The organism is Pseudomonas antarctica, assembly GCF_001647715.1.
Taxonomy (GTDB): Bacteria; Pseudomonadota; Gammaproteobacteria; order Pseudomonadales; family Pseudomonadaceae; genus Aquipseudomonas; species Aquipseudomonas antarctica_A.
This window is the reverse complement of record NZ_CP015600.1, coordinates 5,008,655-5,120,337: the sequence shown is the minus strand read 5'-3', so window position 1 is coordinate 5,120,337 and position 111,683 is coordinate 5,008,655. Positions and strand designations below refer to the sequence as shown.

Here is a 111,683-nt window from a genome sequence, read left to right as displayed (position 1 = left end):
ACACGTCGAACAACCCGGCGTGTTCACGGGTATGCAGGTGTTCTTTCATCACGCCCAGCGGGTATTGCACCGGCATGTCGTAGCCGGCGAAGGGCACCATGCGCGCGCCCAGTTCGAGGTGCAGGGCGTGCAATGGGGTTTTTAACAGGGTTTCGGTGGACATGTTCAGCTCCTGAAAAACGTGCGGACGCGCTTGTAGGCGTCAGCACTCGATAATGTTGACCGCCAAACCGCCACGGGCGGTTTCCTTGTATTTGCTTTTCATATCGGCGCCGGTCTGGCGCATGGTGCGGATGACTTTATCCAGCGAGACGAAGTGCTGCCCGTCACCGCGCAAAGCCATACGCACCGCATTGATCGCCTTGACCGAGCCCATGGCATTGCGCTCGATGCACGGCACCTGCACCAGCCCGCCAATCGGGTCGCAGGTCAGGCCGAGGTTGTGCTCCATACCGATCTCGGCGGCGTTTTCCACTTGGGACACGCTGCCGCCCAGCACTTCGCACAACGCGCCGGCCGCCATCGAGCAGGCCACGCCGACTTCACCCTGGCAGCCGACTTCGGCCCCGGAGATCGACGCGTTTTCCTTGTACAAAATGCCGATGGCGGCGGCGGTGAGCAGAAAGCGCACCACGCCGTCCTCGTTCGCGCCGGGGATAAACCGCATGTAGTAATGCAACACGGCCGGCACAATCCCGGCTGCACCGTTGGTGGGCGCGGTCACCACGCGGCCGCCATTGGCGTTTTCTTCGTTGACCGCCAACGCGTACAGGTTGACCCAGTCGAGCACCGACAGCGGATCGCGCAGCGCCGATTCCGGGTTCTTGCACAGCTGGCGATGCAGGGCGGCGGCGCGGCGCTTGACCTTCAAGCCGCCGGGCAAAATCCCTTCGTTGCGACAGCCGGCGTCGACGCAGTCCTGCATCACTTGCCAGATTTTCAATAGACCGGCGCGGGTTTCCGCTTCCGGGCGCCAGGCACTTTCATTGGTCAGCATCACTTGGCTGATCGACAGCCCGTAGGTGGCGCAATGCCCCAGCAAGTCCTTGGCGTGCTTGAAGGGAAAGGTCAGCGGCGTGGTGTCTTCGACAATGCGGTCGGCGCCGGCGGCATCTTCATCCACCACAAACCCGCCGCCGACCGAGTAGTACTCGCGGCTGCGAATCTGGATACCCGCCGCATCGAAGGCACGAAAAATCATGCCGTTGGGATGGTAGGCAAGGGGTTTGCGAATCATCGCCAGGTGTTCTTTCTCATTGAACGCAATGCTGTGTTCGCCGAGCAGGTTCAAGCGACCGTCGCTGCGCATTTGCGCGAGGCGTGCAGCCACGGTTTCAGTATTGACGGTGTCCGGGTGTTCGCCTTCCAGGCCCAGTAGCACGGCCTTGTCACTGCCGTGGCCTTTGCCGGTGGCGCCCAGCGATCCATAGAGTTCCACCTTGATGCCGGTGGTGGCGCTCAGCAGGTTATCGCGCTTGAGGCCTTCGACGAATCGGGCGGCAGCGCGCATCGGGCCAACAGTGTGGGAACTGGAGGGGCCGATGCCAATCTTGAACAGGTCGAACACGCTTAAAGACATTGTTGTTCTCCGGTTTCTTGTTATAGGGGCAGCGGCAAGCCGCAAGCCGCAAGAATGAGCCACTCGGCTCTTAACTTGCCGCTTGAAGCTTGCAGCTTATGGCTGCTTTTTTATGACTGCTTTACGCGTAAAGCTCGATCGACGGGCACGCACACACCAGGTTGCGATCGCCAAACACGTTGTCGACCCGGCCAACCGGCGGCCAGTACTTGCCTTCGATCAACGACGCAACCGGGTACACCGCTTGTTCACGGCTGTACGGGTGGCTCCATTCGCCCACCAGTTCGGCCGCCGTGTGCGGGGCGTTTTTCAGTGGGTTGTCTTCCTTGTCCAGGGTGCCGTTTTCCACCGCGCGAATTTCCTCGCGGATGGCAATCATCGCGTCACAGAAGCGGTCCAGCTCTTCCTTGGATTCGCTTTCGGTCGGCTCGATCATCAGCGTGCCCGCTACCGGGAACGACATGGTCGGCGCATGGAAGCCGAAGTCGATCAGGCGCTTGGCCACGTCGTCCACGCTGATGCCGCTGCTGTCTTTCAATGGGCGCAGGTCCAGGATGCACTCGTGCGCCACCAGGCCGTTGCTGCCGGTGTACAGCACTGGGTAGTGCTCTTCGAGGCGACGAGAAATGTAGTTGGCATTCAGGATCGCCAGCTGCGAAGCACGCTTGAGGCCCGCACCGCCCATCATGCTGATGTACATCCAGGTGATCGGCAGGATGCTCGCGCTGCCGAATGGCGCCGCGCACACCGCGCCTTCCTTGCGTTCCATGGCCGCGTGGCCGGGCAGGAATGGCGTGAGGTGGGATTTGACGCCAATCGGGCCAACACCCGGGCCGCCACCGCCGTGGGGAATGCAGAAGGTCTTGTGCAGGTTCAGGTGGGACACGTCGCCGCCGAACTTGCCCGGTGCGCACAGGCCGACCATCGCGTTCATGTTGGCGCCGTCGATGTACACCTGGCCACCGTTGTCGTGAATGACGCCGCAGATTTCGCGGATGCCTTCTTCGAACACGCCGTGGGTGGACGGGTAGGTGATCATCAGTGCGGCGAGGTGTTCGCGGTGCTCGATGGCCTTGGCGCGCAGGTCTTCGATGTCCACGTTGCCACGTGCGTCGCACGCGGTCACGACCACGCGCATGCCGGCCATGTTGGCGGTAGCGGGGTTGGTGCCGTGGGCCGACGATGGGATCAGGCAGATGTCACGGCGTTCTTCGCCACGGCTCTGGTGGTAGGCACGGATGGCCAAAAGGCCGGCGTACTCGCCCTGGGAACCGGCGTTCGGTTGCAGCGAGATTGCGTCATAACCGGTGGCTGCGCAGAGCATGGCTTCCAGCTCGGACGTCAGTTGCAGGTAGCCGGCGCTTTGCTCGGCCGGGGCGAACGGGTGCAGGGCACCGAACTCGGCCCAGGTCACCGGAATCATTTCGCTGGCGGCGTTGAGCTTCATGGTGCACGAGCCCAGCGGGATCATGGTGCGGTCCAGTGCCAGGTCCTTGTCGGCCAGCTTGCGCAGGTAGCGCATCAGCTCGGTTTCCGAGTGATAACGGTTGAACACCGGGTGGCTGAGGATCGGCGATTGGCGCAGCAGCGCGGCCGGCAGGGTGCTGTCGACCTTGGCATTGAAGTCCGGCAGTGTTTTGCCGTCGGCAAAGAGGGTCCACAGGGTTTCGATATCGGCCTGGGTGGTGGTTTCGTCGACCGACAGGCCCAGACGCTGAGCATCGACCACACGCAGGTTGATGCGCTGGGCGCGGGCCTTGTCGTGCAGGGCGGCCGTGTGGGCGCCAGTGTTGAGGGTCAGGGTGTCGAAGAAGTGTTCCTGCTCGACCTTCAAGCCCAGGGCGGTCAAGCCTTTGGCCAGGATCGCAGTCAGCTGGTGAATGCGCTGGGCGATCTGGGTCAGGCCTTTAGGGCCGTGGTATACGGCGTACATGCTGGCGATGTTGGCCAGCAATACCTGGGCGGTGCAGATGTTGCTGGTGGCTTTCTCGCGGCGGATATGTTGCTCGCGAGTCTGCATGGCCAGGCGCAGGGCCGGCTTGCCGAAACGGTCGACGGACACACCGACCAGACGGCCCGGCATGTCGCGCTTGAACGCATCCTTGGTGGAGAAGTAGGCCGCGTGCGGGCCACCAAAGCCCAGCGGCACGCCGAAGCGTTGCGCGCTGCCGATGGCCACATCGGCGCCGAACTCACCCGGCGGAGTCAGCAGGGTCAGGGCCAGCAGGTCGGCAGCCACGGCGACCAGCGCGTTGGCGGCGTGGAAGCGTTCGGTCAGCTCGCGGTAATCAAACACGTCACCGTTGCTGGCCGGGTATTGCAGCAGGGCGCCGAAGAACGGGCTGACGTCGGTCAGTTCGCGCTCATCGCCCACCACCACGTCGATGCCCAGCGGCTCGGCACGGGTGCGCAGTACGTCGAGGGTTTGTGGGTGGCTGTGCACGGAGGCGAAGAACGCGTTGCTGCCTTTGTTCTTGCTCAGGCGCTTGCAGAAGGTCATGGCTTCGGCGGCGGCGGTGGCTTCGTCGAGCAGGGAGGCGTTGGCGATCGGCAGGCCGGTGAGGTCGCTGATCAGGGTCTGGAAGTTCAGCAGCGATTCCAGGCGGCCTTGGGAAATCTCTGGCTGGTACGGGGTGTAGGCGGTGTACCAGGCCGGGTTTTCCAGCAGGTTACGCAGGATCGGCGACGGCGTGTGGCAGTTGTAGTAGCCCTGGCCGATGTAAGTCTTGAACAGTTGGTTCTTGCCGGCGATGGCCTTGATCTTGGCCAGGGCCTCGGCTTCGCTCAGGCCGTCTTCCAGGCCGAGCACGCTGGTGCCCTTGATGCTTTCCGGGATCACGCTGGCGCTCAGGGCTTCCAGGGAGTCAAAGCCCAGGCTGGCAAGCATGTGCTGCTCGTCTTCCTGGCGCGGGCCGATATGACGGGCGATGAATTCGTTGGCGGTGCTCAAGTTGATAGTCATGGCGCGCTCCTCAGGCTTCAGCGTTGGCTTTGATCAGGCGGTCGTACGCATCCTGATCCAACAGCTTAGCCACTGCATCGGCATCGGCGGGTTTAAAGCGGAAGAACCAACCTTCGCCCATCGGGTCTTCGTTGACCAGCTCGGGGCTGCCATCGAGTTGATCGTTGACTACGAGGACTTCGCCGTCCAGCGGCATGTAGACGCCACTCGCGGCCTTGACCGATTCAACGGTGGAGGCTTCTGCGCCCTTCTCGTAGGACTGCAACTCCGGCAGTTGCACGAAAACCACATCACCCAACGCGTTCTGCGCGAAAGCGGTGATACCCACGGTGACGCTGCCATCGGCTTCGGCGCGCAGCCATTCGTGATCTTCAGTGAAACGCAACTCGCTCATGGAAACTCCTCAGGGCCAGATTCGTCTGGTGGACGGGATTGGAATAATGGGGAGTTGCTTAGCAATATCGCGGCCAATCTCATTAAATCGTTATAAATCAACTAGTTAATTAGATTGGTTATGAGGTTATGCGTTCTGGCTGTAGCGATTTCGCTACAGCTGGGCGAGCGAAAAAAAGCCTATGTGGATCAAAGCCTTGCATGGCGCGCAAAAAACAGGGTTGTATCGATATCGTTACGCTGTAGCGCTTTCAGTACAGCGGATGTCGTTCTCAGACCAAATTCGCAATGCAGTCCCCTGTGGGAGCTGGCTTGCCTGCGATGCAGGCAACTCGGTCTGTCAGCTGAACCGAGGTGATGCGATCGCAGGCAAGCCAGCTCCCACATTTAGATCGAGTGCAGTCAGGGCTTGCTGGGAATGCCGTATTTGCGCAGCCGATGGGCAATGGCGGTATGAGATGTTTGCAGGCGGCTCGCCAGTTGGCGGGTCGAGGGGTAGCTGGCGTAGAGCTTTTCCAGCAGGCTACGCTCGAAGTCTTCCACCGCCTGTTCCAGGCTGTCGACCTCGCCGTCGTTTTGGCGGGCTACCGAGGTGCCGGCGATGTCCAGGTCGCCGATGTCCACCAGGCTGCTTTCGCAGATGGCGGCGGCGCGGAAGATCACGTTCTGCAACTGGCGCACATTGCCCGGCCAGCGGTTGCCCAACAGCGCCGGGTAAGTGCCCGGTGCCAGACGGCACACGGGGCGCTGGATCTGTGCACAGGCCTGCTGCATGAAGTAGCGGGCGAGCAGCAGAATGTCCTGGCCGCGTTCACGCAGCGGCGGGACTTCGACGTTGAGCACATTGAGGCGGTAGAACAGGTCTTCGCGAAAGGTGCCCTCGCTGACCATCTTTTCCAGGTCGCGGTGGGTGGCGCTGAGAATGCGCACATTGACCTTCACTTCGCGGTCACCGCCCACGCGGCGGAAGCTGCCGTCATTGAGAAACCGCAACAGCTTGGCCTGCAAGTACGGCGACATTTCGCCGATTTCATCCAGGAACACGGTGCCCTGGTTGGCCAGTTCCATCAGCCCAGGTTTGCCACCTCGTTGCGCACCGGTAAAGGCGCCCGGGGCATAACCGAACAGCTCGCTTTCGGCGAGGTTTTCCGGCAATGCCGCGCAGTTCAGGGCCAGGAACGGCGCACTGTGGCGTGCGCTGATGGCATGACAGGCACGCGCCACCAGCTCTTTGCCGGTGCCGGTTTCGCCCTGGATCAACAGCGGGGCATCCAACGCCGCCACCCGTTGCGCACGCGCCTTCAGGGTGCGAATTGCTGGCGACTCGCCCAACAGCGCGTCAAACCCTTCGGCGTGGTCGTGGTGCAGCGCCGACAACTGTTCGCCGATCCGGTTGGGTGGGTACAGGGTGAGCAGGGCGCCGGCGTCGGTGATCGGCGTGGCGTCGAGCAGCAGGGTCTGGCCATTGACGCTGATCTCGCGCAGAGGCAGGCGAAAGCCTTGCTCCAGCAAGGTGTCCAACAGCGCCGGGTCGTTGAACAGTTCGCTGATGCTTTCCCCGGCCGGCTCGCGGCCGTACAGGGCGATCAGCGCCGGGTTGGCCAGCAGGATCTTGCCCGCGCTGTCCACGGCCAGCACCGGGTCCGTCATAGCGGCCAGCAGGGCATCGAGTTGCAGGTGGCGGCGTTGGCCGGGGAGGATATCCACCACGGTGACCGCCTGCACGCCGTGCACGCTGAACAACGCGTCGCGCAGTTCCTCCAGCACCTCGGCGCTGAGGGTCGGCGCGTCGATGTAGACGTTGGGCGGCACCATCTCCACCGCATCCAGGTTGAGATTGCGCCCACCGAGCAAGGCCAGGACTTCCTGGGTAATGCCGACGCGGTCGATGAAGCTGACGTGGATACGCATGGGGCGGATCTTGATTCTGGAGTGCGGAGGGTGGCCAGTATGCCTTGGCGCTGATGGAGATCAAAATGTGGGAGCGGGCTTGCTCGCGAATACGGTGTGTCAGTTGGCACATAGATGGCTGATACACCGTATTCGCGAGCAAGCCCGCTCCCACATTGAGAGTGTTGTGTCAGTGCAAGCAGGTTACCCCAGGTGTTCCGGCTTGATGGGGTCTCCCGCCTTCACATCCAACTGATGCCGCACATCTTCAAACATCAAATCGTACTGTTTATGCATCGTGCCATTGAGCGTCGCAACCTTCGGCATCCCATAGTTCTGCGCGATTTTCATTGCGTGCCTGGCGAAGTCGAAAGATTGATCCTTGGGCAAGAAGAACTCCTCCTTGAGCTCCTTGCCTTGCACCGAGCCGTGCATCTTGAAGAGCATTCCCTTGCCTTCCTCTGGATCCTGGCTGACTTCGTAGTCGATACACAGGTTGTAGCTGTAGTCGTCCTTGTTGAGCGCGTGGCGTTCGATGTGCAGGTGACCAGGTTCAAAGGTGGCCATAGGCATTTCTCCTCTACTTCACAGGTAACTGATCCCGGGTTTGGCCGTGCTGATGCGTGTGCCGGCGCTGCCCTGGACGATGGCTTCGATGTCCGAGAGTGAACCGATGACGGCGGTTTTGCCAGTCTGGCGGGCGAACTCACACGCCGCTTGCACCTTCGGCCCCATGGAGCCGGCGGCGAAGCCGAGTTTTTCCATTGCGTCGGGGTGAGCCTGGGCGATGGCCTTCTGGGTTGGCTTGCCGAAGTCGATAAAGGCCGCGTTGACGTCGGTGGCGATCACCAGCAGATCGGCGTCCAGTTGCGCGGCTAACAGCGAGGAACACAGGTCTTTGTCGATGACTGCCTCAATGCCGCGCAGTGTGCCGTCTTCGCCATACATCGTTGGAATCCCGCCGCCACCGGCGCAGATCACGATGGCGCTTTTTTCCAGCAACCACTTGATCGGGCGAATTTCGAAGATGCGTTTCGGGCGCGGGCTCGCCACCACGCGGCGGTATTTATCGCCATCGGGGGCGATGGCCCAGCCTTTTTCGGCAGCGAGCTTTTCGGCTTCGGCTTTGGTGTACACCGGGCCGATAGGCTTGGTGGGGTTCTTGAAAGCCGGGTCTTTGGGGTCCACTTCCACTTGGGTGAGCAGGGTCGCAAACGGCACTTCGAAGTCCAGCAGGTTGCCCAGTTCCTGTTCGATGATGTAGCCGATCATGCCTTCGGTTTCAGCGCCCAGCACGTCCAGCGGGTAAGGCGAAACCTGGGTGTAGGCCGCTGCCTGCAACGACAGCAGGCCGACTTGCGGGCCATTGCCGTGGGCGATCACCAGCTCGTTGCCGGGGTGGATCTTGGCGATCTGTTCGGTGGCGATTCGGATATTGGCGCGTTGGTTGTCCGCGGTCATGGGTTCACCACGGCGGAGCAGGGCGTTACCGCCCAGTGCAACGACGATACGCATAATAAATGTCCTTCTAGAATTCAGCGAGGTCTCCGAGCGAAGAGCAATCAGTGTGGGAGCCGGGCTTGCCCGCGATGGCATCACCCAGGTATTCCTGAGAAACCGAGGTGCCCGCATCGCAGGCAAGCCAGCTCCCACACCGACTGTGTTTCGACAGTGAGGGTTAGATATCCGCGAGCGCCGACACCAGGATTGCCTTGATGGTGTGCATGCGGTTTTCCGCTTGCTCAAACGCGATGTTGGCCGGCGACTCGAACACGTCCTCGGTCACTTCCACACCATTGGCCAGGTTTGGGTAGCGCGCAGCGATGTCCTTGCCGACCTTGGTTTCGCTGTTATGGAACGCCGGCAGGCAGTGCATGAACTTCACGCGGGGGTTGCCCGAGGCCTTCATCATCTTGGCGTTGACCTGGTACGGCAGCAGTTGCTCGATACGCTCGTCCCACGCTTCCACCGGCTCGCCCATCGACACCCAGATATCGGTGTGGATGAAGTCGACGCCTTTGACCGCCTCTTTCGGGTCTTCGGTGATGGTGATGCGTGCGCCGCTTTCTTCGGCAAACGCCTGGCACTGCTTGATGAAATCTTCATGCGGCCACAACGCTTTCGGCGCGCCGATGCGCACGTCCATGCCCAGCTTGGCGCCGATCATCAGCAGCGAATTGCCCATGTTGTAACGCGCGTCGCCCAGGTAGGCGTAGCTGATGTCATGCAGCGGCTTGTCGCTGTGTTCGCGCATGGTCAGGGTGTCGGCGATCATTTGCGTCGGGTGGAATTCGGCGGTGAGGCCGTTGAACACCGGCACGCCGGCGAACTTGGCCAACTCTTCGACGATTTCCTGCTCAAAGCCACGGTACTCGATGGCGTCGAACATCCGGCCCAATACGCGGGCAGTGTCTTTCATGCTTTCTTTGTGGCCGATTTGCGACGACACCGGGTCGATATAGGTGACGTGGGCGCCCTGGTCATGGGCCGCCACTTCGAACGCGCAGCGGGTGCGAGTCGAGGTTTTTTCGAAGATCAGCGCGATGTTTTTGCCCTGCAGGTGCGGACGCTCGGTGCCAGTGTATTTGGCGCGCTTGAGGTCGCGGGACAGGTCCAGCAGGTAGTTGAGCTCGCGAGTGGTGTGGTGCATCAGCGAGAGCAGGCTGCGGTTGCGCATATTAAAAGCCATGATGGATCTCCTTCCCCGACACTGTGAAAGCTACTGCGCTTGGAAATCCTGCGTTAAAAACAGGCTCGGAATGCTCATTTACAACCAGTAAACTCCGCTTCCTCGCCTGTTTTTTCCTTGTCTTTCCTACGCTCGCTACGCTTTCACAGCGCCGGGTCGTAATAAGTTAAAAGTTAGGTTTAGTAGTCGATTGGGTCGCGGATGATCGGGCAGGTCATGCAGTGGCCGCCGCCACGGCCGCGGCCGAGTTCACCGGCGCTGATGGTGATGACTTCCACACCGGCCTTGCGCAGCAGGGTGTTGGTGTAGGTGTTGCGGTCGTAACCGATCACCACGCCAGGCTCCAGCGCCACCACGTTGTTGCCGTCATCCCATTGCTCGCGCTCGGCGGCGAAGCTGTTGCCGCCGGTCTCGACCACACGCAGCGCCTTGAGGTTGAGCGCTGCGGCCACGGTTTCGAGGAAGTTGGTTTTCTCCCGTTGGATATCGATGCCGTGTGGCTTGCTGTCATCAGGGCGCAGGGTGAAGGGAATGATCTGGTTGACCACTTCGGGGAAGATGGTGACCAGGTCGCGGTCGCAGAAGCTGAACACGGTGTCCAGGTGCATCGCCGCGCGGGACTTCGGCAGGCCGGCAACGATCACGCGTTCCACGGCTTTGTTCTTGAACAGGTTGCGTGCCAGTTGGCCAATCGCCTGGTGGGACGAACGTTCGCCCATGCCGATCAGTACGACACCATTGCCAATTGGCATGACGTCGCCGCCTTCCAGCGTGGCGGCACCGTGTTCCTGGTCGGGGTCGCCGTACCAGATCTGGAAGTCTGCGTTAGTGAACTCGGGGTGGAATTTGTAGATGGCCGAGGCCAGCAGGGTTTCCTGGCGTCGCGCCGGCCAGTACATCGGGTTCAGCGTCACGCCGCCGTAGATCCAGCAGGTAGTGTCGCGAGTGAACTGCGTGTTCGGCAGCGGCGGCAGAATGAAGCTTGCGTGGCCGAGGAAGTCGCGGAACATCTCGATGGTCTTGCCACCGAAACTGCTCGGCAGGTCATCGGCCGACACGCCACCAATCAGGAATTCGCTGATTTTGCGCGGCTCCAGGCTGCGCAGCCAGGAGCTGACTTCATCGATCAGGCCCAGGCCAACCGTATTCGCGGTGATCTTGCGTTGCAGGATCCAGTCCAGGGCTTCGGGGATGGTGACGATATCGGTCAGCAGGTTGTGCATTTCCAGCACATCAATGTCCCGCTCGCGCATCTTGGTGACGAAGTCGAAATGATCGCGCTTGGCCTGGGCGACCCACAGCACGTCATCGAACAGCAGTTCATCGCAGTTGTTGGGGGTCAGCCGCTGGTGGGCCAAACCTGGGGAGCACACCATGACTTTACGCAGTTTGCCGGCTTCGGAATGTACGCCGTACTTCACTTTTTCCGTGGTCATTACAGATCCTCCAGTGAGAACAATTACAGTGTCAGGAAGCCGGCGTAGAGCCCGTAGGCCGCCACCAGGGCGCCCACGACTACCGCGGCGAATATCAGCTTCTCGACGTTGGTGAAAATCGGTTTGCCCAGTTCATGCTTGGCCTTGGCGAACAGGATCGCGCCAGGCGCGTAGAGCAGGGCGGACAGCAGCAGGTACTTGGTGCCACCGGCGTAGAGCAGCCAGATCGCGTAGATCAGGGCGACGGCGCCGATGAACAGGTCTTTCTTGCGTTCGCGCAGCGCGTTTTCGTAGGTCTCACCGCGCACCGCCAGCAGCAAGGCGTAGGCTGCCGACCACAGGTAGGGCACCAGGATCATCGACGTGGCGAGGTAAATCAGCGACAGGTAAGTGCTGGCGGAAAACAGCGTGATCACCAGGAACACCTGCACCATCGCGTTGGTCAGCCACAGGGCGTTGACCGGCACATGGTTGGCATTTTCCTTACGCAGGAACTCCGGCATGGTGTGGTCCTTGGCGGCGGCGAACATGATCTCCGCGCACAGCAACACCCACGACAGCAGCGCCCCCAGCAGGGAGATGATCAAGCCGACGCTGATCAGCACCGCGCCCCAGTGACCGACTACATGCTCCAGCACGGCGGCCATCGACGGGTTCTGCAATTTGGCCAATTCCGGTTGGGTCATGATCCCCAGGGACAGCACGTTCACCAGCATCAGGAACAGCAGCACGGTGATAAAACCGATGACGGTAGCCTTGCCCACGTCGGAGCGTTTTTCCGCACGGGACGAGAAGATGCTCGCGCCTTCGATGCCGATGAATACCCACACGGTAACCAGCATCATGTTGCGCACCTGGTTCATCACACTGCCCAGGTCCGGGTTTTTCACGCCCCAGATATCGGCGGTGAAAATGTCCAGTTTGAACGCGAACACGGCGATCAGCACGAACAGCACCAGCGGCACCACCTTGGCGACGGTGGTCACCAGGTTGATGAACGCGGCTTCCTTGATCCCGCGCAGCACCAGAAAGTGCACGGCCCACAGCAACACCGAGGCGCCAATCACCGCCGCAGGCGTATTGCCTTCGCCGAAGATCGGAAAGAAATAGCCGAGGGTGCTGAACAGCAACACGAAGTACCCGACGTTGCCCAGCCAGGCACTGATCCAGTACCCCCAGGCGGACGAGAAGCCCATGTAGTCGCCGAAGCCGGCCTTGGCATAGGCATACACCCCGCCGTCGAGGTCAGGCTTGCGATTGGCCAGGGTCTGGAACACGAAAGCGAGGGTCAGCATGCCGATGGCGGTAATCACCCAACCGATCAGCACCGCGCCGACATCGGCACTGGCCGCCATATTTTGCGGAAGTGAGAAGATCCCGCCGCCAATCATTGAACCCACGACCAAGGCAACCAGTGCGCCCAGTCGAAGTTTTCCGGGAGATTCAGACATTGCATGACTCCAATGCAGGAGAAGAGAGACCACAGAATAATTCTGTGCGCTGATCAAACAGCTGACTTAGATCACGTCATTGGCACATTTCATTGTGAATTAATGACTTAGGGGGGAAGCACTTGAGGGGTACTTTTATCGGGAAGACGCTTTCTAGAGCGGTCTCTGCGTGATGACTAATGATTTAGTCCGTGTGATGGACGTTTGAAACTAGTCTGTTTTGCAGAATATGCAAACTTTTAAACAACACGCCGAGAAGCTCGCTAGATAGCGGCCAAAGGCCTGCGTCTTTAAATTGTTAATAAGCCTAAACTTTACAAACTTTCATGCCGTTATGTTATGAGCCTGTGGGTTTTATTACCGTCTTAAATAAACGTTGCACTCGCTGAATGAATTAGTTGAGTACACGGTTGTCCGCTCAATTATTGTTTCTGTAGGAGTCGTTATGTCTGAATCGGTCGAGAAACTCCGTCTCAGCGCGCTGATCGCCCTGGTGGTGGGCTCGATGATCGGCGGTGGGATTTTCTCCTTGCCACAAAACATGGCCGCGCGCGCCGGAGTGGGCGCCGTGTTGATCGGCTGGGCGATCACCGCCGTCGGCATGTTGACCCTGGCCTTCGTGTTCCAGACGCTGGCCAATCGCAAACCTGAACTGGATGCCGGGGTGTATGCCTACGCCAAAGCCGGTTTTGGCGATTACATGGGTTTCTCGTCCGCCTGGGGGTACTGGATCAGTGCCTGGATGGGCAACGTCGGTTATTTCGTGTTGCTGTTCAGCACCCTGGGTTACTTCTTCCCGGTGTTCGGCCAGGGCAATACGCCGGTCGCTATTGGCTGCGCGTCGCTGTTGTTGTGGGCCGTGCATTTTCTGGTGCTGCGCGGCATCAAGGAGGCGGCGTTCATCAACCAGATCACCACCGTGGCGAAGATCGTGCCGCTGGTGATGTTTGTGGTCATCAGCGCCGTCGCGTTCAAGGCCGATATCTTCACCCGCGATATCTGGGGCTTGGGCAATCCGCAATTCGGCAGCGTGGTTGATCAGGTGCGCAACATGATGCTGGTCACCGTGTTCGTCTTCATCGGCATTGAGGGCGCCAGTGTGTATTCGGCGCGGGCCGAGAAACGCTCGGATGTAGGCCGGGCCACGCTGATCGGGTTTCTTGGGGTGCTGGCGCTGCTGGTACTGGTGAATGTGTTGTCGCTGGGGATCATGAGCCAGCCGGAACTGGCGCAATTGCAGAACCCATCCTTGGCAGGTGTGCTGGAACATATTGTCGGACCTTGGGGCGCGGTGGCGATCAGCATCGGCCTGGCGTTGTCGTTGCTGGGGGCTTTGCTGTCCTGGGCGCTGCTGTGCGCAGAAATTCTTTACGCCACGGCCCATGACAAGACCATGCCGGCCTTCCTGAAAAAGGAAAACGCCAACCAGGTGCCGGCCAACGCGTTGTGGCTGACGAACGTAATGATCCAGGTTTTCCTGGTCATCACGCTGTTTTCCCACAGCACTTACACCAACCTCATCTACCTGGCCTCGTCAATGATTCTGGTGCCCTACCTGTGGTCGGCAGCCTATGCAGTGCTGTTGAGCGGGCGCGGCGAAACCTATGACGGCGCCCCGCGCCAGCGCTGCAAGGATTTGCTGGTCAGCCTGATTGCCCTCGGCTACGCGGTATGGCTGCTTTACGCAGGCGGCTTGAAGTACCTGCTGCTCTCGGCACTGCTGTATGCGCCCGGTGTGATTCTATTTGCCCTGGCCAAGCGCGAGCAGGGCCAGCCCTTGTTTACCCACATGGAAAAAGGCATTTTCAGTTGCGTGGTCGCGGGCGCGGGGCTGGCGGCGTATGGGCTGTACAGCGGGGTATTGTCGTTGTGAGACTGGCGTATCAGCCACCCTATGACTGGGCGGCGATGGTGGACTTTTTATCCTTGCGGGCAATCAGCGGGTTGGAGATTGTCGAGGCCGGTGTGTATCGGCGCAGCATCAGCGTCGCAGGTTCCCACGGCTGGATCAGTGTTGCGCCGGGGGCCGGGGATTGGCTGGAGGTCGACGTCGAGTTTCCTGACACCGCCGCGCTTCTCGAGATCGAGCGGCGCTTGAGGGCGATGTTCGATGTGGATGCCCAGCCGCAGTTGATCAATGCGCAACTGGCCGCCGACCCGTTAATGGCGCAGCTTGTTGCTGGCCGTCCTGGCCTGCGCGTGCCGGGTGCGTGGGACGGTCTGGAACTGGCGATTCGTGCCGTGCTGGGGCAACAGATCACGGTGGTGGCGGCCATTCGCCTGGCGGGTAAATTGGTGGCGCAGTATGGCCAGCCGTTGCATACGCCACACGCCGGTATCACCCATGTTTTCCCGACGCCCGACGTCTTGGCAGCGGCGGACCTGGCGACGTTGGGCATGCCCAAGGCTCGGGGTCGCACCTTATCGGGTGTTGCCCAGGCTTTATTGGATGACCCGCAGTTATTTGAGCCCAAAGCCAGCCTCAAGGAGGGCGTGGCGCGGCTGGTGGCGTTGCCGGGAATCGGCGACTGGACTGCGCAGTACATCGCCATGCGCCAGTTGCGCGAGCCGGATGCGTTTGCCTCGGGGGATATCGGATTGATCAATGCGCTGGCGGCGTTGGAAGGTGGGCCGGTAACCGCGCGCGCATTGTTGGCGCGGGCTGAGGCGTGGCGGCCTTTGCGGGCGTATGCCGCGCAGCACTTGTGGACGTCGTTAAGTCGGGCGGATTGATAGCGTCTGCCAGGGCCTCTTCGCGAGCAAGCCCGCACCCACATTTTGACCGTATTCCAAAGGATGTACTCGGTAAAGTGTGGGAGCGGGCTTGCTCGCGAAAGAGGTTTTCAAATCACCACTGTGGCCGATGCGACCCCAATTCCCCCGCTGGCAAATCCCACTGCAAAGGCGTGCCACTGATGGTCACCGGCGCGAGCAAACGATGGGCCTGGCCCCAGGCCGTTTGCTCCACCACCACACCCTGATCGCCCGCGTCTTCAGCCCGCAACGCCGGTTGCTCCGGCACTTGCCCGGCCTCCACCAACAGCTTCGCGGTGCGTGCCAACGACAACCGCGCCGAACCGCCACGCCCGGTTTTCAAGCGCTCGCTTAACGCCTGAATCGCACTGGCCGCCATCAAATACCCGGTGGCGTGATCCAGCGCCTGCAACGGCAGCGGCACCGGCACCGGTTTATCCGACTGTTTCCAGGCCATGCCCGCGTCAGCAATCCCGCAGCTCATCTGCACCAGGCTGTCGAAGCCGCGACGATTACGCCATGGGCCGCTCCAGCCGTAGGCATTGAGGCTTACGTCGATCAAGCCGGGGGCGAGGGTTTGCAGGTCATCGGCGCAGTAGCCGAGTTGCTCCAGGGCATCGGCGCGGTAGCCGTGGAACAGAATGTCGGCCTCTTTGAGCAGGCTTTCGAAAATCTGCCGGTCCTGGGGGCTTTTCAGGTCCAGGCGAGCGCAGCGTTTGCCCAGGGTCATTTCCGGCACCACGCCCGGCTCGTTCCAGCTGGGTGAGTCGATGCGCAGGACATCGGCGCCAAGGCCGGCGAGGAAACGACTGGCCACGGGGCCGGCCAGTACGCGGGTCAGGTCCAGCACCTTGATGCCGGCCAACGGCCGCGCCACGGAACCGAGCCAGGGTTTGTCGGCCGTGGCATCGAAGGTCCGGCGCTGCACCAGGTCCTGCGCATTGACCGCCAACCCCTGCGGATGGGTTTGCCAGGCCTGCCACGAACGCATCTGCGCTGCGCAGCCGCCTTCATCGACAATCGCCTGTTCCAGTTCTGCCGCGTTCCACGTTGCGACGTGGCTGGCCATCTCGGCACGGTCATTGACCTTGCCGAGTACGCGCTCGGCGGCCGCGCGGTGATGGGGCGCATTGGTGTGTAAACGAATCCAGCCATCGGCGCAGGCATAGTCGCCGGCGACCGGGTCCCACAGCGGCGGTACTTGCCAACCCACCGGGCGAATCGAGGACGAGAACCAGAAGGAGGCTAGGCGCCGGTCCACGCTGACGCTGGGCAAGCGCCCGGTCTGCTGCTGAATAAGTTGGGCGACGGCTTGGCCGGCGGCACCGAGACTGGCGGCCGCCAGTTCGGTCACGGCGAAGGTCGAGGGCAGGGCGCCGGCTTCGGTAAAGGTCAGCGCGACTTGCGGTAAATCGAGTGCGGCTTGGATGGGAGTCAGCAGGTCAGTCATCAAAGGCCCTCCGTAAGAGAAGGGCCACTATAGAAGATCCTCACACGGGTGTGACAACTCCGGGCACCAGCGGCAGGTCGATGCTGGCGATAAAACCGCCGTCGGGGTGATTGGCCAGGATCAGGCTGCCACCATGGCGCTCTGCCGCGCGCCGCGCAATCGCCAGGCCCAGGCCGTGGCCTTGGGCCGTCTGGCCGGGCGCGCGGTAGAACGGTTCGCCGAGTTGGCTCAGGTGTTCGGCGTCAACGCCTTGGCCATGGTCGCGCACGCTGATCAGAATGCGCTCGCCCTGGCGTTGGGCCTTCAATTCAATCGGCTGGCCTGGCGGGTTGAAACGTTGGGCGTTGCGCAGCAAGTTATCCACTGCGCGTTCGATCATGGTCGGCCAGCCCTTAAGGTGCAGCTCGTTGTCAGCCGACAGCTGCACCGTCTGGTCCGGGGCACCGAGTTGGGCGTCCTTTTGCAGGGTTTTGAGCAGTGGGTTGAGGTCCACCTCTTCCGCACTGGCGTTGTCGGCATCGACGCGGGCCAATACCAGAATTTCGCTGATCAGCGCTTCCAGGCGGTCGCATTCGCGGGTCAGGCGCGGCCAGAGCTTTTCCCGTTCTTCGGGGCTGGCGCGTTCGGCCAGGGCCAGGGCGATGCGCAAGCGGGCCAGTGGCGAGCGCAGTTCGTGGGACACGTCCCGCAGCAACTGGCGCTGGCTGCCGATCAGGCTTTGCAGGCGCGCGCCCATGCGGTTGAAGTCAGTGGCCAGCACGCCGAACTCATCGCGCCGGTTAGCCAGCTGCGCCAGGCTGTTCTGCTGGTAGGTGGCTTGGCCAAGGTCATGCACCGCGCCGCGCAGTCGGCTGAGCGGGCGGGTAATGGACAGCGTCACCAGCAAACTGAACAGTGTCAGCACCACCAGCGCAATCGCCAGCGCGCTCAAGGGCCAGGTCAGGCTGCTGCGGTGCCATTCGTCGAGTTCCGGGTGCGGAATGCGGTAGATCAGCAGGTAGGTGTCGCCGGTTTTTTCACTGGTGTACTCGGCGGTCAGCCGGCGCCAGGGCAGGTGGCCGTCCTTGCTGTCATTCTGCCGAGCTTCGAAGGCGGCGGCGCGCTTCGGGAAGGTGCCACGCACTACCGGCTCGCCGCTTTCATTCAGCACTTGCACGTCGATGTGATACTGGCGCTTGCGCTGTTGCAGTAAGTCCTGGGCGGCGTCTTCGCCTTGCGCTTCGTAGAGTTGGGTCCACTCTTGCGCCAGGTTGTTGAGGCCGGGGTGGCGGCTGAGAATCCAGGCGTCCTGGTTGAGCATATGCCCAAGCAGGATCGACAACCCGGCAACCAAGGCGATGGCCAGCCAGAAACTGGCCAGGATGCGCCAGAACAATGAACGCACAGGAAACCCTCAAACAGGAAAAGCCCAGCGGCGAGGGCCACTGGGCTGGGTAGGTAACGCTAGAGCATTATTGCGCTTTTTGCGGCTGTTGCGCTTTCCAGGCCTGGAATTCCTTCCACTCGGCGCGGCGCTCGGCCTGTTTCTTGACGATCTCGTCGAATTTCTTCTGTTGATCGGGTTTCAGCACGGCACGGATGTCAGCCTGGGTTTTCTGTTTGCCGGCGGCGATTTCATCCTGCATGGCTTTCTGGTCAGCGGCTGGCAGTTTGTCCAGGTACTTTTTGACCAGGTCTTTGCGGGCGTGCCATTGGTCACCCATCAATTTGCCGATTTGCTGGCGCTGTTCCTTGGTCAGGTCCAACTGGCTGAAGGGGCCGCCTTTGCCACGCGGACCGTGTTCACCGCCGTGGCCCGGGCCACCCATCATGTGGCCTTCTGGGCCGCCCATCGGGCCTGGGCCTTCTGGCATAGCGGCCATGGCAACGGTCGGCAGGGCAGCGGCGAACATCAGAGCGATAAGGGTCTTGCGCATGGTGATTCTCCTGTCTCTATTCCGGTGAGTCCGGATGTGAGTAGATTACGGAGATCAAGGTCAGCGGCGGTCAGGGGACGGTAAAGCTTGGGTAAAGAGGGGTTTGGGGGGAACTGACAAAACTGGGAGCCACAGGCTCCCGATTTCAGAGGCTGTAGTAATAGCCCCGGCTACGCAGTGCCACGATCCGTGGCCGGCCATCCGGGTGCGGGCCGATTTTCTTGCGCAGGTTGCTGACGTGCATGTCCAGGCTGCGATCGTAAAGGGTCAGCTTGCGGCCGAGGGCGATCTGCGCCAGTTCCTGCTTGTCCAGCGGTTCGCCGGGCTGGCGCAGCAAGGCTTCCAGCAGGCGGCTTTCGGAGACGGTAAGGGCAAATTCCTGCTCATCGATGGTGACCACGCCACGCACCGGGCTGAAGCACAGATCACCCAGTTCCAGCTGGCTCGACACGGCAGCCGGGTGGCTGCGGCGCAGCACGGCGCGCAGGCGGGCGGTGAGCTCGCGTGGGTCGCAGGGTTTGGCCAGGTAATCGTCCGCGCCCAGTTCCAGGCCGAGAATCCGGTCCAGTGGCTCGCCTCGGGCCGAGAGCATCAACACCGGCAATTCCGGGTGGTCGCTGCGCAATTGTTTGAGCAACTCCAGGCCACTGCCATCGGGCAGCATCACGTCGAGTACCACCGCCGCGGGGGCGCTGTCGGCCAAGGCTTTGCGGGCGCTCAAGCCGTCGTGGCAGGCGCGCACCTGGAAACCTTCCTGGCTTAGCCAACTGGTCAGCAGCTCGCAGAGCTCCTGGTCATCATCTATCAGTAACAGCTCGCTCATGACTCACTCAATTTAGCCATTGTCGACGGCGACGGTGCCCACCGCTGGCGAAGATCCCGCACAGCAACGCGATCAGTGCGACGGCACCGCCGGTGACAAACCACTGCTGTTGCTCGGTCAGCCATCGGGTCAAGGTGCCGCCCTGTGTTTCTTTGAGTTGCTGGGCCAGGCGTTGGTTCTCCTGACGCAAGCGACTCAGTTGGGCGCTTTCACGCGCAGTATCTGCGCTTTGCAGTTGTTTGCTCAGTTCTTCACGCAGCCGTTCGCTTTCTTTCAAGCGTTGCTGCAACTCGGTGATCTGGCTGCCGGCACTCAAGGACAGGGGCGTGGAGCTGCCGGTGTTCGAGGTTTCTTCAGCGTGGGCGGTAGCCCCGATCATTAACACTGCCAACAAACACAACTGACGTAAGCGCATCGGAACTCCTGATTCCACACGAATATTCAGAACGTTGTCGGCAGGTTACCGAGAATAATGAGCAATTAGGAGCGCGCCGAATGCAATTGGTTCGGCGCGATCCAGCTCACGAACGGTAGGTCAAGGCAGGACTTGCTTGAACGGCTTTATCACCACGTCAGCGTAGACGCCCGCCGCCACATACGGGTCGGCTTTGGCCCAGGCCTGGGCGTCGGCGAGGGAGGCAAATTCGGCGACGATCAGGCTGCCGGTGAAACCGGCGTCGCCCGGGTCATTGCTGTCCACTGCCGGATGTGGGCCAGCCAGTACGATGCGGCCTTCGGCTTGCAGCTGTTTCAGACGCTCGACGTGAGCCGGGCGTACAGACAGGCGTTTTTCCAGCGAGTTGGCAACGTCGGTAGCAATGATGGCGTAAAGCATGTCAGTCCTCGGTTTTTGGCGTAGTAGAGTCAGTGTCATGCAGGTGGCGCGACAGGTAGATACCCTGGCCGACCAGGAACAAGACGGTCATGCCCAGGCTGCCGAACACCTTGAAGTCGACCCAGTAGTCCTGGAAGGTAAAGGCCACGAACAGGTTGGCGGCGCCGCAGAACAGGAAAAACACGATCCAGGCCACGTTCAAACGCGTCCATACCGGTTCGGGCAGGGTCAGTGCGTGGCCCATGATCCGCTTGATCAACAGGCGGTCACCGATGAAATGGCTGCCGATAAACGCCAGGGCGAACAGCCAGTTCACCACCGGGGCTTTCCATTTAAGGAAGGTTTCGCTGTGGAAGGCCAGGGTCAGGCTGCCGAAGACCAGGCAGGCAACCAGGGTCAGCCATTGGCTTTTCTCGAGTTTGCGCTGGGAGATGAAGATGGCGCCGTAGACCACTACCGAGCTGATGATCAGCACGGCGGTGGCACTGTAGATGCCCCCGATTGTCAGCTCATGGCCGGCGAGATCGATGACCCTGGGGTCGAGTTTGTAAACGATGAAAAACAGCAACAGCGGGATGAAGTCGATGAATTGTTTCACAGTAAGAGCCAGAAGCTGGATGTGGCGGCATAATAACAAACATCCTTGGTAGCGAAAGCGCCAGCTGACTTGAGGTTACACACTTCCGTGAATGTTGATTTGCACTGCCACAGCACGGCCTCCGACGGCGCCCTGGCGCCCGCGGTACTGGTTGCGCGTGCGTTTGAAAAAGGCGTGCGAGTCCTTTCGTTGACCGACCACGACACCCTCGAAGGGCTCGATGAAGCCCGCGAAGCGGCCCATGGCCTGGGTATGCAATTGGTTAACGGCGTGGAATTGTCCTGCACCTGGGGCGGCGCCACCATTCATGTGCTCGGCTACGGCTTCGATCAAAACGCCCCGGCTTTAGTGGCAGCCATTGCTCAATTGCACGATGGCCGCTGGCTGCGGTCCGAAGAAATAAGCCGCAAGCTCAGCCTCAAAGGCATGCCCAATGCGCTGGACGGCGCCCGCGCCATCCAGCAAGAACTGGGTGACAGCGGCAACGCACCGGCCCGGCCGCACTTTGCCGATTGGATGGTGCGTGAAGGTTTTGTCAAAGACCGCGCCGAAGCCTTTCGTAAATGGCTGGGGGCCGGCAAGTTGGGCGACGTCAAGCAACACTGGCCGACGCTGGAAGATACCGTCGGGACCCTGCGAGCCTCCGGGGCCTGGGTCAGCCTGGCGCATCCCTGGCATTACGATTTCACCCGCAGCAAGCGCCGCAAGCTGATTGCCGACTATATTGGAGCGGGCGGCCACGCAATTGAAGTGGTCAACGGGCATCAACCCGCCGAACAGGTGGGTAGCCTGGCGATTCTTGCGCGCGAATTTGGTCTGCTGGTCAGCGCCGGCAGTGATTTTCATGGCCCAGGCGGCTGGTCCGAGATTGGCGAATATCGCCAGGTCCCGGACGACCTGCCGCTTTTGTGGGGGCGATTCAAGCATGACCCCATTATTGCCACCGTCTGAACAGGTAGAACACGTGAGTCAATTCTTCCAGATTCATCCGGAAAACCCTCAAGCGCGCCTGATCAAACAGGCCGTGGAGATCATTCGCGCCGGTGGCGTGGTGATCTACCCAACGGATTCGTCCTACGCCATTGGTTGCCAGATCGGCGACAAGAGCGCGGTAGAGCGTGTAAGACGCCTGCGTGACCTCGACAAGAACCACAACTTCGCGTTGATCTGCAGCGACCTGTCCCAGTTGGGCCTGTTCGCCAAGGTCGACACCGGCACGTTCCGCCTGCTCAAGGCCCACACGCCGGGGCCCTACACGTTCATTCTGAATGCCACCCGCGAAGTGCCGCGCCTGTTGCTGCACCCGAAGAAGCGCACCATCGGCTTGCGGGTGCCGGAGCACCCGATTGCCCTGGCATTGCTCGCTGAGCTGGGCGAGCCGTTGATGAGTGTGTCGTTGATCTTGCCCGGTGAAACCGAGCCGCTGTACGACCCGCACGAAATGCGCCGCCTGCTGGAAAAACACGTCGACCTGATCATCGACGGCGGCTACGGCGGCAACAAGGCCTCCACCGTGATCAACCTCGCTGACGGTGAACCGGAAGTGGTGCGAGTGGGCTGCGGCGACCCAACGCCATTCATGGTCGAGGCCTGAATGTCGGTCGCGGAAACCGTCGACAGCCAGGCCGGTGCCCAGCAGGAACTGCCATTTGCCATGGTCTACGGCCAGGCGGTCATGGAAATGCCGCTGGACTTGTATATCCCGCCCGATGCACTGGAGGTCTTCCTTGAAGCCTTCGAAGGCCCGCTGGACTTGCTGCTGTACCTGATCCGCAAGCAGAACATCAACATCCTCGACATCCCGGTGGCGGAAATCACTCGCCAATACATGGGCTATGTCGAGCTGATGCAGTCGGTGCGCCTGGAGCTGGCCGCTGAATACCTGGTGATGGCCGCCATGCTGGCCGAGATCAAGTCGCGCATGCTGTTGCCGCGCTCGGAAACCATCGAAGCGGAAGAAGACGACCCGCGCGCCGAACTGATCCGCCGCCTGCAGGAGTACGAACGCTTCAAGGCGGCCGCCGAAGGCATCGACGGCTTGAGCCGCGTTGGCCGTGATGTGGTGGTGCCCAAGCTCGACGCCCCGGAAGCCCGGGCGCGCAAGTTGTTGCCGGACGTCAGCCTGGAGGAGTTGTTGATGTCCATGGCCGAGGTGCTGCGCCGTGGCGACATGTTTGAAAGCCACCAGGTCAGCCGCGAGGCCTTGTCGACCCGTGAGCGTATGAGTGATGTGCTCGAACGCCTCAAGGGCGGCGGCTTTGTGCCGTTTGTTGAGCTGTTTACCAAAGAAGAAGGGCGCCTGGGGGTGGTGGTGACCTTTATGGCGATCCTTGAACTGGTCAAGGAGTCCTTGGTCGAGCTGGTCCAGAATGAGCCTTTTGCGGCTATCCACGTGCGGGCGCGAGCCGAATAAAGAGCTGAATCGATGAATTTGACTGAACCCCGCGAACTGGCCCCGTTGCTGGAAGCCTTTCTCCTGGCCTCGGGTAAACCGCAATCCCTGGAGCGCTTGTTCGAACTCTTTGAAGAGGCTGAACGTCCTGAGCCGCCGGTGTTCAAGAAGGCGCTGGAGATTTTGCGCAAGTCCTGCGACGGCCGCGCCTTTGAGCTGCGCGAAGTGGCGTCGGGTTATCGCCTGCAGATCCGTGAGAAGTTTTCCCCGTGGGTCGGCCGCTTGTGGGAAGAGCGCCCGCAGCGTTATTCGCGGGCGATGCTCGAGACCATGGCGCTGATCGCCTATCGCCAGCCGATCACGCGCGGCGAAATCGAAGATGTGCGCGGCGTGGCGGTCAACAGCCATATCGTCAAGACGTTGCTGGAGCGCGAGTGGATTCGTATCGTCGGTTACCGCGATGTGCCCGGCAAACCGGCGATGTTCGCCACCACCAAAGTGTTCCTCGACCATTTCAACCTGAAAAACCTCGACGACCTGCCGCCGCTGGCTGAGCTGCGCGAGATGGAGCCGGACCCGGTGCTGGACTTCGACGACGCGCCGGTCCCCGCCAGCCTGCAAGAGCTGGCCGACGCCACGGCCGAGCCGGAAGAGCCGAAGGACGAAACCAGTTTCCACACCTTGTTGCTGGAATTGGACGACATGGAGCAGGGAATCAAGACCGACTTCGACGACTTGTTGCGGGATGGGGCTGCCGAGCCTGAAACCCAGGTGAACGTTGAAACGGTGCCTGAGGTCGACATTGAAGTTGAGTCTGAGCCCGGGCCTGAGGTCGACATTGAAGTTGAGCCTGAGCCTGAGCCTGAGGAAGACATCCTCGGTGTCGCCGAGGCCCGTGAGAAACTCCTGGCTGCCGTCGCCGCCCTCGAACAACCGCCGTTGAGCGACGAGGAAGACGAAGCCCGGGCGCTGGCTGAGGCCATCGAGGCCGAGCGGCGTCAGTTCGAAGACTGACGCCGCGTCAAAATGTGGGAGCTGGCTTGCCTGCGATACAGGCGACTCGGTCTTTGTGTTTCACCGAGGTGACGCCATCGCAGGCGAGCAGCTCCCACAGAAAACCCGTTGCCTGGGAGGATTCAAATGAGTTCAACCAAAGACCCCTGCATCAGCATCTGCAAGTTCAGCGATGACATCTGCGTCGGCTGCGGCCGTAGCAAGCGCGAGATCCGCGCCTGGAAGAAACTCGACAAGGTCGACAAACGCACGGTTTTGGCCGAAGCCGAGCTGCGCCTGCTGGCGCTGGGCGCCACCGGTCGGCGGAAAAGCAAATGACTGCGCCCTAATCGACTAGTCTCTGATGCGCAACGCGCGCCATGCGCGTATGATTCGCGACCCTTTGGCGAGGTATTCGCCCAAAGCCCCGCTTTCAACACTCTTCAGGCCACGCCTGAATCGACCCACCGGGAGGTGCTTAAGATGAACGACCAAGACCAGAACGACAGCCAGGAAATCGGCCCAGCAGGTGAAAAACTGCAAAAGGTGCTGGCACGTATCGGCGTGGGCTCACGCCGCGACGTCGAAGCCTGGATCACCCAGAAGCGCATCAAGGTCAACGGCGTTGAAGCCACCCTTGGCCAGCGCGTCGACCTGCACGATGCAATCACCATTGATGGCAAGGTCATCAAGCGTGAAGAGGCCGCCGAATCGGTGCGCCGCGTCATCATGTACAACAAGCCCGATGGCGAGATCTGCACCCGTGACGACCCGGAAGGCCGTCCGACCGTGTTCGACAAGATGCCTAAGCCCAAAGAAGGCCGCTGGATCAACATCGGTCGCCTGGACATCAACACCACCGGCTTGCTGATGTTCACCACTGACGGTGAACTGGCTAACCGCCTGATGCACCCTTCCTACGAGATGGACCGTGAATACGCGGTGCGTGTACGTGGCGAAGTCGATGACGAGATGATCGAGCGCTTGAAAGCCGGCGTAGTCCTTGAAGACGGCCCGGCCAAGTTCACCGACATCAAGCAGGCGCCAGGTGGCGAAGGTTTCAACCACTGGTACCACTGCGTGGTGATGGAAGGCCGTAACCGTGAAGTACGTCGCCTGTGGGAATCCCAGGGCCTGGTGGTCAGCCGCCTGAAGCGCGTGCGTTTCGGCCCGGTGTTCTTGAACTCCGACCTGCCGATGGGCCGCTGGCGCGAAATGAGCCAGTACGAAGTTGACATCCTCAGCGCTGAAGTTGGCCTGACGCCGGTCGCGATGCCGCAGATGAACGCCAAGAGCAAAGACAAGCTTGAGCGTATGCAGCGTAAATCGTCGCGCCCTGTGGCCCGTACCGAACGCGTTGCCCGTACCCTGCGCCCGGCGCTGAATGCACCGGCCACCGGCGGTCGTATCTCCCGTGAGCCGCAGATCGAAGGCGAGCGCCGCCCAACCGCGCCGTCCCGTCAGGAAGGCGAGCGTGCTCCACGCGCACCGCGTCCAGCGGGCCGTGGCGAAGCGCCAACCGGCGGTCGCGGTAACCGTGGTGAAGCAGGCCGTGGTGCTCCGGCATCCGATCGCCCAGCCGACAGCGCCAACACCAAGCGTCCAGCCAAGCCAGCGCCGAAAAAGCGCCCAGGCCTGAAACTGGTTGCGGACGAGCCGTCGGGCAAGCGCCGTGGCGCCCCGGCCGGTTCCGGCCAGCGCCCGGGTTTTGGTCGCAAGAAGCCGCAGTGATGTAAGTGCTGCACAAAAACGCCAACCTTAGGGTTGGCGTTTTTTTTTGCTCTGAATTTGCAATGCGATCAACTGTGGGAGCTGGCTTGCCTGCGATGGCGGTATATCAGTCGACAAATAGATAGGCTGACCCACCGTCATCGCGGGCAAGCCCGGCTCCCACAGGGATCTCTGTGATTCTGACGCTGCTCTAGAACGCAAAAGTCCCGTCAAACACCGGCTTGTCATCCAGCGCCAACACCCCGCTGGCAAAGATCAGGTCCAAGTGATGGCTGCCTTTCTGGCCACCGCCCAACCCCAGGTGCAAACCGCAATGGCGCTCCTCGAAGCCTGCATTGCGCGCATACAAATCCTTGACCCCTTCATTGGTGCCAATCCCCAACTCCTCCACACGCCGGTTGGACGGGTTGGCGTTCAGGTATTTGTTGAAATCCTCTGCCAGCCCCGGCACGTCGCTGGCCACGCTGCAAATCGTCGAATTCTCGATCCACAGTTCCAACGGTGATTGCAGCACGCCGTATTTGCGCGCAAACGGGATGGTGCTGAGGAAGGTGCCGACAAACCGCACCTGGCCATTGATGGCTTCGCTGTGGGTGGCGATTTCGCCCGGCGCCAGGTCGTGGTTGCCGACGCCGTTGATGTTGGTCCACTTCTTGATGCTGCTCATCGGCGCTTCAAGGCGTGAGCCGTGTTTGTCGGTGAAGCTCAGCACATTGGCTTGGGACATGCGGCGGATCAGCGTGGCGTTGAGGTCGGCAATGCGCTGCGGCTCGACGCTGAAGGTGTCGTAGAAGTAGTCGCCGTAATCCTTGAACAGCAGGGATTTCTTCCAGTGCTCCGCCATCACGCCTTGCAGGGCGCGGATAAAATCCGGGCCTTCGGCGCGTGGGTTGGGCAGGGTCGAGGAATCGTAGAGAAACAGGTACAGGTCGCAGGCTTCGATGGCCTGGGCCAGGGTGTCGCTGGCGGCCAGGTCCAGGCGCTGCACCTGGAAATTGAATCGGGCGGCACTGCCGTGGGTAATTGCCTGGGCGATGGCGTCGTAGCGTTCGGTATGGCCCAGTAGCACGGTAGGGCGGCTCAGGCCGTTGAGGGCCGGGTGGTGCGCGAGGTAGTAGAGAAAGTGTTCGACGGCGCGGGCCTTGTCCATGACGGGTGTCCTTCTGTGCCTTGGGTAAGGGGGCAGGTGCCGTGCACAGCACCTGCCGGATGCCTGCCGGGTGTTAGAAAGGCCACATCGCGGTGCCAAACGGCACAACGGCATCGGCTTGCATCATTTCAACGGCGGCCTCATGGGTCGGCGCTTCAAACCAATCGTCGAGTTGCAGTTCGGTTTCCAGGTCGTTTTCCAGTGCTTGCATGGTGTATCTCCTAGAGGACGTTGTTTGAGAACGGCTTGCCAACGGGCTTCGCTGGCAAGTGAAAGAACCTAGGAGAGTGTGTTTCGGAATGCAAAATATTTATTGACACGGTCTCATTTGGACTTTTTCTTCTGTTTTTTTGACGCTGTCTTTTATTCAGAAAAAACAACGGACTGGAGCGGGTAAACGACCGGAAATTTCCCACTGACATTTTTCCGTTTTCAGACAGTTGAAGCTTGGCTGTAACGCTTATTTTCCGTGCTGTAACGATTAATTTACGAGAAAGGCGCGCAATGATTGAGGCGTGAGAGGCTGTAAGGAATGCCTGACAGATTGTCACAGGCGTCTTCCGGGGTCGGCCCGAAGCTGTCGAGCGGTGTACAATGCGCCGCGTTTTACTGTGACCCCCTTGCGTACCTACGCAAAAGGCCAAGACCTCAGGGTTTACCCACCCTGATCACTCCGCCTGGCCACGAGCCGGACGGGTTCGATTTCGTCACAGATAAAAACAAACAGGTGACGCATGACCGTTAGAAAGACGCTGTACTCCTGGTGCCTGCGCTGGGGTTTGAGCAGCGCTGCTTGAGTCGAGACTCAAGGCAGCAACGTGCATTCAACATCATCAAACCTTGCGTGAGACCCTTTTCATGAGTGGACCCCATTCCTCTTCAGGCGAGCTGAAACGCGGCCTGAAAAATCGGCATATCCAGTTGATCGCCCTCGGGGGCGCCATCGGCACCGGCCTGTTCCTGGGCTCGGCCGGGGTGCTCAAATCCGCCGGCCCGTCGATGATCCTGGGCTATGCCATCTGCGGCTTTATCGCCTTCATGATCATGCGCCAGCTCGGCGAAATGATCGTCGAAGAGCCGGTCGCCGGCTCCTTCAGCCATTTTGCCCACAAGTACTGGGGCGGTTTCGCCGGCTTCCTGTCGGGCTGGAACTGCTGGATTCTGTACATTCTGGTCGGCATGTCGGAGCTGACCGCTGTCGGCAAGTACGTGCACTACTGGTGGCCGGAGATTCCGACCTGGGTTTCGGCAGCGGCGTTTTTCGTGTTGATCAACTTGATTAACCTGGCCAACGTCAAAGTCTTTGGTGAGGCCGAATTCTGGTTCGCCATTATCAAGGTAGTGGCCATCGTCGGCATGATCGCCCTGGGCAGCTATTTGCTGGTCAGCGGCACTGGCGGCCCGCAAGCCTCGGTGAGTAACCTGTGGGACCACGGTGGGTTCTTCCCGCACGGTGTGGGCGGATTGGTGATGGCCATGGCGATCATCATGTTCTCGTTCGGCGGTCTGGAAATGCTCGGTTTTACCGCCGCCGAAGCCGACCAGCCACGCACTGTGATCCCCAAGGCGATCAATCAGGTGATCTATCGCATCCTGATTTTCTACATCGGCGCTCTGGTGGTGCTGTTGTCGCTCACGCCTTGGGACAGCCTGCTGGCAAGCCTCAACGCGTCCGGCGATGCCTACAGCGGCAGCCCGTTCGTGCAGGTGTTCTCGATGCTGGGCAGCAACACGGCCGCGCACATCCTCAACTTCGTGGTGCTGACCGCAGCGCTGTCGGTGTACAACAGCGGCACCTACTGCAACAGCCGCATGTTGCTGGGCATGGCTGAGCAGGGCGATGCGCCCAAGGCATTGGCGAAGATCGACAAGCGCGGTGTGCCGGTGCGTTCGATCCTGGCCTCGGCGGCGATCACCCTGGTGGCGGTGCTGATGAACTACCTGATCCCGCAGCATGCGCTGGAACTGCTGATGTCGCTGGTAGTGGCTACGCTGGTGATCAACTGGGCGATGATCAGCTTCTCCCACTTCAAGTTCCGCCAGCACATGAACCGCACCGGCCAAGTGCCGCTGTTCAAGGCGCTGTGGTACCCCTACGGTAACTATATCTGCCTGGCATTCGTCGCGTTTATCCTGGTGATCATGCTGATGATCCCGGGGATTCAGGTGTCGGTGTACGCCATCCCGGTGTGGGTAGCGTTCATGGGGCTGTGCTACTGGATCAAGAACAAGCGCAAGGCGCAAACGGTTCAGAACACAGTGCGGACGGTTCTGGAGTAGGGCGTTTCGCGTAAATAGAAAACCCGGCACTTTGCCGGGTTTTTTGTTGGCGTGGGCGGGTTAGACTCGCCCCCTCGTTTTAAACAGACCCTTGCCCGGAGGCCCCATGCAGCACACAGATATCGACGGCGGCACCTTGCAGCGCTCTGATCTGGAAGACCTGATCGACCAGCACAACGGCCCGTTGCGGCTGATGGGCGTCGACTTGAGTGGTGCCGATCTGTCGCGAATGGTGCTGGACCACTGGGTGTTCGAACGCTGCATTCTGGTCCAGACTTCTTTTCTCGGCTCGCGCCTTGAAGGCACTCAGTGGACCAGTTGCCGCGCGGCCCATGCGGTATTCGAAGCGGCGAACCTGCTGGAAGCGCAGTTCAACAGCTGCGACCTGAACAACACCCGCTGGCAGCGCAGCAAATTGTCCCAAGCGAGTTTTGCCCACTGCAAGCTGACCGGCGCCAACTTCACTCACTGTGCGTCGCTGGGGCTGAGCTTCAGTGAAACCCGGCTCAACAGTGCATTTTTGTCCGGTTTGTCGTTTGCGCGAACCGTGCTGAATAACCTGGATTTCTCCGACAGCGACTTGTCGGATGCAGACTTTCGCAAGGCGCAATTGATCGAATGCAGCCTCGCTCACGCCCGTATCAACGGCGCCAATTTCGCTGGTGCCGACTTGCGCGGTGCGGATTTGAGCGGCTTTCGCCTCAATGATGCCAAACTGTTCAAAGGCGCCGTGATTTCCAAAGCCCAGGCGTCGATGTTGTTGTCCGAGTTGGGCTTGTCCGTTGCCTAAGGTTTTTGAGTGATGCTGGTAATTTCCAACAACGTGCACCTGCCCGATGCCGAGATCGAGCTGACCGCCATTCGCGCCCAGGGCGCCGGTGGGCAAAACGTCAACAAGGTGTCGAGCGCGGTGCACCTGCGGTTTGATATTCCGGCGTCATCGTTACCGGAGTTCTACAAGGAGCGGCTGCTGGCGCTGCGTGACAGCCGTATCACCAGTGACGGCGTGCTGGTGCTCAAGGCCCAGCAATACCGGACTCAGGAACAGAATCGCGCGGATGCGCTGGAGCGCCTGGTGGAATTGATCCTCAGCGCCACCAAGGTCGAGAAGAAGCGCCGCCCGACCAAGCCCACCCTGGGCTCGAAAAAGCGTCGCCTGGAATCCAAGACCAAGCGCGGCAGCATCAAGGCCGGGCGCGGCAAGGTGGATTTCTAAGCGTCGCGTGCTTCGCGGGCCTTGGGCGCTTGCCGGTACAAATACACACTCAGCAGCAAACCGCCCAAGGCGGCGAGGGCGGCGAACAGGAAGATCGACGCAAAACCAAAGCCTGCCGCCACCGCTCCCGCCAGCGGGCCGGTGATACCCAGCGACAAGTCGATAAACAGTGAATAAGCCCCTACCGCCGCACCGCGGCTGGAGGCTGGCACCAGGTTGACGGCCTCCACCCCCAGCGCCGGAAATACCAGGGAAAAACCAAAGCCGCTCAACGCCGCACCGGCCAAGGCCAGGTGGGCGTCCGGCGCGAGCCACAGCAGCAGTAGGCCGAAGATTTCCACCGACAGGCAGGCAATCGCCACGCGAAAGCCGCCGATACGGTTGATCAAATTGCCGAACAGCAGGCGTGCACCGATAAAACTGGCGCCGAACAGGCTCAGTGCCCACACCGCGTTGTCCCAATGTTGGGTGGTGTAATACAGGGTGATAAACGTGGCGATGGTGCCAAAGCCGATCGAGCCCAGCGCCAACGCGCAGCCGTGGGGCAGCACCCGGCCCAGCACGTTCATGAACGGCAGGCGTACGCCGGCCACGATGGGCGCCGCTTCCTTGTTCCAGGCCAGCAGCACGCCGACGACCGCCAGCAGGATGATGCTGACGCCCATGCTCCACAGCCCGAAGTGACTGACCAGCAGCACCCCCAGCGGTGCGCCGACGGCCAGCGCGCCATAACTGGCGATGCCGTTCCACGAGATAACCTTGGCCGTATTGGCGGCGCCGACGCGGCCGATCCCCCAGCCGATGGCGCCCGAGCCCACCAGGCTTTCCGCGCTGCCGAGTACCAGTCGCCCGATCAGCAGGCTGATCAGGCTGAAGGCCGGCAAGCTGGAAAACCACGCCGCCAGCAACATGAACACGCCACTCAGGCCGCAACCGACCAAGCCGATCAGCACTGCGCGCTTGCTGCCCAGGTTGTCGATGATTTTGCCGGCGTACGGACGGCTCAGCAGCGTGGCCAGGTATTGCACGCTGATCACCAGCCCGGCAATCACTGCGCCATAGCCCAGTTGGCTATGGACATAGCCCGGCAAAACGGCCAGGGGAATGCCGATGTTCAGGTAGCCAATAAAGGTGAACAGCACGATGGAAACGACTTGCAGCGTGACCGCCATGGGGCGCTGGGTATCTGGCATGGGAGAGGTCCACTGTCGCAGCAGGTAAAAGATAGGCTGCTAATGATACCGGCGCTGGGGCCGGGCCGGGCGGCAAAACGTCAAAAACTTCAGATCACAACCATCAGGATTTGGCGGGCGCCAGCATTTGCGTGGTCACCAGGGCGGCCAAGGCATTTTCCTGGGTGCCGAAGCGCTTGAGCAGCAGGGCTTGTTTGTCGGCGCTGAGGCGGTTCCAGACTTCGATCATCTGCAAGGCAGCGTCGAGAACAGCAGCATCCGGGGTATCGGAAGGGGTGTTGGGGGAGTCATCGGTCATGGCGGGTATCTCATCATTCAGGCAGTGTGGAAAGCGCTTGAAGGGGCGCTTTCCACACGGTCTGGTACGGCGTCAGTCCTGGCTTTTGCTGTCGACTGGTTTTGCTTCTTTGGCCTCAGGCTGTTTGTTGCTGGCCTGCTGCGGTGTTGGCTGCTCAGTTGGGTGCAGGCTTGGGAAGGGGAGATTAGGTATCTCGTGCATCGTCGTCGCTCCTCGCAAGATCTGTTTTTTCAATCGCAGGTGATTCCGCGCTCTCAAAAAGCCTTGGCAGGATACAGCACTGAAAATGACAAAAAGAATTTTATGTCAGCTTATGTACGAATTTTCATGCTTTTACACAAGTGACAAGAGGTCACACCCTGAAACGGCACCTTCCTCAAGAAAGGCACCTTTAGCGGTTAGAAAGGCACCTTGCCCACAATCATGTCGCGGTACATCACAAAATCGCCCAGCAAGCTGTAGAACGGGTGTTGAAACGTGGCCGGGCGGTTCTTTTCAAAGAAGAAGTGGCCGACCCAGGCAAAGCTGTAACCCGCGATTGGCAACGCCAGCAGCAGGCCCAATGAGCCGCGGCCGATGGCATACGCCAGAATGCCGATCACCAGGGTGGTGCCGATAAAATGCAGGCGCCGGCAGGTGCTGTTGCCATGTTCGCTCAGGTAATAAGGGTAGAACTCGGCGAAGCTATTGAATTGTTTGAGGTTTTCCACGGTGGCCGGCCCTTGGGTGGTTGTGCCGCCCAACAGATGTTCGGCGGGGAGCTTATTTGAGTCTAGAGTGAGCACTGGTAACAGCCAGTGACAATAGATGCCACTTTAGTATCCTTGGCTTCCTGGCTGCCGTTTAAGCCTGCTTTTTTAAGAAGACGCCATGAGCGAACGAACAACTTCTGCAAGCTGGGCGCTGGGGATAGTCAAGGCGTTGGAAATGGACGGGCTGGATTGCCGCGTCTTGTTCAAGCAACTCGGCCTGGACTACGCCGCCCTCAGTGACCCCGATGCACGTTTCCCCCAGGACTCCATGACTCGCCTCTGGCAACGCGCGGTGGAGTTGTCGGGCAACCCGGCGATTGGCCTGAACATGGGCAAGGTGGTGCGCCCGGCGTCGTTTCATGTGGCCGGTTATGCCTTGATGTCCAGCAACACCCTGGCCGAAGGCTTTATGCGCCTGGTGCGCTATCAGCGGATCATTGCCGAAAGCGCCGACCTGAGTTTCCGACTGTTACCTGAAGGCTATGCGCTGATTCTGACGGTGCACGGCGATCACCTCCCGCCCACCCGACAAAGTGCCGAAGCCTCGCTGGCCAGTGCACTGGCGCTCTGCGGCTGGTTGACCGGCCGCACCCTGCAACCACGCAAGGTGATGTTACAAGGTGAGCAACCGGCAGACCTCGCGCCCTACAAGCAAGCCTTCCACGCCCCCCTTGAGTTCAATGCGCCCTATGACGCGCTGATTTTCGAGCAGGCTGACATGGATGAACCGCTGCCCACGGCCAACGAGGCCATGGCGCTGTTGCACGATCGGTTTGCCGGTGAATACCTGGCACGGTTTTCCGAGAGCCGCGTGACCCACAAGGCGCGCCAGGTGTTGTGCCGCCTGCTACCCCAGGGCGAACCCAAGCGCGAAGTGGTCGCCCAGACCTTGCACCTGTCCCAGCGCACCTTGCAGCGGCGTTTGCAGGAAGAGGGCACCAGTTTCCAGACGTTGCTCGACGACACGCGCCGCGAACTCGCCGAGCAATACCTCGCGCAGCCGAGTATGACCTTGCTGGAAATTGCCTACCTGTTGGGCTTTGCCGACCCGAGCAATTTCTTCCGCGCCTTTCGCCGCTGGTTCGACGCCACGCCCGGCGAATACCGGACGCGGCTGCTGCGAGCGCCGACGGTCAGTGGCGCCAAAACGCCGGAATGCACAGAACAAAGACTGTAATAATCTCCAGTCGCCCCAGCAGCATGCCGAGCGACAAGATCCACTTGGCCGCATCCGGCAGGCTGGCGAAGTTACCCGCAGGGCCGATGGTTTCGCCCAGGCCCGGGCCTACACCCGATACGGTACTGGCGGCGCCCGTCAACGCGGTCATCCAGTCCAGCCCCAGCAGCGAAAGGGCCAGTGCGATTGCACAAATGGTGATGGCGAAGAAAAACGAGAAAGTCAGAATCGACCGCACGATCTCTTCGTCGAGACGGTGGCCGTTGTACTTCTGCTTGATCACGGCACGCGGATGAATCAACTGGTTCAAGTTGGCCTTGAGCAGGATATACGCGACCTGGAACCGGAAGATCTTGATACCGCCCGCCGTAGAGCCCGAGCAGCCGCCGACAAAGCCCAAGTAGAAGAACAACATCAGTGAGAAGTTGCCCCAGATGCTGTAGTCCCCCAGCGCGAAGCCGGTGGTGGTGACCACTGAGGTAACGTTAACCGCTACATGGCGCAGCGCGTCGAGCCAATGCAAATCGGTAGTCCACCAGTACCAGGTGCCGAGTACCAGCCAGGTCACGACCAACAGCCCGAGCAAGCCTTGCACCTGCTGATCCTTGATCAGCGCCCGGCGATTGCCGCGCAATGTCGCGACGTACAAGGTGAACGGTAAGCTGCCGAGGATCATCACAACCACCGCTACCCAGTGCACCGCCGGTTGTTTCCAGTGGGCCAGGGATTCATCGGAGGTGGAAAAACCACCAGTGGAAATTGCTGACATCGCGTGGTTGATCGCATCGAACAAGCCCATCCCGGCCCACCAGAATGCGAGGCTGCCGAGGATGGTGATGCCCACATACGCCGCCACGATCAGCCGCGCCACCATGTGCGAGCGTGGCATGACCTTTTCCGAGCGGTCCGAGGATTCGGTCTGGAACAGGCGCATGCCACCAATGCGCAGCAGCGGCAGGATCGCCACCGCCATGCCGATAAAGCCAATGCCGCCAAGCCAGTGCAGCAGCGAGCGCCATATCAGAATGCCGGGAGACATGCTGTCCAGCCCGCTCAACACGGTGGAGCCGGTGGCGGTGATGCCCGACATGCTTTCAAAGAACGAGTCGGTGTAGCTGATGTGCTGGGTCAGCAAAAACGGCAGCGCGGCGAAGATGCATACCACCAGCCAACTGCTGACGGTCAGCAGGTACATGTCGCGGGGGCGCAGGTGTATGTGCTCGGGGCGGCCGGGGAGGACCAGGGCCAGGCCGGCGAGGAAGGTAATCAGGCTGGCCCAGAGGAATGAGGGCAGGTCGCTGGTGCGTTCGAATATCACCAGGGTGGCCATCGGGACGACCATGGCGATCGCGAGTGTGATCAGGAAGATGCCGAGGATGAAACCGATGATACGTAGGGTCGGCAACGCCATGAAATTTGCTCGGAGTGACGATTAAAGGCGCCATTCTACCTGCGTAAACCGAGGGCTCAAAGGCGACGCGGTAAAATGTGGGAGCGGGCTTGCTCGCGAAGGCGGTGGTTCAGTGAGAAATCAATTGGCTGACACGCCGTATTCGCGAGCGAGCCAGCTCCCACACAAGCTCTGTGGCGTTTGACGAGGCCTGGAAGGCAGGCACAAAAAAGGCGACCCGAAGGCCGCCTCATTTAATCCAGCACTGATCAGAACTCGTGATCAGCGTTATCCGGGTTCAAGTCGCTGATGCCCAGCTTGCCCGCAGCTGTTTCAATCGCCCCGGTCTGCTTGACCAAGGCCGCAATCGCGTCACGCACGATCTGGTTGCCTGCATCGTTACCCGCAGCAATCAGCTGGTCGTAATGCTCGCCGTTGTTGGCGTGGTCCACCATGACCTGAATCTTCGCTTCAGTGGCCGCAAGGTCAGCCTTCAGCGCCGCGTCGGCCGCAGGGTCAGCCTTGGCCACCAGGGACGACAGGCTGGCGCCGGTCATCTTGGTGCCGTCGGTGCGGGTGTACTCGCCCAGGTAGACGTTGCGAATGCCCTTGGCGTCGTAGAAGTGCGAGTTGTGGGTGTTATCGCTGAAGCAATCCTGCTCGTCTTCCGGCGAGTTGGCTTCCAGGGACACCTTCATGCGCTCACCGGCCAGCTCGCCCAGGGACAAGCTGCCCATGCCGAACAACATTTTGCGCAGGCCGTCGGTGGCAGGTTCTGCCTCCAGGGTGGCGCGGTAGTTGTCTTCGACGTTGGGCTTCCAGTTGCCGACCATTTCTTCCAGGTCGCTGACCAGCAACTGAGTCACGGCACGCAGGTAGGTGCGACGGCGCTCGTTGTGACCGCCGGTTGCGCCGTCGCCGGTCATGTAGTCCGACGCCGGGCGGTTGCCCGCGCCAGGGCCGGTGCCGTTGAGGTCCTGGCCCCAGAGCAGGAATTCAATGGCGTGGTAGCCGGTGGCGACGTTGGCTTCGGAACCGCCCAGTTCATTGAGGCTGGCGAGTTTTTCCGGGGTGATTTCCTTGACGTCGACCTTGTCTTCGCCGACCTGGATCTCGTTGTTGGCGATGATGTTGGCGTTGGCACCGGGGTTGCCCAGCGCGTGCTCGTAGGATTTGTCGACGTAGTCGATCAGGCCTTCGTCCAGGGGCCAGGCGTTCACCTGGCCTTCCCAGTCGTCGATGATGGTGTTACCGAAACGGAACACTTCGCTCTGCAGGTACGGCACGCGAGCGGCGATCCAGGCGGTACGGGCCGCTTTCAGGGTTTGGTCGTTCGGGTTGGCGAGGAAGGTGTCGATTGCGGTTTGCAGGGTTTTCGCGGTGGATTCCGCGTCGCTGTACACCGCGAACACCATGTCAGCGTAATGCGCGACCACGGCCTTGGCGGCAGCTTCGTCGACCTGGCCTGCAGGCGTGGCAGCCGCTGGAGCGGTGGTGCTGGCAGCCGGGGTCGGCGCGGCGGCCTTGTCTTTACCTTCGCCGCAACCAGCGAGAGAAATGGCAATGGCCAGCAGACTGGCGGTGGCCAGGGGCATACGAATCATGGCGAACATCCTGCTTCGGTTGTTGATAGGGCGCGCGGGGGAGCGCAAAAACTGCGACATAATGCGAAAGATTTGCATTTTGTGTAAAGGTTTATACGAGGGAAATATTTAGTATCGTTTTGTCAGGTCAGAGAATCGCCGCGTTGTCGCGTTCGGACTGTTTCAAATAAGCCGCTAACTCGCGGGCCTGCAGCGGTTTGCTGTAGTGGTAACCCTGGCCCTCATGGCAGCCCTCGGAAATGATGTAAGCCTCCTGCTCGGCAGTTTCCACGCCTTCGGCAATCACTTGCATGCCCAGGCTTTTGCCCAGTTGGATGATGGCGCGCACGATGGTTGCGTCGTCGTCATCATCCAGCAGGTCCTGAACGAAGCTCTTGTCGATCTTGATCTTGTCCAGAGGCAGGCTTTTCAGGTAGCTCAGGGATGAGTAGCCGGTACCGAAGTCATCAATGGCGATCAGCGCCCCGGAACGACGCAGGCTCAGCAAGTGCTGGGCGGCGGTGCTGATGTCTTCCATCAGGCCGGTCTCGGTCACTTCCAGCTCCAGGCTGCGGGGTGGCAAGCGGTAGATCTGCATCAGGTTGTTGACCACCCGCGGCAACTCGGTGTGGTGCAACTGCACGGTGGACAGGTTGACCGCCATGCGCAACCCGGTAAAGCCCAGGTCATGCCATTCGCGCAACTGTCGGCAGGCCTGGTCCAGCACCCATTCGCCAATAGGGATAATGGTGCCGTTCTGTTCCGCCAGCGGGATAAACAAGTCCGGCGGCACCAGGCCATGTTCCGGGTGCTGCCAGCGAATCAGCGCTTCCACACCGACCACGCGGTGGTCGCGGTAGCTGATTTGCGGCTGATACACCAGGTGGAACTGGTCACGGCTAAGGGCATCGCGCAGGTCTTTTTCCAATTCGCGGCGTCGGCGCATTTCACTGTCGACGCTGGCGATGTAGAACTGATAGCGGTTGCGGGAGCGGCTCTTGGCCAGGGTCATGGTTTGTTCGGCTTTTTGCAGCAGCTTTTCGGTGCTGTCGCCGTCTTCCGGGAACAAGGTGATGCCAATGGTGGCGCGCAGGCGAATGTGATCCTGATCGAGGGCGAATTCCGCTTCCAGGTCGTCCAGGATGCTTTGCGCCAGTTCGGCCGCTTCGTAGGGCTGGTCGATATCGGCCTGCACCAGGGCGAACTGGTCGCCGCCGAGGCGGGCGAGGGCGCCGAGACGACCGCTGTGAGCGCGCAGACGGTCGGCCAAGGCCAGCAATAACTTGTCGCCGGCCTGGTAAGTGAACTGTTCATTGACGCTTTTGAAGTCGTCCAACCCTACGCATAGCACTGCCACACGACGTTGCCGGCGACCGGCGTCGATCAGGATCTTGTCCAATTGCTCCTGCAACTTCTGACGATTGGGCAGGCCGGTGAGAAAGTCGTACTGGGCCATGCGCAGCAGGCTGGATTCCGCCTCATGGCGCAGGTGGGTATTGCGTTCGATGGATTCGAGCAACTGGTTGGCCGTGTTGATCCACAGCCCCAGTTCGTTGCGTTCGTGACCTTTGATCTGGGGGATCTTGTGTTCGCTGGGCCGGTCCGGGTTGATCGAGGTCAAGTGCTCGATAATCCGCGACAACGGTTTGGTCAGCAGCCAGTGGTAGACCAGGTACAGCACCAGGCCCATGGCCAGGGCGCGCAGCACGCCGGAAATAAAAATGATCACCGAGCTGACAATAAAGCTTTTGCCGTAGGTGGCGGTGTCCAGGGTAATGCTCAGGTCGCCGTAATATTCGCTGTAGGGGCCCTTGCCGACCAGCGCCGTGGTAAATGTACGTTCCTGGCCAAGAATCAGGTCGGTCAACCAGCGGGTGGGCGATTGCTGCAACGCGCGGCTTTTTTCTGCGAGCATGGTTTCGTTGGGATGGCCGATGGAGGCCAGGCGCACGGCGTCGTCCTGAAACAGGCCTTCGATTACCTGCATGCCCATTTCGCGATCCAGGCTATAGACGGCCTGGGTAGACGGGTCGCGAAACATGTCGAGGATGCGCTGGGCATCACCGGCCACGGCCTGGCGCGTCTTGTAAGCATCAAACACGATCTGCGCCACGCTCAGCGCAACGCCCACGATCAATGCCGACAGCAGCACAACCCGTAGCAACTTCACCGACAAGCTGTTTTTGAGTTCCAGCTTCAAAGGGTCATTCCTTGTTCCATGCGGGTGGCCTCAATATGCCATGAGTATTGGCAATCTCGTGATGGCAGTCAAAGGGACATTGATGGCGAAGGGGGCGAGGGCGTTGGCGGGCGTTGTTGGAAGGGCGACGGATCGGTGTCCGCCGCTCTGGGACCGATGGGGGCTTACTGCTTAAAACGTTATCTGCGAGCCGTGATTTAGTGCTTCCTTGGCAAATTCCACTGTTTTACTCGCTACGTCGCTTGCGGCCTTGATACCGGCCTCTGCGGCTTTTGCGGCCAGTGGCAGGGCTACTGCGGCGACGGGGGCCATGGCACCCAATGCTGCTAATTCGATCATGCTGAAATCTCCGAGGTGGATGGAAAAGAGGCGACAAGCCTCTCGACACCTGAGTGGCGAAGCCTGCTGGGCAGTTCCATGTGTCCTCAGCGGTTACCGGAAATTTCCCATAAAAAAAGCCCGGCAATCGCCGGGCTCTTTCTACTGCAAGTGCTACTTAGGCAGTGAAGGTCTTGCCTTCGAACTGCTCAGCCACGAACTTCCAGTTGACCAGGTTCCAGAACGCTTCCACATACTTTGGACGCACGTTGCGGTAGTCGATGTAGTAAGCGTGTTCCCAGACGTCGCAGGTCAGCAGCGGGGTATCGCCGCTGGTCAGCGGGTTGCCGGCGCCGATGGTGCTGGCCAGGGCCAGGGAACCGTCAGCTTTTTTCACCAGCCAGCCCCAACCGGAACCGAAGGTGCCGACGGAAGTCTTGGTGAATTCTTCTTTGAACTTGTCGAACGAACCGAATGCAGCGTTGATCGCCTCAGCCAGTGCGCCGGTAGGTTGACCGCCGGCGTTTGGCGCCAGGCAGTTCCAGTAGAAAGTGTGGTTCCAGACCTGAGCGGCGTTGTTGAAGATGCCGCCCGAAGAAGACTTGACGATCTCTTCCAGGGTCTTGCCTTCGAACTCGGTGCCTGGCACCAGGTTGTTCAGGTTCACGACATAGGTGTTGTGGTGCTTGTCGTGGTGATACTCCAGGGTTTCCTTGGAGATGTGCGGCTGCAGGGCATCGTGTGCGTAGGGCAGCGGCGGCAATTCGAAAGCCATGATGATTCTCCTAATCAGGTCAGTTGCGGTGAGCGCAAGGCCGATCACGGGCGGCCAAACAAGCGCCGGGGAGTTTGTACTCTTTGCGGCGCAGGGTCCGGATCATAGCACCGGGGGTGCGGCAAAACCACGCAACAACTGTGTGGGATAGAGGTTCCAGAGCGTTTTGGAATATTCATCAAGCACTGATCAGTTGATAGGCCACGCTGAACATCATCACCGCCACTAAAAGGTCCAGCAGGCGCCATGTCGCGGGGCGTGCCAGCCAGGGCGCCAACCACGCCGCGCCGAGTGCCAGCGTGGCAAACCACAGGAACGAAGCGCTGGCGGCGCCTGCCACGTAAGCGCCGGGTTCGGTTTGTTGAGCGCCCAGCGAGCCGATTAACAACACGGTGTCCAGATAGACATGGGGGTTGAGCAGTGTCACCGCCAAGGCGCTGAGCAGCACGGCACGCAATGAGCGCACCTTGAGGTGTTGCCCTTGTCCCAGGCTTTGCCTGGAAAACGCCCGACGCAGCGCCAAGGTGCCGTACCACAACAGGAACGCCGCACCGCCCCAGCGGGCAATCGCCAGCAACAGAGGGTTTTGCGCCAGTACCGTCGCCAGGCCAAATACCCCGGCAGCCACCAGAATCGCATCGCACACGATGCACAATGCCGCGACCGGCAGGTGATGTTCACGGCGCAGACTTTGCGCCAGTACGAAGGCGTTCTGGGTGCCGATCGCCATGATCAGGCCCAAAGCCACCAGCAGTCCGTTCACATAGCTTTGCCACATAGGATTTACTCCGCGTCCGCTGCCAGTTGGCGCAAGACGTCCATGGCCCGCTCGGCATCGGCGCGGCCGACAAACAGATGGTCGTGGTAATAGCCGGCAATCACGTTGCAACTGATACCGGCGTTGCCCAGTGCACTGGCGAACGCCGCCGTCAGGCCTACGGCTTCAAGGGCGGAATGCACATTCAAAGTGATCCATGCGGCAACGTACTCGAACGCCAGACCGGCCTGCTCCGCCTGCTGACGCTCCAGAATCAGCGTCAGGCCTTCCTGCTCGCGAAAGCTGCCAATCACCTCGCAACCTTCCGGAATACGGTGGTCGGGCAGGGTGCAGAACACATAGTCGCCGTCATTGAGCTGCGGGCTCATGCTGCGCAGCAAGGTTGCCAGGGCGGTTTCGCCAGCCATGTGAAAGATCCTTAATAAAGAGAGAAGCCATGCTGGTCATTCTCTCGGGCTACGCTGTATAAGAAAAACAAATATTGCTGATCGCCCATTAGAGAAACTGATGTTCGACTATAAATTGCTTTCTGCCCTGGCCGCAGTGGTGGAACAAGCCGGCTTCGAACGAGGTGCCCAGGTGCTGGGCCTGTCGCAGTCGGCGATTTCCCAGCGCATCAAGTTGCTCGAGGCGCGCATTGGCCAACCGGTGCTGGTGCGGGCCACTCCGCCGACACCCACCGATATTGGTCGGCGCCTGCTCAACCATGTGCAACAAGTACGCTTGCTCGAACGCGACCTGCAAAGCCAGGTGCCGGCGCTGGACGAGGAGGGCATGCCCGAGCGCCTGCGCATCGCCTTGAATGCCGACAGCCTCGCCACCTGGTGGGCCGAGGCCGTCAGCGGCTTTTGCGCCGAGCAGCATTTGTTGCTCGACCTGGTGGTGGAAGACCAGACCGTCGGCCTCAAACGCATGCGCGCCGGGGAAGTGGCCGCCTGTATCTGCGCCAGCGAGCGCCCGGTGGCCGGCGCGCGTAGCCTGCTGCTCGGGGCCATGCGTTATCGGGCGCTGGCCAGCCCGGCCTTTATTGCCCGGCATTTTCCGCAGGGTGTGCGTGCCGATCAATTGGCCCGAACGCCGGCGTTGGTGTTCGGCCCGGATGATTTCCTGCAGCACCGTTACCTGGCTTCTTTGGGTGTGGATGGCGGTTTCGAGCACCATTTATGCCCATCGTCGGAAGGCTTTATTCGTTTGACCGAAGCCGGCCTGGGCTGGGGCCTCGTGCCCGAATTACAGGTGCGCGACCAACTGCAAACCGGCGTATTGGTGGAGTTATTGCCAGATAAGCCCATCGATGTGCCGCTGTACTGGCATCATTGGCGCAGTGGCGGGCAATTGTTGGGCCTGTTGACCGACCATCTGGCCCAGGCGTGTGGCCAGTGGTTGGTGCCCTATCAGCAGTAACAAGCGTCAAGCTGCAAGCTGCAAGAGAAAAGCTTGCGGATCGTTTTTAACTTGTGGCTTGAAGCTTGACGCTGGCAGCTGCATCCGTAGGAGGCTACATGAAGATTCTGGTCACCGGCGCAAGCGGCTTCATCGGCGGACGCTTCGCGCGTTTCGCCCTGGAGCAGGGCCTGGACGTGCGGGTCAACGGGCGACGCGCCGAAGGTGTAGAGCACCTGGTACGGCGCGGCGCCGAGTTTATCCAGGGTGATTTGAGTGATGCCGACCTGGTGCGCGAACTGTGCCGTGATGTCGAAGCCGTGGTGCATTGCGCCGGTGCCGTCGGGTTGTGGGGCAAGTATCAGGACTTCCATCAGGGCAACGTGCTGGTCACCGAAAACGTCGTCGAGGCCTGCCTCAAGCAGCGCGTCGGGCGCCTGGTGCACCTGTCCTCGCCGTCGATCTACTTTGACGGGCGCGACCACCTGGGGCTGACCGAAGAACAGGTGCCCAAGCGCTTCAAACATCCTTACGCCGCCACCAAATACCTGGCGGAACAGAAGGTGTTCGGTGCCCAGGAATTCGGCCTTGAAGTGCTGGCCCTGCGCCCGCGTTTTGTTACCGGGGCCGGAGACATGAGCATCTTCCCGCGGTTGCTGAAAATGCAGCGCAAGAACCGCCTGGCCATCGTCGGCGACGGCCTGAACAAGGTCGACTTCACCAGCGTGCATAACCTCAATGAAGCGTTACTCAGCAGTTTGCTGGCGACCGGCTCGGCGCTGGGCAAGGCCTACAACATCAGCAATGGCACGCCGGTGCCAGTGTGGGATGTGGTGAACTACGTGATGCGCCAAATGGACATGCCCCAGGTTACCCGTTATCGGTCCTACGGCCTGTCCTACAGCGTGGCCGCGTTGAACGAGGCATTCTGTGCGATGTGGCCGGGGCGTCCGGAGCCGGCCTTGTCGCGCCTGGGCATGCAAGTGATGAACAAAGATTTCACCCTCGACATCAGCCGCGCGAGGCATTATCTCGACTATGAGCCCAAGGTCAGCCTGTGGGCTGCCCTCGACGAGTTTTGCAGTTGGTGGAAAGCGCAGGATCCCGGGCTTAAGTAAGCTCACAACCGGCAACACATCGGGAACCGAATTCGCGGTTCCGGGTCGATCAGTGCGGCGCGAACGCGGTTTATACTCACGTCGCTCGGCTTTTCAGGTCGCCATCTCACCGATTCAGGGTTGATTCATGCGTAACGATGCTAAAGACGATTTCGACAATGTTCCCAGCCTGCGGGCCGATCTTGGGGACGACGATGATTTCGAGCCGTCTCCCGCCACGTCCGTGCGCTCGCGCAATACGCCAGTGGTCAAGGTCAAGAGCGCCAGCACCGGCCCGCTGTGGGCATTGGTCGGCGCACTGCTGATCGCCTTCGCGGGCCTTGCCTGGTGGAGCTTCCAGCAAATTTCCCTGATGGGGCAGCAGTTGGTTGCCACCCAGGAAAGCTTTGCGCGTATCAGCGAAGAAGCGGCAGGGCGCCTGCAGGACATTTCCGGCAAGGTCGTGGCCAGCGAAGCCAACGTGAACAACGGCAGCGAAGCGCTCAAGCTGCAGATCAAGCAGTTGGAGACCCAGTTGCTGGAGCAAGGCAAGCAACAAGTCGGCGTCGCCGGCCAGGCGACCGCACTGGATCAGCGCCTGGCGCAAATGAGCGCCAGCACCGCCGAACTGTCGAGTGCGAACGCCAAGCTACAGGGCCAGGTGCAGGCCCTGACGGACGCCGTGGCTGGCCTCAAGGCGGCACAAGGCGACGTCAAGGAGTTGTCCGCCGACGTGGCTGCGCTGAAGAAACAGGGCAATCCGAGCGCAGCCATCGCGCGCCTGGAGCAGGACCTTGTAGTCCTCAAGAGCGCGCAGGACAACCCGTCTGCCAATAGTGATGCGCCGACCAATAAAGAGTTCGACGTGTTCCGTATCCAGACCACGCGCAACATCACCACGTTGCAGAGCCAGGTGCAGAACCTGAATCAGCGCCTGAATGCACCGGCAGCCATTACGCCGCTCGGTCAGTAAGCGCTGCGCGGGAAATGTCACCGGGTGGTGACATTTCCCATCCCCTTCGTTACTTGCCCCTACCTCGCCCTTGTTTAGACTCCGGTCATCCCACAAAAAATAAAAAGGGCTACCCATGACTACGCAACCACTGCCTGCCAGCAGTTGGCTGAACGCACCTGCCCATCACGCTTGGCTCGCCAATGAAGGCCAGCGCCTGCTGTCATTCGCCAAAGCCTCCCGCCTGCCGGACGGCTTCGGCAACCTGGACGACAAAGGCCAATTACCGGCCGATTCCCACGCCGAAACCATGAACACCGCCCGCATGACCCACAGCTTCGCCATGGCCCACGCCATGGGCTTGCCCGGTTACGCCGAGCTGGTCGCGCACGGCGTTGCGGCCCTCAGTGGCCCGTTGTGCGATAGCGCGCACGGCGGTTGGTTCGCGACCCCCAACGCCGTCGATGGCAACCGTGGCAAGGCCGCATACCTGCACGCTTTCGTGGCCCTGGCCGCGAGTTCTGCGGTGGTGGCCGGTGCTCCCGGTGCACAGAGCCTGTTGAATGACGCCGTGCACATCATCGACCAGTTTTTCTGGAGCGAGGAGGAGGGCGTGATGCTCGAGTCCTTTGCCCAGGACTGGAGCGCGGTCGAGGCTTATCGCGGCGCCAACAGCAACATGCACGCCACCGAAGCTTTCCTGGCCCTGGCTGATGTGACCTGCGACACGCGCTGGCTGGACCGCGCGTTGCGCATCGTCGAGCGCGTCATCCACACGCACGCCGCCGGCAACCGGTTCATGGTGATCGAGCATTTTGACGCGCAGTGGAAACCCTTGCTCGGTTACAACGAGGACAACCCCGCCGACGGCTTTCGTCCCTACGGCATCACCCCGGGCCACGGCTTTGAGTGGGCGCGGTTGGTGCTGCATCTGGAAGCGGCGCGCCAGCAGGCCGGCCTGGCAACGCCAGAGTGGTTGTTGAACGACGCCAGGGGCTTGTTCGCCAGCGCCTGTGAATACGCCTGGGCGGTGGATGGCGCTCCCGGCATCGTCTACACCCTCGATTGGAGCCAGCGCCCGGTGGTGCGCGAGCGCCTGCACTGGACTCACGCCGAAGCCAGCGCCGCTGCCCAGGCGTTGCTCAAACGCACGGGCGAACGGCATTACGAGACCTGGTATCGGTGTTTTTGGGAGTTTTGCGAAACTCACTTTATCGACCGAATACACGGCAGTTGGCACCACGAACTCAGCCCGCACAACCAGCCCAGCAGCAAGATCTGGGGTGGCAAACCGGACCTGTACCATGCCTGGCAAGCGGTATTGCTGCCTGCGCTACCCTTGGCGCCAAGCATGGCCAGTGCAATTGGAGCGGGCATGAATGTCACCAGTTGGTGACATTTGTGCGTCCCTTTGTTACCTGCGCCTTAAAAATCCAAGTTTAAACTCCGTGCAGCGCAAGCTCTAGACTTGCATGCATAACAACAAGAAAAGGTACTCAGATGAACGCGATTAATCGCCTCGCCGTTGCTATTTCCATTGCCTCGTTGTTTCCCCTCAGTGCATTTGCCGCCGACTCGAAAGGGACGGTTGAAGTTGTGCATTGGTGGACCTCTGGCGGTGAGAAAGCGGCAGTAGATGTCCTGAAGGCCCAAGTTGAGAAAGACGGCTTCACCTGGAAAGACGGTGCCGTCGCAGGTGGCGGTGGCGCCACTGCCATGACTGTGCTGAAAAGCCGCGCAGTGGCCGGCAACCCGCCAGGCGTTGCCCAGATCAAAGGCCCGGACATCCAGGAATGGGCGTCCACCGGCTTGCTCGACACCGACGTGCTCAAAGACGTCGCCAAAGAAGAAAAGTGGGACTCCCTGCTCGACAAGAAAGTCTCCGATACCGTGAAGTACGAAGGTAACTACGTTGCCGTACCGGTCAACATCCACCGCGTGAACTGGCTGTGGATCAACCCGGAAGTCTTCAAGAAAGCCGGTATCACCAAGAACCCGACCACCCTCGAAGAATTCTACGCAGCGGGCGACAAGCTCAAGGCCGCGGGCTTTATTCCGCTTGCCCACGGTGGCCAGCCTTGGCAGGACAGCACCGTATTTGAAGCCATCGTTCTGTCGGTGATGGGTGCCGATGGCTACAAGAAAGCCCTGGTCGACCTGGATAATGACGCGCTGACCGGCCCGCAAATGGTCAAGGCCCTGACCGAGCTGAAGAAAGTCGCGACCTATATGGACGTCGACGGCAAAGGCCAGGACTGGAACCTCGAAGCCGGCAAGGTCATCAATGGCAAGGCCGGTATGCAGATCATGGGTGACTGGGCCAAGTCCGAATGGACCGCGGCCAAGAAAGTCGCCGGCAAAGACTACGAGTGCGTAGCCTTCCCGGGCACCGACAAAGCCTTCACCTACAACATCGACTCCCTGGCGGTGTTCAAGGTCAAAGACAAGGGCACTCAGGCGGGCCAGCAGGACATCGCCAAAGTCGTGTTGGGTGAAAACTTCCAGAAAGTCTTCAGCATCAACAAAGGCTCGATCCCGGTTCGAAACGACATGCTCCATGAAATGGACAAGCTCGGCTTCGACTCCTGCGCCCAGACCGCGGCCAAGGACTTCCTTGCCGACGCCCAGACTGGCGGCCTGCAGCCAAGCATGGCGCACAACATGGCCACCACGCTGGCGGTACAAGGTGCGTTCTTTGATGTCGTGACCAACTACATCAACGACCCGAAAGCCGACCCGGCCGACACCGCCAAGAAACTGGGCGCTGCGATCAAGTCTGCCAAATAAGCTACAAGCTGCAAGTTAACAGCTGCAAGTGGCGTGCTGCCTGTCTTGCCGCTTGTAGCTTGTAACTTGCAGCGGCCTTTATTCTTCTATTGGATTTTCCCATGAGTTCTGTTGCTGTGTTCAGCAAGGCCTCGCCGTTCGATGCACTGCAGCGCTGGCTCCCTAAACTGGTGCTGGCGCCCAGCATGTTCATCGTTCTGGTGGGCTTCTACGGCTACATCCTGTGGACGTTCGTTCTGTCGTTCACCACGTCCACGTTCCTGCCAAGCTACAAATGGGCAGGCCTTGCGCAATACGCGCGGTTGTTCGACAACGACCGCTGGTGGGTAGCGAGCAAGAACCTGGCTGTTTTTGGCGGCATGTTTATCGGCATCACCCTGGTGATTGGCGTGACGCTGGCGATCTTTCTCGACCAGAAAATCCGTCGCGAAGGCTTTATCCGCACCATTTACCTGTACCCGATGGCGCTCTCGATGATCGTGACCGGTACGGCCTGGAAATGGCTGCTCAACCCGGGCATGGGCCTGGACAAACTCCTGCGTGACTGGGGCTGGGAAGGCTTCCGCCTGGACTGGCTGATCGACCCCGATCGCGTCGTCTACTGCCTGGTGATTGCTGCTGTATGGCAAGCCTCCGGGTTCATCATGGCGATGTTTCTCGCCGGCCTGCGCGGCGTTGATCAGTCGATCATCCGTGCCGCCCAGATCGACGGCGCCAGCCTGCCGCGCATCTACTGGAGCGTGGTGCTGCCAAGCCTGCGTCCGGTGTTCTTCAGTGCGGTGATGATCCTGGCGCACATTGCGATCAAGAGCTTTGACCTGGTCGCCGCAATGACGGCCGGTGGCCCGGGCTACTCGTCCGACCTGCCTGCCATGTTCATGTACTCGTTCACCTTCAGTCGTGGCCAGATGGGCATGGGCTCGGCCAGTGCAATCCTGATGCTCGGCGCGATCCTCGCGATCATCGTGCCTTACCTGTACTCCGAGCTGAGGACCAAGCGTAATGACTAGTCTCGCCTCCAAACCGTCCATCAGCCTGAGCCGCATCGCGATTTACGCGGTGCTGATCATCGCTGTGCTGCTTTACCTGGTACCGCTGGTGGTGATGCTGCTGACCAGCTTCAAGACCCCGGAAGACATCAGCACCGGCAACCTGCTGAGCTGGCCGACCGTGGTCACCGGCATTGGCTGGGTCAAGGCCTGGGCCACGGTAGACGGCTACTTCTGGAACTCGATCAAGATCACCGTTCCGGCCGTACTGATCTCCACCGCCATCGGTGCGTTGAACGGCTACGTGTTGTCGTTCTGGCGCTTCAAAGGCTCGCAGCTGTTCTTCGGCCTGCTGCTGTTCGGCTGCTTCCTGCCGTTCCAGACCGTGCTGCTGCCAGCGTCGTTCACCCTCGGCAAGATGGGCCTGGCCAGCACCACCACGGGCCTGGTGTTTGTGCACGTGGTCTACGGGCTGGCATTTACCACACTGTTCTTCCGTAACTACTACGTCAGCATTCCAGATGCGCTGATCAAGGCGGCACGACTGGACGGTGCAGGTTTCTTCACCATCTTCCGGCTGATCATTCTGCCGATGTCGACGCCGATCATCATGGTCTGCCTGATCTGGCAGTTCACCCAGATCTGGAACGACTTCCTGTTCGGTGTGGTGTTCTCCAGCGGCGACTCGCAGCCCATCACGGTGGCGCTGAACAACCTGGTCAACACCAGCACCGGTGCCAAGGAATATAACGTGGATATGGCGGCGGCGATGATCGCCGGGCTGCCGACCCTGCTGGTCTATGTGATCGCAGGCAAGTATTTCGTGCGCGGCCTTACGGCCGGCGCGGTCAAGGGGTAATCATGGCTACGCTTGAACTTCGCAATGTAAACAAGACCTATGGCGCCGGCCTGCCCGACACCTTGAAGAACATCGAACTGTCGATCAAGGAAGGCGAATTCCTGATTCTGGTCGGCCCTTCGGGGTGTGGTAAATCCACACTGATGAACTGCATCGCCGGTCTGGAAACCATTACCGGCGGCGCCATCATGATCGGTGATCAGGATGTGAGCGGCATGAGCCCCAAGGACCGTGACATCGCCATGGTGTTCCAGTCCTACGCGCTGTACCCGACCATGAGCGTGCGCGAGAACATCGAGTTCGGCCTCAAAATCCGCAAGATGCCTCAGGCGGACATCGACGCCGAAGTGGCGCGCGTGGCCAAGTTGCTGCAGATCGAACACTTGCTTAATCGCAAGCCAGGCCAGCTGTCCGGTGGCCAGCAACAGCGTGTGGCAATGGGCCGTGCCCTGGCGCGTCGGCCGAAGATCTACCTGTTCGACGAACCGCTGTCCAACCTCGACGCCAAGCTGCGGGTCGAGATGCGTACCGAAATGAAACTGATGCACCAGCGCCTCAAAACCACCACCGTCTACGTCACGCACGACCAGATCGAAGCGATGACCCTGGGCGACAAAGTGGCGGTGATGAAGGACGGCATCATCCAGCAATTCGGTACGCCGAAAGAGATCTATAACGACCCGGCCAACCTTTTTGTGGCAAGCTTTATCGGTTCACCACCGATGAACTTCATTCCGCTGCGCCTGCAGCGCAAGGATGGCAAATTGGTGGCGCTGCTCGACAGTGGCCAGGCCCGTTGCGAGCTGCCGCTGGGTATGAATGACGCCGGCCTTGAAGATCGCGATGTGATCCTGGGGCTGCGCCCGGAGCAAATAGTGCTGGCCACGGGCGAAGCGAATGGTTCGTCGAGCATTCGTGCCGAAGTCCAGGTCACTGAGCCGACCGGTCCTGACACGTTGGTGTTCGTGCAACTCAACGACACCAAGGTCTGCTGCCGTCTCGCGCCGGACGTTGCACCGCAGGTCGGTGAGACCCTGACCCTGCAATTCGACCCGGCCAAGGTATTGCTGTTCGACGCCAAAACCGGCGAACGCTTGGGCACTGCTGCCTCATTGCCTGCACACGGGCATGCCGACAACGTGGCCCAATTCAAAGGCCGCTGAAGCAGATAACTTGTTGTTTTGGTTAAAAAAAAGTAACCCGCGTTAGATAAAAACAGTTAAATAACAATAAAGACGAGGATGTAGGGATGAAAAAGCAACACAACAACACTCGGCTGATCTGCCAACTGTCAGCAGCAGCAGCCCTGGTATTGTCCGCCAATGCGATGGCGGCCGATGCATTCAGCGCCGACTCCAAATGGATGACCGGTGATTGGGGTGGCGAGCGTACCAAGCTGATCGAGCAAGGTATCGACATCAAGGCTGACTACGTAGGGGAAGTTGGCGCCAACCTGAGCGGTGGCTACAACAACGATAAGACTGCCCGTTACGCTGACCAGTTTGGTCTGGGCGTAGCACTGGACCTGCAAAAACTGTGGGGCTGGGATAACACCCAGGCCAAGATCCAGTTGACCAACCGTAACGGCCAGAACATCTCCAATGACCGTATTGGCGATCCGCGCCCAGATTCCGGCACCTTGAGTTCGTCTCAGGAAGTGTACGGTCGTGGCCACATGGTGCGTCTGACCCAGTTCTGGATTCAGCACCAGATGTTCGATAACAAGCTGGACGTGAAACTCGGTTACTTCGGTGAAGGCGAAGACTTCAACACCTTCCCATGCGACTTCCAGAACCTGTCGTTCTGTGGCTCGCAGGTGGGTAACTATGTAAACACCTGGTACAACTGGCCGGTTGCCCAGGCCGCTATCCGCGTGAAGTACAACATCACGCCTGAGCTGTATGCGCAAATCGGTGCGTACAACCAGAACCCGTCGCAGCTTGAGCACGGCAATGGCTTCAAGCTCAGCGGCAGCGGCACCAAGGGCACGGTGATTCCGGTGGAATTGGTCTGGTCGCCGAAGGTCAATGGCCTCCCGGGCGAATACCGTGTGGGCTTCTACAAGAGCGCGGCGGATGCCAGCGACGTCCGTGAAGACATTAATGGCAACGATGCTGCCACTACCGGCTTGCCTTACCGTACTCGCAGCAGCAAAACCGGTTATTGGGGTGTTGTGCAACAGCAACTCACTACGCATAACGGTGATGCTTCCCGCGGCCTGAATATCGCAGCCAACGTCACGTTCCACGACAAGGACACCAACGTTGTCGACAACTATCAGTCGCTGATGCTTGTGTACAAAGGGCCGTTCGACGCGCGCACCAAAGATGACATCGGTATCGGTGTTGCACGCATCCACGCCAACAATGACGTGAAGAAAAACTCTGAACTGCTCAACACAGCTGGCGGTTTCACCGATTACGACCAATTGGGTTACGCACCGCTGCGCAACACTGAATACAACGTCGAACTCAACTACGGCGTTCACGTTACCAATTGGCTGACCGTGCGTCCTAACTTGCAATACGTCGTCCATCCAGGCGGCATTGATCAAGTCGACAACGCGTTGGTAGCCGGCCTGAAGATTCAGTCTACGTTCTAACGCTGTTGCGATAAGCTCCTTCTCTCTGTGCGCATTTTGCGGGTAGCCATGGCTATCCGCTTTTTTTTGGGCAGCACTGTGAAGTTATTCAGGACCGTGGCACATGCATGAGCATCCGCTGCAACGCTTTTTCAAATCCCTGCGTGAACGCCCTGTGTTTGCCTGGGAGCGCTTTCAGATGCGCGATGTGTTGGTGATCGACCATCCGCTGTGCCAGGCGGTGTTCAGCCGTCAGGGCGCGCAATTGCTGCACTTTCAGCCACGCGGCCAGAAACCCTGGCTGTGGTGTGCGGCCAAGTGGCCGCAAGTCGGCGCCATCCGTGGTGGCGTGCCGGTCTGCTGGCCGTGGTATGGGCGCCATCCGAGCGAAAACGCGTGGCCGTCCCATGGTTGGGCGCGGCTGATCGACTGGAAACTGCTCGACAGCAGCACCGACGACGATGGCGTGCGCCTGCACTGGCAATTGCAATTGTGCGACTGGCAGGTCGACCTGCACGCGCACTTGGGCGACACCCTGGAATTGCGCCTGTGCACCGAGCACCAGGACGAGTTGCCGTGCCAGTTGAGCCATGCGTTGCACGCCTATTGGCGTATCGGCAACGTCGGTGAGGTAGCGCTGTCTGGGCTCGACGGGGCGCAAGGTTATGATCAGCTCAATCGCCAGGTGTGCCAGCAGGACGGCGAGTTACGGGTGGACGGCGGGTGCCAGCGGGTGTTCCAGCACGAGGGTGAGCTGCACCTCAAGGACCATGCCTGGCAGCGCGAATTGTGCATCGACACCGGCGACAGCGCCGACACCGTGGTCTGGCACCCCGGCAGCCGGCCGTTACTGGGTGTGAGCTTTAACGAGGCGTCGGGGTTCGTGTGTGTGGAGTCGGCGATGGCCGGGGCGAGCTTGGCGCCGGGGGAGAGGGCGCACTTGAGTCTGCAGGCGAGGGCGGGTGTTTAGCGGTGTTGCTGATGGCGCCATCGCGGGCAAGCCCGCTCCCACATTTTGACCGGGTCCCACTTTGGAATACGGTCGAATGTGGGAGCGGGCTTGCTCGCGAAAGGGTCGGTACTGTTGGTAGAGATTCCTGCTAGTTGAACTCATCCCCCACCGGATACCGGCTGTCATTCAAGCTCTCTTTAATCTTGCGCAAGTGCGGCTGGAAATCCACGCCACGGCGCAAGGTCATGCCCGTTGCCAGCACATCCAGCACCGTCAACTGAATGATCCGCGAGGTCATCGGCATATAGATGTCGGTGTCTTCCGGCAGCGGAATGTTCAGGCTCACCGTGCTGGCCTTGGCCAGCGGCGAGTTTTCGGCGGTGACGCCCAGCACCGAGGCGCCGTTTTCCCGTGCGATACGCGCCACTTCCACCAGCTCACGGGTACGCCCGGTGTAGGAAATAATCACGAACAGCTCGCCGGTATGCGCCACCGACGCGATCATGCGTTGCATCAGTACGTCGGCATGGGCGGTGACGGACAGATTGAAGCGGAAAAACTTGTGCAGCGCATCCATGGCGACCGGCGCCGACGCGCCCAGGCCGAAGAAGTGGATCTGCCGCGCCTGAATCAACAGGTCCACGGCCTTGCTGATCAGGGCCGGGTCCAGGGCCTGACAGGCGCTGTCCAGCGAGGCAATGGCGCTGCCAAAGATCTTCTGCGTGTAGGCCTCAGGGTTATCATCGGCTTCCACGGCGCGGCTGACATACGCCGCACCGCTGGCCAAACTTTGCGCCAGCTGCAATTTAAGTTCAGGGTAACCGCTGACACCGAACGAACGGCAGAAACGGTTGACCGTCGGTTCACTGACCGAGGCGGCTTGGGCGAGGGCTGCGATAGAGAAGCGGGTCGCCTGCTGCGGGTTGAGCAGGATGACCTCGGCGACTTTTTTCTCAGCCTTGTTCAATTCTTCGAGGCGGTTCCGGATTTGTTCCAGAAGATTTCGCACGCGGTCCATTCAGTCTTTCCTTCGGGCGACGATGCAAATAAAGGGCGGTAACCCATCGACGAGTGGCCCTTTGCGGTGGCCTATCCTACTGAGGGTAGCTGAACACCACCACTCGGAATGCGTATTTTGGGAAAATGTTGTGGTTATTACTACATTTTTCCTTGAGTGATGCCTTGAAAAAAGGTATTTGTAGCTTAACTTGATAAAAGAACAAACATCATGCCTTTGATAACCGTAGAACCCTGCACCTTTGCCCTGTTTGGCGCCTTGGGTGATCTGGCGCTGCGCAAGTTATTTCCTGCACTCTATCAACTCGATGGCGCCGGGCTCCTGCACGACGACACGCGCATCCTGGCATTGGCCCGTGAAGCCGGGTCCGAGCAAGAGCACCTGGCCCATATCGAAAAAGAACTGCGTAAATACGTCGGCAATGAACTGGATGAAGCCGTGGCAGCGCGCTTCCTCGCACGCCTGGCCTACGTGCACGTCGATTTCATGAACGCCGATGACTACGTCATCCTGGCCGCAAAAGTCGGTGCCGAACAACGTCTGATCGCCTATTTCGCCACGCCTGCGGCGGTGTATGGCGCCATCTGCGAAAACCTGGCCAAGGTCGGCCTGGCGGAAAACACCCGAGTCGTGCTGGAAAAACCCATCGGTTCGGACCTGGAATCCTCGCGCAAGGTCAACGACGCCGTGGCGCAGTTTTTCCCGGAAAACCGCACGTACCGCATCGACCACTACCTGGGCAAAGAGACCGTCCAGAACCTGATTGCCCTGCGTTTCGCCAACAGCCTGTTCGAAACCCAGTGGAACCAGAACTACATCTCCCACGTGGAAATCACCGTGGCCGAGCAAGTTGGTATCGAAGGCCGTTGGGGTTACTTCGACAAGGCCGGCCAACTGCGGGACATGATCCAGAACCACTTGCTGCAACTGCTCTGCCTGATTGCCATGGACCCGCCGGCCGACCTGTCCGCCGACAGCATCCGTGACGAGAAGGTCAAGGTACTCAAGGCCCTGGCGCCGATCAGTCCGGAAGGCTTGACCACTCAAGTGGTGCGCGGCCAATACATCGCCGGCTACAGCGCCGGCAAGCCGGTGCCGGGTTACCTGGAAGAAGAAAACTCCAACACCCAGAGCGACACCGAAACGTTCGTCGCCCTGCGTGCCGATATTCGTAACTGGCGTTGGGCCGGGGTGCCGTTCTACCTGCGCACCGGCAAACGCATGCCGCAAAAACTGTCGCAGATTGTCATCCACTTCAAAGAACCCTCGCACTACATTTTCGCGCCCGAGCAGCGCCTGCAGATCAGCAACAAACTGATCATTCGCCTGCAGCCGGACGAAGGTATTTCCTTGCGTGTGATGACCAAGGAGCAGGGCCTGGACAAGGGCATGCAACTGCGCAGCGGCCCGCTGCAACTGAATTTTTCCGACACCTATCGCAGCGCGCGGATCCCCGATGCCTACGAGCGGTTGTTGCTGGAAGTGATGCGCGGCAATCAGAACCTGTTTGTTCGCAAAGATGAAATCGAAGCCGCGTGGAAATGGTGTGACCAGTTGATCGCCGGGTGGAAAAAATCCGGTGATGCGCCCAAGCCGTATGCGGCCGGGTCCTGGGGGCCGATGAGCTCGATTGCACTGATCACGCGGGATGGGAGGTCTTGGTATGGCGATATCTGAATTGAAACTGCCTCAGGGTGTAACAGCCCATGAGTACCGCTCGCCGACGTTGCTGGCGGATGGCTTGGCCCATGACGTGGCTGGGCAATTGCGCACGGCCATCAGCGCCCGTGGCGCGGCCACGTTGGTGGTGTCCGGTGGTCGCAGCCCCGTGGCGTTTTTCCAGAACCTGGCCAAGCAAGACCTGGACTGGTCCAACGTCACCATCACCCTGGCCGATGAGCGTTGGGTGCCGGTTGAGCATGCTGACAGCAATGCCGGCCTGCTGAAGAAATACCTGCTGCAAGGGCCGGCGGCCAAGGCCACGTTCCTCAGCCTGTACAACGTTGCCGCAAATCTGGAAGACGCCGCCGAACTGGCCGATCGCCAGTTGGCCGAGCTGCAAGCCATTGATGTGCTGGTACTGGGCATGGGCGATGACGGCCACACCGCATCGCTGTTTCCCAACAGCCCGAACCTGAGCGAAGCATTGAAAGCTGATGGCACCCGCCGTTGCTGGCCGATGCTGGCCCCGACCGTGCCGCACCAGCGCCTGACCATGAGTCGTGCACTGCTGGCCACGGCCCACTACACCGTGCTGTCGATTTCCGGCAGCTCGAAATTGACCACCTTGAGCGCCGCGCTGGCCAGTGACGACGTTGCTGCCATGCCGATTCGCGCGTTTTTGCAACCTACTTTAGAGATTTACTGGTGCCCATGAGCCAAGGATCAGCCGCTATGAAAAGCCCTCAATCGACCGTGTCCATGGCGGATAAAGTTGCCCTGATCGACAGCCTCTGCGCCAAGGCGCGGATCCTGCCGGTGATTACCATCGCCCGCGAACAGGACATCCTGCCGTTGGCCGATGCCCTGGCAGCCGGTGGCTTGACCGCATTGGAAGTGACCCTGCGTTCCGAGTTCGGCCTCAAGGCCATTCAGGTACTGCGTGAGCAACGCCCTGAACTGTGCACCGGTGCCGGCACCGTACTCGATCGTCATATGCTCGAAGCGGCGGAAGTGGCCGGCTCGCAATTTATCGTCACCCCAGGCATTACCCGCGACCTGCTGGAAGCCTCCGTGCACAGCCCGATCCCGTTGCTGCCAGGCATCAGCAATGCCTCAGGCATCATGGAAGGCTATGGCCTGGGTTATCGCCGCTTCAAGCTGTTCCCGGCTGAAGTCAGCGGCGGCGTGGCGGCCATCAAGGCCCTCGGCGGCCCGTTCGGCGAAGTGAAATTCTGCCCGACCGGCGGCGTGGGTCCGGCCAACATCAAACACTACATGGCGTTGAAAAACGTGATGTGCGTGGGCGGTAGCTGGATGCTGGACCCGGAATGGGTCAAGAACGGCGACTGGGCACGCATCCAGGAAGTCACCGCACAGGCGCTGGCGCTGCTGGACTGATCTGATTTACCGAATCGTTGTTGCTGTGCTTAACGGCATTTTTGCGGTGCACTTGGTCGGTGTGCCGCTTTTTTTTGCCTGCGAAAAACTCGAATCCGATACCGATTAATGTGGGAGCGGGCTTGCTCGCGAATGCGCTGGTTCAGTTGGCATATTCGTTGACTGACACACCGTATTCGCGAGCAAGCCCGCTCCCACACAAGCCAGCTCCCACATTTTTAATCCGCGTTTAGTTCAGTGATCGCTTTGACCAGTACACCGATATCCGCCGCCGACGTCACCAACCCCGGCGTCACTCGAATACACGTGCCAAACGCTGCCCCGACACGGGTAGTGGTGAACAGGTCGTACTCCTTGAGCAACCGGTCCGCCATCGCCTGCTGATCCCGGCCAATGAACTTGAATGCCGTGATCCCGCAATACAGCCGTGGGTCATCCGACGTCAGCACCTCTATCCCGGGCAATTGACGCACCTGGCTCACCCATAAGTCGCGCAGGTAATTGACGCGCGCGCCCTTGGCCGCCGAGCCACCCAATGAGCAGTGTTCCTCCAGCACCAGCGGCAAGGTCATCAGGGCTGGAAAGTTCGGCGTGCTGTAGGGCGTACGAGCGCGCACGTCGCTGGCGGGATAGTGGAACTCGCCCATGTCCGGGTCGATATCCGCCAGGCGCTCAGGGGCTATATAGAGAAAGCCCAGGGTCAGCGGTGCGCCGATCCATTTATGCAGGTTGAAGCCGGCGAACTGAATGCCCAGTTCGGCAAGGTTGAACTCGATCTGGCCCAGGGCATGGGCACCGTCGAGTATCACGTCGACGCCATGCGCGCGTGCGGCGCTGGCGATTGCCGCGACCGGCATCACCAGCCCGGTACGGTGGGTGACGTGGGTGAGGGCCATCAGTTTGAGGCGCGGGTACCGCGCGAACGCATCGCGATACGTCTGCACCAGGCTGTCGACAGTGGCCGGGTGCGTGTGGGACACCTCGATCACCTCCACGCCCCGATAGCCTGCCAGCCAGCGCATCGCACCTTTGACCGTGTCGTATTCGAGGTCGCTGATCAGCACCTGGTCGCCCGGTTGCAGGCCGTTGTAGTTGCGGATCAATGACTGCAACGCTTCGGTGGCATTGCGGGTGAAGGCAATTGCCTCTGGGTCGGCGTCAATCAGCCCGGCCAGTTGGCGAAGGATCTCGACGTTTTGACCTTGCTCGAACCGTTGGCGCACATACAACGAGTTGCTGCGATTGATAAATGCAACGTGCTCCAGGTACTGCGCTCGTACTGCGCGGCTCATGCGCCCGAAATAGCCGTTTTCCAGATTGATCGGGCCAGGCTCCAGCTCATAGTGCTGGGCAATGGCCTGCCAGTGGCGTTCGTTATCTGCGTTCCTTGGCATGGCATTGGCTCTTAATGGCGAGGGGCGGGTTTGCCGTGTTTTACGCGCAGCGGTTCCAAGAGTTCGGACAGGCCGTTGTGGTCGATTTCCTGCATCAATGCCAGCAAACCGCCCAGCTCGCCGTGGGGGAAACCTTCACGGGCAAACCAGTTCAGGTAGGGGCCGGGCAGGTCGGCGATGATCCGTCCCTTGTATTTGCCGAAGGGCATTTCACGGGTGATCAGCAGTTCGAGTTTTTCGGGGTTCATGGGCTTCAGTGTTTGAGTCGAGACCTTGGAAAATACAGGCATTCTGCATGAAGGCCAAATGACAGATCATGCAAATAACGTACATACAGATGGTTCATTAATTTTTAAGTCATTGAAAAATAAAGAAAAATACTTTTTTAAAAACTTGGCACGGGCGCTGCAATCATTAAGACACGTTTCTTAACCCGCACAAGGAATTGAAAAATGACTGACATCAATAAAGAATCGATCTCCGTACTGAACGACCTGATCGAGACCAGCAAAGACGGCCAGAAAGGCTTCGCGACCTGTGCTGAAGACATCAAGCACCCAGAGCTCAAAGCCCTGTTCGTCAAGCGCTCCACCGACTGCGCCACCGCTGCCGTCGAATTGCAGACCGCTGTTAAAGCCCTGGGCGGCGACCCGGAAAAGTCCGGTTCGGTTGCCGGCGCCTTGCACCGTGGCTGGGTCGACGTGAAGTCGCTGGTTACCGGTAAAGATGAAGAGGCTGTCCTGAACGAAGCCGAGCGCGGTGAAGACCACGCACTGAAGGCTTACAAGGAAGCGATCGAGAAGATCAACAAGCACAACCTGCTGGGTATTCGTGACCTGGTAGAGCGTCAGTTCCACGGCGCACAACGCAACCACGACCAGGTGAAAGCCCTGCGTAACCAGGCTCGCGCTCAGTCGTAAGACCTGCTGTGTAACAAATGTGGGAGCGGGCTTGCCCGCGAAGACGGTGGGTCAGTCAACCTCTCAGGTGACTGACCCACCGCTTTCGCGAGCAAGCCCGCTCCCACATGTGCTTGGTATTAACCTTGACGCTGCAATCAGCCGATGCTGATCGGCGGCAACTCGGTCAAGGTCACGACCTGCTGCTTGCGTGGCGCGAGGATTTCCGCCTCGCCATCGACCACCAGCTCATCGCGCTGGTTGAATACACGGGTGGCAATGCGCACGCGAAATTTTGGCAACTTTTCGAGGATTTCCAGACGCACGGTCAGGGTGTCGCCGATTTTTACCGGCTTCTGAAAAGTCATCTGCTGGCCGATATAAATGGTGCCCGGCCCAGGCAACTCGCAGGCAACCGCCGCACTGATCAGGGCGCCGCTGAACATGCCGTGGGCGATACGCTCCTTGAACATGGTTGCTTTGGCGTACTCGGCATCCAGGTGCACGGGGTTATGGTCGCCGGACATGGCGGCGAACAACTGGATATCGCGCTCCTCGACGGTCTTGCTGTAGCTGGCGGTCTGGCCGACTTCGAGGGCTTCGTACGGGGTGTTGGTAACCTGAGTCATCTAAAGGTACATCCTGTGGCTAATCGCTAATTTAATTGGCTGATTCTAAGGTATTGATTTTAAACGTAAATTTATTCGCAGCGGGTCGGCCTGTGCAGCGCCAGTGTCTGGTCGAGCCATGTCAGTACATCCGCTGTGACTTCATCGCGGTTGGTTTCGTTGAACACTTCATGACGCGCCTGCGGGTAGATATTCAGTTGCAGGTTCTGGCAGCCGGCCTCGCGCAGTGCGTGGGCCAGGTTTTTGAGACGCTTGCCTTCACTCACCGGATCACATTCTCCGCCCATCACCAGGATCGGCAGGCCCGGGACGATCTGCTCGAGATTGGACGCTTTGCTGATTTGCTGCAAGCCGCCCAACAAGTCGATCCATAGCTGGTTGGTGCAGCGGAAACCACACAGCGGATCGTTGATGTACTTATCGACTTCATTCGGGTCGCGGCTGAGCCAATCAAACGCCGTGCGGTTGGGCTTGAACGCCTTGTTGAACGAGCCGAATGACAGGAACTCGATCAGTGCGCTGCGCCCGCGCAAGCCCTGGCGTGCCCGTTCGAGGCGAGCGATCACCCCGGCGGCGCGGTACAGCGCCACAGGCTGGAAGTTTGAACCGCTGAGAATCACCCCCTTCAAGCTGGCGCTGTGGTGCAACAGGTAGGCCTGGGCGATATAGCTGCCCATGCTGTGCCCCAGCAGAATGATCGGCAGCCCGGGCTGCTGTTGGCCGATGTGCTGGTTGAGGCTGGCAAGGTCGCCGACTACCTTGTTCCACCCATCCTTCTCGGCGTAGAGCCCCAGTGTGCCCTCGTCGGCGGTGCGGCCATGACCGCGCTGATCCAGCGCATACACGCCATAGCCGGCTGTGCACAACGCGTCGGCCAGGCCTGCATAACGCCCGCTGTGCTCGGCCATGCCGTGGGACAACATGATCATGGCCTTGGCGGGGCCTTCCGGCAGCCATTGATTGACGTACAGGCGGCTGCGGTCATTCGCGGTCAGCCAGAAGGTGCTGTGGTTCATGGCGCTTCCTTTGCTCGAGGTCGTTGCAGTGTATAGCTCATCCCCAGGCTTGCATCTGATCTGTGCAGGCCCTTGTAGGAAGATTCACGCAATTGATGACGCTGTTTCCTGTATTTGCCTGATTGGCTATAGCTGCTAACGTCCCCAAAGCTCCGCTTTTTATAGCAGCCTGCTTTTTACAGCTGCAGCGGCCGGACACACTCAGGTAAGAGGACAAGAATAATGCAACCTGATTTCTGGAATGACAAACGCGCGGCGGGCGTTCCCAATGACATCGACCTCAGCACCTACAGGTCGGTGATCGAAGTCTTCGAACGTTCCTGCAAGGCCTTTGCCGACCGTCCGGCATTCAGCAACATGGGCATCACCCTGACCTACGCTGAGCTTGAGCGCCAGAGTGCGGCGTTCGCCAGCTACCTGCAACAGCACACCGACCTCAAGCCTGGCGAGCGCATTGCGGTGCAGCTGCCCAACGTGCTGCATTACCCGATTGCGGTGTTTGGCGCGTTGCGCGCCGGGCTCATCGTGGTCAACACCAACCCCTTGTACACCCCGCGCGAGATGCGCCACCAGTTCAAGGACGCTGGTGTGCGTGCGCTGGTCTACCTCAACCTGTTCGGTTCGCGCGTGCAGGAAGTGTGTACCGATACCGAGATCGACTACCTCATCGAAGCCAGGATGGGCGACTTCATGCCGGCCGCCAAGGGCTGGCTGATCAACACCGTGGTCGACAAGGTGAAGAAAATGGTCCCGGCCTACCACCTGCCACGGGCGGTATCGTTCAAGCGCGCGTTGCGCATGGGCGCAGGGCAGGGCCTGATTCGGCATCCGGTGACCCTGGATGACATCGCGGTGCTGCAATACACCGGCGGCACCACTGGACTGGCCAAGGGCGCGATGCTCACCCATGGCAACCTGGTCGCCAATATGCAGCAGGCGCGGGCGTGCATGTCCCAACTCACCGACGACGGCCAGCCGCTGGTGAAAGAAGGCCAGGAGGTGATGATCGCGCCGCTGCCGCTGTACCACATCTATGCATTTACGGCGAACTGCATGTGCATGATGGTGACCGGCAACCACAACGTGCTGATCACCAACCCGCGGGACATCGGCGGTTTTATCAAGGAACTGAAAAAGTGGCGGTTCTCCTGCCTGTTGGGGCTGAACACGCTGTTTGTAGCGCTGATGGATCACCCGGACTTCAAGACCCTGGATTTTTCCCACCTCAAGATCACCAATTCCGGCGGCACGGCACTGGTCAAGGCCACCGCCGAGCGCTGGAAAGCGTTGACCGGTTGTTCCATCGGCGAAGGCTACGGCCTGACCGAAACCTCACCGGTGGCCAGCACCAACCCGTATGGTAGCCAGTCGCGCCTGGGAACCGTGGGTGTTCCAGTGCCGGGCACGGCGATGAAAGTTATCGACGACGAAGGGCGCGAGCTGCCTTTGGGTGAGCGCGGCGAGCTGTGCATCAAGGGGCCGCAGGTGATGAAGGGCTACTGGCAGCAACCGGTAGCCACCGCCGAGACCTTGGACGCTGAGGGTTGGCTGAAAACCGGTGACATCGCGGTGATCGATGCCGATGGGTTCGTGAGCATTGTTGATCGCAAGAAAGACCTGATCATCGTCTCGGGCTTCAACGTGTACCCCAACGAGATCGAAGACGTGGTGATGGCCCACCCGGCGGTAGCCAACTGCGCCGTGATCGGCGTACCGGATGATCGCACGGGGGAGGCGGTGAAGCTGTTTGTGGTGGCGCGTACGCAGGGCGTCAGCCTTGAGGAACTGAAGGCATACTGCAAGACCAATTTCACCGGGTACAAGGTGCCCAAGCATATTGTGTTGCGCGAGTCGTTGCCGATGACGCCGGTAGGCAAGATTCTGCGGCGGGAGCTGCGCGACATCGCTTGATATGAAGTGCGTTTAAAAAATGTGGGAGCGGGCTTGTTCGCGAATGCGGTGTATCAGTCACCAGATGTATCGACTGAAGCGCCGCATTCGCGAGCAAGCCCGCTCCCACATTGTTATTTATTGTGCTGAAAGGCGCATTCCAGAGCGATTTTAAGCGTTATAGAATCTTTGCTCTAAAAATGACTACTGCATGTTCTTGAGTCATGTTTATGACTGTAGGGCCCTCTTTTGGCTCTAGGCGGCCCTTGGCAAAGCTGCTACTCTCGGCGCGCTTTGTGACTTCTCGGCCTGCTTGAAAGCGCCAGACTCACCTTAAAAAAACATACACCAATAATAATCGCATCAAATGCGATGATGAATTCGCGTCGCTGAGGAGTGGGCTTCCATGAACGAAGACTTTTGGAAGGATAAGTACCCCGCCGGGATTGCTGCAGACATCAATCCAGACGAGTATCAAAATATTCAGGCGGTACTGAAACAGTCCTGCCAGCGCTTCGCCAACAAACCGGCTTTCAGCAACCTGGGCAAGACAATCACCTACGGTGAACTGTACGAATTGTCCGGCGCTTTCGCCGCCTACCTGCAACAGCATACCGACTTGAAGCCTGGCGATCGAATCGCCGTGCAACTGCCCAACGTCCTGCAATACCCGGTCGCCGTGTTCGGCGCCATTCGTGCGGGCCTGATCGTGGTCAACACCAACCCGCTGTACACCGCGCGGGAAATGGAACACCAATTCAATGATTCCGGAGCCAAGGCTCTGGTTTGCCTGGCCAACATGGCGCACCTGGCTGAAAAAGTCGTGCCCAAGACCGTCGTCAAGCACGTGATCGTCACCGAAGTCGCTGACCTGTTGTCGCCGTTCAAGCGCCTGCTGATCAACAGCGTCATCAAGTACGTGAAAAAAATGGTCCCGGCGTATCACTTGCCCAAGGCGATCAAGTTCAACGACGTGCTGGCCAAGGGGCACGGCCAACCGGTCAATGATGCCAGCCCGGCCAGCGGCGATGTCGCCGTGCTGCAATACACCGGCGGCACCACCGGCGTGGCCAAGGGCGCAATGCTCACCCACCGCAACCTGGTTTCCAACATGTTGCAGTGCAAGGCGCTGATGGGCTCCAACCTCAATGAAGGTTGCGAGATCCTGATCACGCCGCTGCCGCTTTACCACATCTATGCCTTCACCTTTCATTGCATGGCGATGATGCTGATCGGCAACCACAACATTCTGATCAGCAACCCGCGCGACTTGCCGGCGATGGTCAAGGAACTGTCGAAGTGGAAGTTCAGCGGCTTTGTCGGCCTGAACACTCTGTTTGTGGCGCTGTGCAACAACGAAGGCTTCCGCAAGCTGGACTTCTCCGCGCTCAAAGTCACCCTGTCCGGCGGTATGGCGCTGCAACTGGCAGCGGCCGAGCGTTGGAAAGACGTGACGGGCTGCAATATTTGCGAAGGTTACGGCATGACCGAAACCAGCCCGGTGGCGACGGTCAACCCGATCCAGAACATCCAGATCGGCACCATCGGCATTCCGGTGCCCTCTACCGTGTGCAAAGTCATCACCGATGACGGCGTCGAACTGGCCCTGGGTGAAATCGGCGAGCTGTGCGTCAAAGGCCCACAGGTGATGAAAGGCTACTGGCAGCGTGAAGACGCTACCGCCGAGATCCTCGACAGCGAAGGCTGGTTGAAGACCGGCGACATCGCGATCATCCAGCCGGATGGCTACATGCGCATTGTCGACCGCAAGAAAGACATGATTCTGGTCTCCGGTTTCAACGTCTACCCGAACGAGCTGGAAGATGTGCTGGCGACCCTGCCGGGCGTGCTGCAGTGTGCGGCCATTGGCGTGCCTGACGAAAAATCCGGGGAGCACATCAAGATCTTCATCGTGGTCAAGCCAGGGGCTACCCTGACCAAGGACCAGGTGATGGAACACATGCGCGCCAATGTCACCGGCTACAAGGTGCCCAAGGCCGTTGAGTTCCGTGATGCGCTGCCGACCACCAACGTGGGCAAGATCCTGCGCCGTGAGTTGCGCGATGAAGAGCTGAAGAAGCTGGGCCTCAAAAAGTAACCCAATAAAAAAACCCGCCATGCGGGGTTTTTTAATGCCTGGATTGGAATGCAATCCAGTGTGGGAGCGGGCTTGCCTGCGATGGCGGTACATCAGTCATTGCCGGGCTGGCTGACCCACCGCTATCGCAGGCAAGCCAGCTCCCACAGTATTTGACCAAGTTGCTACACGGCAAACTGCGCGAAGCTCACACCCGCACCGGCCGGGCGCACATCTTTCAGGAACGAATCCTTGTCGGCGCTCAGCTCCAGGGTGATCTCCGGCTTGCGCTTGTTCGCATTGCGCACCACCAGCCCTTCAAGCTTTTCACGCAGGAACGCAGTCGGCACCTTCAGGTGCAGCAACTGGTCAGTCTCGGCGTTGTGCATCAGCAGGTGAATCCACTCGTACTGGCCCACACCAATACGCACGACCGGCAGGTCGAACCACCAGATGTTGCGTTTGCTGTCCAGGTCGGTGAAGTGGCAGTTGTTGACGCCGAGTACGGCACCGCCCAGTTCCTGGTTTCTGCGGGCGATGGCCTGTGCTTTATTGAGTTTCATAACCTTCCTACGGGATCTGTTATTCAGCGATATAGCCTGAATGTGCCGGGCATTCTCGTGGGTTGGCGGCAAAACATAAAGCCAAACCTGCAACGGATGCGCAAATGCTCGATGAAATGCCCACTGAAAAATAATTGAAACTCTGTGCAACCGCTTCGGGTCAATCTTTACGTAATGACCCAAACCCTTGATTGTTCTTTCGGAGAAATACCATGAGCAGCACATCGGATAAGGCAAAAGGTTTGAAAGATGAACTCGTCGGCAACATCAAGCAAGGCGCCGGCAAAGTCACCGGCAAGGACAAGCTGCGCGCTGAAGGTGTCGTGCAGGAGAAGAAAGGTCAGGTCGAAAAAGCCATCGGTGATACCAAAGATGCGGTAAAAAAAGCCGTCAAGTAACCCTGAATCGCTGGCTGTGTTCGTGCAGCCCGACGGCCATCCACGGATGGCCGTTTTTATGTCGTACGTTGCAACTAAAATCTCGTCATTGTTTCAAAGTCGCCAAATAGGCTACTTTTGATGTAGAAAACGGCCCCTGAGTCGCCCACGACCTCACCCTTTTATGCGGCGAAAGGAGACGCTATGATTTTTCCGGTACTAGACGGCCTCAAGCTCCACAAAGTGTTGATGCGCACCGTCACAGAGTTTATCGATGACGAAATGCCCACCTACGCCTCGGCACTGGCCTACCAGATGCTGTTCTCGTTGTTTCCCTTTTTGTTGTTCCTCATTGCCCTGATCGGTTTCCTGCACCTGCCGGACTTCTTCACCTGGCTGCGTATGCAGTCGGAACTGGTGTTGCCGCCCCAGGCCCTTGAACAGGTCAACCCGGTGATCGACCAGTTGCAGCAATCCAAGGGTGGCTTGCTGTCCGTCGGTATCGTGATCGCCTTGTGGACCGCTTCGGCCGGTGTACGGCTGATGATGAGTGCGATGAACGCCGCCTACGACGTGGTCGAAGGCCGGCCGATCTGGAAGCGTTTCCCGCTGTCGATTTTCTATACCGTCGGCATCGCCGGCATGCTGCTCGCCGCCGCTGCGCTGATGGTGCTCGGCCCGCAGGTGATGGGGTGGCTCGCCGGGCAGATCGGCATGCAGGAATTCGTGGTCACGTTATGGACCATCCTGCGCTGGCCGCTGATCGTGATTCTGTTGATGTTCTCCGTAGCCCTCATGTACTACGTGATGCCTGATGTGCAGCAGAAATTCCGCTTCATCACACCCGGCTCGGTGCTGGCCGTGGTGGTGTGGATTATCGCCTCCCTGGGTTTTGGCTACTACGTCAAAACCTTCGCCGACTACAACGCCATGTATGGCAGTATCGGCGCGATCATCGTCCTGCTCCTGTACTTCTATATTTCCGCCGCCGTGCTGTTGCTCGGGGCCGAGATGAATGCCGTGATCGAACACATGTCGGCCGAAGGCAAGGACCCGGGGGAAAAGGAGTTCGATGAAAACACGCACACGGATGAAAAACAGCACGTCTCAGGCCTAGGCCGGGACCACTCCAAGCCCACTACCGACGAAGTCTGATCGATGATCCGTGAAATCCTGAAAATGGGCGACGAGCGCCTGCTGCGCATCGCGCCACCGGTTCCGCCGGAAATGTTCGACAGCCCCGAGCTGTGGCAATTGATTGATGACATGTTCCAGACCATGGAAAGCGTCGGCGGCGTCGGCCTGGCCGCCCCGCAGATCGGCGTCGACCTGCAACTGGTGATCTTTGGTTTCGAGGCCAGTGAACGTTACCCGGAGGCGCCTCCGGTGCCGCAGACCATTTTGATCAACCCGTTGATTACGCCGCTCAGCCCGGTACTGGAAGAAGGTTTTGAAGGCTGCCTGTCCGTGCCCGGTCTGCGTGGTGCGGTGGACCGTTACCAGCAGATCCGCTACGAGGGTTTTGATCCCAAGGGGGCGCCCATCGTGCGCGTCGCCGAGGGCTTCCATGCGCGGGTGGTGCAGCATGAATGTGACCACCTGATCGGCCGGTTGTACCCGTCGCGGATTACCGACTTCAGCAAGTTCGGGTTTATCGAAGTGATGTTTCCGGACATGGACCCGAATGCTGACGAGTAACGCTCAGCCATACTGAGATCGAAAATGTGGGAGCGGGCTTGCTCGCGAAAGCGGTGTATCAGTCACCGAATACATTGACTGACACTCCGCTTTCGCGAGCAAGCCCGCTCCCACATTGGGATAGCATTTCAAACCGAACTATTTGACCGGTTTAACAAACCGCAACGTCATCCGGTCCGACTCCCCAATCGCCAGGTATCTGGCCTTGTCCTGCTCCCCCAACTTCAATGTCGGCGGCAACGTCCAGACGCCACCCGGATAATCCTTGGTGTCCTTGGGGTTGGCATTCACTTCGCTCTGCCCAGCCAGCTTGAACCCGGCATCGGTCGCCAGTTTCACCACTTGGGCCGTGGTCAGGTAACCACTGTCCTTGATCGCTGCCAGGTCCGCCCCGTCCTTGGCCCGGTGATCTTCCACACCCAGCACGCCGCCCGGTTTGAGCACCGTGTAAAACGCACTGAACGTGGCGTCTGCGGTATCGGCCGCTACCCAGTTATGCACGTTGCGAAAAGTCAGCACGGCGTCGGCCGAAGCAGGTTTGCCGAACACTGGCGCCTTAGGGTCGAACTCCACCACTTGGGCCTTGGCATAGCGCGTCGGGTCGGCGGCGAATTTCTTTTTCAGGTTCTCTTCGGAGGTACGCGCATAAGCGCTGCTGCTGGCTGCCTGCACGGCGGCGATGTAATGCCCGTGGTCCTTGAGCAGCGGCGCCAGCACTTCGCTGTACCAGCCGGCGCCGGGGGTGATTTCGATCACCGTCTGCCTGGCGCCCAAGCCGAAGAACGCCAGGGTTTGCTGCGGGTGACGATAGCCGTCGCGCGCGCTGTTGGCCGGGTCGCGCCAACTGCCGGCAAGCACGCTGGTGTATTGCTCGGCGGTAATCGGCGCATCAGCTGCCTGGCTGAAGGTGGGCGCGAGGAGGGCGGTGAGGGACAGAGCTGCAAGCGTCGTTTTCATGATCATCCTGTAAAGGGCCACTGTGCCGTCGAGGCTAGCATGGGCTCTGGACCGGCTGATCACACATTATTCGAGGTCGACCTTTGCGTTGGTTATAAGCCCCATCGCGATCATTGGCTTGTTACGTTTGTAGCGCACCAACCGCTCGCTGAGGGATTGCGGCAGCAGCGTATCCTGAGTGAACCCCATGCGCTGATACATACCTTCCAGGTCGGGATGGCACAGCAGCCAGACGCACCCCTGCACATCGGCCACCGCCTGCAGAATCAAGCGCGCCGCCAGCCCTTGGCCGCGATAAGCCGGGTCGACAAACACCGCGGTCAGCCACTGCCCACCCACCACAGGCGAGAGGCACAACCCGGCCACAATCTCGCCGTCCCGCGCTACCCATAAACGCCCACCTTTCATGGCCTTCATCGACGAATCATGGCGGCGGTAAAACTTGTTCAGCAGCGGCCACAGCGGCTCTGCCAGCGGTTCGATGTGCAGTTCAGGCATGGTGTTTGGGCAACATTCTCAAGGGCCGGGGATTATAAGCGCCTTCTGCCGTGCAATAGGTGGTATACCCAGTGTTACATCCCCTTTCAGTGGAGCATGCATCATGGCCAAAGGTATGGATTCAAAGAAAGCCGCGAAGAAAAAACCGGCAAAAACCGCCGATGAAAAACGCGCGGACAAGAAAACCAAGAAATCCGAGTCAGGCCTGTTCGGTCACTGAGTTACAAGCTTAGAACCAAACGATCTGCAAGATTTTCCCGCCTCAAGGCACAGAGCAGGAAACACCTGCTCTGAGCTGCCGATGGCCAACTACCTTGATCTGACCCAGCGCCGGGAAATCGAAGCCCTGGCGCAAAGTTTTACTGCAAAAACCGAATGGCCGACCTGGCTGCTGTTGATCGGCGTGTATACCGGCTGGTTCGCCGTAATACTCGGCAGCCATTGGCTCGGCCTGTGGCTCAGCACCCTGTTGCTGATTCCTTTGGTGACGCTGTGGCTATCGGTGCAACACGAGCTGCTCCACGGCCATCCTACCCGCTCCCTTCTCGTGAACAAACTGCTCGGCTACGCGCCCTTTGCCGTGTGGTACCCCTATACGCTGTATCGCAACAGCCACCTGCTGCACCACAACGATGAAGACCTGACCCTGCCGGGCATCGACCCGGAAAGCCGCTACCTCAATCAACAGCAATGGGACGCCAGCTCGTTGTTCGAACGAGGTGTGCATTGGCTGACCAAAACCGTGCTCGGCCGCTTCGTGTTGGCCGCGCCGCTGGCGATTGGCCGGTTGGCGCGCCATGAGTTCCAGCGCCTGCCGCAGGTGTGGCCGATGTGGCTGGCCCACGGCGCCGTGACCGTATTGATGCTGAGCTTTATCGCCCACTACAGCGCACTGCCGGTGTGGCACTACCTGCTGCTGGTCACTGTGCCGGCCTTGTCCCTGGCGTCGATCCGTTCCTACTATGAACACCGCCCGCACCTGCAACCGGCGCAGCGCACCGTGCTCAACGAAGCGGCCTGGCCGTGGACGTGGCTGTTCCTCAATAACAACCTGCACCTGGTGCACCATGACTTGCCGAAATTGCCCTGGTACTGGCTGCCCACGGTCTACCGCGCCCGCCGCGAACAGTGGGTGGCGCGCAGCGGCGGCTTTCTGGTGCAGGGTTATGGCCAGTTGATCAGCCGCCACGGCCTTAAGGCCATCGACAGCCCCCGGCACCCTTTTGCGTGAGAGACGACCATGAGTGACCACTACGCCGAGCTGCAAATGTATGTCGCGCCCGAAGCGGTGCAGCACGCCAACCAGCGCTGGCTGGCACGCATCTTCGAGCGCCTGAACCTGACCCGTCGTAACGCCGACCACCTCGACCTGCCCAGCCTGTGGCTGTCCCCTGATTTGCTCGTCAGCCAAACCTGCGGCTACCCGTTGATAACCCAACTGCGCGGCAAGGTGCGCGTGATCGGTCGCCCGCGCTATGAGTTGGACCACAGCAGCCATGGCGAGCATTGCAGCCTGCTGCTCACCCGCAACGCCAACCCGCACACCCAACTGGCGGACTTCTACAACAGCCGCGGCGTGATCAACGGCCACGATTCCAACAGCGGCATGAACCTGCTGCGCGAACGCCTGGCGCCGTTGCAACGCGACGGTCGTTTCTTCGCCAGCGTCGGCATCAGCGGTGCCCACCGCGAAAGCTTGCGCTGGCTGCGCGAAGACCGCGCTGATCTTGCCGCCATCGACAGCGTCACCTACGACTACTTCGCCCGTTTCGCCCCGCAGGAAGTGGCGGGGCTGCGCATTGTCACTCACAGCGCGCCGAGCCCGACCTTGCCCTACATCGGGCCGTTGAGCCTGAGCGATGAGCAGGTGATGCGAATTCGTGAGGCGATGAACCTGGCATTGCAGGATTTACCGGATGTCGTCGAAACGCTGGGGATACAGGCAGTCCTGCCGGCCAGGGAAGATCACTATCAGGTGCTGCTGGACTACCAGCAACGAGCCGCCGGCGTCGGCTATTCAAAGCTTCAATAAGGTTATATAAAAATACCTTTTAAATATTATTAAAGAATAAGCAGCCTTGCTAGGATCGCTCCACCGGAACACCGGACATAACGTGAAACCTACTCAGATGGAGCCACTATGTCCGGCGCCGATATTTCTCACAGCGATTACGTGGGCGGATTGTTCCGCAGTCATTACGACTGGCTGTGCAGCCGTTTGCACCGTCACCTCGATTCGCGTGCACACGCCGAAGACATCGCCGCCGATACCTTTACCCAGCTCCTGAGTGCGCCGGGCGTGCTGCCGATCCGACAGCCCCGCGCCTTGCTCACCACCATCGCACTGCGCCTGATGTACCAATTGTGGCGGCGCCGTGACCTGGAGCGCGCCTACCTCGATGCCCTGGCTAACGACGAAACTTGCACCGCGCCGTCTCCCGAAGACCTCGCGCAAATATTCCAAGCCCTGCAAGCCATTGACCAGTTGCTCGACGGCTTGCCGGCCAAGGTCAAGGCGACCTTCCTGCTGTCGCAACTCAATGGCCTGACCTACCCAGAGATCACCGCCGAACTGGGGATTTCCCAGCGCTCGGTCAGCGACTACATGGCCCGTGCGTTCAACCGTTGCCTGCGGCTGGGCCTGGAATGAACCGCCGCACCGGCCTGTGGGTGACCGTCAATGCTGCCTGAACACTTCACTCGTTCCCTGTGGAAGCTGGCTTGCCTGCGAAGGCATCACCTCGGTACCCCTGAACAACCGAGGTGCCTGCATCGCAGGCACGCCAGCTTCCACATTGTCCGTGCCCACTTTGAATACGTTGTGAATCGAACCTCCAAGAGGCTACTCATGAGAAACCTAAAAAACCTGCTCGGTGGCTCGCTGCTGGCGCTCGCTGTTCTGACACAGCCAACCCAGGCCGCCGAAGCGGTCAAACCGATCCACTTCGGTGACATCACCTGGGAAAGCGGCAGCCTGATCACCGAAGTGCTGCGCCTGATCGTCGAGAAAGGCTACGGCTTGCCCACTGACACTTTGCCCGGCAGCACCGTGAGCCTGGAAGCCGCCCTGGCCAAGGACGATATTCAGGTGATTGGTGAAGAGTGGGCCGGGCGCAGTCCGGCGTGGGTTAAGGCCGAAGCCGAAGGCAAAGTCTTCGGCTTGGGCGACACGGTCAAAGGCGCCACCGAAGGCTGGTGGGTGCCCGAATACGTGATCAAGGGCGATGCCGAGCGCGGCATCAAACCCCTGGCGCCGGACCTCAAATCAGTGGCCGATCTGGCGCGCTACAAGGATGTGTTCCGCGACCCCGAAGACCCAAGCAAAGGCCGCTTCCTCAACAGCCCCACCGGCTGGACCTCGGAAATCGTCAACAGCCAGAAGCTCAAGGCCTATGGCCTGACCGACACCTTCGTCAACTTCCGCACCGGCTCCGGTGCGGCGCTGGATGCCGAAGTGGCGTCGTCGATCCGCCGCGGCAAACCGGTGTTGTTCTACTACTGGTCGCCGACCCCACTGCTCGGTCGTTTCAAGCTGATCAAGCTGGATGAACCGCCGTTCAACGCCGACGCCTGGAAAACCCTGGCCGACGCCAACAACCCGCACCCCATCGGCACCCGCTCGATGCCGGCGCACCTGGCGATTGGCGTGTCGGCGCCGTTCAAGGCGCAGCACCCGCAACTGGTCACGTTCTTTGAGAAAGTCGACCTGCCGATCGACCTGCTCAACGGCATCCTCGCGCAGATGAGCGAGAAGCGTGAGCCGCCGCGCCAAGTCGCGCTGGCGTTCCTCAAAGAGCAGCCGCAAGTCTGGCAACAGTGGGTGCCAGCGGATGTGGCGGCCAAGGTCAAGGGAGCGCTCTGATGCTGAAAGTCCTCGCTGCGGTCGTTCTCTCGCTGGTTGCCGGTCACGTGTTGGCAGCCGAACCCTCCACGTTGCGCATCGGTTACCAGAAAAGCTCGGTGAGCATGGTGCTGGCCCGTGAGCACAAACTCTTCGAAGAGGCGTTGCCTGGCACCCAGGTGCAGTGGGTCGAATTCCTCGGTGGCCCGCCGCTGATCGAAGCGTTGAACGGTGGCAGCCTGGACATCGGCAATATCGGTGACATCCCGCCGATCTTTGCCCAGGCCGCTGGCATTGATTTGCAGTACTTCGCCGTCGAGCCGAACGACGGCAAGACCGAAGCGGTATTGGTGCCTCAAACCAGCACGATTCAGCACGTGGCCGAACTCAAGGGTAAGCGTGTGGCGCTGCTCAAAGGCTCCAGCGCACACAACCTGTTCCTCAAAAGCCTGCTGCGCGCCGGCTTGCAATGGAAGGATGTGAATGTGGTGTACCTGTCGCCCTCCGACGGCCGCGCCGCGTTTGAGCAAGGTAAGGTGGACGCCTGGGTGGTGTGGGACCCGTACTACTCGGCCGCGGTAGTGGACGGCTCGGCCCGCGTATTGGGGGACGGCCAGGGCCTTAATCCGGCCGGCAGTTTCTTTGTGGTCAGCAGCCCGTTTGCCCGGCAGCACCCGCACGCCATCGCCGCGATTATCAAAACCCTGGCCAAGGCGCAGCGTCTGTCCCTGGACCAACCCGAGCAAAGCATCGCGTTGATGGCCAAGACCCTGGGCCTGCCACCGGCCGTGGTCAAAAGCTACTTCGAACACCGCTCGCCCGCGCCGATTCGCCCATTGGAAGCCATCGACATCGCTAACCAGCAGCGCACTGCCGACCTGTTCTTCGCCAACGGCCTGATCCCGAAAAAGGTCGATGTGCAGCAAATCGTGCTCAAGGCGCCATAGCCTCTTGATCGACGCTAGCGGTATGAAACGCTTTCTCTAAAACAATGCCGTTCAACTGTGGGAGCGGGCTTGCTCGCGAAAGCGGTGTATCAGTCGAAACATTCGTTGGCTGACACTCCGCCTTCGCGAGCAAGCCCGCTCCCACCTGTTTATTTGCATTTCAGATCATGGATTCTCGGCAGCCACCGCAGCAGCCTCGACACCAGCGGTATGAAACGCTTTCTCTAAAACAAAGCCGTTCAACTGTGGGAGCGGGCTTGCCCGCGATAGCGGTGTATCAGTCGAAACATTCGTTGGCTGACACTCCGCCTTCGCGAGCAAGCCCGCTCCCACCTGTTCATTTGCATTTCAGATCATGGATTCTCGGCAGCCACCGCAGCAGCCTCGACACCAGCGGTATGAAACGCTTTCTCTAAAACAACGCCGTTCAACTGTGGGAGCGGGCTTGCTCGCGATAGCGGTGTATCAGTCGAAACATTCGGTGGCTGACACTCCGCCTTCGCGAGCAAGCCCGCTCCCACCTGTTTATTTGCATTTCAGATTATGGATTCTCGGCAGCCAATGCAGCAGCCTCGACGCTAGCGGTATGAAACGCTTTCTCTAAAACAACGCCGTTCAACTGTGGGAGCGGGCTTGCCCGCGAATGCGGTGTATCAGTCGAAACATTCGTTGGCTGACACTCCGCCTTCGCGAGCAAGCCCGCTCCCACATTTTTAATTGCATTTCAGGCCATCAGGCTTCGGCGGCCAGGGCCGCGATAACTGTTTGCCGCTCGCCAATCCGCTGCTGAAACGCAGCCAGCGCCGGCCACTGTTGCAGGTCGATAGCGTGAAACCCCGCCCAGCGCAGCACCACGAACAGGTACGCATCTGCCACCGAGTACTGCGCGCCCAGGAGATAATCCTGGCGCTCCAGGGTCTGCACCAGAATCGCAAAACGCTTGTATACCTTGGCCACGAACATCGCCCGCACATCGCCCTGAATCGCGCCGTTGAAGAAAATCGCCAGCCCGCCATGAATCTCGCTGGCGATAAAGTTCAGCCACTCCTGCAAGCGCACGCGCTCCCAACTGCCATTGGCCGGGGCCAGGTGCGCGGCGGGTTTCAGGTCGGCCAGGTATTGCAGGATCGCACTGGCCTCGGTCAGCACTTCGCCATTGTCCAGTTGCAGCGCCGCCACGTAGCCCTTTGGGTTGATCTGCAGGAAATCGTCGCCGTCGGCCGTGGTTTTAGCCTGGTTATCGACCCGCACCAGGTCGAATGGCAAGGCCAATTCGCGCAACACGATATGGGGGGCGAGAGAACAGGCATTGGGGGAAAAGTACAGTTTCATGAAGAGTGGTTCCTGATCGGTTGTCGTTCATTTGCGCCAGTCTCGCGGGCATGGCACCTTGCGTAAAATTAAACCTTCAGATCCCACCCATAAGGACAGCTACTGCCATGATGAACCTGATGCACTGGCGTTTGCTGGTGGCCGTGGCCGACCACGGCAGCATCACGGCAGCCGCCGAAAAGGTAGGCATGACCCAGTCCGCTGCCAGCCAAGCCATGGCAACCATGGAGGCAGCATTGGGTGCGCAACTGTTCACCCGTGAACCGCGCAAGACCTTGCCTACCACCCTGGGGATCAGTGTGATTGAGCACGCGCGGGTGATGATGGGCGCGTTACAGGCGATTCGTACCACCGTGGATGAGTCTCGGCCGCTGCTGCGTGGGAGCATTCGCATTGCCAGTTTTCCCATGGTGCTGGCGACCTTTCTGACACCGTTGCTGCAACGTTTTCGTCAGTTGAACCCGGGTATCGAGATCACCACCCTGGATGTCACCGACAGCGAAGTGCACACCTTGCTCGACGCCGACCTGATCGACCTGGGCGTGGTGCTCAACCCCGAGCCCGCGCGCAACGCCACGGTATTGGGGCGCGACTTTTGGATGGCCGTGCTGCCGATCAACCATCCCATCGCGCAGCGCCCGGCCGATGCCACGGTGTCGCTTGAGGAATTGCTCCAGCAACCCTTCGTGCTGGCCACCGGTGGCTGTACCGCCAATGCCCGCAGCCTGGCGACATTGGCGGGGCTGACCCTGCGTGATATCCGCGTGGAAGTGCGCGAATGGAGCAGCGCCTATAGCCTGGTGCGCGAAGGCGTCGGCGTCACACTGGTGCCTCAAATGGCCTTGCCGGCCCCGCACAACGGCCTGCGTGTGATGCCGTTGAGCGTCCCGCTGCACCGCGAATTTGCCTTGGTCGGCTCGCCAACCCGTTCACCCTCAGCCGCCGTCAGCGCATTGTTAAAAATGCTGGCTGATTAGTGGCCTTGCATAGCGCCAAGCCCTGTCTATGCTGATCCTGAACCGTTGATGACGTTTGGCATATAAAGCGTTTCGGATGGTTATTTCCCCATGAAGGTTAGCTAGCACTATCCAACAAATGAATGGAATGCGCCTTTCAGGCGCCGGGAATCAAGGGTGATCTGATCATGTTCAACCGCCATCACAAATCCGACCTGCAAGAAATCCAACGTTTTTCCTGTGCGCTCACCGAAGCCAACGCCAAACTCGCGGCCATCAGCCGCTCCATGGCGATGATCGAATTCGACCGCAACGGTGTGATCCTCGACGCCAATGACAACTTCTGCAAAACCATGGGCTACAACGTCGAGGAGATTCGCGGCAAACATCACCGCATCTTTTGCGAAGAGGCCTACACCCACACCGAGCCTTACACTAAGTTGTGGCGCGACCTGGCGCGCGGCGAAGCCCTGAGCGGCACCTTTATGCGCCTGAATAAGCGCGGCGAGGAGGTGTGGCTCGAAGCCAGCTACATGCCGGTACTGAGCAGCGATAATCAGGTGCAGAGTGTCATCAAAGTGGCCTCGGACATTTCCGCACGGGTTCACCATGAACACGAGAACCAGAGCCTGATCGACGCCATCAGCCGGTCCATGGCGGTGATCGAATTTACCCCTCAAGGCCAGATCATCAATGCCAACGATAACTTCCTGCGCGCGGTGCAGTATTCGCGCGAAGAAATCATCGGCCAGCACCACAGCATGTTCTGCCAGCGCAGCGAAGTAGAGTCCCCGTCTTACAAGGCCTTCTGGGCCTCGCTCAACCGTGGCGAATATCACTCCCATCGCTTCGAACGAAAAAACAAATTCGGCAAAACCCTGTTTCTGGAAGCCTCCTACAACCCCATCTTCGACACCAACGGGCGCCTGTACAAAGTGGTGAAGTTCGCCAGCGACATCACCGAGCAGGTCACCACCCTGCGCACCGCCGCCGATTCGGCCCACTCCACCTCGGTACAAAACGACGCCTGCGCGCGCAAGGGCTCGGAGGTGGTGCAGCAAACCGTGCAGATCATTGAAGAGATTTCCAGCGACCTGAATCAGGCGGCCCAAAGCATCGACGCGGTCAACAAACAGTCGGACATCATCGGCGCCATCGTGCAGACCATTCGTAGCATTGCCGAACAAACCAATATGCTCGCGCTCAACGCGGCGATTGAAGCGGCGCGGGCCGGTGAGCATGGGCGTGGGTTTGCGGTGGTGGCCGACGAAGTGCGCAGCCTCGCCGCGCGCACCAGCCAGGCAACGGAGGAGATTGTGGAGGTGGTGCGCAAGAACCACGACCTGTCGCTGAGCGCGGTATCGAGCATGCAGTCGAGCCTGAGCCGCACAGGGCTGGGGGTGGAACTGGCGAATGAGGCGGGGCAGGTGATCCTGGAGATTCAGGAAGGGTCACGGCATGTGGTGGATGCGATCAGCCAGTTCAACTCGACCCTGCAATTGCAGTAGATACGTTACCGCCGTGGTAACCCGATCACTGTGGGCGCTGGCTTGCCTGCGATAGCATCAACTCGGTGTACCTGATACACCCGGGTTTCTGCATCTCAGGCAAGCCAGCTCCCACATTTGATCAGCGTGTCTATTAAATCGCGGCCAGGGTTTCTTTAACCGACTGCGCCGGGTCAGTGGCTTTCGCCGCTACTTGCTGATCTTGCTGCTGCTTCACACGATCAGCCACTTGCTTGGCAATCGCGTCCTGTTTTTCCTGCGGCATTGCCTGCACTTGGGCTTCGGTCAAACCCTGCTCCTTGAGCAATTGCTCACGGATGCGTTCAGCCGGGGATTTGCTCATGTAGTCGGTGAAATCAGCACGCGCGGTGCTGGTCGTCGAGCCCGTCGCCGGCACATCAGTGGTCGCAGTGGGTGCCGCCGTCGTGGCTTGCAACTGCACACGGGTCTTGGCGAAGGCTTCGTCGATACGATCACTGGCCTTGTTCAGGTCCTGCTGCGCGGCCGGTACGGTTACGCTTTGCTGCGCCGCTTGCAGGGCACCGCTGTACAGCGTGCTGGCGGCAGCGTTGGCGGGGTCCATGTCGGAGCGCTTGAGCTTTTGGACGGTCGACACGGCTTGAGCGTTGTTGTTAACCAGCATGATCGGTCACCTGCGGATATGTGTTCGGTGCGACAGCACGAGCAAATAGCATGCCGAGCGCCAAATCCCCGGTTTTATTGGGGATGGCGCGGCCGTCGCGGCAAGCGTTGTCCCGCAGGCGGCCAACCGTTGCCGTCAGTGGGCGATATTTTCCAGCGCCAGGTTACGCGTACGCGGCCCGAACCAACTGATGGTGATCATCACGATCAACATGCTGCTGGCAATAAACGCCAACACGCCCGGCGTGCCCAGATGCTCAAGAATGAACCCGATCAACAGGCTGCTGAACACCGTGGACAAGCGGCTGAACGAATAGCAGAACCCCACCGCCCGCGCGCGGATATTGGTCGGGAACAATTCGCTCTGGTAGGAGTGGTAACTGAAGCTCAGCCAGGCATTGCAGAACGTGATCATCACCCCGCAGATCACCAGCCCCACCGCCGTGGTTTGCAGGGCGAACAGGCTGCCGAAGATCATCGCGCCCATGGCCGAACCGACGATCTGCCATTTGTTTTCAAAACGATTGGCCACCTTCACAAACAGCAGCGGCCCCAGCGGGTAGGCGAGGGTGATGATAAAGGCGTACATCAAGCTATGGGTCACGCTCACGCCCTGGCCCGACAACAACGCCGGCAACCAATTGCCGAAGCCGAAAAAACCGATCGCCTGGAACACATGAAACACGATCAGCATCAGTGCCCGGCGGCGGTAGGGCGGTTGCCAGATATCGGCAAAACGCCCGCTGCCCTGCACGCTGACGGCTTCGGGTTCGGGCTCATCCAGCGGTTTGCCATGATCCTGTTGGCAGCGTGCTTCGAGGCTGTCCATGATCTGCCCGGCTTCGTCAAAGCGGCCCTTTTGCGCCAGCCAGCGGGGTGATTCCGGCAGGCGCTTGCGCAGTTGCCAGATAAACAACGCAAACACTGCACTGCTCAGCACCACCCAGCGCCAGCCGGAAACCCCGAATGGCGCCTGGGGCACCAGCCACCACGACATCAACGCCACCGCCGGCACTGACAGAAACTGGATGAAAAACGCAAAGGCAAACGCCGAGCTGCGCATGCGCTTGGGCACCAGTTCCGAGAGGTAGGCGTCGATGGTCACCAGCTCGATGCCCAGGCCGATGCCCACCAGGAAACGCATGCCGATGATGCCCAGCGCGGACGTCTGAATACCCATCAGCACGGTGGCCACGGTGTACCAGATCAGCGCAAAGGTAAAAATCGCCCGGCGCCCAAAACGGTCGGCGATGGGGCTGAGCAGGCTGGCGCCGAGGAACAGGCCCAGAAAGGTCGCAGAGGCGAACGCCGCCTGGTCAGAGAAGCCAAACACGCCTTCGCTGCCGGTGTGGAAAATCCCGTCGCTGATCAAACCGGGGCTGATATAGGCGGTTTGGAACAGGTCATACAGCTCGAAAAAGCCGCCGATCGACAGCAATGCCACCAGGCGCCACAGAGTGGCGACGGCAGGTAGGCGGTCGATGCGCGCGCTGATATGGGCGGCACGGATCGGGTCGAGGCCGTCCGTGGCTGAGGCGGTGAGTGTCGACATGGGCAGATTCCAGGGGCAGTGACCTGGAATCTTAGCGGGCTAACGGAAATCGGCGCTTGTGAAGTTGCGTGCGGCAGGCCACACATTCGCCGATTTATTGCGCCTGGGCGTCGGGTTTCAAGCTTTTATGGCGCAGGGGCTCAGTAGGTGATGGGGATCTCGAAGGTCTGAAAGGCGTCATCCACCGGTTGATAGCCCAGCACCCGTGTGGTTTCGCTCAGGTCCAGGCGCTTGAAGCGGTTATTGGAAATGCCATGGGCGATCAGGTGCTTCACACCCTCAGCGTCCACCGAACGTTGCAGCAGTTGCACGGCATCACGTGGGCTGAGCCAGGCGCTGAGGTCGCGGGCGTTGTTCAGGTCGTGGGTTTCGGGGAACTCAAAGGCGCCGATGCGCAGGGCAATCGTGGAGAGTGGGGTTTTTGCCGCGTAATAGCCGCACAGTGCCTCGCCGTAGCATTTGCTCACGCCATACAGGTTGGCGGGCATCACTTGCATGCCTGGGGTGATTTGGCGATCTACGGGGTAGCCTTCGATGGTCTGCGCGCTGCTGGCGAACACCAGGCGTTTGACGCCCGCCGCCACGGCGGCTTCGAACAGGTAGGTGGTGGCGAGGATATTGTTCGGCAGCAATTCGTCGAACGAAGCGCTGGCGTGGGGGATGCCCGACAGGTGCACGATCACGTCGATGCCGTCGAGCAGGGCCGCGAGGGTGGTTTTATCGCTGAGGTCGGCGTGCACGAAACGGTGTTCGCCCACATCGAAAGCCGGCGCGAGGCGGTCGGTGAGGGTGAAGCGGTAGCGCTCCTTCGAGGCTTCGAAAAAGGTCTTGCCGATTCTTCCGCAGGCGCCGGTCAGCAGTACGTTGAGTCCGTTCACGGTGAGTCCTTGTTTTAGTTGTGGCCGTCGAGGGCGAAGGTCTTGAAGCCTTGGCGCCCGCTGAGGCGCTGGTAGTACGCCGCAATGGCGGGGTAGGGCGGGCGCTCCATGGGCGTGTTCTGCCAACGGTGCACCGAGAGGCCGATGAGGATATCGGCGAGGGTAAATTCATCCCCGACTACATAAGCGCCGGTTTTGGCCAACTGCTGTTCCAGCAGGCCCATCTTGTCGTTCCACACCTGCACGGCGGCGGCAATCTGCGCGGCGTCCAGGCCGTCCGGGTTGTTACGCACCAACGCGGTGAAGGCATCGCCCCAGGCGCGGTTGAGTTCGCTGGCTTGCCAGTCCACCCATTGCTCGACCCGCGCGCGTGGCGCGGGTTCGGCGGGCAGCAGGTCTGTGCGTTGGTAAAGGCCGATGAGGTAGCGGCAGATGGTGTTGGATTCCCACAATACACCGTGGTCGTCGATCAGCACCGGCACTTGGGCGTTGGGGTTCAGGGCGAGGAATTCGGGTGACTGGGTGGGCTTGAAGCCAATGCCCCAGTCTTCGCGTACATAGTCGATGCCCAGTTCCTGACAGGTCCAGAGCACTTTGCGCACGTTGATGGAGGACGTGCGGCCGAGAATTTTCAGTGAGTGTCCCATGGTACTTCCCTGACGATGGTGAGTGGCCAATCTAGCAGGGGGCGTAGATGACAGCGAGGGTCTTAAGCGGGCACGGTCAAAATGTGGGAGCGGGCTTGCTCGCGAAGGCGGTGTGCCAGTCACCAACTGCATCAACTGACACACCGCTTCGCTTTTGCTTTTGATCTAACCACTCAGGTCGGCTGTCAGGCCGCCGTGCTCTGCTTTTGACTTTGATCTTGATCTTGGGCGCCCCGTTAACCACGCTGGCCGAACGCAGGCTTTGGAGCGTGGGTAACCCGGCAGGACGCCGGGTTAGCCGCGATGGGCCAAGGATGGCCCATGGCGGCGGCCCACGGTCCAAAGCCTGCGTGAGGGCACACCGAGCCTAGGCGAGGTGCCGAGTGGTGGGGCAAGAGCCTTTTGGTTACTTTGGGGCTTTTCCAAAGTGACCCGCCGTAAGGGCGGAACCTATTTCGGCCGTGACCCAAACAACGGATATGTACTCAGCGCGCCCCGCGACAACCACAGCACTCAACCCGTAAAAAATGTGTAGATACCAATGGCCACCGCAGGCAATCCACTCCCCACTGTTTGATTGTATTCGGCCGTTAGAAAATCAGCTGCTCTCGCGCACCTGCAACTCAAACCCCATGTCCACCACCGGCTTGGCAATCTTGTTGCCCGCCATGATCGTCAGCAAATGCTCCGCCGAACGCCGGCCAATCGCTTCACGCGGGGTACTGATGCTGCTCAGGCGCGGCACCATGAACGACGACGCCGGCAAATCGTTAAAGCCCAGCACCGCCACCCGCTCCGGTACTTTGATGCCGTGGCGCATGGCTTCCAGCAGCGCGCCCTGGGCCAAGTCGTCGTTGCCAAAGAAGATCGCATCCACATCCGGGTGCGCCGTCAGCAGTTGCAAAAACAGCTCGCCACCCAGGCCCACGGAGGAGGGGCGCGGCGTCAGCAGTTCCAGCGCCGGGTCGTACAGGCCAGCCTGTTGCAGGGCGCGGCGGAACCCTTCACCGCGCAGCAACGTGCGTTGGTCCAACTGCGCGCCGATATAGGCCAGGCGCTTGCGCCCTCGGGACAGCAAATGCGCCGCCGCTGTTTCGCCAGCGCTCAGTTGCGAAAACCCCACGCAGTTCACGCCGGCGTTAGGGTCCAGGTCCATCATGTATACACACGGCACATTACTGGCCTCGACCATCCGCCGCGCGCTTTCGGTGCGGTCAAACCCGGTCAGCAGCAACCCCCGTGGCTGGTAGGCCATGTAGTTGCGCAGCAGGTTTTCTTCTTCGTCGCGCGAGTAGTGCGAATTGCCGATCAGCACTTCAAAGCCCTTGGGCCGCAGCACTTGGTGGATGGCTTCGAGGGTTTCGATAAACAGCAGGTTGGACAGCGACGGCACGATGACCACCACCGAGTGGCTTTGGGCCGACGCCAGCGCGCGGGCCGCCGGGTTGACCACGTAGTTGAGTTCGGCGGCGGCCAGTTGCACTTTTTCCACCAGTTCGGTGGCCACCGTGCTGACGCCGCGCAGGGCACGGGAGGCGGTAATCGGGCTGACGCCGGCCAGGCGCGCCACTTCATTGAGGGTCGGGCGACCGGTAGTGCGGGTATTTTTATCGTTCTTGGAGGTCATCAGGCGGTTGCCAAACAAAAATCGAGGCACTAAGGTAGCGCTGTCTCCAAAAGGCTGCAAATGCTTGAACATTGGGTTGCCTGATCCGGTCTGTTCTTGTGTAAGCCGTTTGGCGAGGATGCACGCGTCACTCCATAAAAAAAGACAAGTCGGCGCGGGAAAAGCCTGTTTTTGCACTAGCCTTACAGCGTGCGAAGGTAGCGCTATCTGCGTCCTGAGGTGTTTCATGAGTCAACCTGTTACCGCCCTGGTCATCATGGGTGTTTCCGGCTGTGGCAAGTCCAGCGTCAGCGAAGCCTTGTGCCTCCTGAACGGCGCCACCGCCATTGAAGGCGACAGCTTTCACCCTGCCGCGAACATCGAAAAGATGAGCGCCGGCCACCCCCTCAACGACGACGACCGCGCCGGCTGGCTCGACATCCTGTGCGATGAACTGCGCCGCGCGCTGAAGGCCGGCGAACACCCCGTGCTCACCTGTTCGGCCCTCAAGAAGAAATACCGCGACCACCTGCGCGAAGCCGCGCCGGGCCTGGGCTTTGTATTTCTGGAGCTGACCCGTGAAGTCGCCGCCGACCGTGTGTCCCATCGCCCCGGCCATTTCATGCCGGCAAGCCTCATCGACAGCCAGTTCGCCACCCTTGAATCGCCCGTGGGCGAGCCGCTGACCCTGGCGCTCAACGCCAGCGAAGACAGCATCCAGGACCTGGCCGAGCAAACCAACGCCTGGTGGCTGCAACACGGCTTTGAACCAACCCACTGATTTTTTGCCGGAAAGATAGCGCTATCCCCGGCGAGAAATTCAATACCCGCTTTAATAACAACAACAAACAGGAGAGACCCCCCATGTTTGGCATGTCCCACGAGTCCTACCTGCTGCTAGATGCAGTGGTCACTATCATCGGGCTGATCTTTTTGATCACCAAGTTCAAGGTGCACCCGTTCATTGCACTGATCATCGCGGCCGGTTTTCTCGGCCTGACCTCGGGCATGCCCGTGGACAAGATCATCAAGGCGTTCCAGGACGGCTTCGGCGGGGTGCTCGGCTTTGTCGGCATCATCCTCGCGCTGGGCACGATGCTCGGCAAGATGATGGCCGAATCCGGCGGCGCCGATCAGATCGCGCAGACCTTGATCCGCGCCTTCGGCAAAGAGAAAGTCCAGTGGGCCATGATGTTTGCCGCGTTCCTGGTGGGCATCCCGCTGTTCTTCGAGATCGGCTTTGTGCTGCTGATCCCGCTGGTGTTTATCGTCGCGCGTCGCACGGGTGTGTCGCTGATCAAAACCGGCATCCCGTTGCTCGCCGGCCTGTCGGCAGTGCACGGCCTGGTGCCACCGCACCCGGGCCCGCTGCTGGCCATCGGCGTGTTTGGCGCGGACATCGGCAAAACCATCCTGTACGGCCTGATCGTCGCGCTGCCGACAGCCATCATTGCCGGCCCGATCTTCGGCACGTTTATCGCCAAGTACATCCCGGGCAACCCGTCCCAGGAACTGGTCGACCAACTGGCCCGTGAGCCAGAGTCGAAAACCTTGCCGAGCTTCAGCATCACCCTGATCACCGTGCTGCTGCCGGTGTTCCTGATGCTGCTCAAAACCTTTGCTGACGTCGCGCTGCCGGACGGCCACGCCATCCGTAACTGGATGGACATGATCGGCCACCCGATCACCGCGTTGCTGCTGGCTCTGCTGCTGTCGCTGTACACCTTTGGCCATCGCCAGGGCATTCATTCCAAGCAAATTCTCAAGCTGCTCGACGCGAGCCTGGCACCGACTGCGGCGATCATCCTGATCATTGGCGCCGGCGGTGGCTTCAAGCAAATGCTGGTCACCAGCGGCGTGGGTGATGTGATTGGCCACATGGCCGTGAACGCGCAGATCAACCCGATCCTGCTGGCGTGGCTGGTGGCGGCGGTGATTCGCGTGGCCACCGGTTCTGCGACCGTGGCGACCATTACCGGCGCGGGGATTGTGGTGCCGGTGGTGGGCATGATTCCGGGTGTGAACCGTGAGCTGCTGGTGTTGGCGACGGGGGCGGGGTCGTTGGTGTTGTCTCACGTCAACGATGCAGGGTTCTGGCTGGTGAAGCAGTACTTCAACATGACCGTGGCCGAGACCTTCAAGACCTGGACGGCGATGGAAACCATTCTGTCGGTGGTGGCGTTGATCTTTATTATGTTGCTGTCGATGGTGGTCTGACAGGCACACCCTGAAACGGGGGTGAAAACCCAATCCAAATGTGGGAGGGGGCTTGCTCCCGATTGCTGAGTGTCAGTCACCGCGTCTGGTGACTGACCCACTGCTATCGGGAGCAAGCCCCCTCCCACATTTCTTTAGCGTATTTCTACTGCTGGATCGGGTCAGGCTTTAGTCACTAGGCCATCCGCCCGGAACATCCCGCGAATACCGCGCACCGCCTGGCGAATCCGGTCCTGGTTCTCGATCAGCGCAAAGCGCACATGGTCGTCACCGTACTCACCAAACCCGATCCCCGGCGACACACACACCTTCGCCTCCAGCAGCAGTTTCTTGGCAAATTCCAGCGAGCCCATGGCGGCATACGCCTCGGGGATCTTCGCCCAGACGTACATCGACGCCTTCGGATTCTCAACCATCCAGCCCAGCTCATGCAGGCCTTTGACCAGCACGTTACGGCGTTGGCGGTACTGCTCGGCGATGTCTTTCACGCACTGCTGATCGCCTTCCAGCGCCGCAATCGCCGCCACTTGCAGTGGGGTGAAGGTGCCGTAGTCGTGGTAACTCTTGATCCGTGCCAGGGCGTTGACCAGCTCCGGGTTGCCGACCATGAAACCAATACGCCAGCCGGCCATGTTGTAGCTCTTGGACAGGGTGAAAAACTCCACCGCAATGTCCTTGGCGCCGGGTACTTGCATGATCGACGGGGCTTCCCAGCCGTCGTAGACGATGTCGGCGTAGGCCAGGTCATGCACCACCAGCACGTCGTATTGCTTGGCGAGGGCGATCACCCGTTCGAAGAAATCCAGCTCCACGCACTGCGCAGTGGGGTTGGACGGGAAGCCCAGAATCATCATCTTCGGCTTGGGGATCGAGCCGCGAATGGCGCGCTCCAGCTCAGCGAAAAAGTCCACGCCGGGAATCAGCGGCACCGAGCGCACCTGGGCGCCGGCAATCACGGCACCGTAGATGTGAATCGGGTAGCTCGGGTTGGGCACCAGCACGGTGTCGCCCTGGTCCAGGGTGGCCAGCATCAAGTGCGCCAGGCCTTCCTTGGAACCGATGGTCACGATGGCTTCGGTTTCCGGGTCGATGTCCACTGCATAGCGGTCTTTGTACCAGCGCGAAATCGCTCGGCGCAGACGCGGAATGCCTTTGGAGGTGGAGTAGCCGTGGGTGTCTTCACGCTGGGCGACGGTGACCATTTTTTCCACGATGTGCGGTGGAGTGGCGCCGTCAGGGTTACCCATGCTCAAGTCGATGATGTCTTCGCCGCGCCGACGCGCAGCCATCTTCAGCTCGGCAGTGATATTAAAAACGTAAGGGGGGAGTCGATCTATGCGCGCAAAGCGGCGCGGCGAACCTTGGTCTGCCATTGTTGCCTCGAGGTACGTAAGCGCCCGGAACCGTCCGAGCGACGTCGGCCACTGCGGTGGCCTGCGGGGCAGACAATACGGTCGATAGTGGCCAGTTGTCCAGATGGCGCAGGAAAAATTTCTGCTTGGGGCACAGCGCGGATATGCCCCTATACTCGATGCGGGTTTGTTCCCTCATAAGAAGGAGACTGTTCAGATGGATCAGCAAACAACACAACCGTTGCAGCCACGCATGGAAGACGGCAAGGCCATGGTGATCGCGGGCGTTAAAGGGCGTTATTCGAAGGCCACCGTGGGTGATATTCCCAAATTGTGGGAGTTGTTTGATACCTGCTTCAAAGAGATCAAGCGTAACGTCGACGGCATGACCTATGGGGTTTGCCATAACCCCAATCACGGCGAATTCGATTACATGGCCGGGGTTGAAGTGCCGAGCAAAGGCGATGTGCCGAGAAACTTCGAGTTCGTCGAAATTCCTGCGCATCACTACGCAGTGTTCCCGCACTACGGGCCGGTGCAAGCACTGGAGCAGACGTACGAGCGGATCATGTTCGAGTGGTTGCCACACTCCGCCTACAAGGTCGCCGGGGCGGATTTCGAGCGCTACAGCGCGGATTTTGATGTGCGCAAGGGCACGGGCAGTGTGGAAATCTGGTTGCCGGTCGAGGCCAAGGCCTGAACCTTGCCCGAAGATGTTTTATGCTGTTCGGCCAATTGCTTTGCGAGTGTTACTCCGATGATCAAGCGCTGCACCTGGCTCGACCATGCTGGCTGGCTACCTTTGCGCGAAGCCCTGTGGCCGGGTTCGGCAGCGGACAATGAGCGCGACACACTGTCGATGCTCAACGCGCCGCATCGTTACTTGGTCCTCACGTGCGTTGATGCCAACGGCCAAACCCAAGGTTTCGCCGAAGCCTCGATTCGCGAGGACTATGTGAATGGCACCAGCACCTCGCCGGTGGCGTTTCTTGAAGGGCTGTTTGTTGCGCCCGGCAGCCGTAACCAAGGCATCGCACGCCAGTTGGTCGCGGGTGTTGAACAGTGGGCCAGGGACATGAACTGCGCCGAACTGGCGTCCGACGCGTTGTTGGACAACCACGCCAGCCACGCCATGCATGAAGCCCTGGGCTTTGCCGAAACCGAGCGCGTGGTGTATTTCTTGAAACCCCTGGCGACACTCAAGCATTAACCCCTGTCACGTAAACATGAAATGGGCTTCAATCGGTGTGTTTACGTGACATTTAGCGGGTATCAGGCGCGTGTGGGTTGAAGACCCAGCTCAACCTGCGCTCATAGCCGATACGGCCCTTATAGGCCTCGCCGCTGTCCACCCAACCGGCGGCCAAATACAAGCCCATTGCCGCCACATTGTCGGCGTCCACCGACAACTCCAATCCCTTGATTTGCGGCCATGCCTGCTTCGCCACCGCCGGCAGCGCCTGCAAACACGCTTTGCCGAACCCACGCCCTTGCTGCTGTCGGTCCACCTGCAACGCATGCAGCGTGGCGCTGTGTTCACTTGCCCAATGGGGCAGGCAAGGCGGGCGTTTAAGCAGCAGGAACGCCACGGGCAGTTCATCGGCGAGCAGGGCGAAACCTTTGATAGCCGCAGGGTTGGGATTGACCAGCAGGCTGTTCAGCGCGCAGTAGATATCACCGGAGAACGCCAGTTGCGCGGGATGCACTTGCAGTGTGTCGAGTTGCTGTTTTTGCACAAGACTCAGCGTCTCATAGGGGACGAGGCGGGTTTCCATCGGGGGCGCATCCGAAATCCTACAAAGAAGCGTGGATTCTAGCGGCTTTGCCGGGGGCGAAATTATTTTTCAATGGGCTGTCGATCGGCGGATGAGGCATTCGACTAAGGGTGTCCCTTGTGATTTTCCAACCCCCAGGAGTATCGCCATGAGCACCGCAATCAACACCCTGATCGATCAATGGAAGCACGCCGTGCTTGCCCGAGATATCGACAAAATTGTCAGCTTTTACGCCGATGATATCGTCTCGTTCGACGCCGTTACCGCGCTGCAATTCAAGGGCAAGGCCGCCTACCGCGCGCACTGGGACGAATGCATGAAGCATTGCCCCGGGCCCGGTATTTTCGAGTTTCATGTGGTGGAGGCGCCGGACAGCGCGTTTGCCCACTGGCTGGCGCATTGCGGCGGGGCCGGGCCGGACGGTGTCGTGAAGGCGTGCTGGATGCGCGTGACTGCCGGTTACCAGCGAATCAACGGCCAATGGCGTGTGGTGCATGAGCATTGGTCGGCACCTTTCGATATGGAAAGTGGTACCGCACTGTTCTCGCTGGAACCCTGATCGCCGGGAACTATAGTGGATAAGCCGAAAACGGAGACAGCCATGAAATACCTCTGCCTGATTTACAGCAACGAACAGGTGCTGCACACCTCGCCGGACAGCCCCGAAGACCCGGAATGTTTCGCCTATGCCCAGGCTATCCAGGCCAGCGGGCGGATGCTTGCCGCCGAGCCGCTGGAGTCGGTCAGCACCGCCACCACCGTGCGCAGGCGCAATGGCAAGCTGTCGATCACCGACGGGCCGTTTGCCGAAACCAAGGAGCAGCTCGCCGGGTTTTACCTGATCGAGGCCAAGGACTTGAATGAAGCGATCCAGGTGGCCGGCGGCATTCCGGCGGCCAGGGTCGGCAGTGTGGAAGTGCGCCCGGTGCGCGAATTGAATCTCTGACGACAACAACCAAAAGACGTGAGGAGGTTGACCCCATGAACACCCAACCCGCCGAATTTGAACTGCGCATCAGCCGTTTGATCGACGCACCCCGCAGCAAAGTGTTTCGCGCCTGGACCACCCCCGAGCTGTTGCAGCAATGGTGGGGCCCACACGGCATGACCACCCCCGAGTGCGAAATGAACCTGTGGGTCGGCGGCGTGTTCCGCACGCTGATGCGCGCGCCGGATGGCGCCGAATACCCGACCCAGGGCGTGTTCCTGGAGATCCAGGCGCCGAGCCGGCTGGTGTTCACCGATGCGTATGCGCCGGGGTGGATTCCGTCGGGCAAGCCCTTCATGACCGCCGAAGTCACCTTCGAAGAGGTCGACGGCAAAACCCTCTATACCGCGCGCGCCATGCATTGGAGCGAAGCCGACAAACAAGCCCACGAAGCAATGGGCTTTCATGACGGCTGGGGCCAGAGCCTGGATCGCCTGGTGACGTTGGTGACCCAAGGCATGCCCGATTGACGCCCCAGCTTGAAGCGATTTACCGCAGCGAATCGCGGCGCGTGCTGGCCACGCTGATTCGCCTGCTCGGTGATTTCGACCTCGCCGAAGAAGCCTTGCACGAGGCGTTCTTCGTCGCGGTCGAGCGCTGGCAGCAGGACGGTGTGCCGAGCAATCCTCGGGCTTGGTTGGTGTCGACCGGCCGTTTCAAAGCCATTGACCGCCTGCGCCGACAGGCCCGCTTTACCCCGTTGCTGCAGGAGCAGGCCGACGCGCTGGAAGCGGCGCACTGGAGTGAGGAAGACGTGGAAGACGACCGCCTGCGCCTGATTTTCACCTGCTGCCACCCGGCACTGGCGCCCGACGCCCAGACGGCGTTGACCTTGCGTGAGATCTGCGACCTCACCACCGAGGAAATCGCCCGCGCCTTTCTCACCACGCCCACCACCATCGCCCAACGCATCGTGCGCGCCAAGGGCAAGATCCGCGAGGCGAAGATTCCCTATCAAGTGCCGTCCCTGGTCGAGTTACCCGAGCGTTTAGAGAGTGTGCTGCGCGTGGTTTACCTGGTGTTCAACGAGGGGTATTCGGCGTCCATGGGCGCGGACCTCACCCGGGAAGAGCTGACGCGTGAAGCCATCCGCCTCGGTCGCTTGCTGCTGGCGCTGCTGCCGGAACCTGAAGTCATGGGCTTGCTGGCGCTGATGCTGCTGCACGAATCCCGCCGAGCGGCGCGCACTTCGGCGGGCGGTGAGTTGGTGCTGCTGGATGAACAGGACCGCGCCCTGTGGGATGCGTCCCTTATTGCTGAAGGCTGTGCGTTGGTAGAGCAAGCACTGACCACAAGGCGCTTTGGGCCATATTGCCTGCAAGCGGCGATTGCGGCGGTACATGCCGAAGCCCCGAGCGCCGGCGAGACGGATTGGCCGCAGATAGTCGGGCTTTACGATGTATTGCTCAGGGCTGTGCCATCGCCGGTAATCGAATTGAACCGCGCCGTGGCGGTAGCCATGTGGCAAGGGCCATTGGCCGGTTTGGAGCGGGTGGACAGCATTTTGCGGCGAGGGGAGTTGCTGGATTACCACCTGGCGTATTCGGCACGCGGCGAGTTTTGTCGGCAGTTGGGGCGTATCGAAGAGGCCCGTGAGGCGTACGAAAAAGCCCTGTCACTGACCCAGCAAACCCCAGAAAAACGCTTTTTAGAGCAACGCCTGGCCGAACTCAAATAACCGGCCAACGAAGATCAACTGTGGGAGCGGGCTTGCTCGCGAAGGCGGTGTGCCAGCCAGTACATGTGTGACTGACCCACCGCCTTCGCGAGCAAGCCCGCTCCCACATTCAACGGTGTAGTTTACACGTATTGGCGGCAGTTGGGCGTCTCGAAAAAGCCCTGTCACTGCCCCTGCAAAACCCGGAAAAACACTTCATAGCGCGTCGTCTGGCCGAACTCAAATAACGGACCAACGAAGATCAACTGTGGGAGCGGGCTTGCTCGCGAAGGCGGTGTGCCAGCGAGTACATGTGTGACTGACCCACCGCCTTCGCGAGCAAGCCCGCTCCCACATTCAACGGTGTTGTTTACACGTATTGGCGGCAGTTGGGCGTCTCGAAAAAGCCCTGTCACTGCCCCTGCAAAACCCGGAAAAACACTTCATAGCGCGTCGTCTGGCCGAACTCAAATAACCGACCAACGAAGATCAACTGTGGGAGCTGGCTTGCCTGCGATGGCGGTAGGTCAGCCTCTACATCGGTTGGCTGACCTACCGCTTTCGCAAGCAAGCCCGCTCCCCCAGTTAGACCTTTAGGGTGCCTGGAAACATCATTCCAGCATCTGCCCCAACATCCAGCTCCCCGCCGGCCCCGGCGGGTGTTGCCGCGACCACAGCGCATCCACCGCCACCGAACGCGGCCAACTGCGCACGTTGAGTTCAACCAGCCCGGCATTGCTGAAGCGCTCCACCAGCCAGCGCGGCAGCGCCGCCCAGCCGAAACCCAGTTGGGCCATTTCCATCAGCATCAGAAAACTCGGCGCCGACCACACGCGGCCTGCAGGCCTGGTTTCATTGGGGCTGATGATGCTCGCCAGACGCAATTCACGGTGTTGCTGCAAGGCGTGCTGGTCGATGTTTTGCAGATTGGTCAAGGGATGGCCAGGGGCGACGAACAGGGCGATTTCCGTGCGCTCCGCCACGGGCGCGCGGGTCAGGTCGGGCGGGTAAACCTCCTGGGCTTCGATCAAGGCAATCTGCGCCCGGCCGCTTTGCACCAGGGCGATCAGGTCTTCGCACTCGGCGATCAGCCATTCCAGCTCCAGGTCCGGGTAGCGTTGTTCAAAGGCTTTGAGTGCCAGTTCAAAACGCTCCGACTGGTACGTATCGGACATGGCGATACTCAGCTTCGGCTCCAGGCCCTGGGCTAATTGGCTGGCCGCCAACTCCAGACGACTGCTGGCCTCCAGCACCTGTTCGGCGCGCTGCAGCAACACATGGCCGGCGGGGGTGAGCGTCGGTTTGCGGCTGCTGCGATCAAACAACACCACATCCAGGTCAATCTCCAGGCTCGCCACTGCCGCACTGACCGTGGACTGGCTCTTGCCCAGTTTGCGCGCCGCCGCCGAAAACGAACCTTGGGTCGCCGCCTGCACAAACGCCTGCAGCACTTCATTAGAGGCCATGACTATCGCCCTGATCGATGGTTATTGGTTATGAAGTATCGGTTCGAAGGGTAATGATGGCAACCCTAGTCATTCACGGAGCCGGGTTATGAACCCTACCAAATCGATTACTGAACGTGTTTGCCAGGCCCTGGGCTTTGAGGGGTTGGCCTTGTTGATCTGTACGCCGCTGCTGGTCTGGATCACCGGCAGGCCGGCCCTGGAAATGGGCGCAGTCACCTTGGGTGTCAGCGTGCTGGCGCTGACCTGGAACATCATTTTCAACAGCCTGTTCGACCGCCTCAAAGCGCGGCTGCAACTGGCCAACGGCGGGTGGACCCGGGTGCTGCATGCCCTGTTGTTCGAAGGCGGCCTGATCATCGTGGCGGTGCCGCTGATTGCCGGCGTGTTGAAGATCAGCCTGTTGGACGCTTTCATCCTCGACATCGGCGTGCTGCTGTTCTTCCTGCCGTACACCTATGTGTATCACTGGGGCTATGACGTGATTCGGGAGAAAATCGTCCAGCAACGTCTGCCTAGCCAAGCTTGAGCGACGCGACAAACTCCAGAAATGCCCGCACCTTCGCGGCGGGCAAATGCCGCGACGGGTAGTAGGCGTACAACGGAAAACGCTCGTCCGGCCAGTCTGGAAACAACTCCACCAGGCTGCCGGCCTTGAGCGCCGGTGCCAGGCCCAAATCGAGCATTTGCGCCACCGCGTGCCCGTGCTCACACACGCTGTACAACGTGCTGGCGTCGTTGACCACCAGGCGGCCATTGGTGTGCACGATGACCTGTTCGCCAGGGCGGTGGAATTCCCAGGCAAACGGACGCCCGGTTTGCGAGTCGCGAAAATCCAGACACATATGCCCGTGTTCCAGGTCTTGGGGAATGGCCGGTCGGCCGTAGTGTTCAAGGTAGGCGGGGGAGGCCACGGTGAGCACGCGCACTTCCATCAGTTTGCGTGCGATCAGCGAGGAGGATTGCGGGATGCCGAAGCGAATGGCCAGGTCGAAGCCATCGGCGACCAGGTCACCGAGTTGGTCACGGGTGTGCAGGTCCAGTTGCAGTTGCGGATAACTGCGCATGAAGTCGCCCAACACCGGGCCCAAAACCAATCGCGAGAAGTACGGGTCGATGTTCACCCGCAAACGCCCACGCACGGTGAGCGCACTGTCGGCCGCCGCGTTGGCGGCCTCTTCGAGACCGGCCAGCAACGGGGCGATTTGCTGGTAGAAGCGCCGCCCCTCATCGGTCAATTGCACCGAGCGGGTGGTGCGGTCGAACAGGCGAATCCCCAAGCGTTTTTCCAGGCGGGAAATCGCCCGGCTGACCCCCGAAGGCGTCATCTCCAGGCTGTCGGCGGCACGGGCGAAACTGCCGCTGTCGACCACCGCGGCCAATACGCCCATACCGCCGGCCAAGCCTGGATCAAAACTCATCGGTGATTGCCTGTCAGTGATCTGAAGGCATTGATGCTAGCGCAGAATGCCTACAGAAACATGCCGCCCGAGGCTTCGATGCGCTGCCCGGTGATCCAGTTGCTGCCATCGGCCAACAGGGTCGAAATCGCCCCGCCAATGTCGTCCGGCAAACCGGCTCGGCCCAGCGCGGTGTTGTTGGCGACCATTGCATTCAGCGCCGGGTTATCGCGCACGGCGCCGCCGCTGAAGTCGGTGGCAATCGCGCCGGGTGCCAGGGTGTTCACGGTGATACCGCGCGGCCCCAGCTCCTTGGCCTGGTAGCGCGACAGCACTTCCACCGCGCCTTTCATCGAGGCATACGCCGCGTACCCCGGCAGGCTGAACCGCGCCAGGCCGCTGGAAATATTGATGATGCGCCCACCATCGCTGATCAGCGGCAGCAGTTTTTGCGTCAGGAAAAACGGCGCCTTGAAGTGGATGGCCACCAGGCGGTCGAACTGTTCTTCGGTGGTCTCGGCAAAGCTGGCATGGGCGCCGATCCCGGCGTTGTTGACCAGAAAGTTGAAGTGATCCTGTGCGAACACATCTTTCAGTACGGAGGCGATTTCGCCGACAAAGTCATTGAACGTACCGCTCTGGCTCACATCCAGTTGCAGCATGGCGGCGCGGCCACCCAGGGCTTCAATCTGTGCCTTCACCGCTTGGGCTTCGCCCGCCGCGCTGTGGTAAGTGCCGATGATGTCGACGCCTTGTGCCGCCAAATGCAGCGCAGCGCTTTTGCCCAGGCCGCGGCTGGCGCCGGTGATCAATGCGATTTTACGGGTCATGGTGAGTGCCTCTGAGAGTGATCGTGCGAGCCAGTGTATTTGTCCGCTCATAACGTGATAAACAGAGGTAAGTCGGAATCACTGGCCGGATAAGGCGAACAATCCAATGAACAAGCTTGAGCTTTTGCGGACCTTCGTGCGGGTCACCGAGTTGTCGAGTTTCACCCAGGCGGGCGAGAGCCTCGGCCTGCCGCGCTCCACCGTGTCCGAGCATGTGCAGGCGCTGGAAGAACTGCTGGGTGCGCGCCTGTTGCAGCGCACCACGCGCAAGGTGCAAGCGACCCAGGACGGGCGTGTGTTGTATGAGCGCAGCAAAGATTTGCTGTCACACATGGAGGAGCTCGAAGGCCTGTTTCGCCAGGATGAGGCGCAATTGAGCGGGCGTATTCGCGTGGACATGCCCAACGTCATGGCGCGGGATTTGATCCTGCCGCGCCTGCCCGAATTTATGCACGCACACCCGTTGATCGAGCTGGAAATCAGCACCACCGACCGCCAGGTCGACCTGCTCGCCGAAGGTTTCGACTGCGTGTTGCGGGTGGGCGCGCAGCCTGATCAGTCGGTGGTGGCACGCTGGTTGTGCAGCATGCCGATGATCAACTGTGTCAGCGCCGGGTACCTTCAGCGCTATGGCATGCCCGAGACCCTGGCCGATCTGGCGCATCACCAGTTGGTGCATTACGTGCGGCCATTGGGGGCACGCTCGGCGGGCTTCGAATACCAGCACGGCAACAAAGTGCACCGTGTTCCGATGGCCGGGCGGGTCACGGTCAACAGCACTGATGCTTACAAGTCGGCGTGCCTGGGCGGTTTCGGCATTACCCAGGTTCCCGTGTTGGGCATTCGCGATTTACTCGACAGCGGCGAGCTGGTGGCCGTATTGCCGGACTATCCGGCGCCGGCGCTGGACGTGTCGTTGCTGTACGCCGGGCAGCGGCATGTGCCGCAGCGGGTGCGGGTCTTTATGGATTGGCTGGCCGCCACGTTGCAATCGCAGCTCTAACGCCGTGCCGACAATTGTTGCGGCGCGAGGAAGGCGTCGTGGAAGTAGTCCCGAAAGGCCTGCATGGCGGGGGTAAATGCGCGTTCGCGATGCCAGGCCAAGCCGACGCTCATGGGCGCTACCGGGTCGGTCACGGTCAGGGTTTCGATGCGTTTGCCTTCCAGGGACCACGGCCTGTGCACCAGGTCCGACAGAATCGCCACGCCGCTGCCGTTGGCAACCATGCTGCGCACGGCCTCGACCGAACTGGTGCGCAGCCGCACCTTGGGCGTTTGCCCAGCCTGTTCCCAGTAACGCATGGCGCTGTGTTCGGCTTCATCGACGGTGAGCAGGATGTAAGGTTCTTGCGCCACATCGGCCAGGCTGACGGCGCCGCGCTCGCACAAGGGATGGTGGCTGGGCAGCCATAGGCGGCGTTCCGAATTGAACAGGATTTCGGAAACGATATCCGGGTGAGTGAGGTTGGCGGTGAGCACCACGGCCATGTCGAACTGGCCGTCGAGCAGGCCGTGTTCGATGGCCTGGCGTTCCTGTTCGAACACCTCGATGGTCACGTCCGGGTGCCAGTGCTCCATGCGCTGCAAGTGGTGGGGCAGGAAATAGCCGAGCACGGTGTAGCTGGCGGCGACACGCAGCACGCCACTGGCGCGGTAGTCCGGCAGCGGGCTGTTCAGTGCGTCATCCACGCTGCGCACGATCACGTAGGCGCGGTTGAGAAAGTGCCGCCCGGCGTCGGTCAGGTTCATGCCCTGGGCCGAGCGCACAAACAGCTGCACGCCGAGCATCGCCTCCAACTCCTTGATCGCCGTGGTCACCGCCGACTGGGAGATGTTCAGATGAATCGCCGCCTGGGAAATCTGGCCGATTTCGGCGGTGGCGATAAAGTAGCGGACTTGGCGCAACGTCAGGGACATGGCTTTATCTGTTTTTCAGAAGATAGGCCATCTGATAATAGATCTTCCCAAGGGGTCAAGCCCCAGCCTACTTTCCTGGCATCACCTTTGGCGGAGCAATTCCCGATGCAGGCAGTGGATTTCAATTCAGACATGGGCGAAGGCTTCGGCCCCTGGACCATCGGCGATGGCGTTGACGCGGAGCTGATGGCCTATATCAGCTCGGCCAATATCGCCACCGGTTTCCACGCCGGCGACCCCGGCACCATGCGCCGTACCGTTGCGCGCGCCAGGCAACTCGGCGTGGCCATCGGCGCGCATCCGGGCTTTCGCGACCTGGTGGGTTTTGGCCGCCGGCATATCAATGCACCGGCCCAGGAGCTGGTGGACGACATGCTCTACCAACTCGGCGCCCTGCGCGAAATCGCCCGCGCCCAAGGCGTCACGCTGCAACACATCAAGCCCCACGGCGCGCTCTACATGCACCTGGCCCGCGACGAAGAAGCCGCCCGGCTGCTGGTGCAAAACCTGCAAATCATTGAGCCCACACTCTTGCTGTACTGCATGCCCAACTCGGTCATCTGGCGCGTCGCCAAGGAGCTTGGGCAACCGGTGGTGCGCGAGTTTTACGCCGACCGTGAGTACGATCTGAGCGGCTCCATTGTATTTACGCGGACTGTGCGCGCGCTTGATCCTGCCACCGTCGCGGCGCGGGTCCTGCGTGCCTGTCAGACCGGGCGCGTACGCACCGTGGAAGGCGAAGACCTGTTGATCGAATTCGATTCCATCTGCCTGCACAGCGACACCCCTGGCGCCCTCGAACTGGTGGAGGCCACCCGCGAAGCCCTGGACCAGGCGGGCATTGTCGTCAGAACGCCTCAATAAGAAGGTCCAACCTGTACTTTTTGCCTGCCTTTCTACAATGATTCCAAGAGGAACAGACATGGCTCAAACGTCCCCCATCCGCTACAGCTTCGGCGGTGATGAACACCTGTTTGCCGAGGTCAGCGACAGCATGTCCCTGGAGGCCTTTTTCAAAGGCATGGCCGTGACCCGCGCCGTGGAGCGCCTGGCGCTGGAAGGCGTGCTGGACGTGTGCCTGGCCAATGCATCGTTCCAGATTCGCTTCGACCCCGACCGTATCGCGCCGCATGTGCTGCTCGACGCCGTGCAGAGCGCTGAAGCCCAGGCGGTGGCCGAACGCACCTTGCACACGCGGATCATCGAAATCCCGGTGCTCTATAACGACCCGTGGACCCATGAAACCCTGATGCGTTTTCGCGACCGGCATCAAGACCCCACAGGCACTGATCTGGAATACGCGGCGCGCATCAATGGCTTGGCTGACGTCGACGCGTTTATCGCCGCCCACAGTGGCGCGCCGTGGTTTGTGTCGATGGTCGGCTTTGTCGCGGGCCTGCCGTTCATGTTCCAGATGGTCGAGCGTGAACGGCAATTACAGGTGCCCAAGTACCTGCGCCCGCGCACCGACACGCCCAAATTGACCCTCGGCCATGGTGGCTGTTTTGGCTGCATCTACTCGGTGCGCGGCGCCGGCGGTTACCAGATGTTTGGGGTGACCCCGGCACCCATCTACGACCCGGCCCAGCAGTTGGCGTACCTCAAGGAACACATGGTGTTCTTTCGGCCCGGTGACATCGTGCAGTTCAAACCCATGGACCGCGAGGCCTATGACCTGGCGGTTGCCGAGGTGGATGCAGGGCGTTTCGACTTGCGCATCCGCCCGGTGGAATTTTCCCTCGACGCCTTTCTCGCCGACCCCGTCGGCTATCCGAAAACCCTGCAGGAGGCGCTGGCATGATCAAAATCCTCAAACCCGGCCTCGCCACGTCCGTGCAGGACCTCGGCCGCGAAGGCTATTACCACTTGGGCATTCCGCCGTCGGGCGCGTTGGACCAATACGCGTTGAGTGCGGCCAACCATCTGGTGGGCAATCCGAGTGGTGCGGCGGGCCTGGAATGCACTTTGATCGGCCCTGAACTTGAGTTCCGACAGGACGCGCTGGTGGCACTCAGCGGTGCGCTCATGTCGCCGCGCCTGGACGGTGAAGTGGTGCACCAGGACACCGCGTTCCAGGTGCGTGCCGGGCAGGTCTTGCGCTTTGAGTTTCCCAAGGCCGGCGCGCGGACTTATCTGGCAGTGGCCGGTGGCATTGATGTGCCGCGGGTGCTCGGCAGTCGCTCGACGTACACCCTCGGTGCACTTGGTGGGTTCCAGGGGCGGCGCTTGCAGGAAGGGGATGAACTGCCGATAGGTGAGCCGAGCGGCCGGGGCCGTGCGGGCAACAGTTTGCCGATGGCGCTGCGGCGTTCAGTTGGTGGTGACGTGACGTTGCGCGTGGTGCCGGGCCTGTATTACGAGCGCCTGACAGACGCGGCCAAGAGCAGTTTTTTTGCCGAGCCGTGGACCGTGGGTTCCGAGGCGGACCGCATCGGCTATCGCTTCAAAGGCGGCAGCGCGTTGAGCTTTCAGCCTCGTGAGCAACCGTTTGGCGCGGGGTCCGACCCGTCGAATATCGTCGACAGCTGTTACCCGATAGGCTCGATCCAGGTGCCGGCGGGGTTGGAACCGATTGTGCTGCACAGGGATGCGGTGTCGGGCGGTGGCTACGCGATGATCGGCACGGTGATCAGTGCGGACCTGGACTTGATCGGGCAGATGCAGCCGAACCAACGGGCGGGGTTTGTGGCGGTGACGTTGGAAGAAGCGCTGGAGGCGCGGCGGGTGTACAAAAAACGGCTGAAGGCAATGGCTGGACTGTTCACCTCCTGACACACCATAAACTCTTGTGGGAGCTGGCTTGCCTGCGATAGCGGTGGATCAGTCAACAGATAGGGAAGCTGACCCGCCACCATCGCAGGCAAGCCAGCTCCCACATTTTTAAGCGGGGTTGTGTCAGAACAGTTTGGTGAACAGCCAGTACAAACTGCCCGACAACAAGATCGCCGCCGGCAAGGTCAGCACCCAGGCCATCAGCAGGTTGCGGATGGTCTTCATCTGCAACCCGCCGCCATTCGCGACCATGGTCCCGGCCACACCCGACGACAATACGTGGGTGGTCGACACCGGTAGCCCGAACATATCCGCTGCACCAATCGTCAGCATCGCCACTGTCTCGGCCGACGCACCTTGTGCGTAAGTCAGGTGGGTCTTGCCGATTTTCTCACCCACGGTCACCACGATGCGCTTCCAGCCCACCATGGTGCCCAGGCCGAGGGCGATGGCCACGGCGATCTTCACCCACAGCGGAATAAAGCGTGTGGAATTGTCGATCTGTTGCTTGAACAATTGCAGTTTGCCTTGGGTGTCAGCGTCGAAATTGCCGACCTTGTCCTTGTCCATCAGGCGAATGGTCTCGCTGGTCAGGTACATGTCGTTACGCACGTTGCCGACGGCTTCGGCAGGGACTTTGGCCAGGGAGCCGTAGCCTTTTACTTCATCACCGATCTGGCCGGCGAGGGCGGCGAGGGCCGGCACCAGGTCCGGCGTGGCTTCCTTGGTGCGCACGTAGGTCGAGAGAATCGGGCGCGGGTCGCCCGGCAATAGTTGCGGCGCGTTTTTTACCAGGGCAACCTGGGTCACCTCGGCCACCGCCGCAAACTGCAAGGACTGCTCGGCGGGCATGGTGCGGTTCAGCGCATAGGCCATCGGCAGGGTGCCGACCAGAATCAGCATGATCAGGCCCATGCCTTTCTGGCCATCGTTGGAACCGTGGGCGAAGGACACGCCGGTGCAGGTGACGATCAACATGCCGCGAATCCACCATGGCGGCGGGGTGTCGCCCTTCGGCGCTTTGTACAGCGAGCGGTTTTTCACAAAGGCGCGCAGGGCCAGCAACAGCAAGGCGGCAAAGGCGAAGCCGATCAACGGTGACAGCAGCAGGGCATAACCGATCTTGATCGCCTGGCTCCAGTCCACGCCGCTGGTGCCGTCACGCCCGTGCATCAAGGCATTCGCCACGCCGACGCCGATGATCGAACCGATCAGGGTGTGCGACGACGAGGCCGGCAAGCCCAGCCACCAAGTGCCCAGGTTCCACAGGATGGCGGCAATCAGCAGGGCGAAGATCATCGCGAAACCGGCGGATGAGCCGACCTGCAAGATCAGCTCGACCGGCAGCAGGGCGATGATGCCGAACGCCACGGCGCCGCTGGAGAGCAGCACGCCGAGGAAGTTGAAAAAGCCCGACCATACCACCGCAAATTGCGGCGGCAGCGAGTTGGTGTAGATCACCGTCGCCACCGCGTTGGCGGTGTCGTGGAAGCCATTGACGAACTCAAAGCCCAGCGCGATCAGCAGCGCTACGCCGAGCAGCAGGAATGGCGTCCAGGTGGTGACCACCGTGCCGAGTTCGTGCATGTCGTGCATCAGGCTGTAGGCGGTGAACAACAGGCCCATGGCGAGCACGGCGAAGAACATGATCACCGTCAACAGGCCGGGTTTCTTGTCCAGCCTGGGTTTGGGGTCAGCGTGTGAGGCGGTGGAGGAGGCAGTCAGGGAAGGGGTGGCCATGCCGGAGCATCCAGTGTGGGAAGGATGGCATTCATGATCATTGCAGAATGTTACAGAGATGCTGCGGTAGGTCAGTGTTTAGAGGAATGAGGCTGCCGCTGGTCTGCAAACCCCGGCAAACTAATGTCATAGTGAGATCATTGTGGGGGCTGGCTTGCCTGCTATAGCCATAGGTATCTACGCAACTCTTTGGGTCGCTTTAAGCCTGTGAGGGGGTTAGGTAGATTGAGTACATATCCGTTGCTGCGGTAACGGCGGCTTAGGGTTCCGCCCTTACGGCGGGTCACTTCTGGCAAACGCCCGGAATGCCGGCCCAGCCAAAAGTAACCAAAAGGTCTTTGCCCCACCACTCGGTGCCTCGCCTGGGCTCGGCATGCCCGCACTCCGGCTTGAATCCGTGGGCCGCCGCAATGGGCCATCCCTGGCCCAGTGCGGCTAACCCGGCGTCCTGCCGGGTTACCCACGGACTCAAGCCTGCGTTCGGCCATCGTGGTTAACGGGGCCTGTCAGATCAAGATCAACAGCAGATCAAAAGCAGAGCACGGCGGCCTGGTAGCCGACCTGAGTGGTTGAAGCAAAAGCAGATCAATAGCTGGGCAGAGCGACACTACTGCTACCTGATGTAATGAGATCCAACTGTGGGAGCGGGCTTGCTCGCGAATGCGGCGTGTCAGTCACAAATAAGTTGACTGACACACCGTATTCGCGAGCAAGCCCGCTCCCACATTTGATTGGGTTCAGTTTCCAAGATCAGGTCGGCTGTAAGGCCGCCTCAGCTTTGCTTTTGATCTAACCACTCAGGTCGGATACTAGGCCGCCGTGCTCTGCTTTTGATCTTGATCTGCTGTTGATCTTAGGCGCCCCGTTAACCACGCTGGCCGAACGCAGGCTTTGGAGCGTGGGTAACCCGGCAGGACGCCGGGTTAGCCGCGATGGGCCAAGGATGGCCCATGGCGGCGGCCCACGGTCCAAAGCCTGCGTGAGGGCACACCGAGCCTAAGCGAGGTGCCGAGTGGTGGGGCAAGAGCCCTTTTGGTCACTTTTGGGGCTCTTTTCCAAAAGTGACCCGCCGTAAGGGCGGAACCCTAAGCAGCCGTGACCCAAACAACGGATATGTACTCAGCGCCCCCCGACAACCACAGCACTCAACCCGTAAAAAAAGATGTGTAGACCTATGCTGCGATGACGGTGGTTCAGTCAATATATCTGTCGACTGAAACTCCGCTATCGCAGGCAAGCCAGCTCCCACACTTGATCCCCTTTCAGGTCGAGATGGGGGTCAGTAATCTTTGCGTTTGCGGAACGCCCAGCGCCCGGCAATCAAGGTAAACGTTGCCACCAACGCCACCAGAATCCAAAACCCTTCCGGGTCAGTCGACAGCGGCACGCCCCCCACGTTCATGCCGAAAAAACCGGCAATGATATTGATCGGCAGCGCCAGCACCGTCACCACCGTGAGGGTGAACAGCGTGCGGTTGCTTTGCTCGTTGAGGTTGGCGGCGATCTCTTCCTGCAACAGCTTGATGCGCTCACCCAAGGCCATCAGGTCGTTGATGATCAGTGCAAATTCCTCGGTAGATTTGCGCAATTCCTTCACGTCTTCTTTTTGCAGCCACTGCGGCGGGCGATTGAGCAGGCGCAGCAGCGACCCCGGTTCCAACGCCAGCAGGCGTTGCAGGCGCACCAGCACGCGGCGCGCAGCACCGAGTTCGGCGCGGTTGGTGGAGAGGCGTGAGGACAGCAACTGGTCTTCGATTTGGTCGACGCTGAGGCTGGTTTTACGCACGATCTGCGTCAGCACTTCGCCCTGGTCGCGCAACAAATGCACCAACAATTCCAGCGGCGAACGGAAGCGTTCACCGGCCTTCACCGACGAGCGCAATTTATCCACCGAGTGCAACGGTTGCAGGCGCGCACTCACCAGCAAGCGGCTGCGGGCGCACACCCACAGCGTGGAGATATCCGAGGAGACCATGCTGCTGAAGTTGAACACCACGTCGTTGACCACCGCCAGCAGGGCCGAGTCGACATGCTCGATACGGGTGGAGCGCGAGCCCTCGTGCAGGGCTTCGAAAAACTCATCCGGCAATGCCAGGTTGGCCTTCATCCAGCGCTCGCACGCCGCGTGAGCCAGGTTCAGGTGCAGCCAGAGGAACTCTTCCGGGTCTTGCGGTGCTTTCAACGCCGCCAGCGCAGTCGCTGAGTCAATCTGCTCACCTTTTTCACCGGGGCGAAAACGAAAACCGTAAAGCAGGCCAAACAGATCGGGATCCTGATGGCCGTGGTCGATGCTGTGGTTCATGGAGGCTCGCAGAGAAAGCGCCTGTAGGACGTTTCACAGGTTCGCGTGGGCGAATCATTGCAAGGAAATTTGACAAAATTGTGACGGTTTGCGGTTTATTTCGTTGAAATGACATTTTGTTGACCTCCTGTCAGAAATCGTTCAAGAAGCCTCTAGAACGGCCGACTCAAGGCTTAAGGCCCGCTGCAAATGGGCTAAGTCTTGATGACAGGGACGTTATGGCGTGCTTGCACCTTTTTCCTTGTTTTGAGGCATCCCCCCATGAATATTTTGCGCACTTCCTTGAGAGCACAAATTTTGTCGCTGCTCAGCGGCAGTCTGCTGGCGATTTTGTTGATCGCACTGGCTTGTTTCAACTTCCTCTCTAACGGCGTGCAAAGTTATCGCAGCCTGATCGATGGGCCCTTGCTCACCTCTCAATTGATTGACGAAGCCAACCTGCAATTCAAGGTGCAAGTGCAGGAGTGGAAAAACGTATTGCTGCGCGGCAAACAGCCCCAGGACCTGGAAAAATACTGGGGCCAGTTCCAGGACCGGCAACGCGATGTGCAGGGCATTCTCACTCGGCTGGTCAGCCAGACTCAGAATGACCCCGGCCTGAGCCGGCGCATTGACAGCCTGCGCCAGGAACACTTGCAGTTGGGTGTGGCTTACCAGAAGGGGCGTGATGCCTACATGGCTGCCGGTGCCGACCCGACTGCCGGCGACAACGCTGTCAAAGGTGTGGACCGTGCCACCAGCGAGCAGATGAGCACCCTGGTCAGTGACCTGCGCGCGCAGGGCAGCCAGCAGTCCCAAGCCATCAGCGCCTATACCGAACGCACGGTGATGGTGGGGCTGGCAATCATGTTGCTGTCGGGTGTGGTGATCGGTCTGTTCAGCTTGTGGCTGATCAACCGCAACCTGATCCTGCCGATTCGCGGCCTGATCGACTACGTGACCCAACTGAGCCACGGTCGTTTTGCCGAACGTGTCGCCAGTCGCCGTCAGGATGAACTGGGCCATCTGGCCGCCGCGGCCAATACGCTGCGTGACTTCCTCGCCGAAACCTTCAACCGCTTGCAGCGCAGTGCCACCGACCTGGTAAGTGCCAGCGGCGAGTTGAGTTCGATCGCCGGGCAGATGGCGAACGGTACCCATGAACAATTCAACCGCACCGACCAGGTGGCCACCGCCATGACCGAGATGTCAGCCACCGCCCAAGAGGTTGCACGCCACGCGGCCAGTGCCTCGCGCGCCGCCGATGAGGCGGATCATTCGGCCCGCGAAGGTGGCGAAGTGATGAAGGTCACCATCGCCACCATTGGCCAGATGCGCAATGAAATCCTCAACACCGGCACCATCATCCGTCGCCTGGAAACCGACAGCGTACGCATTGGCAAAGTGCTGGAAGTGATCCGCGGCATCGCCGAGCAGACCAACCTGCTCGCACTCAACGCCGCCATTGAAGCGGCGCGGGCAGGCGAAGCGGGCCGTGGGTTTGCGGTGGTGGCCGATGAGGTGCGCAGCCTGGCGCAACGCACGGCGGCGTCGATCATTGAGATCAACCAGATTATCCACGCGGTGCAAACCGGCGCGGTGGATGCGGCCGAGGCGATTGTCAGTGGCCAGTCGTGCAGCGATGAGAGTGTGGAAAAAGTCTCCCAGGCCGGTGCGATGCTCAATCACATCACGCTGGCCGTAGAGGCGATCCGTGACATGAATCGCCAAATCGCCACGGCAGCCGAGGAGCAGACCTCGGTGGCCGAAGATATCTCGCGCAATATCACGCAAATCACCACTGTGGCCACGGCGAACATGGACAATGTGCAGCGCACTGAAGCGGCCAGCCAGAACCTGCGAGGTTTGTCGGCCGAGCTCAATCAAGTGACGGCGCGTCTGGGCGCCTGATCAGAGGGGCGGCAGGCTGAAGCTGAACACCGTGCCCTGCTAGGTGGACACGCTCAGTTCACCGCCGTGGGCCTGGGCGTTCTGCTCGACGATGTATAACCCCAGGCCAGTCATGATCACTGATCACTTGGCGAGCGCCCATAAAAAAACCGCGCCACGTTAAACGTGGCGCGGTTTTTTTGGCAGTTGACTCAGGTGTCTTGCTTGTTTTCCAGCACGGCGCCGGTCTTGGCGTCGAGCTTCACTTCAAAGCGCTTGCCAGCAGTGTCGGTCAGGTCAACTTCGTAAACCAGTACACCGTTTTTGTGGTCCAGCTCAGTGTCGGTGATGCTGGCGCCGGCGTGGGTGGCCACGGCGGCGGCATTGAGTTTCTCAAACAGCATGACGGCGCCGGACTTGAGCAGGCCTTCAATGTGATCCGGACGAACGTCAGCCTGGGCCAGGCCGGCAGTCAGGGTCAGGGCGGTTGCGGCGAACAGGGCGGTCAGGGTTTTCATGGTGTATGTCCTTCTGGGTGAGCTGTTTAAGTGGCGCCAGATTAACCGGCGCAACTTAACTCATCCTTAATGGCGCACTGACACCAAGGCCCGACTCACTCAGTAGCCGTTGTCCTTCAGCAAATCCTGCACACTCGAGGACGGCCAGCGCTTGTAGAACTTCAGCAGTTCGGCGGCGCGGTTGGTGAAAATGCCATCGACGCCGGCTTTCATCACTTTTTCGAAGTCCACCGGCTCATCGACGGTATAGACGTGCACCAGCAGGCCCTTGTCGTGGGTCAGCTTGTTCATCTCAGGCTTCACCAGGTCGGTGTAGCTCTGGTCGCCATGGTTGGTCAGCTCGGCCGAAGGGCCAGTGCCGATGGCGCCGAGGCTCTTGGCTTCATCGACCCATTTTTCGAACTCGGCCGCGTCTTTCGGCTCTTGCTTGGCGTAGTAAGCAGCTTTGGTCGGCTCGCCGGATTCAGCGAAGGTCTGCGCGGATTTCGGCTCGATGCTGCCTGAGCCCACCCACAGCAACAGGATTTTCGGGGTGTTGGGCATTTCTTTCTGCAGCTCTTTCAAGCTGTCTTTTTCAAACGTTTGCAGCACCACACGGCCTTTGCCCTGGCCCACACCCGTGTTGCTCTTGCCCAGCTTGGAGCCGGCGGAGCTCAACCAGCCCTTGTCCAGCAGCTTGTTTTTCAGGTCGGCTTCGATGCCCGGGAATTGCTTGGGCTCCTTGGTCTCAATGTACAGGCCGGGTTTGTGCTGCGGGTTGCCTTCGGCGATCTTGATGATTTCGTCCAGGCTCTGGATTTTCAAGCCAACGAACGCCGGGCGGGCGCGGTCCGGGTAGGCGGCGTTGAACCAGCTGCCGGCGTCCAGGGTGCGTAATTCAGCCCAGGTGAATTCGTTGGCGGTAGCGTCTTTGCGCTCCGGGAATTTGGTGGCCACGTCGGTGGTGCGCTGCAGGTTGTTGTCGTGCAGGGCGAACAGCACGCCGTCCTTGCTGCGTTGCAGGTCCATTTCCAGGTAGTCGGCACCCAGGTCGCGTGCGAGCTTGTAGGAAGCGGCGGTTGATTCGGGGGCGTCGTAGGAAGCGCCACGGTGGGCGATGACGGCCGGGTACGGAATGCCTTCGTTTGTCGCCAATTCAGCCGGGCTGATCGGATCGGCAGCCTGTGCCTGGCCAAGGCCGAGCATCAGAGCGAGCAGCAAGGCGCTCTTGGAAAACGTGACAGGCATATGCGAAGTCCTTTCGTGGAGGTAACTTTGAGAAGGCGTCCTTTTTAACAATTGATTGCGAAAGGCGCTATCACCAAACCGACATTAACGTGCGCAGTGGCCATTTTTCTGGGTTTTTTTGTGCTGCATTGCAGTATTCTTGGCCCAAGCTGCCCCATTAGAGGGCGGTATTTTCTGCCACGCGTGTAAACCATCTTTCCAGTCCCAGTGGGACTTTTCAGTGAGGTTTACCATGCGCATCACGTCCGAACTTATCTGCCAGGCGGCCGACCACCTCCATGGTTTTGTCGGCCTTAATCGCAAAACCGGCCAGTACATCGTGCGTTTCAGCGAAGACTCTTTTGGCATGGATGTGGCCGATGACGGCATCATTCCCACCGCTGAGTTTGTCTGGCTACCCGCCGCCGATGACACCATGACCCTGTCGCGCGAACGCCTTCAGTTGTTGCTGGACCAAAACATTGACGACCGCATTAACATCAGCGAGCCATTGCGCGTGTACATGCGCCGGGTGGAAATCCCGCAGATCAGCGCATTGCGCAGTTTGGTCAGCTAAGCGAACGCTTCTCTACAGACGTTGAAGATCAAAGGTGGGAGCTGGCTTGCCTGCGATCGCGGTGGGTCAGCCTCTACATCGGTTGGCTGACACACCGCCATCGCAGGCAAGCCAGCTCCCACAGGGGTACATTTTCAGCGCTCAAACAGGTAGGCCCGCTCCACTTTGCACACGCGCGTGTGGCATGCCGAATACCAGGTCGCACGCCCTTGCTCGCGCACGGCGCGATGTTCGGCTTGCTGTTTCCAGGCCAGGATCGCCGCCTCGCTGTTCCAGTAGGACACGGTGATCCCCAAGCCGTCTTCACGTGCCGATTCCACCCCCAGAAATCCCGGTTGTTCGCGCGCGAGTTCCAGCATGCGGGTAGCCGCCTGGCCGTAGCCTTGATCACCCTCGGTGCGCAATGAGCTGAAAATCACCGCGTAATAGGGGGCAGCGGGCGTGTTGGCGATCATCGGTACACAGCCTGGCAGGCCTTGAGCAAGGCAAGCGCCAACGGCGGAGTGACGCCCTTGAGTGCTGCGCGTTCCGGCTGGAACAGGGTGGCGACGAAAAACGGGTGGTCCAGCAGTTCTACGGCGCGTAAATCACCCGCCGAGTCATGGCCGCTGGGGATCAAGTCGCCTTCGAGCAAGGCACTGGCGAAGTCCGGGTTCACGCCGTAGCGGCAGCGATAGCCTTCGTGGATATCCAGCGTACCGTAGGCCTCGGCGATGCGGGTGTAGGGGGCCAGACGCACAGTGTCGGTGGCCTCAACCAGCGTGCAGCTCAGTGGCGTTATCACCGCGCGCTTGGCCTCGGGCGCCAGCTCGCCATGTTCCGCATCCGCCCAGCCCAGCACGTGGCGGGCATATTCCAGCACCGCGTGTTGAAAACCACCGCAAGTGCCGAGGAAAGGGCGCCGTTGCTCGCGGGCAAAACGGATCGCGCGCAATGCGCCGTCGGTGTCGCGGTAGGGGCTGGCGGGCACACACCAGAAGCCGTCAAAGCCATGCAGTTCGCGGGTGGGGGTGATCGAGTCGGTATCGAGCCATTGCACGTGAACGCTCAAGCCCAAGGTGTCGGCTGCTTGTTGCAGCGCCACGGGTATCGCCTGGTGTGCAATCACGTCGGGGTTGTAATCGCCGATCAGGGCGAGGTGCAAGGTTGTGGCTTTCATCGTGTACGTCCCATCGCTTGTTGTGTCCTGGGTCACACTATAGATTGGCGCTCACGCAATCAAAATTGGCGTTTGCCCATATGCTCAATGCAGCCACGCACTATCAAATTGACTACTCCGACCTGTCGCTGATCCTCGCCCTGGTTCGCGGCGGTACCCTGGCACGGGCGGCGGCACTGTTGCGGGTGGATGTGTCCACGGTGTTCCGCGCGGTGCGGCGATTGGAAGCGGCGCTGGGCCAGACCTTGTTTGAAAAAAGCCGCGCCGGCTACCTGCCCACCAGCTTGGCCAGCAATCTGGCGCAGCAGGCCGAGCATGCAGAACAAGCGTTGGAGGCGGCGCGCATTGGGGTGGAGCAGGGCGGCGAAGTGATCAGCGGTACCGTGCGCCTGACCTGTACCGATTCGGTATTGCAAGGCCTGCTGTTGCCGGCGTTGGCGCGGTTCATGCCCGATTACCCGGCGTTGACGCTGGAACTGAGCACCTCCAACGATTTTGCCAACCTCAGCCGTCGCGATGCGGATATCGCCCTGCGCCTGACCAAGACACCGCCGGAACATCTTGTCGGCCGCTGCCTGGGCACGGTGGCCTATCAGGTGTGCGCCAGTGCAGATTTCGTGCGGCGGCACGAAGGGCGGGAGCTGGCCGATTTGGCTTGGATCGCACCGGATGACTTCCTGCCCGACCACCCCACTGTCGCCTGGCGCCGCGAGCACTTGCCGGGTGTGCGCCCCAGTTATCGCTGCAACAGCATGTTGTCGGTCACCGAACTGGTGCGCGCGGGCCTGGGGGTGGCTGCGCTGCCGGATTTTCTACTGGCGGATGGTTTGCAGCCCCTGGGCCCCACTCTGGCGGGACGTGACACGGCGCTGTGGTTGTTGACGCGCCCGGATTGCCGGGCGCTGCGTTCGGTGGTCGCGTTGTTTGATGAGTTGGGACGGCATGTGCGCTGGTCGCGTCGTTAGGGTTTTCGCACAAAGTGTTCATGCATTTCGCACGTCAGGCTCTCAATACGCTCGGTGAGCTTCTTGGTCATTTCCGTCAGCCGCGTGTTCTGCTCCAGCAAATCCAGCAGTTGCTGGGTGGTCTGTTCGGCCTGGGCCTGGCGTTCGGTGTTGGCGATGGCGATGGCTTCGCGGTGTTGCGCGTCGGCATCGGACTGGGCTTTGTCGCGGGCGGCCTGACGCGTCTGGGCCAGCAGGATCAATGGCGCGGCATAGGCGGCTTGCAGGCTGAAAGCCAGGTTGAGCAGGATGAACGGGTACACGTCGAATTGGGTGATGCCGGTGATGTTCAGCACGATCCACACCAGGACGATCACGGTTTGCGCGCCGAGGAACGTCGGGGTACCAAAGAAGCGCGCGAAGGCTTCGGCCTTCAGGGCGAAGGTGTCGTTGCCGAAGGTCGTCGCCAGGTGGGCGTGGCCTCGGTGGAAACGCAAGTGGTCGACGGGCGCAGCTTGCGGCTTTGCAGGGGGCGTGGCGTCTGGGGTCATGGCGGGCTCGAATCCTAAGCGTTAAGACAAGCAAGCACTATAGACCGAGCCCCCAGCCAGGCACATGAAGAACCGGTCAGTGATTGCCCCGCTCGTTGGCAAACGCGCTCACCGCTTGCACCGCCTCGGTAGTGCCCTCGCGAATTTGCAGGATGACCGTGCCTGCACGGTTGGCCAGGTCGACCCCAAGCGCCGCACGGTCGCGGGTGCTGTCCATGCTCTCGATGGCTTGGCGGGTTTCGTCCTGGATCATCGCGATCATGCTGGAAATTTCCGCCGTCGAGCCGCTGGTACGTGCCGCCAATTGCCGTACTTCATCGGCCACCACGGCAAAGCCACGGCCTTGCTCACCGGCGCGCGCCGCTTCGATGGCCGCGTTCAGCGCCAGCAAGTTGGTCTGGTCGGCAATCCCGCGAATGGTGTTGACGATGGCGGTGATTTGTTGCGAACGCTCACCCAGCTTGGCGATCAGTTGCGAGGAACCGTCAATGTCGGCAGCGATCGCGCGCATGCCGCTGGCGGTTTGCTGAATCACATCGGCGCCTTTTTCGGCAATGTCCCGGGTGTTCATGGAGATGTGGTACGCCTGGTTGGCGCTCGCGGCGTCGGCGGCATGCTGTTGCACCCTGGCGGTGACGTCGGAGGCGAATTTGACCACTTTGCACAGGCGCCCGCTGGCGTCGTAGACCGGGTTGTAGTTGGCTTCGAGCCACACGGTCTGGCCGTTTTTATCAATGCGCTCGAACTGGCCGCTGAACAACTCGCCCTGGTTCAAACGTTTCCAGAACTCGCTGTATGCCGAGCTATTCGCCAGCTCCGGTTTGCAGAATACGCGGTGATGCTGGCCCTGGATCTGCGACAGGGTGTAACCCATGCGCTGCAGGAAGTTTCCGTTGGCCGTGATGATGGTGCCGTCGAGGTTGAACTCGATCACCGCCATGGCGCGGTCGATAGCGCCCAGTTTGGCGTTGGCTTCGCTTTCGGTTTGCAGGCGCGGTGTGACGTCCATGGCGTACTTCACCACTTTGATCACCTGGCCCGTGTCATTGCGCACCGGGTTGTAGCTGGCCTCCAGCCACACCGACTGTCCGCTGCCAGCCACCCGTTCGAAGGTGCCGGACTGAAATTGGCCATTGCGCAATTGCGTCCACAACTGGTTGTACTCGGCGCTGCGGGCGAAGGCGGGCGTGCAGAACATTCGGTGGGGCTGGCCCACAATCTGTTCGGCGCGGTAGCCCATGGTCTTGAGGAAGTTGTCATTGGCCCGCAGCACGACGCCCTGCAGGTCGAATTCGATCACTGCCATGGAGCGTTCGATGGCATCCAGCATGCTGGCTTGCTGGGCGTTGGTGAGTTGCAGGGTACTGATGGTTTTTTTATGGGCGTTGAATAGCATGTTCGAGGGCTCGGGGAAGCACGCGTCTAAAGTATCCATGAATGTGCGCCTGACCCCGTACGGCCCTGGGCCTTACGGTTGACTTGCTCATTGTCAGCTTCCTGATGCTGACAGAGGGGGTTGAACAACGGACTCAGAGTGATAAGCCTGCCAAGAAGTTCGCTGCCCGTGCAGGACCATCATGGGGCAGGCGACCAATGGAGGCATTATGCTATCGCTGTGGGGTGCTGACAGAAGATTCAGACGAGATGTTGTATGACAACTTAGGCTGAATGAGCGATGACGTAGTCGCTGACAGTAACCCGATTACGGCCTGTGTCCTTGGCCGCGTACAGCGCGCGATCCGCGGCGTTGAGCCACATGGCGGCATCGCTGTAGACGGGGCGGAAGTCTGCCAGGCCGATACTCAGGCTCACGCGCAGCTCAGGGATCTGCGGATTACGATAGTTACTAAATAGTT

The 111,683-nt window shown here is 60.3% G+C and carries 111 protein-coding genes and 4 pseudogenes (2 of these 115 running past the window's edge); 56 read left to right on the top strand and 59 right to left on the bottom strand.

Annotated features, from left to right (window positions below; translation table 11 throughout):
* From gcvT to arcD (A7J50_RS23205), 10 genes are all read right to left on the bottom strand, one after another.
* A protein-coding gene (gene gcvT / locus A7J50_RS23250) for a glycine cleavage system aminomethyltransferase GcvT (protein ID WP_064453911.1) crosses the window boundary here: on the bottom strand, positions 1-163 show its 5' end (the start). 962 nt of this gene lie to the left of the window's left edge; only the first 163 of its 1,125 coding nucleotides appear in the window; it begins with the start codon at positions 161-163; the stop codon falls past the left edge of the window.
* Positions 164-202: 39 nt separating this feature from the next.
* Positions 203-1,579 (bottom strand): L-serine ammonia-lyase, encoded by a 1,377-nt coding sequence (locus A7J50_RS23245; protein WP_064453910.1) that lies wholly within the window; start codon positions 1,577-1,579, stop codon positions 203-205.
* A 121-nt stretch (positions 1,580-1,700) separates the two neighbouring features.
* Positions 1,701-4,541 (bottom strand): aminomethyl-transferring glycine dehydrogenase, encoded by a 2,841-nt coding sequence (gene gcvP / locus A7J50_RS23240; protein ID WP_064453909.1) that lies wholly within the window; start codon positions 4,539-4,541, stop codon positions 1,701-1,703.
* Positions 4,542-4,551: 10 nt separating this feature from the next.
* Positions 4,552-4,935, bottom strand: coding sequence for a glycine cleavage system protein GcvH (gene gcvH, locus A7J50_RS23235; RefSeq protein WP_064453908.1), 384 nt, complete (start codon positions 4,933-4,935; stop codon positions 4,552-4,554).
* A gap of 401 nt (positions 4,936-5,336) precedes the next feature.
* Entirely contained in the window at positions 5,337-6,845 is a 1,509-nt protein-coding gene (locus A7J50_RS23230; protein WP_064453907.1) for a sigma-54-dependent transcriptional regulator, read from the bottom strand.
* Between the two features lie 183 nt (positions 6,846-7,028).
* On the bottom strand, positions 7,029-7,391 hold the full coding sequence (locus tag A7J50_RS23225; protein WP_064453906.1) for a DUF5064 family protein: 363 nt from the start codon (positions 7,389-7,391) through the stop codon (positions 7,029-7,031).
* Between the two features lie 18 nt (positions 7,392-7,409).
* Positions 7,410-8,339 (bottom strand): carbamate kinase, encoded by a 930-nt coding sequence (arcC, locus tag A7J50_RS23220; RefSeq protein ID WP_064453905.1) that lies wholly within the window; start codon positions 8,337-8,339, stop codon positions 7,410-7,412.
* A gap of 163 nt (positions 8,340-8,502) precedes the next feature.
* On the bottom strand, positions 8,503-9,513 hold the full coding sequence (locus tag A7J50_RS23215) for an ornithine carbamoyltransferase (protein WP_064453904.1): 1,011 nt from the start codon (positions 9,511-9,513) through the stop codon (positions 8,503-8,505).
* 179 nt (positions 9,514-9,692) lie between these two features.
* Positions 9,693-10,949 (bottom strand): arginine deiminase, encoded by a 1,257-nt coding sequence (gene arcA / locus A7J50_RS23210; protein ID WP_064453903.1) that lies wholly within the window; start codon positions 10,947-10,949, stop codon positions 9,693-9,695.
* A gap of 23 nt (positions 10,950-10,972) precedes the next feature.
* Complete coding sequence (gene arcD / locus A7J50_RS23205; RefSeq protein ID WP_064453902.1) at positions 10,973-12,400, bottom strand: arginine-ornithine antiporter; 1,428 nt, start codon at positions 12,398-12,400, stop codon at positions 10,973-10,975.
* A 445-nt stretch (positions 12,401-12,845) separates the two neighbouring features.
* Here arcD (A7J50_RS23205) and arcD (A7J50_RS23200) point away from each other — a divergent pair, with 445 nt between their 5' ends.
* On the top strand, positions 12,846-14,273 hold the full coding sequence (arcD, locus tag A7J50_RS23200) for an arginine-ornithine antiporter (RefSeq protein WP_064453901.1): 1,428 nt from the start codon (positions 12,846-12,848) through the stop codon (positions 14,271-14,273).
* Positions 14,270-15,133 (top strand): DNA-3-methyladenine glycosylase family protein, encoded by an 864-nt coding sequence (locus A7J50_RS23195; RefSeq protein ID WP_064453900.1) that lies wholly within the window; start codon positions 14,270-14,272, stop codon positions 15,131-15,133. Before arcD (A7J50_RS23200) ends, A7J50_RS23195 begins: the two co-directional genes overlap by 4 nt.
* A gap of 115 nt (positions 15,134-15,248) precedes the next feature.
* Here the strand turns inward: A7J50_RS23195 and A7J50_RS23190 are convergent, their stop codons facing one another.
* The 7 genes from A7J50_RS23190 to A7J50_RS23160 all read right to left on the bottom strand — a co-directional run bounded on the left by A7J50_RS23190 (position 15,249) and on the right by A7J50_RS23160 (position 20,776).
* Positions 15,249-16,604 carry a CoA transferase gene (locus tag A7J50_RS23190; protein ID WP_064453899.1) on the bottom strand — a complete coding sequence of 452 codons (1,356 nt, stop codon included), beginning with the start codon at positions 16,602-16,604 and terminating at the stop codon, positions 15,249-15,251.
* A 40-nt stretch (positions 16,605-16,644) separates the two neighbouring features.
* On the bottom strand, positions 16,645-17,988 hold the full coding sequence (locus A7J50_RS23185) for a sensor histidine kinase (RefSeq protein WP_064453898.1): 1,344 nt from the start codon (positions 17,986-17,988) through the stop codon (positions 16,645-16,647).
* Between the two features lie 67 nt (positions 17,989-18,055).
* A complete protein-coding gene (locus A7J50_RS23180; RefSeq protein ID WP_017139156.1) occupies positions 18,056-18,520 on the bottom strand; it encodes an LTXXQ domain-containing protein in 465 nt (154 codons plus the stop codon).
* A gap of 145 nt (positions 18,521-18,665) precedes the next feature.
* The gene (locus A7J50_RS23175; protein WP_064453897.1) at positions 18,666-19,343 is read right to left on the bottom strand and encodes a response regulator transcription factor; all 678 of its coding nucleotides are present in this window, start codon (positions 19,341-19,343) and stop codon (positions 18,666-18,668) included.
* 7 nt (positions 19,344-19,350) lie between these two features.
* Complete coding sequence (locus A7J50_RS23170; protein WP_064453896.1) at positions 19,351-19,758, bottom strand: hypothetical protein; 408 nt, start codon at positions 19,756-19,758, stop codon at positions 19,351-19,353.
* Positions 19,759-19,878: 120 nt separating this feature from the next.
* Entirely contained in the window at positions 19,879-20,178 is a 300-nt protein-coding gene (locus A7J50_RS23165) for a YciI family protein (RefSeq protein ID WP_015885584.1), read from the bottom strand.
* Between the two features lies 1 nt (position 20,179).
* A complete protein-coding gene (locus tag A7J50_RS23160) occupies positions 20,180-20,776 on the bottom strand; it encodes a septation protein A (protein ID WP_064453895.1) in 597 nt (198 codons plus the stop codon).
* 87 nt (positions 20,777-20,863) lie between these two features.
* Here A7J50_RS23160 and A7J50_RS23155 point away from each other — a divergent pair, with 87 nt between their 5' ends.
* The 6 genes from A7J50_RS23155 to rluB all read left to right on the top strand — a co-directional run bounded on the left by A7J50_RS23155 (position 20,864) and on the right by rluB (position 25,892).
* Positions 20,864-21,727, top strand: coding sequence for a PHP domain-containing protein (locus tag A7J50_RS23155; protein ID WP_064453894.1), 864 nt, complete (start codon positions 20,864-20,866; stop codon positions 21,725-21,727).
* A 13-nt stretch (positions 21,728-21,740) separates the two neighbouring features.
* Positions 21,741-22,370, top strand: a complete 630-nt coding sequence (locus tag A7J50_RS23150) for an L-threonylcarbamoyladenylate synthase (protein WP_064453893.1) — start codon at positions 21,741-21,743, stop codon at positions 22,368-22,370.
* A gap of 120 nt (positions 22,371-22,490) precedes the next feature.
* Entirely contained in the window at positions 22,491-23,189 is a 699-nt protein-coding gene (locus A7J50_RS23145) for a segregation and condensation protein A (protein WP_169875663.1), read from the top strand.
* Between the two features lie 12 nt (positions 23,190-23,201).
* Positions 23,202-24,182, top strand: coding sequence for an SMC-Scp complex subunit ScpB (gene scpB, locus A7J50_RS23140; RefSeq protein WP_064453891.1), 981 nt, complete (start codon positions 23,202-23,204; stop codon positions 24,180-24,182).
* A 126-nt stretch (positions 24,183-24,308) separates the two neighbouring features.
* Entirely contained in the window at positions 24,309-24,500 is a 192-nt protein-coding gene (locus A7J50_RS23135) for a DUF1289 domain-containing protein (RefSeq protein WP_005790815.1), read from the top strand.
* 144 nt (positions 24,501-24,644) lie between these two features.
* A complete protein-coding gene (gene rluB / locus A7J50_RS23130; protein ID WP_064453890.1) occupies positions 24,645-25,892 on the top strand; it encodes a 23S rRNA pseudouridine(2605) synthase RluB in 1,248 nt (415 codons plus the stop codon).
* Positions 25,893-26,082: 190 nt separating this feature from the next.
* Here the strand turns inward: rluB and A7J50_RS23125 are convergent, their stop codons facing one another.
* Positions 26,083-27,042 carry a hypothetical protein gene (locus A7J50_RS23125; protein WP_064453889.1) on the bottom strand — a complete coding sequence of 320 codons (960 nt, stop codon included), beginning with the start codon at positions 27,040-27,042 and terminating at the stop codon, positions 26,083-26,085.
* A 73-nt stretch (positions 27,043-27,115) separates the two neighbouring features.
* Positions 27,116-27,253, bottom strand: coding sequence for a hypothetical protein (locus A7J50_RS31695; RefSeq protein ID WP_003175756.1), 138 nt, complete (start codon positions 27,251-27,253; stop codon positions 27,116-27,118).
* A 647-nt stretch (positions 27,254-27,900) separates the two neighbouring features.
* Between A7J50_RS31695 and A7J50_RS23120 the strand changes: the two genes are divergently transcribed.
* The 3 genes from A7J50_RS23120 (at position 27,901) to arfB (ending at position 30,538) form a co-directional block, all read left to right on the top strand.
* Positions 27,901-29,322 (top strand): amino acid permease, encoded by a 1,422-nt coding sequence (locus A7J50_RS23120; RefSeq protein WP_064453888.1) that lies wholly within the window; start codon positions 27,901-27,903, stop codon positions 29,320-29,322.
* 106 nt (positions 29,323-29,428) lie between these two features.
* Positions 29,429-30,112, top strand: a complete 684-nt coding sequence (locus A7J50_RS23115; RefSeq protein ID WP_064453887.1) for a pentapeptide repeat-containing protein — start codon at positions 29,429-29,431, stop codon at positions 30,110-30,112.
* A gap of 12 nt (positions 30,113-30,124) precedes the next feature.
* Complete coding sequence (arfB, locus tag A7J50_RS23110) at positions 30,125-30,538, top strand: alternative ribosome rescue aminoacyl-tRNA hydrolase ArfB (protein WP_017847165.1); 414 nt, start codon at positions 30,125-30,127, stop codon at positions 30,536-30,538.
* On the opposite strand, the gene A7J50_RS23105 is transcribed toward arfB, so the two are convergent.
* The 3 genes from A7J50_RS23105 to A7J50_RS23095 all read right to left on the bottom strand — a co-directional run bounded on the left by A7J50_RS23105 (position 30,535) and on the right by A7J50_RS23095 (position 32,739).
* Complete coding sequence (locus A7J50_RS23105) at positions 30,535-31,731, bottom strand: MFS transporter (RefSeq protein WP_064453886.1); 1,197 nt, start codon at positions 31,729-31,731, stop codon at positions 30,535-30,537. The genes arfB and A7J50_RS23105 overlap by 4 nt on opposite strands.
* 103 nt (positions 31,732-31,834) lie before the next feature.
* Complete coding sequence (locus A7J50_RS23100) at positions 31,835-32,029, bottom strand: hypothetical protein (RefSeq protein WP_064453885.1); 195 nt, start codon at positions 32,027-32,029, stop codon at positions 31,835-31,837.
* A gap of 398 nt (positions 32,030-32,427) precedes the next feature.
* Entirely contained in the window at positions 32,428-32,739 is a 312-nt protein-coding gene (locus A7J50_RS23095) for a DUF962 domain-containing protein (protein WP_064455004.1), read from the bottom strand.
* 160 nt (positions 32,740-32,899) lie between these two features.
* On the opposite strand from A7J50_RS23095, the gene A7J50_RS23090 reads away from it, so the two are divergent.
* On the top strand, positions 32,900-33,958 hold the full coding sequence (locus A7J50_RS23090) for an AraC family transcriptional regulator (protein ID WP_064453884.1): 1,059 nt from the start codon (positions 32,900-32,902) through the stop codon (positions 33,956-33,958).
* On the opposite strand, the gene A7J50_RS23085 is transcribed toward A7J50_RS23090, so the two are convergent.
* From A7J50_RS23085 to A7J50_RS23060, 7 genes are all read right to left on the bottom strand, one after another.
* A complete protein-coding gene (locus A7J50_RS23085) occupies positions 33,915-35,369 on the bottom strand; it encodes a TrkH family potassium uptake protein (protein WP_064453883.1) in 1,455 nt (484 codons plus the stop codon). The two genes, A7J50_RS23090 and A7J50_RS23085, sit on opposite strands and share 44 nt — an antisense overlap.
* Before the next feature lie 248 nt (positions 35,370-35,617).
* Positions 35,618-36,952 (bottom strand): imelysin family protein, encoded by a 1,335-nt coding sequence (locus tag A7J50_RS23080; protein WP_064453882.1) that lies wholly within the window; start codon positions 36,950-36,952, stop codon positions 35,618-35,620.
* A gap of 127 nt (positions 36,953-37,079) precedes the next feature.
* On the bottom strand, positions 37,080-39,131 hold the full coding sequence (locus A7J50_RS23075; protein WP_064453881.1) for a putative bifunctional diguanylate cyclase/phosphodiesterase: 2,052 nt from the start codon (positions 39,129-39,131) through the stop codon (positions 37,080-37,082).
* A 171-nt stretch (positions 39,132-39,302) separates the two neighbouring features.
* Positions 39,303-39,470 (bottom strand): hypothetical protein, encoded by a 168-nt coding sequence (locus A7J50_RS31470; protein ID WP_156526303.1) that lies wholly within the window; start codon positions 39,468-39,470, stop codon positions 39,303-39,305.
* A 157-nt stretch (positions 39,471-39,627) separates the two neighbouring features.
* Positions 39,628-40,224, bottom strand: a complete 597-nt coding sequence (locus tag A7J50_RS23070; RefSeq protein ID WP_003212997.1) for a superoxide dismutase — start codon at positions 40,222-40,224, stop codon at positions 39,628-39,630.
* A gap of 178 nt (positions 40,225-40,402) precedes the next feature.
* Positions 40,403-41,002: a LysE/ArgO family amino acid transporter gene (locus A7J50_RS23065; RefSeq protein WP_064453880.1), complete on the bottom strand. Its 600-nt coding sequence runs from the start codon at positions 41,000-41,002 to the stop codon at positions 40,403-40,405.
* A 5-nt stretch (positions 41,003-41,007) separates the two neighbouring features.
* A complete protein-coding gene (locus A7J50_RS23060; protein WP_064453879.1) occupies positions 41,008-41,409 on the bottom strand; it encodes an ACT domain-containing protein in 402 nt (133 codons plus the stop codon).
* A gap of 100 nt (positions 41,410-41,509) precedes the next feature.
* Here A7J50_RS23060 and A7J50_RS23055 point away from each other — a divergent pair, with 100 nt between their 5' ends.
* From A7J50_RS23055 to A7J50_RS23010, 10 genes are all read left to right on the top strand, one after another.
* The gene (locus A7J50_RS23055) at positions 41,510-42,406 is read left to right on the top strand and encodes a LysR family transcriptional regulator ArgP (RefSeq protein ID WP_064453878.1); all 897 of its coding nucleotides are present in this window, start codon (positions 41,510-41,512) and stop codon (positions 42,404-42,406) included.
* A gap of 98 nt (positions 42,407-42,504) precedes the next feature.
* Complete coding sequence (locus A7J50_RS23050) at positions 42,505-43,503, top strand: NAD-dependent epimerase/dehydratase family protein (protein WP_064453877.1); 999 nt, start codon at positions 42,505-42,507, stop codon at positions 43,501-43,503.
* Positions 43,504-43,630: 127 nt separating this feature from the next.
* Positions 43,631-44,455 (top strand): hypothetical protein, encoded by an 825-nt coding sequence (locus A7J50_RS23045; RefSeq protein WP_064453876.1) that lies wholly within the window; start codon positions 43,631-43,633, stop codon positions 44,453-44,455.
* Positions 44,456-44,570: 115 nt separating this feature from the next.
* Positions 44,571-45,830, top strand: a complete 1,260-nt coding sequence (locus tag A7J50_RS23040; RefSeq protein WP_064453875.1) for an AGE family epimerase/isomerase — start codon at positions 44,571-44,573, stop codon at positions 45,828-45,830.
* A 104-nt stretch (positions 45,831-45,934) separates the two neighbouring features.
* Positions 45,935-47,221 carry an ABC transporter substrate-binding protein gene (locus A7J50_RS23035; RefSeq protein ID WP_064453874.1) on the top strand — a complete coding sequence of 429 codons (1,287 nt, stop codon included), beginning with the start codon at positions 45,935-45,937 and terminating at the stop codon, positions 47,219-47,221.
* 101 nt (positions 47,222-47,322) lie between these two features.
* Positions 47,323-48,231 (top strand): carbohydrate ABC transporter permease, encoded by a 909-nt coding sequence (locus tag A7J50_RS23030; protein ID WP_053257700.1) that lies wholly within the window; start codon positions 47,323-47,325, stop codon positions 48,229-48,231.
* Positions 48,224-49,069, top strand: a complete 846-nt coding sequence (locus tag A7J50_RS23025; protein ID WP_064453873.1) for a carbohydrate ABC transporter permease — start codon at positions 48,224-48,226, stop codon at positions 49,067-49,069. The genes A7J50_RS23030 and A7J50_RS23025 overlap by 8 nt, the downstream gene beginning before the upstream one ends.
* 2 nt (positions 49,070-49,071) lie before the next feature.
* Positions 49,072-50,232 carry an ABC transporter ATP-binding protein gene (locus A7J50_RS23020; protein WP_064453872.1) on the top strand — a complete coding sequence of 387 codons (1,161 nt, stop codon included), beginning with the start codon at positions 49,072-49,074 and terminating at the stop codon, positions 50,230-50,232.
* 86 nt (positions 50,233-50,318) lie between these two features.
* Positions 50,319-51,671 carry a carbohydrate porin gene (locus A7J50_RS23015; RefSeq protein ID WP_064453871.1) on the top strand — a complete coding sequence of 451 codons (1,353 nt, stop codon included), beginning with the start codon at positions 50,319-50,321 and terminating at the stop codon, positions 51,669-51,671.
* A gap of 103 nt (positions 51,672-51,774) precedes the next feature.
* Positions 51,775-52,620 (top strand): D-hexose-6-phosphate mutarotase, encoded by an 846-nt coding sequence (locus A7J50_RS23010; RefSeq protein WP_064453870.1) that lies wholly within the window; start codon positions 51,775-51,777, stop codon positions 52,618-52,620.
* Positions 52,621-52,750: 130 nt separating this feature from the next.
* On the opposite strand, the gene A7J50_RS23005 is transcribed toward A7J50_RS23010, so the two are convergent.
* Complete coding sequence (locus tag A7J50_RS23005; RefSeq protein WP_169875662.1) at positions 52,751-53,611, bottom strand: MurR/RpiR family transcriptional regulator; 861 nt, start codon at positions 53,609-53,611, stop codon at positions 52,751-52,753.
* A gap of 219 nt (positions 53,612-53,830) precedes the next feature.
* Between A7J50_RS23005 and zwf the strand changes: the two genes are divergently transcribed.
* The 3 genes from zwf to A7J50_RS22990 are packed head-to-tail and all read left to right on the top strand — an operon-like array spanning position 53,831 to position 56,680.
* Positions 53,831-55,297, top strand: coding sequence for a glucose-6-phosphate dehydrogenase (gene zwf, locus A7J50_RS23000; protein WP_064453869.1), 1,467 nt, complete (start codon positions 53,831-53,833; stop codon positions 55,295-55,297).
* Entirely contained in the window at positions 55,284-55,997 is a 714-nt protein-coding gene (pgl, locus tag A7J50_RS22995) for a 6-phosphogluconolactonase (RefSeq protein WP_064453868.1), read from the top strand. Before zwf ends, pgl begins: the two co-directional genes overlap by 14 nt.
* Before the next feature lie 17 nt (positions 55,998-56,014).
* Positions 56,015-56,680 (top strand): bifunctional 4-hydroxy-2-oxoglutarate aldolase/2-dehydro-3-deoxy-phosphogluconate aldolase, encoded by a 666-nt coding sequence (locus A7J50_RS22990; protein WP_064453867.1) that lies wholly within the window; start codon positions 56,015-56,017, stop codon positions 56,678-56,680.
* Positions 56,681-56,898: 218 nt separating this feature from the next.
* On the opposite strand, the gene A7J50_RS22985 is transcribed toward A7J50_RS22990, so the two are convergent.
* A complete protein-coding gene (locus A7J50_RS22985; protein ID WP_064453866.1) occupies positions 56,899-58,074 on the bottom strand; it encodes an aminotransferase class V-fold PLP-dependent enzyme in 1,176 nt (391 codons plus the stop codon).
* Positions 58,075-58,085: 11 nt separating this feature from the next.
* Entirely contained in the window at positions 58,086-58,322 is a 237-nt protein-coding gene (locus tag A7J50_RS22980) for a DUF3820 family protein (protein WP_017139191.1), read from the bottom strand.
* 204 nt (positions 58,323-58,526) lie between these two features.
* Between A7J50_RS22980 and A7J50_RS22975 the strand changes: the two genes are divergently transcribed.
* Complete coding sequence (locus A7J50_RS22975) at positions 58,527-58,994, top strand: ferritin-like domain-containing protein (RefSeq protein WP_064453865.1); 468 nt, start codon at positions 58,527-58,529, stop codon at positions 58,992-58,994.
* Positions 58,995-59,131: 137 nt separating this feature from the next.
* Here A7J50_RS22975 and A7J50_RS22970 read toward each other — a convergent pair whose 3' ends face one another.
* Together A7J50_RS22970 and A7J50_RS22965 are read right to left on the bottom strand one after the other, a co-directional pair.
* Positions 59,132-59,602, bottom strand: a complete 471-nt coding sequence (locus A7J50_RS22970; RefSeq protein WP_024077080.1) for a MaoC family dehydratase — start codon at positions 59,600-59,602, stop codon at positions 59,132-59,134.
* 71 nt (positions 59,603-59,673) lie between these two features.
* The gene (locus A7J50_RS22965) at positions 59,674-60,618 is read right to left on the bottom strand and encodes an alpha/beta hydrolase (RefSeq protein ID WP_064453864.1); all 945 of its coding nucleotides are present in this window, start codon (positions 60,616-60,618) and stop codon (positions 59,674-59,676) included.
* Positions 60,619-60,840: 222 nt separating this feature from the next.
* On the opposite strand from A7J50_RS22965, the gene fadD2 reads away from it, so the two are divergent.
* Positions 60,841-62,529, top strand: a complete 1,689-nt coding sequence (gene fadD2, locus A7J50_RS22960) for a long-chain-fatty-acid--CoA ligase FadD2 (protein WP_064453863.1) — start codon at positions 60,841-60,843, stop codon at positions 62,527-62,529.
* Between the two features lie 385 nt (positions 62,530-62,914).
* Positions 62,915-64,606 (top strand): long-chain-fatty-acid--CoA ligase FadD1, encoded by a 1,692-nt coding sequence (fadD1, locus tag A7J50_RS22955; RefSeq protein ID WP_064453862.1) that lies wholly within the window; start codon positions 62,915-62,917, stop codon positions 64,604-64,606.
* Between the two features lie 164 nt (positions 64,607-64,770).
* Here fadD1 and A7J50_RS22950 read toward each other — a convergent pair whose 3' ends face one another.
* A complete protein-coding gene (locus tag A7J50_RS22950) occupies positions 64,771-65,148 on the bottom strand; it encodes a hypothetical protein (RefSeq protein ID WP_053257688.1) in 378 nt (125 codons plus the stop codon).
* Between the two features lie 212 nt (positions 65,149-65,360).
* Between A7J50_RS22950 and A7J50_RS22945 the strand changes: the two genes are divergently transcribed.
* The 3 genes from A7J50_RS22945 to def all read left to right on the top strand — a co-directional run bounded on the left by A7J50_RS22945 (position 65,361) and on the right by def (position 67,223).
* Positions 65,361-65,546, top strand: a complete 186-nt coding sequence (locus tag A7J50_RS22945) for a CsbD family protein (RefSeq protein WP_064453861.1) — start codon at positions 65,361-65,363, stop codon at positions 65,544-65,546.
* A gap of 183 nt (positions 65,547-65,729) precedes the next feature.
* The gene (locus tag A7J50_RS22940; RefSeq protein ID WP_064453860.1) at positions 65,730-66,680 is read left to right on the top strand and encodes a YihY/virulence factor BrkB family protein; all 951 of its coding nucleotides are present in this window, start codon (positions 65,730-65,732) and stop codon (positions 66,678-66,680) included.
* A 3-nt stretch (positions 66,681-66,683) separates the two neighbouring features.
* Positions 66,684-67,223: a peptide deformylase gene (gene def, locus A7J50_RS22935; protein ID WP_064453859.1), complete on the top strand. Its 540-nt coding sequence runs from the start codon at positions 66,684-66,686 to the stop codon at positions 67,221-67,223.
* 138 nt (positions 67,224-67,361) lie between these two features.
* On the opposite strand, the gene A7J50_RS22930 is transcribed toward def, so the two are convergent.
* Positions 67,362-68,180 (bottom strand): class I SAM-dependent methyltransferase, encoded by an 819-nt coding sequence (locus A7J50_RS22930; RefSeq protein WP_064453858.1) that lies wholly within the window; start codon positions 68,178-68,180, stop codon positions 67,362-67,364.
* Positions 68,181-68,246: 66 nt separating this feature from the next.
* Positions 68,247-68,678, bottom strand: a complete 432-nt coding sequence (locus A7J50_RS22925; protein ID WP_064453857.1) for a GNAT family N-acetyltransferase — start codon at positions 68,676-68,678, stop codon at positions 68,247-68,249.
* Between the two features lie 301 nt (positions 68,679-68,979).
* Between A7J50_RS22925 and A7J50_RS22920 the strand changes: the two genes are divergently transcribed.
* The 5 genes from A7J50_RS22920 (at position 68,980) to A7J50_RS22900 (ending at position 73,466) form a co-directional block, all read left to right on the top strand.
* Positions 68,980-69,909, top strand: a complete 930-nt coding sequence (locus tag A7J50_RS22920) for a fatty acid desaturase (RefSeq protein WP_064453856.1) — start codon at positions 68,980-68,982, stop codon at positions 69,907-69,909.
* Positions 69,910-69,918: 9 nt separating this feature from the next.
* Entirely contained in the window at positions 69,919-70,710 is a 792-nt protein-coding gene (locus A7J50_RS22915) for a phosphate/phosphite/phosphonate ABC transporter substrate-binding protein (RefSeq protein ID WP_064453855.1), read from the top strand.
* A gap of 108 nt (positions 70,711-70,818) precedes the next feature.
* Positions 70,819-71,328 (top strand): sigma-70 family RNA polymerase sigma factor, encoded by a 510-nt coding sequence (locus A7J50_RS22910; RefSeq protein ID WP_064453854.1) that lies wholly within the window; start codon positions 70,819-70,821, stop codon positions 71,326-71,328.
* A gap of 198 nt (positions 71,329-71,526) precedes the next feature.
* Positions 71,527-72,540: an ABC transporter substrate-binding protein gene (locus tag A7J50_RS22905; protein ID WP_064453853.1), complete on the top strand. Its 1,014-nt coding sequence runs from the start codon at positions 71,527-71,529 to the stop codon at positions 72,538-72,540.
* Positions 72,540-73,466: an aliphatic sulfonate ABC transporter substrate-binding protein gene (locus tag A7J50_RS22900; protein ID WP_064453852.1), complete on the top strand. Its 927-nt coding sequence runs from the start codon at positions 72,540-72,542 to the stop codon at positions 73,464-73,466. Before A7J50_RS22905 ends, A7J50_RS22900 begins: the two co-directional genes overlap by 1 nt.
* Positions 73,467-74,198: 732 nt before the next feature.
* Here the strand turns inward: A7J50_RS22900 and gstA are convergent.
* Positions 74,199-74,798: a glutathione transferase GstA gene (gene gstA / locus A7J50_RS22895; protein WP_064453851.1), complete on the bottom strand. Its 600-nt coding sequence runs from the start codon at positions 74,796-74,798 to the stop codon at positions 74,199-74,201.
* A 107-nt stretch (positions 74,799-74,905) separates the two neighbouring features.
* Here gstA and A7J50_RS22890 point away from each other — a divergent pair, with 107 nt between their 5' ends.
* The 3 genes and pseudogenes from A7J50_RS22890 (at position 74,906) to A7J50_RS32310 (ending at position 77,262) form a co-directional block, all read left to right on the top strand.
* Positions 74,906-75,775: a LysR family transcriptional regulator gene (locus A7J50_RS22890; RefSeq protein WP_064453850.1), complete on the top strand. Its 870-nt coding sequence runs from the start codon at positions 74,906-74,908 to the stop codon at positions 75,773-75,775.
* 122 nt (positions 75,776-75,897) lie between these two features.
* Positions 75,898-76,719, top strand: a pseudogene (locus A7J50_RS32315) (PAS domain-containing protein); the annotation flags it as partial.
* Positions 76,693-77,262: a methyl-accepting chemotaxis protein gene (locus tag A7J50_RS32310; RefSeq protein ID WP_410524805.1), complete on the top strand. Its 570-nt coding sequence runs from the start codon at positions 76,693-76,695 to the stop codon at positions 77,260-77,262. The pseudogene A7J50_RS32315 and the gene A7J50_RS32310, both read left to right, overlap by 27 nt.
* 133 nt (positions 77,263-77,395) lie before the next feature.
* On the opposite strand, the gene A7J50_RS22880 is transcribed toward A7J50_RS32310, so the two are convergent.
* From A7J50_RS22880 to A7J50_RS22860, 5 genes are all read right to left on the bottom strand, one after another.
* Positions 77,396-77,905, bottom strand: a complete 510-nt coding sequence (locus A7J50_RS22880) for a hypothetical protein (protein WP_064453849.1) — start codon at positions 77,903-77,905, stop codon at positions 77,396-77,398.
* Positions 77,906-78,040: 135 nt separating this feature from the next.
* Positions 78,041-79,456, bottom strand: coding sequence for an MFS transporter (locus A7J50_RS22875; RefSeq protein WP_064453848.1), 1,416 nt, complete (start codon positions 79,454-79,456; stop codon positions 78,041-78,043).
* Between the two features lie 140 nt (positions 79,457-79,596).
* Positions 79,597-80,334 carry an NAD-dependent epimerase/dehydratase family protein gene (locus tag A7J50_RS22870; protein ID WP_064453847.1) on the bottom strand — a complete coding sequence of 246 codons (738 nt, stop codon included), beginning with the start codon at positions 80,332-80,334 and terminating at the stop codon, positions 79,597-79,599.
* A gap of 14 nt (positions 80,335-80,348) precedes the next feature.
* The gene (locus A7J50_RS22865) at positions 80,349-80,981 is read right to left on the bottom strand and encodes a glutathione S-transferase family protein (RefSeq protein WP_064453846.1); all 633 of its coding nucleotides are present in this window, start codon (positions 80,979-80,981) and stop codon (positions 80,349-80,351) included.
* 598 nt (positions 80,982-81,579) lie between these two features.
* Positions 81,580-82,611: a LacI family DNA-binding transcriptional regulator gene (locus tag A7J50_RS22860; protein WP_167353737.1), complete on the bottom strand. Its 1,032-nt coding sequence runs from the start codon at positions 82,609-82,611 to the stop codon at positions 81,580-81,582.
* 223 nt (positions 82,612-82,834) lie between these two features.
* Here A7J50_RS22860 and A7J50_RS22855 point away from each other — a divergent pair, with 223 nt between their 5' ends.
* Positions 82,835-83,368: a gluconokinase gene (locus A7J50_RS22855; protein WP_064453845.1), complete on the top strand. Its 534-nt coding sequence runs from the start codon at positions 82,835-82,837 to the stop codon at positions 83,366-83,368.
* 83 nt (positions 83,369-83,451) lie between these two features.
* On the top strand, positions 83,452-84,804 hold the full coding sequence (locus A7J50_RS22850) for a GntP family permease (RefSeq protein ID WP_064453844.1): 1,353 nt from the start codon (positions 83,452-83,454) through the stop codon (positions 84,802-84,804).
* Between the two features lie 161 nt (positions 84,805-84,965).
* On the opposite strand, the gene alaC is transcribed toward A7J50_RS22850, so the two are convergent.
* Positions 84,966-86,177 (bottom strand): alanine transaminase, encoded by a 1,212-nt coding sequence (alaC, locus tag A7J50_RS22845; RefSeq protein WP_064453843.1) that lies wholly within the window; start codon positions 86,175-86,177, stop codon positions 84,966-84,968.
* A 196-nt stretch (positions 86,178-86,373) separates the two neighbouring features.
* Here alaC and A7J50_RS22840 point away from each other — a divergent pair, with 196 nt between their 5' ends.
* Both A7J50_RS22840 and aac(6') read left to right on the top strand, forming a co-directional pair.
* On the top strand, positions 86,374-86,856 hold the full coding sequence (locus A7J50_RS22840; protein ID WP_064453842.1) for a GyrI-like domain-containing protein: 483 nt from the start codon (positions 86,374-86,376) through the stop codon (positions 86,854-86,856).
* A 57-nt stretch (positions 86,857-86,913) separates the two neighbouring features.
* Positions 86,914-87,366 (top strand): aminoglycoside 6'-N-acetyltransferase, encoded by a 453-nt coding sequence (gene aac(6') / locus A7J50_RS22835; protein ID WP_064453841.1) that lies wholly within the window; start codon positions 86,914-86,916, stop codon positions 87,364-87,366.
* 52 nt (positions 87,367-87,418) lie between these two features.
* Here aac(6') and A7J50_RS22830 read toward each other — a convergent pair whose 3' ends face one another.
* Entirely contained in the window at positions 87,419-87,931 is a 513-nt protein-coding gene (locus A7J50_RS22830) for a GNAT family N-acetyltransferase (RefSeq protein ID WP_064453840.1), read from the bottom strand.
* 148 nt (positions 87,932-88,079) lie between these two features.
* Between A7J50_RS22830 and A7J50_RS22825 the strand changes: the two genes are divergently transcribed.
* Genes A7J50_RS22825 through A7J50_RS22810 form a run of 4 tightly spaced genes read left to right on the top strand, consistent with a single transcriptional unit; the run spans position 88,080 to position 90,597 of the window.
* Positions 88,080-88,490 (top strand): YybH family protein, encoded by a 411-nt coding sequence (locus A7J50_RS22825; protein ID WP_064453839.1) that lies wholly within the window; start codon positions 88,080-88,082, stop codon positions 88,488-88,490.
* A 42-nt stretch (positions 88,491-88,532) separates the two neighbouring features.
* Positions 88,533-88,877: a YciI family protein gene (locus A7J50_RS22820; RefSeq protein ID WP_064453838.1), complete on the top strand. Its 345-nt coding sequence runs from the start codon at positions 88,533-88,535 to the stop codon at positions 88,875-88,877.
* A gap of 35 nt (positions 88,878-88,912) precedes the next feature.
* Positions 88,913-89,389 (top strand): SRPBCC family protein, encoded by a 477-nt coding sequence (locus A7J50_RS22815; protein ID WP_064453837.1) that lies wholly within the window; start codon positions 88,913-88,915, stop codon positions 89,387-89,389.
* Positions 89,386-90,597 carry an RNA polymerase sigma factor gene (locus tag A7J50_RS22810; RefSeq protein ID WP_064453836.1) on the top strand — a complete coding sequence of 404 codons (1,212 nt, stop codon included), beginning with the start codon at positions 89,386-89,388 and terminating at the stop codon, positions 90,595-90,597. The genes A7J50_RS22815 and A7J50_RS22810 overlap by 4 nt, the downstream gene beginning before the upstream one ends.
* Positions 90,598-91,187: 590 nt before the next feature.
* Here the strand turns inward: A7J50_RS22810 and A7J50_RS22805 are convergent.
* Entirely contained in the window at positions 91,188-92,042 is an 855-nt protein-coding gene (locus A7J50_RS22805) for a LysR family transcriptional regulator (RefSeq protein WP_064453835.1), read from the bottom strand.
* Positions 92,043-92,130: 88 nt separating this feature from the next.
* Between A7J50_RS22805 and A7J50_RS22800 the strand changes: the two genes are divergently transcribed.
* On the top strand, positions 92,131-92,571 hold the full coding sequence (locus tag A7J50_RS22800; protein WP_064453834.1) for a multidrug/biocide efflux PACE transporter: 441 nt from the start codon (positions 92,131-92,133) through the stop codon (positions 92,569-92,571).
* Here the strand turns inward: A7J50_RS22800 and A7J50_RS22795 are convergent.
* Entirely contained in the window at positions 92,558-93,463 is a 906-nt protein-coding gene (locus A7J50_RS22795) for a LysR family transcriptional regulator (RefSeq protein ID WP_064453833.1), read from the bottom strand. The genes A7J50_RS22800 and A7J50_RS22795 overlap by 14 nt on opposite strands.
* Before the next feature lie 50 nt (positions 93,464-93,513).
* Positions 93,514-94,272, bottom strand: coding sequence for an SDR family NAD(P)-dependent oxidoreductase (locus A7J50_RS22790; protein ID WP_064453832.1), 759 nt, complete (start codon positions 94,270-94,272; stop codon positions 93,514-93,516).
* Positions 94,273-94,378: 106 nt separating this feature from the next.
* On the opposite strand from A7J50_RS22790, the gene A7J50_RS22785 reads away from it, so the two are divergent.
* Positions 94,379-95,275, top strand: coding sequence for a LysR family transcriptional regulator (locus A7J50_RS22785; protein WP_064453831.1), 897 nt, complete (start codon positions 94,379-94,381; stop codon positions 95,273-95,275).
* On the opposite strand, the gene A7J50_RS22780 is transcribed toward A7J50_RS22785, so the two are convergent.
* Positions 95,272-96,189, bottom strand: a complete 918-nt coding sequence (locus A7J50_RS22780) for a LysR family transcriptional regulator (RefSeq protein ID WP_053257656.1) — start codon at positions 96,187-96,189, stop codon at positions 95,272-95,274. The two genes, A7J50_RS22785 and A7J50_RS22780, sit on opposite strands and share 4 nt — an antisense overlap.
* A 105-nt stretch (positions 96,190-96,294) precedes the next feature.
* Here A7J50_RS22780 and A7J50_RS22775 point away from each other — a divergent pair, with 105 nt between their 5' ends.
* The 3 genes from A7J50_RS22775 to A7J50_RS22765 are packed head-to-tail and all read left to right on the top strand — an operon-like array spanning position 96,295 to position 98,961.
* A complete protein-coding gene (locus A7J50_RS22775; protein ID WP_064453830.1) occupies positions 96,295-97,053 on the top strand; it encodes a 5-oxoprolinase subunit PxpA in 759 nt (252 codons plus the stop codon).
* A gap of 58 nt (positions 97,054-97,111) precedes the next feature.
* Positions 97,112-97,990, top strand: a complete 879-nt coding sequence (locus A7J50_RS22770) for a 5-oxoprolinase subunit B family protein (RefSeq protein ID WP_064453829.1) — start codon at positions 97,112-97,114, stop codon at positions 97,988-97,990.
* Positions 97,987-98,961, top strand: coding sequence for a biotin-dependent carboxyltransferase family protein (locus A7J50_RS22765; RefSeq protein WP_064453828.1), 975 nt, complete (start codon positions 97,987-97,989; stop codon positions 98,959-98,961). Before A7J50_RS22770 ends, A7J50_RS22765 begins: the two co-directional genes overlap by 4 nt.
* A 123-nt stretch (positions 98,962-99,084) precedes the next feature.
* On the opposite strand, the gene A7J50_RS22760 is transcribed toward A7J50_RS22765, so the two are convergent.
* Positions 99,085-100,701: an inorganic phosphate transporter gene (locus A7J50_RS22760; protein WP_064453827.1), complete on the bottom strand. Its 1,617-nt coding sequence runs from the start codon at positions 100,699-100,701 to the stop codon at positions 99,085-99,087.
* Between the two features lie 1,279 nt (positions 100,702-101,980).
* Positions 101,981-103,003 carry a transporter gene (locus A7J50_RS22755; RefSeq protein WP_064453826.1) on the bottom strand — a complete coding sequence of 341 codons (1,023 nt, stop codon included), beginning with the start codon at positions 103,001-103,003 and terminating at the stop codon, positions 101,981-101,983.
* A 204-nt stretch (positions 103,004-103,207) separates the two neighbouring features.
* On the opposite strand from A7J50_RS22755, the pseudogene A7J50_RS32305 reads away from it, so the two are divergent.
* Together A7J50_RS32305 and A7J50_RS32300 are read left to right on the top strand one after the other, a co-directional pair.
* Positions 103,208-103,960, top strand: a pseudogene (locus A7J50_RS32305) (methyl-accepting chemotaxis protein); the annotation flags it as partial.
* 165 nt (positions 103,961-104,125) lie between these two features.
* On the top strand, positions 104,126-104,893 hold the full coding sequence (locus A7J50_RS32300; protein WP_407017289.1) for a methyl-accepting chemotaxis protein: 768 nt from the start codon (positions 104,126-104,128) through the stop codon (positions 104,891-104,893).
* A 191-nt stretch (positions 104,894-105,084) separates the two neighbouring features.
* On the opposite strand, the gene A7J50_RS22745 is transcribed toward A7J50_RS32300, so the two are convergent.
* The gene (locus A7J50_RS22745; protein ID WP_064453824.1) at positions 105,085-105,390 is read right to left on the bottom strand and encodes a PepSY domain-containing protein; all 306 of its coding nucleotides are present in this window, start codon (positions 105,388-105,390) and stop codon (positions 105,085-105,087) included.
* Between the two features lie 99 nt (positions 105,391-105,489).
* Complete coding sequence (locus A7J50_RS22740; protein WP_064453823.1) at positions 105,490-106,617, bottom strand: glycerophosphodiester phosphodiesterase; 1,128 nt, start codon at positions 106,615-106,617, stop codon at positions 105,490-105,492.
* 232 nt (positions 106,618-106,849) lie between these two features.
* Between A7J50_RS22740 and A7J50_RS22735 the strand changes: the two genes are divergently transcribed.
* Entirely contained in the window at positions 106,850-107,173 is a 324-nt protein-coding gene (locus A7J50_RS22735) for a DUF2025 family protein (RefSeq protein ID WP_064453822.1), read from the top strand.
* Between the two features lie 134 nt (positions 107,174-107,307).
* Here A7J50_RS22735 and A7J50_RS22730 read toward each other — a convergent pair whose 3' ends face one another.
* Complete coding sequence (locus A7J50_RS22730) at positions 107,308-107,628, bottom strand: antibiotic biosynthesis monooxygenase family protein (RefSeq protein ID WP_064453821.1); 321 nt, start codon at positions 107,626-107,628, stop codon at positions 107,308-107,310.
* On the bottom strand, positions 107,625-108,332 hold the full coding sequence (locus tag A7J50_RS22725; protein WP_064453820.1) for a CTP synthase: 708 nt from the start codon (positions 108,330-108,332) through the stop codon (positions 107,625-107,627). The genes A7J50_RS22730 and A7J50_RS22725 overlap by 4 nt, the downstream gene beginning before the upstream one ends.
* An 80-nt stretch (positions 108,333-108,412) precedes the next feature.
* Between A7J50_RS22725 and A7J50_RS22720 the strand changes: the two genes are divergently transcribed.
* Positions 108,413-109,297: a LysR family transcriptional regulator gene (locus A7J50_RS22720; RefSeq protein ID WP_064453819.1), complete on the top strand. Its 885-nt coding sequence runs from the start codon at positions 108,413-108,415 to the stop codon at positions 109,295-109,297.
* Here A7J50_RS22720 and A7J50_RS22715 read toward each other — a convergent pair.
* The 4 genes and pseudogenes from A7J50_RS22715 to A7J50_RS22705 all read right to left on the bottom strand — a co-directional run.
* Positions 109,294-109,827 carry a DUF1003 domain-containing protein gene (locus A7J50_RS22715; protein ID WP_064453818.1) on the bottom strand — a complete coding sequence of 178 codons (534 nt, stop codon included), beginning with the start codon at positions 109,825-109,827 and terminating at the stop codon, positions 109,294-109,296. The genes A7J50_RS22720 and A7J50_RS22715 overlap by 4 nt on opposite strands.
* Before the next feature lie 76 nt (positions 109,828-109,903).
* Positions 109,904-110,341 (bottom strand): annotated as a pseudogene (locus A7J50_RS32295) (methyl-accepting chemotaxis protein); the annotation flags it as partial.
* Positions 110,342-110,452: 111 nt separating this feature from the next.
* Positions 110,453-111,157 (bottom strand): annotated as a pseudogene (locus tag A7J50_RS32290) (PAS domain-containing protein); the annotation flags it as partial.
* A gap of 329 nt (positions 111,158-111,486) precedes the next feature.
* Positions 111,487-111,683: the 3' portion of a diguanylate cyclase gene (locus A7J50_RS22705; protein ID WP_064453816.1), read on the bottom strand. Its footprint extends 862 nt past the window's final position; only the last 197 of its 1,059 coding nucleotides appear in the window; the start codon falls outside the window, past its right edge; its stop codon occupies positions 111,487-111,489.

Excerpts from the sequence above, each read along its gene's own strand:
- rluB (WP_064453890.1), top strand. The coding sequence starts at position 24,645 with ATGAACGACCAAGACCAGAACGACAGCCAGGAAATCGGCCCAGCAGGT.
- A7J50_RS23065 (WP_064453880.1), bottom strand. The coding sequence starts at position 41,002 with ATGTGGCAAAGCTATGTGAACGGACTGCTGGTGGCTTTGGGCCTGATC.
- A7J50_RS23035 (WP_064453874.1), top strand. The coding sequence starts at position 45,935 with ATGAACGCGATTAATCGCCTCGCCGTTGCTATTTCCATTGCCTCGTTG.
- def (WP_064453859.1), top strand. The coding sequence starts at position 66,684 with ATGATCCGTGAAATCCTGAAAATGGGCGACGAGCGCCTGCTGCGCATC.
- A7J50_RS23170 (WP_064453896.1), bottom strand. The coding sequence starts at position 19,758 with ATGCGCTTACGTCAGTTGTGTTTGTTGGCAGTGTTAATGATCGGGGCT.
- A7J50_RS22825 (WP_064453839.1), top strand. The coding sequence starts at position 88,080 with ATGAGCACCGCAATCAACACCCTGATCGATCAATGGAAGCACGCCGTG.
- arcA (WP_064453903.1), bottom strand. The coding sequence starts at position 10,949 with ATGACCACGGAAAAAGTGAAGTACGGCGTACATTCCGAAGCCGGCAAA.
- A7J50_RS22905 (WP_064453853.1), top strand. The coding sequence starts at position 71,527 with ATGAGAAACCTAAAAAACCTGCTCGGTGGCTCGCTGCTGGCGCTCGCT.
- A7J50_RS22920 (WP_064453856.1), top strand. The coding sequence starts at position 68,980 with ATGGCCAACTACCTTGATCTGACCCAGCGCCGGGAAATCGAAGCCCTG.
- A7J50_RS22745 (WP_064453824.1), bottom strand. The coding sequence starts at position 105,390 with ATGAAAACCCTGACCGCCCTGTTCGCCGCAACCGCCCTGACCCTGACT.
- A7J50_RS22815 (WP_064453837.1), top strand. The coding sequence starts at position 88,913 with ATGAACACCCAACCCGCCGAATTTGAACTGCGCATCAGCCGTTTGATC.
- arcD (WP_064453902.1), bottom strand. The coding sequence starts at position 12,400 with ATGTCTGAATCTCCCGGAAAACTTCGACTGGGCGCACTGGTTGCCTTG.
- A7J50_RS22740 (WP_064453823.1), bottom strand. The coding sequence starts at position 106,617 with ATGCCTGTCACGTTTTCCAAGAGCGCCTTGCTGCTCGCTCTGATGCTC.
- A7J50_RS22875 (WP_064453848.1), bottom strand. The coding sequence starts at position 79,456 with ATGTCGACACTCACCGCCTCAGCCACGGACGGCCTCGACCCGATCCGT.
- A7J50_RS32300 (WP_407017289.1), top strand. The coding sequence starts at position 104,126 with ATGGCGAACGGTACCCATGAACAATTCAACCGCACCGACCAGGTGGCC.
- fadD1 (WP_064453862.1), top strand. The coding sequence starts at position 62,915 with ATGAACGAAGACTTTTGGAAGGATAAGTACCCCGCCGGGATTGCTGCA.
- A7J50_RS22925 (WP_064453857.1), bottom strand. The coding sequence starts at position 68,678 with ATGCCTGAACTGCACATCGAACCGCTGGCAGAGCCGCTGTGGCCGCTG.
- gcvH (WP_064453908.1), bottom strand. The coding sequence starts at position 4,935 with ATGAGCGAGTTGCGTTTCACTGAAGATCACGAATGGCTGCGCGCCGAA.
- A7J50_RS22770 (WP_064453829.1), top strand. The coding sequence starts at position 97,112 with ATGGCTCAAACGTCCCCCATCCGCTACAGCTTCGGCGGTGATGAACAC.
- A7J50_RS23190 (WP_064453899.1), bottom strand. The coding sequence starts at position 16,604 with ATGACTGACCTGCTGACTCCCATCCAAGCCGCACTCGATTTACCGCAA.
- gstA (WP_064453851.1), bottom strand. The coding sequence starts at position 74,798 with ATGAAACTGTACTTTTCCCCCAATGCCTGTTCTCTCGCCCCCCATATC.
- A7J50_RS22970 (WP_024077080.1), bottom strand. The coding sequence starts at position 59,602 with ATGACTCAGGTTACCAACACCCCGTACGAAGCCCTCGAAGTCGGCCAG.
- A7J50_RS22715 (WP_064453818.1), bottom strand. The coding sequence starts at position 109,827 with ATGACCCCAGACGCCACGCCCCCTGCAAAGCCGCAAGCTGCGCCCGTC.
- A7J50_RS22765 (WP_064453828.1), top strand. The coding sequence starts at position 97,987 with ATGATCAAAATCCTCAAACCCGGCCTCGCCACGTCCGTGCAGGACCTC.
- A7J50_RS31695 (WP_003175756.1), bottom strand. The coding sequence starts at position 27,253 with ATGCAAGCACTGGAAAACGACCTGGAAACCGAACTGCAACTCGACGAT.
- A7J50_RS22985 (WP_064453866.1), bottom strand. The coding sequence starts at position 58,074 with ATGCCAAGGAACGCAGATAACGAACGCCACTGGCAGGCCATTGCCCAG.
- A7J50_RS23015 (WP_064453871.1), top strand. The coding sequence starts at position 50,319 with ATGAAAAAGCAACACAACAACACTCGGCTGATCTGCCAACTGTCAGCA.
- A7J50_RS23030 (WP_053257700.1), top strand. The coding sequence starts at position 47,323 with ATGAGTTCTGTTGCTGTGTTCAGCAAGGCCTCGCCGTTCGATGCACTG.
- A7J50_RS22775 (WP_064453830.1), top strand. The coding sequence starts at position 96,295 with ATGCAGGCAGTGGATTTCAATTCAGACATGGGCGAAGGCTTCGGCCCC.
- A7J50_RS22940 (WP_064453860.1), top strand. The coding sequence starts at position 65,730 with ATGATTTTTCCGGTACTAGACGGCCTCAAGCTCCACAAAGTGTTGATG.
- A7J50_RS23120 (WP_064453888.1), top strand. The coding sequence starts at position 27,901 with ATGAGTGGACCCCATTCCTCTTCAGGCGAGCTGAAACGCGGCCTGAAA.
- A7J50_RS22755 (WP_064453826.1), bottom strand. The coding sequence starts at position 103,003 with ATGAACCACAGCATCGACCACGGCCATCAGGATCCCGATCTGTTTGGC.
- A7J50_RS23080 (WP_064453882.1), bottom strand. The coding sequence starts at position 36,952 with ATGATTCGTATGCCCCTGGCCACCGCCAGTCTGCTGGCCATTGCCATT.
- A7J50_RS22850 (WP_064453844.1), top strand. The coding sequence starts at position 83,452 with ATGTTTGGCATGTCCCACGAGTCCTACCTGCTGCTAGATGCAGTGGTC.
- A7J50_RS23010 (WP_064453870.1), top strand. The coding sequence starts at position 51,775 with ATGCATGAGCATCCGCTGCAACGCTTTTTCAAATCCCTGCGTGAACGC.
- A7J50_RS23045 (WP_064453876.1), top strand. The coding sequence starts at position 43,631 with ATGCGTAACGATGCTAAAGACGATTTCGACAATGTTCCCAGCCTGCGG.
- pgl (WP_064453868.1), top strand. The coding sequence starts at position 55,284 with ATGGCGATATCTGAATTGAAACTGCCTCAGGGTGTAACAGCCCATGAG.
- arcC (WP_064453905.1), bottom strand. The coding sequence starts at position 8,339 with ATGCGTATCGTCGTTGCACTGGGCGGTAACGCCCTGCTCCGCCGTGGT.
- A7J50_RS22880 (WP_064453849.1), bottom strand. The coding sequence starts at position 77,905 with ATGCTGGTTAACAACAACGCTCAAGCCGTGTCGACCGTCCAAAAGCTC.
- A7J50_RS23165 (WP_015885584.1), bottom strand. The coding sequence starts at position 20,178 with ATGCTTTACGCCATCATTGCTACCGACGTTGCCAACTCGCTGGAAAAA.
- A7J50_RS23050 (WP_064453877.1), top strand. The coding sequence starts at position 42,505 with ATGAAGATTCTGGTCACCGGCGCAAGCGGCTTCATCGGCGGACGCTTC.
- A7J50_RS23040 (WP_064453875.1), top strand. The coding sequence starts at position 44,571 with ATGACTACGCAACCACTGCCTGCCAGCAGTTGGCTGAACGCACCTGCC.
- A7J50_RS22805 (WP_064453835.1), bottom strand. The coding sequence starts at position 92,042 with ATGGCCTCTAATGAAGTGCTGCAGGCGTTTGTGCAGGCGGCGACCCAA.
- A7J50_RS23230 (WP_064453907.1), bottom strand. The coding sequence starts at position 6,845 with ATGCGTATCCACGTCAGCTTCATCGACCGCGTCGGCATTACCCAGGAA.
- A7J50_RS23115 (WP_064453887.1), top strand. The coding sequence starts at position 29,429 with ATGCAGCACACAGATATCGACGGCGGCACCTTGCAGCGCTCTGATCTG.
- A7J50_RS22910 (WP_064453854.1), top strand. The coding sequence starts at position 70,819 with ATGTCCGGCGCCGATATTTCTCACAGCGATTACGTGGGCGGATTGTTC.
- A7J50_RS22980 (WP_017139191.1), bottom strand. The coding sequence starts at position 58,322 with ATGAACCCCGAAAAACTCGAACTGCTGATCACCCGTGAAATGCCCTTC.
- A7J50_RS23100 (WP_064453885.1), bottom strand. The coding sequence starts at position 32,029 with ATGACCGATGACTCCCCCAACACCCCTTCCGATACCCCGGATGCTGCT.
- fadD2 (WP_064453863.1), top strand. The coding sequence starts at position 60,841 with ATGCAACCTGATTTCTGGAATGACAAACGCGCGGCGGGCGTTCCCAAT.
- A7J50_RS22735 (WP_064453822.1), top strand. The coding sequence starts at position 106,850 with ATGCGCATCACGTCCGAACTTATCTGCCAGGCGGCCGACCACCTCCAT.
- A7J50_RS23055 (WP_064453878.1), top strand. The coding sequence starts at position 41,510 with ATGTTCGACTATAAATTGCTTTCTGCCCTGGCCGCAGTGGTGGAACAA.
- A7J50_RS22990 (WP_064453867.1), top strand. The coding sequence starts at position 56,015 with ATGAAAAGCCCTCAATCGACCGTGTCCATGGCGGATAAAGTTGCCCTG.
- A7J50_RS31470 (WP_156526303.1), bottom strand. The coding sequence starts at position 39,470 with ATGATCGAATTAGCAGCATTGGGTGCCATGGCCCCCGTCGCCGCAGTA.
- A7J50_RS23090 (WP_064453884.1), top strand. The coding sequence starts at position 32,900 with ATGAGCGAACGAACAACTTCTGCAAGCTGGGCGCTGGGGATAGTCAAG.
- gcvP (WP_064453909.1), bottom strand. The coding sequence starts at position 4,541 with ATGACTATCAACTTGAGCACCGCCAACGAATTCATCGCCCGTCATATC.
- A7J50_RS22760 (WP_064453827.1), bottom strand. The coding sequence starts at position 100,701 with ATGGCCACCCCTTCCCTGACTGCCTCCTCCACCGCCTCACACGCTGAC.
- A7J50_RS23180 (WP_017139156.1), bottom strand. The coding sequence starts at position 18,520 with ATGCGCAAGACCCTTATCGCTCTGATGTTCGCCGCTGCCCTGCCGACC.
- arcD (WP_064453901.1), top strand. The coding sequence starts at position 12,846 with ATGTCTGAATCGGTCGAGAAACTCCGTCTCAGCGCGCTGATCGCCCTG.
- A7J50_RS23245 (WP_064453910.1), bottom strand. The coding sequence starts at position 1,579 with ATGTCTTTAAGCGTGTTCGACCTGTTCAAGATTGGCATCGGCCCCTCC.
- zwf (WP_064453869.1), top strand. The coding sequence starts at position 53,831 with ATGCCTTTGATAACCGTAGAACCCTGCACCTTTGCCCTGTTTGGCGCC.
- A7J50_RS23215 (WP_064453904.1), bottom strand. The coding sequence starts at position 9,513 with ATGGCTTTTAATATGCGCAACCGCAGCCTGCTCTCGCTGATGCACCAC.
- A7J50_RS22975 (WP_064453865.1), top strand. The coding sequence starts at position 58,527 with ATGACTGACATCAATAAAGAATCGATCTCCGTACTGAACGACCTGATC.
- A7J50_RS22820 (WP_064453838.1), top strand. The coding sequence starts at position 88,533 with ATGAAATACCTCTGCCTGATTTACAGCAACGAACAGGTGCTGCACACC.
- A7J50_RS22930 (WP_064453858.1), bottom strand. The coding sequence starts at position 68,180 with ATGAAAACGACGCTTGCAGCTCTGTCCCTCACCGCCCTCCTCGCGCCC.
- A7J50_RS22915 (WP_064453855.1), top strand. The coding sequence starts at position 69,919 with ATGAGTGACCACTACGCCGAGCTGCAAATGTATGTCGCGCCCGAAGCG.
- scpB (WP_064453891.1), top strand. The coding sequence starts at position 23,202 with ATGAATTTGACTGAACCCCGCGAACTGGCCCCGTTGCTGGAAGCCTTT.
- A7J50_RS22965 (WP_064453864.1), bottom strand. The coding sequence starts at position 60,618 with ATGAACCACAGCACCTTCTGGCTGACCGCGAATGACCGCAGCCGCCTG.
- A7J50_RS22800 (WP_064453834.1), top strand. The coding sequence starts at position 92,131 with ATGAACCCTACCAAATCGATTACTGAACGTGTTTGCCAGGCCCTGGGC.
- A7J50_RS23085 (WP_064453883.1), bottom strand. The coding sequence starts at position 35,369 with ATGGCGTTGCCGACCCTACGTATCATCGGTTTCATCCTCGGCATCTTC.
- A7J50_RS22840 (WP_064453842.1), top strand. The coding sequence starts at position 86,374 with ATGGATCAGCAAACAACACAACCGTTGCAGCCACGCATGGAAGACGGC.
- A7J50_RS23070 (WP_003212997.1), bottom strand. The coding sequence starts at position 40,224 with ATGGCTTTCGAATTGCCGCCGCTGCCCTACGCACACGATGCCCTGCAG.
- A7J50_RS22855 (WP_064453845.1), top strand. The coding sequence starts at position 82,835 with ATGAGTCAACCTGTTACCGCCCTGGTCATCATGGGTGTTTCCGGCTGT.
- A7J50_RS23125 (WP_064453889.1), bottom strand. The coding sequence starts at position 27,042 with ATGGACAAGGCCCGCGCCGTCGAACACTTTCTCTACTACCTCGCGCAC.
- A7J50_RS23020 (WP_064453872.1), top strand. The coding sequence starts at position 49,072 with ATGGCTACGCTTGAACTTCGCAATGTAAACAAGACCTATGGCGCCGGC.
- A7J50_RS22830 (WP_064453840.1), bottom strand. The coding sequence starts at position 87,931 with ATGGAAACCCGCCTCGTCCCCTATGAGACGCTGAGTCTTGTGCAAAAA.
- A7J50_RS22790 (WP_064453832.1), bottom strand. The coding sequence starts at position 94,272 with ATGACCCGTAAAATCGCATTGATCACCGGCGCCAGCCGCGGCCTGGGC.
- A7J50_RS22725 (WP_064453820.1), bottom strand. The coding sequence starts at position 108,332 with ATGAAAGCCACAACCTTGCACCTCGCCCTGATCGGCGATTACAACCCC.
- A7J50_RS23060 (WP_064453879.1), bottom strand. The coding sequence starts at position 41,409 with ATGGCTGGCGAAACCGCCCTGGCAACCTTGCTGCGCAGCATGAGCCCG.
- arfB (WP_017847165.1), top strand. The coding sequence starts at position 30,125 with ATGCTGGTAATTTCCAACAACGTGCACCTGCCCGATGCCGAGATCGAG.
- A7J50_RS23175 (WP_064453897.1), bottom strand. The coding sequence starts at position 19,343 with ATGAGCGAGCTGTTACTGATAGATGATGACCAGGAGCTCTGCGAGCTG.
- A7J50_RS22720 (WP_064453819.1), top strand. The coding sequence starts at position 108,413 with ATGCTCAATGCAGCCACGCACTATCAAATTGACTACTCCGACCTGTCG.
- A7J50_RS22950 (WP_053257688.1), bottom strand. The coding sequence starts at position 65,148 with ATGAAACTCAATAAAGCACAGGCCATCGCCCGCAGAAACCAGGAACTG.
- A7J50_RS22945 (WP_064453861.1), top strand. The coding sequence starts at position 65,361 with ATGAGCAGCACATCGGATAAGGCAAAAGGTTTGAAAGATGAACTCGTC.
- A7J50_RS22865 (WP_064453846.1), bottom strand. The coding sequence starts at position 80,981 with ATGGGACACTCACTGAAAATTCTCGGCCGCACGTCCTCCATCAACGTG.
- A7J50_RS22795 (WP_064453833.1), bottom strand. The coding sequence starts at position 93,463 with ATGAGTTTTGATCCAGGCTTGGCCGGCGGTATGGGCGTATTGGCCGCG.
- A7J50_RS22780 (WP_053257656.1), bottom strand. The coding sequence starts at position 96,189 with ATGTCCCTGACGTTGCGCCAAGTCCGCTACTTTATCGCCACCGCCGAA.
- A7J50_RS22900 (WP_064453852.1), top strand. The coding sequence starts at position 72,540 with ATGCTGAAAGTCCTCGCTGCGGTCGTTCTCTCGCTGGTTGCCGGTCAC.
- alaC (WP_064453843.1), bottom strand. The coding sequence starts at position 86,177 with ATGGCAGACCAAGGTTCGCCGCGCCGCTTTGCGCGCATAGATCGACTC.
- A7J50_RS23025 (WP_064453873.1), top strand. The coding sequence starts at position 48,224 with ATGACTAGTCTCGCCTCCAAACCGTCCATCAGCCTGAGCCGCATCGCG.
- A7J50_RS23135 (WP_005790815.1), top strand. The coding sequence starts at position 24,309 with ATGAGTTCAACCAAAGACCCCTGCATCAGCATCTGCAAGTTCAGCGAT.
- A7J50_RS22785 (WP_064453831.1), top strand. The coding sequence starts at position 94,379 with ATGAACAAGCTTGAGCTTTTGCGGACCTTCGTGCGGGTCACCGAGTTG.
- A7J50_RS23105 (WP_064453886.1), bottom strand. The coding sequence starts at position 31,731 with ATGCCAGATACCCAGCGCCCCATGGCGGTCACGCTGCAAGTCGTTTCC.
- A7J50_RS22890 (WP_064453850.1), top strand. The coding sequence starts at position 74,906 with ATGATGAACCTGATGCACTGGCGTTTGCTGGTGGCCGTGGCCGACCAC.
- A7J50_RS23225 (WP_064453906.1), bottom strand. The coding sequence starts at position 7,391 with ATGGCCACCTTTGAACCTGGTCACCTGCACATCGAACGCCACGCGCTC.
- A7J50_RS22730 (WP_064453821.1), bottom strand. The coding sequence starts at position 107,628 with ATGATCGCCAACACGCCCGCTGCCCCCTATTACGCGGTGATTTTCAGC.